At 56.5% G+C, this 110217-nt stretch carries 98 protein-coding genes (1 of these 98 running past the window's edge); 69 read left to right on the top strand and 29 right to left on the bottom strand.

Annotated elements, in window-relative coordinates; genetic code table 11:
• Both ACESQ2_RS13150 and rlmM read left to right on the top strand, forming a co-directional pair.
• Positions 1-145 carry the final stretch of a DUF423 domain-containing protein gene (locus ACESQ2_RS13150; RefSeq protein ID WP_004853688.1) on the top strand. 251 nt of this gene lie to the left of the window's left edge, so the window shows 145 of its 396 coding nt (coding positions 252-396); the start codon falls outside the window, past its left edge; its stop codon occupies positions 143-145.
• Entirely contained in the window at positions 138-1238 is a 1101-nt protein-coding gene (gene rlmM / locus ACESQ2_RS13155; protein WP_014226619.1) for a 23S rRNA (cytidine(2498)-2'-O)-methyltransferase RlmM, read from the top strand. Before ACESQ2_RS13150 ends, rlmM begins: the two co-directional genes overlap by 8 nt.
• A gap of 208 nt (positions 1239-1446) precedes the next feature.
• Here rlmM and fucR read toward each other — a convergent pair whose 3' ends face one another.
• The 5 genes from fucR to fucP all read right to left on the bottom strand — a co-directional run bounded on the left by fucR (position 1447) and on the right by fucP (position 7277).
• A complete protein-coding gene (gene fucR / locus ACESQ2_RS13160) occupies positions 1447-2157 on the bottom strand; it encodes an L-fucose operon activator (RefSeq protein WP_025108018.1) in 711 nt (236 codons plus the stop codon).
• Between the two features lie 57 nt (positions 2158-2214).
• A complete protein-coding gene (gene fucU, locus ACESQ2_RS13165) occupies positions 2215-2637 on the bottom strand; it encodes an L-fucose mutarotase (protein ID WP_373170652.1) in 423 nt (140 codons plus the stop codon).
• Position 2638: 1 nt separating this feature from the next.
• Complete coding sequence (gene fucK, locus ACESQ2_RS13170; RefSeq protein WP_014839390.1) at positions 2639-4057, bottom strand: L-fuculokinase; 1419 nt, start codon at positions 4055-4057, stop codon at positions 2639-2641.
• Between the two features lie 102 nt (positions 4058-4159).
• Positions 4160-5935 (bottom strand): L-fucose isomerase, encoded by a 1776-nt coding sequence (gene fucI, locus ACESQ2_RS13175; protein WP_025108016.1) that lies wholly within the window; start codon positions 5933-5935, stop codon positions 4160-4162.
• Positions 5936-5966: 31 nt separating this feature from the next.
• Positions 5967-7277: an L-fucose:H+ symporter permease gene (gene fucP / locus ACESQ2_RS13180; RefSeq protein WP_025108015.1), complete on the bottom strand. Its 1311-nt coding sequence runs from the start codon at positions 7275-7277 to the stop codon at positions 5967-5969.
• 560 nt (positions 7278-7837) lie between these two features.
• Between fucP and fucA the strand changes: the two genes are divergently transcribed.
• The gene (gene fucA, locus ACESQ2_RS13185) at positions 7838-8485 is read left to right on the top strand and encodes an L-fuculose-phosphate aldolase (protein WP_004853673.1); all 648 of its coding nucleotides are present in this window, start codon (positions 7838-7840) and stop codon (positions 8483-8485) included.
• 293 nt (positions 8486-8778) lie between these two features.
• On the opposite strand, the gene xni is transcribed toward fucA, so the two are convergent.
• A complete protein-coding gene (xni, locus tag ACESQ2_RS13190) occupies positions 8779-9534 on the bottom strand; it encodes a flap endonuclease Xni (protein ID WP_014226613.1) in 756 nt (251 codons plus the stop codon).
• Positions 9535-9643: 109 nt separating this feature from the next.
• The gene (locus ACESQ2_RS13195; protein WP_014226612.1) at positions 9644-11587 is read right to left on the bottom strand and encodes a sigma-54-dependent Fis family transcriptional regulator; all 1944 of its coding nucleotides are present in this window, start codon (positions 11585-11587) and stop codon (positions 9644-9646) included.
• A 270-nt stretch (positions 11588-11857) separates the two neighbouring features.
• Between ACESQ2_RS13195 and ssuD the strand changes: the two genes are divergently transcribed.
• From ssuD to ACESQ2_RS13210, 3 genes are all read left to right on the top strand, one after another.
• Complete coding sequence (gene ssuD, locus ACESQ2_RS13200; protein WP_014226611.1) at positions 11858-13030, top strand: FMNH2-dependent alkanesulfonate monooxygenase; 1173 nt, start codon at positions 11858-11860, stop codon at positions 13028-13030.
• 41 nt (positions 13031-13071) lie between these two features.
• A complete protein-coding gene (locus ACESQ2_RS13205; RefSeq protein ID WP_373170655.1) occupies positions 13072-14469 on the top strand; it encodes an FAD/NAD(P)-binding protein in 1398 nt (465 codons plus the stop codon).
• A 73-nt stretch (positions 14470-14542) separates the two neighbouring features.
• The gene (locus tag ACESQ2_RS13210) at positions 14543-15949 is read left to right on the top strand and encodes an LLM class flavin-dependent oxidoreductase (RefSeq protein ID WP_368762926.1); all 1407 of its coding nucleotides are present in this window, start codon (positions 14543-14545) and stop codon (positions 15947-15949) included.
• Positions 15950-16113: 164 nt separating this feature from the next.
• Here ACESQ2_RS13210 and ACESQ2_RS13215 read toward each other — a convergent pair whose 3' ends face one another.
• The 5 genes from ACESQ2_RS13215 to queF all read right to left on the bottom strand — a co-directional run bounded on the left by ACESQ2_RS13215 (position 16114) and on the right by queF (position 22780).
• On the bottom strand, positions 16114-17055 hold the full coding sequence (locus ACESQ2_RS13215; protein WP_042945985.1) for an aliphatic sulfonate ABC transporter substrate-binding protein: 942 nt from the start codon (positions 17053-17055) through the stop codon (positions 16114-16116).
• A 148-nt stretch (positions 17056-17203) separates the two neighbouring features.
• Positions 17204-18571, bottom strand: a complete 1368-nt coding sequence (locus ACESQ2_RS13220; RefSeq protein ID WP_032751051.1) for an L-serine ammonia-lyase — start codon at positions 18569-18571, stop codon at positions 17204-17206.
• A gap of 50 nt (positions 18572-18621) precedes the next feature.
• On the bottom strand, positions 18622-19911 hold the full coding sequence (locus tag ACESQ2_RS13225; RefSeq protein WP_004124376.1) for an HAAAP family serine/threonine permease: 1290 nt from the start codon (positions 19909-19911) through the stop codon (positions 18622-18624).
• A 544-nt stretch (positions 19912-20455) separates the two neighbouring features.
• The gene (gene ppnN / locus ACESQ2_RS13230; protein ID WP_004853652.1) at positions 20456-21823 is read right to left on the bottom strand and encodes a nucleotide 5'-monophosphate nucleosidase PpnN; all 1368 of its coding nucleotides are present in this window, start codon (positions 21821-21823) and stop codon (positions 20456-20458) included.
• A 111-nt stretch (positions 21824-21934) separates the two neighbouring features.
• Complete coding sequence (queF, locus tag ACESQ2_RS13235; RefSeq protein ID WP_004853651.1) at positions 21935-22780, bottom strand: NADPH-dependent 7-cyano-7-deazaguanine reductase QueF; 846 nt, start codon at positions 22778-22780, stop codon at positions 21935-21937.
• 69 nt (positions 22781-22849) lie between these two features.
• Between queF and syd the strand changes: the two genes are divergently transcribed.
• From syd to ACESQ2_RS13275, 8 genes are all read left to right on the top strand, one after another.
• On the top strand, positions 22850-23407 hold the full coding sequence (gene syd, locus ACESQ2_RS13240) for a SecY-interacting protein (RefSeq protein WP_014226606.1): 558 nt from the start codon (positions 22850-22852) through the stop codon (positions 23405-23407).
• A 633-nt stretch (positions 23408-24040) separates the two neighbouring features.
• The gene (locus ACESQ2_RS13245; RefSeq protein WP_014226604.1) at positions 24041-24370 is read left to right on the top strand and encodes a YqcC family protein; all 330 of its coding nucleotides are present in this window, start codon (positions 24041-24043) and stop codon (positions 24368-24370) included.
• A complete protein-coding gene (gene truC, locus ACESQ2_RS13250; protein ID WP_014226603.1) occupies positions 24370-25164 on the top strand; it encodes a tRNA pseudouridine(65) synthase TruC in 795 nt (264 codons plus the stop codon). Before ACESQ2_RS13245 ends, truC begins: the two co-directional genes overlap by 1 nt.
• 2 nt (positions 25165-25166) lie before the next feature.
• Positions 25167-25610, top strand: a complete 444-nt coding sequence (locus ACESQ2_RS13255) for a flavodoxin (RefSeq protein ID WP_049071690.1) — start codon at positions 25167-25169, stop codon at positions 25608-25610.
• Between the two features lie 484 nt (positions 25611-26094).
• Positions 26095-27453, top strand: coding sequence for a galactarate/glucarate/glycerate transporter GudP (gene gudP, locus ACESQ2_RS13260; RefSeq protein WP_004124361.1), 1359 nt, complete (start codon positions 26095-26097; stop codon positions 27451-27453).
• The gene (locus ACESQ2_RS13265) at positions 27450-28790 is read left to right on the top strand and encodes a glucarate dehydratase family protein (RefSeq protein WP_224384790.1); all 1341 of its coding nucleotides are present in this window, start codon (positions 27450-27452) and stop codon (positions 28788-28790) included. The genes gudP and ACESQ2_RS13265 overlap by 4 nt, the downstream gene beginning before the upstream one ends.
• Positions 28791-28809: 19 nt before the next feature.
• Positions 28810-30150, top strand: coding sequence for a glucarate dehydratase (gene gudD, locus ACESQ2_RS13270; RefSeq protein ID WP_014226600.1), 1341 nt, complete (start codon positions 28810-28812; stop codon positions 30148-30150).
• A gap of 71 nt (positions 30151-30221) precedes the next feature.
• Entirely contained in the window at positions 30222-31361 is a 1140-nt protein-coding gene (locus tag ACESQ2_RS13275) for a glycerate kinase (RefSeq protein WP_014226599.1), read from the top strand.
• A gap of 49 nt (positions 31362-31410) precedes the next feature.
• Here the strand turns inward: ACESQ2_RS13275 and barA are convergent, their stop codons facing one another.
• Entirely contained in the window at positions 31411-34164 is a 2754-nt protein-coding gene (barA, locus tag ACESQ2_RS13280; protein ID WP_014226598.1) for a two-component sensor histidine kinase BarA, read from the bottom strand.
• Positions 34165-34286: 122 nt separating this feature from the next.
• Here barA and rlmD point away from each other — a divergent pair, with 122 nt between their 5' ends.
• The 5 genes from rlmD (at position 34287) to eno (ending at position 42069) form a co-directional block, all read left to right on the top strand.
• Positions 34287-35630: a 23S rRNA (uracil(1939)-C(5))-methyltransferase RlmD gene (rlmD, locus tag ACESQ2_RS13285; protein ID WP_014226597.1), complete on the top strand. Its 1344-nt coding sequence runs from the start codon at positions 34287-34289 to the stop codon at positions 35628-35630.
• A gap of 97 nt (positions 35631-35727) precedes the next feature.
• Complete coding sequence (gene relA / locus ACESQ2_RS13290; RefSeq protein WP_004853643.1) at positions 35728-37965, top strand: GTP diphosphokinase; 2238 nt, start codon at positions 35728-35730, stop codon at positions 37963-37965.
• A gap of 68 nt (positions 37966-38033) precedes the next feature.
• Positions 38034-38825 carry a nucleoside triphosphate pyrophosphohydrolase gene (mazG, locus tag ACESQ2_RS13295; RefSeq protein ID WP_373170660.1) on the top strand — a complete coding sequence of 264 codons (792 nt, stop codon included), beginning with the start codon at positions 38034-38036 and terminating at the stop codon, positions 38823-38825.
• A 227-nt stretch (positions 38826-39052) separates the two neighbouring features.
• Positions 39053-40690 (top strand): glutamine hydrolyzing CTP synthase, encoded by a 1638-nt coding sequence (pyrG, locus tag ACESQ2_RS13300; RefSeq protein ID WP_004105009.1) that lies wholly within the window; start codon positions 39053-39055, stop codon positions 40688-40690.
• Between the two features lie 80 nt (positions 40691-40770).
• Positions 40771-42069 (top strand): phosphopyruvate hydratase, encoded by a 1299-nt coding sequence (gene eno, locus ACESQ2_RS13305; RefSeq protein WP_004124327.1) that lies wholly within the window; start codon positions 40771-40773, stop codon positions 42067-42069.
• Between the two features lie 66 nt (positions 42070-42135).
• On the opposite strand, the gene ACESQ2_RS13310 is transcribed toward eno, so the two are convergent.
• Positions 42136-43245, bottom strand: a complete 1110-nt coding sequence (locus ACESQ2_RS13310; RefSeq protein ID WP_373170662.1) for an SDR family oxidoreductase — start codon at positions 43243-43245, stop codon at positions 42136-42138.
• A 460-nt stretch (positions 43246-43705) separates the two neighbouring features.
• Between ACESQ2_RS13310 and queE the strand changes: the two genes are divergently transcribed.
• A complete protein-coding gene (gene queE / locus ACESQ2_RS13315; protein WP_004124321.1) occupies positions 43706-44377 on the top strand; it encodes a 7-carboxy-7-deazaguanine synthase QueE in 672 nt (223 codons plus the stop codon).
• A gap of 56 nt (positions 44378-44433) precedes the next feature.
• On the opposite strand, the gene queD is transcribed toward queE, so the two are convergent.
• Positions 44434-44796 carry a 6-carboxytetrahydropterin synthase QueD gene (gene queD, locus ACESQ2_RS13320; protein WP_004853637.1) on the bottom strand — a complete coding sequence of 121 codons (363 nt, stop codon included), beginning with the start codon at positions 44794-44796 and terminating at the stop codon, positions 44434-44436.
• A 430-nt stretch (positions 44797-45226) separates the two neighbouring features.
• Here queD and cysJ point away from each other — a divergent pair, with 430 nt between their 5' ends.
• The 8 genes from cysJ to ACESQ2_RS13360 all read left to right on the top strand — a co-directional run bounded on the left by cysJ (position 45227) and on the right by ACESQ2_RS13360 (position 56549).
• On the top strand, positions 45227-47026 hold the full coding sequence (gene cysJ / locus ACESQ2_RS13325) for an NADPH-dependent assimilatory sulfite reductase flavoprotein subunit (protein ID WP_373170663.1): 1800 nt from the start codon (positions 45227-45229) through the stop codon (positions 47024-47026).
• Entirely contained in the window at positions 47026-48738 is a 1713-nt protein-coding gene (gene cysI, locus ACESQ2_RS13330; RefSeq protein ID WP_004853633.1) for an assimilatory sulfite reductase (NADPH) hemoprotein subunit, read from the top strand. Before cysJ ends, cysI begins: the two co-directional genes overlap by 1 nt.
• A gap of 98 nt (positions 48739-48836) precedes the next feature.
• A complete protein-coding gene (gene cysH / locus ACESQ2_RS13335) occupies positions 48837-49571 on the top strand; it encodes a phosphoadenosine phosphosulfate reductase (protein WP_122116669.1) in 735 nt (244 codons plus the stop codon).
• A 616-nt stretch (positions 49572-50187) separates the two neighbouring features.
• Positions 50188-51030, top strand: coding sequence for a hypothetical protein (locus tag ACESQ2_RS13340; RefSeq protein ID WP_252990040.1), 843 nt, complete (start codon positions 50188-50190; stop codon positions 51028-51030).
• A gap of 18 nt (positions 51031-51048) precedes the next feature.
• A complete protein-coding gene (locus ACESQ2_RS13345) occupies positions 51049-52194 on the top strand; it encodes a cysteine desulfurase family protein (RefSeq protein ID WP_049071682.1) in 1146 nt (381 codons plus the stop codon).
• Complete coding sequence (locus tag ACESQ2_RS13350; protein WP_046877394.1) at positions 52195-53112, top strand: DMT family transporter; 918 nt, start codon at positions 52195-52197, stop codon at positions 53110-53112.
• Between the two features lie 333 nt (positions 53113-53445).
• Positions 53446-53967, top strand: coding sequence for a DUF3304 domain-containing protein (locus tag ACESQ2_RS13355; RefSeq protein ID WP_032694670.1), 522 nt, complete (start codon positions 53446-53448; stop codon positions 53965-53967).
• Positions 53968-54065: 98 nt separating this feature from the next.
• Positions 54066-56549, top strand: coding sequence for a DUF2235 domain-containing protein (locus tag ACESQ2_RS13360; RefSeq protein WP_224260161.1), 2484 nt, complete (start codon positions 54066-54068; stop codon positions 56547-56549).
• A 197-nt stretch (positions 56550-56746) separates the two neighbouring features.
• Here ACESQ2_RS13360 and ACESQ2_RS13365 read toward each other — a convergent pair whose 3' ends face one another.
• Positions 56747-57802 carry an aminopeptidase gene (locus tag ACESQ2_RS13365; RefSeq protein ID WP_025106436.1) on the bottom strand — a complete coding sequence of 352 codons (1056 nt, stop codon included), beginning with the start codon at positions 57800-57802 and terminating at the stop codon, positions 56747-56749.
• Between the two features lie 247 nt (positions 57803-58049).
• Here ACESQ2_RS13365 and cysG point away from each other — a divergent pair, with 247 nt between their 5' ends.
• The 13 genes from cysG (at position 58050) to rpoS (ending at position 69264) form a co-directional block, all read left to right on the top strand.
• Positions 58050-59456, top strand: coding sequence for a siroheme synthase CysG (gene cysG, locus ACESQ2_RS13370; protein WP_192830785.1), 1407 nt, complete (start codon positions 58050-58052; stop codon positions 59454-59456).
• Between the two features lie 9 nt (positions 59457-59465).
• Positions 59466-60374, top strand: coding sequence for a sulfate adenylyltransferase subunit CysD (gene cysD / locus ACESQ2_RS13375; protein WP_004104981.1), 909 nt, complete (start codon positions 59466-59468; stop codon positions 60372-60374).
• Between the two features lie 9 nt (positions 60375-60383).
• A complete protein-coding gene (gene cysN, locus ACESQ2_RS13380; RefSeq protein ID WP_049071674.1) occupies positions 60384-61811 on the top strand; it encodes a sulfate adenylyltransferase subunit CysN in 1428 nt (475 codons plus the stop codon).
• Positions 61811-62416 carry an adenylyl-sulfate kinase gene (gene cysC, locus ACESQ2_RS13385; protein ID WP_048260280.1) on the top strand — a complete coding sequence of 202 codons (606 nt, stop codon included), beginning with the start codon at positions 61811-61813 and terminating at the stop codon, positions 62414-62416. Before cysN ends, cysC begins: the two co-directional genes overlap by 1 nt.
• Before the next feature lie 53 nt (positions 62417-62469).
• Positions 62470-62796 carry a DUF3561 family protein gene (locus tag ACESQ2_RS13390; protein ID WP_004124286.1) on the top strand — a complete coding sequence of 109 codons (327 nt, stop codon included), beginning with the start codon at positions 62470-62472 and terminating at the stop codon, positions 62794-62796.
• Between the two features lie 140 nt (positions 62797-62936).
• Positions 62937-63254, top strand: a complete 318-nt coding sequence (gene ftsB, locus ACESQ2_RS13395) for a cell division protein FtsB (protein ID WP_373170669.1) — start codon at positions 62937-62939, stop codon at positions 63252-63254.
• A 19-nt stretch (positions 63255-63273) separates the two neighbouring features.
• Positions 63274-63984, top strand: a complete 711-nt coding sequence (gene ispD, locus ACESQ2_RS13400; RefSeq protein WP_046877398.1) for a 2-C-methyl-D-erythritol 4-phosphate cytidylyltransferase — start codon at positions 63274-63276, stop codon at positions 63982-63984.
• The gene (gene ispF, locus ACESQ2_RS13405) at positions 63984-64463 is read left to right on the top strand and encodes a 2-C-methyl-D-erythritol 2,4-cyclodiphosphate synthase (RefSeq protein ID WP_004853615.1); all 480 of its coding nucleotides are present in this window, start codon (positions 63984-63986) and stop codon (positions 64461-64463) included. The genes ispD and ispF overlap by 1 nt, the downstream gene beginning before the upstream one ends.
• Positions 64460-65509, top strand: coding sequence for a tRNA pseudouridine(13) synthase TruD (gene truD / locus ACESQ2_RS13410; protein ID WP_014226586.1), 1050 nt, complete (start codon positions 64460-64462; stop codon positions 65507-65509). Before ispF ends, truD begins: the two co-directional genes overlap by 4 nt.
• Complete coding sequence (gene surE / locus ACESQ2_RS13415; protein WP_004124266.1) at positions 65490-66251, top strand: 5'/3'-nucleotidase SurE; 762 nt, start codon at positions 65490-65492, stop codon at positions 66249-66251. The genes truD and surE overlap by 20 nt, the downstream gene beginning before the upstream one ends.
• A complete protein-coding gene (locus ACESQ2_RS13420; protein WP_009651549.1) occupies positions 66245-66871 on the top strand; it encodes a protein-L-isoaspartate(D-aspartate) O-methyltransferase in 627 nt (208 codons plus the stop codon). The genes surE and ACESQ2_RS13420 overlap by 7 nt, the downstream gene beginning before the upstream one ends.
• A gap of 182 nt (positions 66872-67053) precedes the next feature.
• Complete coding sequence (nlpD, locus tag ACESQ2_RS13425; RefSeq protein WP_223226746.1) at positions 67054-68112, top strand: murein hydrolase activator NlpD; 1059 nt, start codon at positions 67054-67056, stop codon at positions 68110-68112.
• A gap of 159 nt (positions 68113-68271) precedes the next feature.
• On the top strand, positions 68272-69264 hold the full coding sequence (rpoS, locus tag ACESQ2_RS13430) for an RNA polymerase sigma factor RpoS (RefSeq protein ID WP_004104962.1): 993 nt from the start codon (positions 68272-68274) through the stop codon (positions 69262-69264).
• A 66-nt stretch (positions 69265-69330) separates the two neighbouring features.
• Here rpoS and ACESQ2_RS13435 read toward each other — a convergent pair whose 3' ends face one another.
• Positions 69331-69708, bottom strand: a complete 378-nt coding sequence (locus tag ACESQ2_RS13435) for a hypothetical protein (protein ID WP_042945973.1) — start codon at positions 69706-69708, stop codon at positions 69331-69333.
• Positions 69705-70919 carry an MFS transporter gene (locus ACESQ2_RS13440; protein WP_224260162.1) on the bottom strand — a complete coding sequence of 405 codons (1215 nt, stop codon included), beginning with the start codon at positions 70917-70919 and terminating at the stop codon, positions 69705-69707. The genes ACESQ2_RS13435 and ACESQ2_RS13440 overlap by 4 nt, the downstream gene beginning before the upstream one ends.
• A 107-nt stretch (positions 70920-71026) precedes the next feature.
• Between ACESQ2_RS13440 and ACESQ2_RS13445 the strand changes: the two genes are divergently transcribed.
• Complete coding sequence (locus ACESQ2_RS13445) at positions 71027-71914, top strand: LysR family transcriptional regulator (protein WP_014839360.1); 888 nt, start codon at positions 71027-71029, stop codon at positions 71912-71914.
• On the opposite strand, the gene ACESQ2_RS13450 is transcribed toward ACESQ2_RS13445, so the two are convergent.
• Positions 71911-72327, bottom strand: a complete 417-nt coding sequence (locus ACESQ2_RS13450) for a MarR family winged helix-turn-helix transcriptional regulator (protein ID WP_004853601.1) — start codon at positions 72325-72327, stop codon at positions 71911-71913. The genes ACESQ2_RS13445 and ACESQ2_RS13450 overlap by 4 nt on opposite strands.
• A gap of 169 nt (positions 72328-72496) precedes the next feature.
• Between ACESQ2_RS13450 and ACESQ2_RS13455 the strand changes: the two genes are divergently transcribed.
• The 4 genes from ACESQ2_RS13455 (at position 72497) to ACESQ2_RS13470 (ending at position 75255) form a co-directional block, all read left to right on the top strand.
• Positions 72497-73090: a non-oxidative hydroxyarylic acid decarboxylases subunit B gene (locus ACESQ2_RS13455; protein WP_004104955.1), complete on the top strand. Its 594-nt coding sequence runs from the start codon at positions 72497-72499 to the stop codon at positions 73088-73090.
• Positions 73090-74517 carry a non-oxidative hydroxyarylic acid decarboxylases subunit C gene (locus ACESQ2_RS13460; protein ID WP_004114871.1) on the top strand — a complete coding sequence of 476 codons (1428 nt, stop codon included), beginning with the start codon at positions 73090-73092 and terminating at the stop codon, positions 74515-74517. The genes ACESQ2_RS13455 and ACESQ2_RS13460 overlap by 1 nt, the downstream gene beginning before the upstream one ends.
• 10 nt (positions 74518-74527) lie before the next feature.
• Positions 74528-74764 (top strand): non-oxidative hydroxyarylic acid decarboxylases subunit D, encoded by a 237-nt coding sequence (locus ACESQ2_RS13465; RefSeq protein ID WP_004853596.1) that lies wholly within the window; start codon positions 74528-74530, stop codon positions 74762-74764.
• A 338-nt stretch (positions 74765-75102) separates the two neighbouring features.
• The gene (locus tag ACESQ2_RS13470; RefSeq protein WP_009651623.1) at positions 75103-75255 is read left to right on the top strand and encodes a Hok/Gef family protein; all 153 of its coding nucleotides are present in this window, start codon (positions 75103-75105) and stop codon (positions 75253-75255) included.
• 119 nt (positions 75256-75374) lie between these two features.
• Here the strand turns inward: ACESQ2_RS13470 and mutS are convergent, their stop codons facing one another.
• Positions 75375-77936: a DNA mismatch repair protein MutS gene (mutS, locus tag ACESQ2_RS13475; RefSeq protein WP_047723001.1), complete on the bottom strand. Its 2562-nt coding sequence runs from the start codon at positions 77934-77936 to the stop codon at positions 75375-75377.
• 716 nt (positions 77937-78652) lie between these two features.
• Between mutS and ACESQ2_RS13480 the strand changes: the two genes are divergently transcribed.
• The 19 genes from ACESQ2_RS13480 to ACESQ2_RS13570 all read left to right on the top strand — a co-directional run bounded on the left by ACESQ2_RS13480 (position 78653) and on the right by ACESQ2_RS13570 (position 97741).
• A complete protein-coding gene (locus ACESQ2_RS13480; RefSeq protein WP_004124241.1) occupies positions 78653-79192 on the top strand; it encodes a fimbrial protein in 540 nt (179 codons plus the stop codon).
• Between the two features lie 79 nt (positions 79193-79271).
• Positions 79272-79826, top strand: a complete 555-nt coding sequence (locus ACESQ2_RS13485) for a fimbrial protein (RefSeq protein WP_014226579.1) — start codon at positions 79272-79274, stop codon at positions 79824-79826.
• A 75-nt stretch (positions 79827-79901) separates the two neighbouring features.
• Positions 79902-82370, top strand: a complete 2469-nt coding sequence (locus tag ACESQ2_RS13490) for a fimbria/pilus outer membrane usher protein (protein ID WP_373170674.1) — start codon at positions 79902-79904, stop codon at positions 82368-82370.
• A gap of 25 nt (positions 82371-82395) precedes the next feature.
• Positions 82396-83139, top strand: a complete 744-nt coding sequence (locus ACESQ2_RS13495) for a molecular chaperone (protein ID WP_032720410.1) — start codon at positions 82396-82398, stop codon at positions 83137-83139.
• Positions 83140-83157: 18 nt separating this feature from the next.
• Positions 83158-83787: a fimbrial protein gene (locus tag ACESQ2_RS13500; RefSeq protein WP_004137363.1), complete on the top strand. Its 630-nt coding sequence runs from the start codon at positions 83158-83160 to the stop codon at positions 83785-83787.
• Entirely contained in the window at positions 83787-84839 is a 1053-nt protein-coding gene (locus ACESQ2_RS13505; RefSeq protein ID WP_049079477.1) for a fimbrial protein, read from the top strand. The genes ACESQ2_RS13500 and ACESQ2_RS13505 overlap by 1 nt, the downstream gene beginning before the upstream one ends.
• A gap of 9 nt (positions 84840-84848) precedes the next feature.
• The gene (locus tag ACESQ2_RS13510) at positions 84849-85397 is read left to right on the top strand and encodes a fimbrial protein (RefSeq protein ID WP_224260165.1); all 549 of its coding nucleotides are present in this window, start codon (positions 84849-84851) and stop codon (positions 85395-85397) included.
• Positions 85398-85419: 22 nt separating this feature from the next.
• The gene (locus ACESQ2_RS13515; RefSeq protein WP_014226574.1) at positions 85420-86091 is read left to right on the top strand and encodes a transcriptional regulator; all 672 of its coding nucleotides are present in this window, start codon (positions 85420-85422) and stop codon (positions 86089-86091) included.
• 104 nt (positions 86092-86195) lie between these two features.
• Complete coding sequence (locus ACESQ2_RS13520; RefSeq protein ID WP_014226573.1) at positions 86196-86402, top strand: DUF4762 family protein; 207 nt, start codon at positions 86196-86198, stop codon at positions 86400-86402.
• A gap of 70 nt (positions 86403-86472) precedes the next feature.
• On the top strand, positions 86473-87141 hold the full coding sequence (locus tag ACESQ2_RS13525) for a DsbA family protein (RefSeq protein ID WP_032694650.1): 669 nt from the start codon (positions 86473-86475) through the stop codon (positions 87139-87141).
• 2 nt (positions 87142-87143) lie between these two features.
• The gene (locus tag ACESQ2_RS13530; protein ID WP_014839350.1) at positions 87144-88094 is read left to right on the top strand and encodes an ABC transporter; all 951 of its coding nucleotides are present in this window, start codon (positions 87144-87146) and stop codon (positions 88092-88094) included.
• 9 nt (positions 88095-88103) lie between these two features.
• Entirely contained in the window at positions 88104-90215 is a 2112-nt protein-coding gene (locus tag ACESQ2_RS13535) for a peptidase domain-containing ABC transporter (protein WP_046877405.1), read from the top strand.
• A complete protein-coding gene (locus tag ACESQ2_RS13540) occupies positions 90212-91372 on the top strand; it encodes an efflux RND transporter periplasmic adaptor subunit (protein ID WP_046877406.1) in 1161 nt (386 codons plus the stop codon). Before ACESQ2_RS13535 ends, ACESQ2_RS13540 begins: the two co-directional genes overlap by 4 nt.
• Positions 91372-93315 (top strand): ABC transporter permease, encoded by a 1944-nt coding sequence (locus ACESQ2_RS13545; RefSeq protein ID WP_046877407.1) that lies wholly within the window; start codon positions 91372-91374, stop codon positions 93313-93315. The genes ACESQ2_RS13540 and ACESQ2_RS13545 overlap by 1 nt, the downstream gene beginning before the upstream one ends.
• Positions 93312-94709 carry a TolC family protein gene (locus ACESQ2_RS13550; RefSeq protein WP_014226567.1) on the top strand — a complete coding sequence of 466 codons (1398 nt, stop codon included), beginning with the start codon at positions 93312-93314 and terminating at the stop codon, positions 94707-94709. The genes ACESQ2_RS13545 and ACESQ2_RS13550 overlap by 4 nt, the downstream gene beginning before the upstream one ends.
• On the top strand, positions 94696-95949 hold the full coding sequence (locus ACESQ2_RS13555) for a beta-ketoacyl synthase (protein ID WP_014226566.1): 1254 nt from the start codon (positions 94696-94698) through the stop codon (positions 95947-95949). The genes ACESQ2_RS13550 and ACESQ2_RS13555 overlap by 14 nt, the downstream gene beginning before the upstream one ends.
• Positions 95946-96740: a MaoC/PaaZ C-terminal domain-containing protein gene (locus ACESQ2_RS13560; protein WP_046877408.1), complete on the top strand. Its 795-nt coding sequence runs from the start codon at positions 95946-95948 to the stop codon at positions 96738-96740. Before ACESQ2_RS13555 ends, ACESQ2_RS13560 begins: the two co-directional genes overlap by 4 nt.
• Positions 96741-96756: 16 nt before the next feature.
• Positions 96757-97008 carry an acyl carrier protein gene (locus ACESQ2_RS13565; protein ID WP_004853570.1) on the top strand — a complete coding sequence of 84 codons (252 nt, stop codon included), beginning with the start codon at positions 96757-96759 and terminating at the stop codon, positions 97006-97008.
• A gap of 1 nt (position 97009) precedes the next feature.
• Positions 97010-97741 (top strand): SDR family NAD(P)-dependent oxidoreductase, encoded by a 732-nt coding sequence (locus ACESQ2_RS13570; protein WP_046877409.1) that lies wholly within the window; start codon positions 97010-97012, stop codon positions 97739-97741.
• Positions 97742-97766: 25 nt separating this feature from the next.
• On the opposite strand, the gene ACESQ2_RS13575 is transcribed toward ACESQ2_RS13570, so the two are convergent.
• The 3 genes from ACESQ2_RS13575 to ACESQ2_RS13585 are packed head-to-tail and all read right to left on the bottom strand — an operon-like array spanning position 97767 to position 100220.
• Entirely contained in the window at positions 97767-98963 is a 1197-nt protein-coding gene (locus ACESQ2_RS13575; protein ID WP_224260166.1) for an HD domain-containing protein, read from the bottom strand.
• Positions 98964-99001: 38 nt separating this feature from the next.
• Positions 99002-99487, bottom strand: coding sequence for a hypothetical protein (locus ACESQ2_RS13580; RefSeq protein WP_046877411.1), 486 nt, complete (start codon positions 99485-99487; stop codon positions 99002-99004).
• Positions 99480-100220, bottom strand: coding sequence for a transcriptional regulator (locus ACESQ2_RS13585; protein ID WP_373170681.1), 741 nt, complete (start codon positions 100218-100220; stop codon positions 99480-99482). Before ACESQ2_RS13585 ends, ACESQ2_RS13580 begins: the two co-directional genes overlap by 8 nt.
• A gap of 171 nt (positions 100221-100391) precedes the next feature.
• Here ACESQ2_RS13585 and ACESQ2_RS13590 point away from each other — a divergent pair, with 171 nt between their 5' ends.
• Positions 100392-100703, top strand: coding sequence for a FaeA/PapI family transcriptional regulator (locus ACESQ2_RS13590; RefSeq protein ID WP_025106451.1), 312 nt, complete (start codon positions 100392-100394; stop codon positions 100701-100703).
• Between the two features lie 291 nt (positions 100704-100994).
• Here the strand turns inward: ACESQ2_RS13590 and ACESQ2_RS13595 are convergent, their stop codons facing one another.
• Complete coding sequence (locus ACESQ2_RS13595; protein WP_145976072.1) at positions 100995-101231, bottom strand: hypothetical protein; 237 nt, start codon at positions 101229-101231, stop codon at positions 100995-100997.
• Between the two features lie 369 nt (positions 101232-101600).
• Between ACESQ2_RS13595 and fucO the strand changes: the two genes are divergently transcribed.
• The gene (gene fucO, locus ACESQ2_RS13600; RefSeq protein WP_004853562.1) at positions 101601-102752 is read left to right on the top strand and encodes a lactaldehyde reductase; all 1152 of its coding nucleotides are present in this window, start codon (positions 101601-101603) and stop codon (positions 102750-102752) included.
• 108 nt (positions 102753-102860) lie between these two features.
• Here fucO and ACESQ2_RS13605 read toward each other — a convergent pair whose 3' ends face one another.
• From ACESQ2_RS13605 to ACESQ2_RS13625, 5 genes are all read right to left on the bottom strand, one after another.
• A complete protein-coding gene (locus tag ACESQ2_RS13605) occupies positions 102861-103640 on the bottom strand; it encodes a heme ABC transporter ATP-binding protein (RefSeq protein ID WP_080528357.1) in 780 nt (259 codons plus the stop codon).
• Positions 103633-104628 (bottom strand): iron ABC transporter permease, encoded by a 996-nt coding sequence (locus ACESQ2_RS13610; protein ID WP_046877415.1) that lies wholly within the window; start codon positions 104626-104628, stop codon positions 103633-103635. The genes ACESQ2_RS13605 and ACESQ2_RS13610 overlap by 8 nt, the downstream gene beginning before the upstream one ends.
• Positions 104628-105446 (bottom strand): hemin ABC transporter substrate-binding protein, encoded by an 819-nt coding sequence (locus tag ACESQ2_RS13615; RefSeq protein WP_373170683.1) that lies wholly within the window; start codon positions 105444-105446, stop codon positions 104628-104630. The genes ACESQ2_RS13610 and ACESQ2_RS13615 overlap by 1 nt, the downstream gene beginning before the upstream one ends.
• Complete coding sequence (locus ACESQ2_RS13620; protein ID WP_373170685.1) at positions 105443-106483, bottom strand: hemin-degrading factor; 1041 nt, start codon at positions 106481-106483, stop codon at positions 105443-105445. Before ACESQ2_RS13620 ends, ACESQ2_RS13615 begins: the two co-directional genes overlap by 4 nt.
• Positions 106484-106554: 71 nt before the next feature.
• Positions 106555-108924: a TonB-dependent receptor domain-containing protein gene (locus tag ACESQ2_RS13625; RefSeq protein WP_046877417.1), complete on the bottom strand. Its 2370-nt coding sequence runs from the start codon at positions 108922-108924 to the stop codon at positions 106555-106557.
• 363 nt (positions 108925-109287) lie between these two features.
• On the opposite strand from ACESQ2_RS13625, the gene ACESQ2_RS13630 reads away from it, so the two are divergent.
• Together ACESQ2_RS13630 and ACESQ2_RS13635 are read left to right on the top strand one after the other, a co-directional pair.
• Positions 109288-109572, top strand: coding sequence for a SelT/SelW/SelH family protein (locus tag ACESQ2_RS13630; RefSeq protein ID WP_004853555.1), 285 nt, complete (start codon positions 109288-109290; stop codon positions 109570-109572).
• 76 nt (positions 109573-109648) lie between these two features.
• Positions 109649-109999, top strand: coding sequence for a nitrous oxide-stimulated promoter family protein (locus ACESQ2_RS13635; RefSeq protein ID WP_014226548.1), 351 nt, complete (start codon positions 109649-109651; stop codon positions 109997-109999).
• Positions 110000-110217: the final 218 nt, after the last annotated feature.

Genomic DNA, 110217 nt, shown 5'->3' on the forward strand with positions numbered 1-110217 from the left:
CGGCAGCCTCTACTGTCTGGCGCTCTCGCATTTACGCCTGTGGGCGTTCGTTACGCCGGTTGGGGGCGTCTGCTTCCTTGCCGGTTGGATATTAATGTTAATTGGTGCAATTCGTCTGAAACGTAAGGGCGTTGTTCATGAATAAAGTTGTCCTCTATTGTCGCCCTGGGTTTGAGAAAGAGTGCGCAGCAGAAATTACCGATAAGGCCTCGCGCCTTGAGGTGTTTGGTTTTGCCCGGGTCAAAGACGACTCCGGCTATGTGATTTTTGAGTGCTACCAGGCCGAAGATGGCGAAAAGCTGGTGCGCGAACTGCCGTTCAGCTCGCTGGTGTTTGCCCGCCAGATGTTTGTGGTTGGCGAACTGCTGCGCGACCTGCCGCCGGAAGACCGGATTTCCCCGATCGTCGGTATGCTGCAGGGCGTGGTGGAGAAGGGCGGCGAGCTGCGCGTAGAGGTCGCCGATACCAACGAAAGCAAAGAGCTGATGAAGTTCTGCCGCAAGTTTACGGTACCGCTGCGCGCGGCGCTGCGAGAAGCGGGCGTGCTGACCAACTATGAAACGCCAAAGCGTCCGGTGGTCCACGTGTTCTTTATCGCCCCCGGCTGCTGCTATACCGGTTACTCGTTGTCTAACAACAACTCGCCGTTCTATATGGGCATTCCGCGCCTTAAGTTCCCGTCCGATGCGCCGAGCCGTTCGACCCTTAAGCTGGAGGAGGCGTTTCACGTCTTTATTCCGGCGGATGAGTGGGATGAGCGTCTGGCGAACGGTATGTACGCGGTGGATCTCGGCGCCTGTCCCGGCGGCTGGACCTATCAGTTGGTGAAACGCAATATGTGGGTCTCCTCGGTGGATAACGGTCCGATGGCGCAAAGCCTGATGGATACCGGCCAGGTGACCTGGCTGCGTGAAGATGGCTTCAAGTATCGCCCGACGCGCAACAACATTTCGTGGATGGTGTGCGATATGGTGGAGAAACCGGCGAAAGTGGCGGCGCTGATGGCCCAGTGGCTGGTGAACGGCTGGTGCCGGGAAACCATCTTTAACCTGAAGCTGCCGATGAAAAAACGCTACGAAGAGCTGTCGCGCAACCTGGCCTATATTCAGGAACAGCTGGACGAGCACGGCATCAACGCGCAAATCCAGGCGCGCCAGCTATATCACGATCGCGAAGAGGTGACGGTGCACGTTCGCCGCCTGTGGGCTGCCGTCGGCGGTCGCCGCGACGAACGCTAGTTTAGCCGCTTTTGTAGGCCGGATAGGGCACTAAGAGCCTATCCCATTAGGGCTATTTTGTTTGCCATTTTGAACCTGGGCAGTGCTCAGAATCCTCACGTACTACGTGTACGCTCCGGTTCTTCCGCGCTGTCCGTGTTCAAACTGACTGCACCAATAACGCCTATTGGGATAGGCTCTAAGCCGCTATCCGGCGCTGCAATAGCCGTTACGACTGCGACACGTCCGAAACGATATGCGTCACATCATCCAGATGGCCGATCCGCGCCTCCCCTGAACGATTAAATTTGCTCTTATCAATCAACAATAACGATTGCGACGCTCGCTTAAGCAGCAGCGATTTGAACTCGGCGTTCACCGTATTTGAGTCCCAGAGCGCGCCGTCGCTGTCGATGCCCTCGCAGGAAAAAATGAACAGGTCGATCTCCAGCGCTTTGAGTTGTGAGATAAGCGACGCGCTGACGTAGCAGCCGTATTTTCGCTGGAGCGTACCCCCGGAGCAGGTGAGCTGAATATTCTCTCGCTTGCTGAGCTCCTGGCAAATCGGCTGGCTGTTGGTAAAGACGTGAAGGTTGATATCCGGCAGCTGGCGGGCCAGATACCAGCAGGTGGAACTGGCATCAAGGGCAATAACCATCCCCTCTTCTATCCACGCAAGCGCCTCGCGGGCGATGTCCGCTTTGTGCGCGTAGTGGCTTTTCAGACGGATATGAAAAGGGTCGCCGCTGTCACGACTTTGCCGGTGAATGACTTTTGCCCGACCGTGGTTACGCAGCACTTTCCCCTGGGACTGGAGCTCGCTGAGATCGCGGCGAATGGTTTCTCTGCTGACGTTAAGCTGTAGCGATAAGGCTTCGGTGGTCAGGCTGTTATGGTTAATGAGCAGGTCTAGTATCGCTTGCTGTCGTGCCGCTTTCATTTTTCTCACCCTGGCGTTCGCTGAGCGCCCGCATCAGACGGGCGCTCCGGCATGAGATTACGGCGTTACTCCTTTTTTTAAAAGAATATTCCCGTACTTAGCGCGCTCACCTGTGATAACGATCGCAAAGGCTTTTTGCGCCCGCTCGTAGAAAGCAAAGCGGTCGATGCGGGCGATCTCCGGGCAGGGCGCGGGGCCGGAAAGCGCCTCGCGATAGCGCGTTTCTACCTGAGGGTCGAGGACGTCGCCGTCCACGGCGGCCATCATCACCAGCGGCGGAGCGTAGCTGTCTAACTCAAACAGCGGAATAATCGCCTGCAGCAGGTCGCTCACCCGCAGGCCGTCGGCGCGAATGACCTGTGGGCCCATGCTGTGGGCCGGGAAGTGGGCATCGGAAAAAATAATCTCATCGCCATGCCCCATTTCCGCCAGCACTTTGAGGAGGTCCGGGGAAATCAACGGGGAAATCGTTTTTAGCATCTCATACTCCCTCAATCAGTTCGGGTTCGGTTTGCGGGTAAAAGTAACGATACCGGTAGCTCACCTGCGCTCTGGCCTGCTCCGGGCTGCTGAATTCACCGACGCCATACCAGCCAAACATGGCGGCGCCGGCGACGGTGGTTTCGGCGTCATCGAGTACTTTAATGGGGATCTCCAGCCTGTTGGCTTTGATCTGATTCCACAGCGCGTTGCGGCTGCCGCCGCCGACCAGCAGCAGCTCGCGGGCTTTGAAGTGGCCGATTTGCTGCAGCGTTTGCAGATTGTGCGCCAGCTGTTCGGCTAATCCTTCCAGCGCGGCGAGGTAGAAATGACCGCGGGTGGTATTCAGCGTTATGCCCTGCCAGCCTGCGGTTGGGCTGGATAGCAGGTCGCACTGCATCTTCACCTTCTGAGCGCCGCGGGGGAGGGCCCGGGCCTCTTCAATCAACGTTTGCCACGGCGTCTCAGGCGTCCACAGCAGCTGGCGTATCCATTCCAGCACGCCGGAGGCCAGCCACTGCATGCCGGGGTTATAGCGTCCCGGCTGACAATCCAGCTCGCAGGTGGAGCCCGCATAGTGGCTGAGCAGCGACGTGTCTACCTGGGCGCTGCGCACCATCAGAATTTCCCAGGTGCCGGACGACAGCACCGGTTCATCCTGCTCCGCGCCCGCGCCAAACAGCGCGAACTGGGTGTCGTGCCCGGCGGAGATAACCGGAATGCCGACGGCTAAACCCAGCATTTTCGCGGCATCGCTCCGCAGCGTGCCAATCTGCTGGCCCGCTTCAACGAGCCGGGGAAACAGGCGGCGCGGCAGCCCCGTGGCCTGCAGAATCTGCGCGCTGAAATCCCGCTGGTGGATATCCAGCATCTGGCTGGTGCCCGCCATGGTGATATCGGTCGTGAATTCCCCGGTCAGACGCTGGTTGAGAAGCGAGGAGATGAACAGCCAGGCGTGGGCCTGCTCCAGCAGCTGCGGGTGGTTCTCTTTCAGCCATATCAGCTTATACAGAGTGTTGAAACCAAATGCGCCGACGCCGGAGATCTGCTGGAGCTGCTGCGCGGGCATAAAGCGGCCGATATTGTCCATCACCGACGCGGTACGCGGACATTTCCAGCTGATGACCGGATAGAGCAGCTTGCCCTGTTCATCCACCAGCGCGCCGTCGACGCCGAAGGTGGTGACCGTGATGCCGCGAACCGTGCAGGATGAGAGCGGGTCGGCAATTTGCCGACAGCATTCGGCGAAGCGTTGCAGGATCGCCTCCAGCGACCACTGGTGCCAGGCGCTGTTCTCCACGGCGATATCGCTGGCGTTGGCCGTTGCGGCGCGGGCGATAATGTTCCCCTGGCGGTCAACGGCAATCGCCCGTACGTTAGTGGCGCCGCAGTCGAGGACCAGGATGACTTCATTCTTCATAATCTCTCCCGAGACGTTGCCGGATGGCGGCGTAAACGCCTTATCCGGCCTACGGGACGGTATCATCCGTAGGCCGGATAAGCGCAGCGCCATCAGGCATTTTTAACGTTTATACAGCGGGCCGTAGTTCTGGCAGGCGCGGTAATCCTGGCCTTCGCTATCCATCCCGTGCGCAGACCAGCTGGAGGGGCGGTAGATTTTCGCCTCTTCTACGTTATGCATGCACACCGGGATCCGCAGCATCGACGCCAGGGTGATAAAGTCGGCGCCAACGTGGCCGATGGTCAGCACGCCGTGGTTAGCGCCCCAGTTCGCCATCACCGAGTAGACGTCGGAGAACGGGCCTTTACCGGTCAGGCGCGGCGCAAACCAGGTGGTGGGCCAGGTGGAGTTGGTGCGGGCATCCAGCTGGTCATGCATCGCTTTCGGTAGCTCTACGCTCCAGCCTTCGGCAATCTGCAGTACCGGGCCGAGGCCTTTGATGATATTTACGCGGGTCATGGTGAACGGCACGCCGCCTTCGGTCAGGAAGCGGGAGGAGAAGCCGCCGCCGCGGAAATATTCATGAATCGCCGGGCACCATTCGGTGGCCGCGAGGCAGGCGTCGGCCTCCTGCTGGCTGATTTCCCAGTGCGGCTTCATGGTTGGCTTGCCTTCCGCATCGCGCTGTTTGCAGGCGCCGTCCAGCGCCGCTGAACCGGAGTTAATCAAGTGGATAATGCCGTGTTCCGCCAGTCCGGTGAGCGGTTGGCCGGTGACGCGTTTAACCGCGTCCGGCGACCAGTAGGTGCGCACGTCGGCAAACACCTGGGCGGTGCCGGTCAGCTGGTGGCCCATCAGCATCGCCACGCCGTTGAGGCTGTCGTTTTCCGTGGCGACGACGAAGGGTTCGCGTACGCCGTTCCAGTCGAACGAGCTATTGAGCAGCGCTTCGGCGGTATCGCCGTTAGGGTATTGATCGGTCCAGTGGCGCTGGCCCTGGAAGCCCGCGGCGATGGCGTTGTAGCCCAGCGACTCTTCGACCAGCCCTTTTTCCGCCAGCTTCTTGTTGCCCTGCATCATATCGCGGATGCACATCGCCATCAGCAGGCTCTCTTTCAGCACCGCGCGGCTCTGTTCGGCGTTGCGCTTATACTGCTGCGCGTTCTGGTCTTCGCCGTAGCGGAAGTTTTTATCCGCCCACGCCAGCGCCATTTCCAGCTCGCTTTCATCATAGATTTTCTGGTCGATGCGGCGGCGCAGTTCGGTCATGTCCACCGCCTGCACTTTCATACCGAGCCAGGACTCGAAGAAGTTGTGATCGACGATAGAGCCGGCGATCCCCATCGACACGCCGCCGACGGAAAGATAGCTTTTGCCCTTCATGCTGGCCACCGCTAAGCCGGCGCGGGCAAAGCGCAGCAGTTTTTCTTCGACATCCGGCGGAATGGAGGTGTCGTCGGCGTCCTGCACGTCGTGACCATAAATGGAGAACGCCGGAATACCCTTCTGACTGTGGGCCGCCAGCGCTGCCGCCAGGTAAACCGCGCCGGGGCGCTCGGTGCCGTTAAAGCCCCAGATGGCTTTTGGCCGCAGCGGGTCCATATCGATAGTTTCGCTGCCGTAGCACCAGCACGGAGTCACGGTAATGGTGACGCCGACGTTCTGGCTGCTGAATTTCTCCTCGCAGGCGGCGGATTCCGCCATGCCCGCAATGCAGCTGTCGGCGATGACGCACTCAATCTGCGCGCCGCAGGCGTGACGCAGTTTTTCCGCGATCAGCGCGGCGGTGGCTTTCGCCATATTCATGGTTTGCTCTTCCAGCGACTCGCGCACCCCCATGCGGCGTCCATCAATCACCGGGCGGATGCCAATTTTCGGTAAGCTGATTTTTTTCATTCCAGATTCCTCACGTTATTCGGATAAATGTTTAGTTAGCTGCCGTTTGCGAACGGAAACGGGCAAAGATGAAGATGACGGCAAAGCACAGCGCCGGGACCAGCTCCGCGGTGGGGATGTTGCCGGCGGCGTCGCTGACAAAGCCCATCACCGGGGTGACAATCCCGCCGCCAATAATGGTCATGACGATAAAAGAGGAGCCGTATTTGGTGTCCTGCCCCAGGTTTTTGATGCCCAGCGAGAAGATGGTCGGATACTGAATCGACATAAAGGCGCTGCACAGCGTCAGGGCCAGCAGACCCACGTGGCCGCCGGTGAAAGCGGAAATCAGGCACAGGATCATCGAGAGCAGGGCATAGGCTGCCAGCACTTTATGCGGCGCGAAGCGGCTGATGAGCCAGGTACCGGAGAAGCGGCCGATAAAGAAGCACACCATCGTGCCGGTCAGATAGTTGGCGGCGAAACCGGGCGTCATGCCGGGGATCTCTTCGATAGCGTAGCGAATCAGATAGCTCCAGCAGGCGGTTTGCGCGCCGACGTAGCAGAACTGCGCCAGCACCGCCCAGCGCCAGTGGCGAACGCGGACCAGGCGAGCAAGGGAAGCGGAGAAGGAACTCTGGTTGGCGTCACTATGGTCGTCGCTCTGCAGGGCCGGGAATTTGGTCAACATAATCAACAGAGCGACCAGTAAGACAACCGCGACGATGATCATATACGGGGTTTGCACCGAGAGCACCAGGCTGTGTTTATAGGCGCTAAGCTGCTCCGGAGCCATTTTATCGAGCACATCCTGCGATTGATGCGGCACATTAGACAAAATGAGACTTTGCCCAAAAACCACCGCAATAATGGCGCCAAACGAGTTAAACGTTTGGGCAAGATTAAGCCGGAAGTGACTGCCGCTTTCTGGTCCTAAGACGGTAACAAACGGGTTTGCCGCGGTTTCTAAACACCCTAAGCCTGCAGCAATAATAAACAGGCCAATCAGGAATAAGGTGTAATTCATAACCTCAGCGGCGGGCCAGAATAGCGCGGCGCCAAAAGCATATAAGAACAGTCCGGTAATAATGCCGGCTTTATAACTTAACTTTTTCATCAAAATTCCGGCTGGAATGGGAATGACAAAATAGCCGAAATAAAAGGCGGATTGAATCAGTCCAGCTTGGAAGTTAGTTAAGGTAAAGGCTTGTTGAAATTGTGGTAATAAAATATCGTTGAGATTATTTGCGACCGCCCAAAGAAAAAACAGCGAGCACAGCAGGGCGAAGGGAATAATGTAGCGCTTGCTTTGCCCTGTCTCTACCGCACGAAAACTCTGCGTTTGTATTGTTGTGTTTCCCATAGCATCCTCATTGGTTCAGAAGCGTGTTCAGCAGCCGGCTTATGCCCACCAGACCGCAAAAATCAGGCGAGCTCTTGTGACGACATCAACAGTGAAATAAACATCACGGAGTGAACTCATGAATTCATTTTCAAATTAAAAAAGCCTTTTAATATGATAGCGGTCACACTTCGTATCCACTCGGTGGTTTTATGTGATTATCATCACTTTAATAATCAGAAAAACATGACCGTTTGAGAAAGTTAATTGTAAAACCCACAGGGCCGATGACCGATTTATTTTATTATGTGGAAAACGGGCAGTTGTTAAAACTATCAGTAAAATGCCCGTTTTTAAATCTATTAGTAAGAACGGGCATTTTTCAGAAAGCAAAAATCAATGAACGGTTGTTTTTATACTGAAATAAGTGAGAGGAATCACAGAACCGGCGGATGTAAATTCCTTTCTGCTTATTCGGGATGATGATGGTGAGTAATTATTTGAGCTATTCAACAGCGTCGGAGCGTCATCTCCGGCGAGCCGTCTGTTGTCGCATTGCGCATCATAAAGAGAGGTAAAGAATGGAACGAAATAGACTGGCCCGGCAGATTATTGATACCTGCCTGGAAATGACCCGCCTGGGGTTAAATCAGGGAACCGCCGGTAACGTGAGCGTGCGTTATCAAGGGGGGATGCTGATCACGCCAACGGGTATTCCTTACGAAAAGCTGACGGAAGCGCACATTGTGTATATCGATGCCGAAGGTCAGCATGAACAGGGTAAACTGCCGTCCAGCGAGTGGCGTTTTCATATGGCGGCTTATCAGACGCGGCCTGATGCTCACGCGGTGGTACATAATCATGCGGTTCACTCTACGGCGGTGTCGATCCTCAATCGTCCCATTCCCGCCATTCACTATATGATTGCGGCGGCGGGCGGTAACTCTATCCCCTGTGCGCCCTACGCCACGTTTGGTACCCGCGAGCTGTCTGAGCATGTGGCCGTGGCGCTGAAAAACCGCAAAGCGACGCTGCTGCAGCACCATGGCCTGATCGCTTGTGAAGAGAATCTGGAGAAGGCCCTGTGGCTGGCGCATGAAGTTGAGGTGCTGGCGCAGCTTTATCTCAGCACTCTGGCCATCACCGACCCGGTGCCGGTTCTTGGCGACGAGGCCATTGCTATCGTGCTGGAGAAATTCAAAACCTACGGATTGCGTATCGAAGAGTGATGCCGTAAGCGAAGGCTTCTGCCGGCTGCTTCCGGGAGATGTGCTGGGCTGATACCCCGGCGCTGTTATTCCCCGGCTTGCGCTGCGCTTAGCCGGGCTACGGGCTGCCCCTTTGTGCTTTGCTCCCTGGGACGGTGCAAGCGCCTGCCCGGGCTACAGGTATTCCGCCGTCTGCGGTAGCCCGGGTAAGGCGTAAGCCGCGACCCGGGGAATGCGCTCACCGTCTGCGATCCGGTAGCCCGGACAGATGCGCAGCATCGCCTCCGGGAAGCCGCGCGCACCGCGGCCCGGCGCTACCGGGCCAGCCGCAGCTGCTGGAGGTTGCCGTCCAGCTGTAAATCGGTTTGCAGGCGCGCGATGTCCCGGCAGGTGAAGGCCATCTCTTTCTGTTCTTCCAGCTTCTTGCGCCACTTCTCCGGCACGTCCGCCAGCCGCGCGTAGATCCCTTCCAGATCCTGAAAATCGGTTAACAGCTGGGCGGCGCTTTTCGGCCCAATGCCCGCCACGCCGGGAACCTTTGAGCTGCTGATGCCCGCCAGCCCCCAGTAGTCAGGCAGCTGTTCCGGCGTCACGCCGAACTCTTTGGCGATAAACGGCGCATCAAGCCAGCGCTTCTGAAAATAGTCGCGGATGCGGATCGTTGGCGACAGCAGCTGGCAGTAGCCTTTGTCGGTTGAAACGATGGTTGCCTGATGGCCGGCCTGCGCCACTTTGACCGCCAGGGTCGCGGCAAGATCGTCGGCTTCGCTGCCGCTGAGCGCCCAGCAGCGAAACCCGCGCTGCTCAAACGCTGCCCGCAGCGCCGGCATTTCCGCTTCGAGGGTCTCCGGCATCGGCGCGCGCCCGGCTTTATAATCGGGCAGACGCTGATGTCGCCAGCCGTGGCCGCGGTCTTCATCATCAAATACCGCCACCACGTGGGTTGGCTGGCTATGGACTACCAGCTGTTCAAGGGCATGCAGGCAGGTGTCGACGCAGGGTGACCCCTGCACCGCGTGGATGCGGCGAATCAGATTAAGTGCGTCGACGATTAACAGATGAACGGCCACGGATATCCTCATAAATAGGCTCTTATTGCAGTGCCTTTCAGGGTAACATCGCCGCGCGGATGAGGCTATTGGCGCCAGGGAAATCAGGAAGATGACTCGCAGTTTCCGGCTAATCAACGTGCATCAGCAGGCCGAGATCGCTATTGGTGGCTTCGCCGTACCAGACCGCCTCGCGCACCGAAACCGGTTTGTGGATAAGCCCCAGGGCGTAAAAGCGATCGGCGATACTTTGTTGGGCGCGAATCACGTTGAGATCCATCGGCCGCGGACGATGGCTGCGGCGCGATAAGGCGCGCGTCAGAGAGGCGGCGTTAAGCCCCAGCTCGGCGGAGAGCAGTCCGGCGGCTTGCTCCCGGTGCTGGTCAATAAACTGGCCGGTCTGCGCCAGCTCGGCTAACAGGCGCTGCATGATATCGCTATTGCGGCTGGCGTAGTCGCGGCGCGACAGGTAGAACTGGTGGTTATTGACGCGCCCCTCGCCGCTGGCAACAACCCGTAATTCGCCGCTATATTCCGCGTCGCTGAGCAGCGGATCCCACATCATCCAGGCGTCCACCGCCAGGTAATCGCTGGCGGTCAGCGGATATTTCGGCGGAATATAGACCACTTTGACGTCGTTTAATGCCAGCCCCGCCTCTTCCAGGATATGCAGCAGCAGCCAGTGCACGTTAGAGCCCTTATTCAGCGCGATACGCTTGCCGCGCAGGTCGGCAATGGTGCGAATGTCGCTGTGCTGCGGGACGACCATCGCCACGCTTTGCGGAGCGGGCGGTTCCCAGGCGACGTAGACCAGCTCGCCGTTACTCGCCTGAGCGAAAACCGGCGGCGCTTCGCCGGTGGTGCCAAAATCGATCTCATCGCAGGCGAGGGCGTGCAGCAGCTGCGGCCCGGCGGGGAATTCGCTCCACAGCACGCTGACGCCGCGGCTGGCAAAGGCTTGCTCGAGACTTTGCCGCGCTTTCAGGATGCCAAGATTGCCGAAGCGCTGGAAGCCGATGCGCAGTTCCCGGTCGCGAGAGACGCTGTTGACCGCCGGGCCGAAGAGAGGCTCCTGACGGCGGCGGCTTTTAATGATGCCAAAATTGGCCAGCTGCGTGCGCAGCGTGTGGCGGCTAATACCGAGCAGCGCCGCGGCCTGGCTTTGATTATCGTCACTGTGGGCCATCGCGCCGCGTATCAACGCCCCGGTGACCCTCTCCCACAGCGGCTCGCCCGGCAGGGAAAGCTGACGACGAATAAAATCGTCGAGCTCATTATCGCCCGCCGCCGAGGGCTCATTGTTCAGCGTCGTCAGCCGCAGCTGGGCGGGGCCGATCTCCTCTTCTTTACTCAGCAATACCGCGTTATGCAGAGTGTTTTCCAGCTCGCGAATATTGCCCGGCCAGGGGTACTCCATCAGCCTTGCCAGCGTCTCCGGGGCCAGACGACGAGCCGGGCGGCCCAGGCGGCGGGCGTAGAGCGAGAGAAAATGGTCCGCCAGTACGGGAATATCCTGGCGACGCTGGCGCAGCGGCGGCAGCGGGACGAGGGCGATATTCAGGCGATAGTAGAGGTCTTCGCGGAAACGACGCTCGCGGATGGCCTGCATCAGGTCCACGTGGGTGGCGGCGATCACCCGCACGTCCACCTTAATGGCCTTGCGCGAGCCGACGCGGGTGATTTCGCGCTCCTGCAGAACGCGCAGCAGTTTGACCTGAAGCGGCAGGCTAAGCTCGCCGATTTCATCGAGCAGCAGGGTGCCGCCCTCCGCCGCCTCGAACCAGCCGGGATGGCCTTGTACCGCGCCGGTAAACGCCCCTTTTTCATGGCCGAACAGCTCCGCTTCCGCCAGGCTTTCGCTGAGCGCGCCGCAGTTGACGGCCAGAAACGGCCGGTGGCGGCGCGGGCTATGGTGATGCAGGTAGCGGGCGACGACCTCCTTACCGGTGCCGGTTTCGCCGACAATCAGCACGGTCGCCTCGGTGGGGGCCAGTTTATCCAGCAGGCTCTGAAACGCTTTTGACGCCGGGTCGATCAGCGCGGGCGTAGAGGATGGAAATTCAGGATTCAGCATGGTGACCTCCGGTATTTGATGTCCTGAAGTTATCCTGTGCCGGGGACGGAAACCAGAGGGCTAACTCGCCGGTCTGTTGCAAATGCCGCAGTCCGGACGCATTGGCTGCGGCATTTGCAACAGCGGCGTAAGGTTCGGTTTTTTGTAACTTACTGAATTTATGTTGTTAATTTTGTATTCACCATTGGCACGATTATCGCTAACACTCATATAACCAAATTAAAACAACTCTTCGATAAATATCGGATATGGTTATATAGGAAATGGATAATGACGCAAAAAACCGACGATAAAATCAACGTGTTCTGGTTTCTGCCCACCCACGGCGATGGCCGCTACCTGGGCACCTCGGAGGGCGGACGCCCGGTTGATTTGCCTTACCTGCAGCAGGTGGCGCTGGCGGCCGATAGCCTCGGCTACTACGGCGTGCTGATCCCAACGGGGAAAAGCTGCGAAGACTCCTGGCTGGTGGCCTCGGCGCTGGCGCCGCTGACCCGCCGCCTGCGCTATCTGGTGGCCGTTCGTCCGGGCCTGCAGCCGCCGACGCTGGCGGCGAGGATGGCAACGACGCTCGACCGCCTGTCGGGCGGTCGGCTGCTGATTAACGTGGTGACCGGCGGCGATCCGGTGGAGAACAAAGGCGACGGTATTTTCCTCAGCCACGGCGAACGCTATCAGGTCACCCGCGAATTTCTCGACGTCTACTCGCGCCTGCTGAAAGGTGAAAAGGTGGATTATCACGGCGAGCATATCCACGTGGAAGGCGCGGAAGTGCTGTTTCCGCCGGTACAGGAAAACGGCCCGCCGCTGTTTTTTGGCGGCTCCTCTGAGGAAGCCATCGACGTCGCCGCCGATCAAATCGATACCTACCTGACCTGGGGGGAGCCGCCGGCGCTGGTGGCCGAAAAGCTGGCGATAGTGCGCGAGCGCGCCGCCGCCCGGGGCCGCACGTTGCAGTACGGGATTCGTCTGCATGTGATTGTTCGCGAAACCGAAGAGGAGGCGTGGGCTGCCGCCGATCGGCTGATTTCACACCTTGATGACGAAACTATCGCCCAGGCGCAGAAAATTTTTGCCCGTATGGACTCAACCGGCCAGGCGCGAATGAGTTCGCTGCATAAAGGCTCGCGCGACAATCTGCGTATTGCGCCGAACCTGTGGGCGGGCGTGGGGCTGGTGCGCGGCGGGGCCGGGACGGCGCTGGTCGGCAATCCGCAGCAGGTGGCAGAACGCATTCGTGAATATCAGGCGCTCGGTATCACCAACTTTATCTTCTCCGGCTACCCGCATCTGGAAGAAGCCCATCGTTTCGCTGACCTGGTCATGCCGCTATTGCCGCTGGCAGGCCACGATCAGCCGAAGGCGCGTAGCGTCAATACCGGCCCGTTTGGCGAAACCATCGGCGGCGATAAGCGTCCGGTGAAACAGGTCAGCGCAAGCTGAGGAGGCGCGTATGTTACACCGATTTGTGAAGGCGGTGGGCTATGCAAACTGAACCGCACGTGGTGATTGTCGGCGGCGGTTTTAGCGGTGCGGCGGTGGCGATTCATCTCCTGCGCCTGGCGCCGGTTGGCGTGCGGGTCACGCTGCTGGAGCCGCGCGAGGTGCCCGGCGCGGGCGTGGCCTACTCCACGACCGAACCGAGCCATCGGATTAACGTTCCTGCCGCGCGGATGCAGCTCGCCGGTGAAGAGGAGGGCGCGTTCGATCGCTGGTACCGCAGCCAGCCCGCCTTTGCGGATGACCCGCATGCCCTGCTGGCAGACGGCGCGATCTATCCGCAACGCAGTCAGTTTGGCCGCTATGTTGCCCAGCGTTTCGCCGAGGAGGCGCGCGCCAGCGACGGGCGGCTGACGCATCTGCGCGAGCAGGCGCTGAGCGTTAATCATGGTGAAGTTGTCACCGACAGCGGGCGTCGGCTGCAGGCCGATCTGCTGGTGCTGGCCATCAGCCATCCGCCGCCCTCGCTGCCGTTGCTGGCGACGCCGTTCGCAACGCATCCGGCGCTCATCGCTAACCCCTGGCGAGCGGGCGCGCTGGCAACTATCGCCCCGGAAGCGAGCGTCGCGGTCATGGGCACCGGCCTGACGATGGCGGACACCGTCGCGACCCTGACGCGTCTGGGCCATCGGGGGCCGATCGCGGCATTTTCACGCCGCGGGCTGCTGTCCCGCAGCAACCTCAGCGGCAGTAGTGAACCCTGGCCTGGCGAATACGATCGCGGAACGCTGCGCCAGCGGCTGCGGCAAATCCGTCTGGATATCGAGCGCGCGGCGGAGCAGGGACAGGCCTGGCAGGTGGTGCTGGACGCGGTGCGTAATCAGGGGCAAAGCATCTGGCAGGGGCTGACGGTGGGCGATCGCCAGCGCTTCCTGCGTCATTTGCGCAGCTACTGGGACGTTCACCGCTACCGTATCGCTCCGCAGGTCGCCGGGGTCCTTGAGCAGCGCCAGCGCGACGGCAGCCTGCGGGTGCTGGCGGCCAGGCTGACGGCGCTGGAAGGCGACGCGCAAAAGCTGGCGCTAACCCTGGCTCCCCGGCGCGGTGAAACGCTGCGGGTGAGCGCTGACCACTTTATTTTAACCACCGGCCCGGCGCACGGCGGGTTGACCGACAGCCAGCCGCTGCTGCGTCAGCTGAGCCAGCGTGGGCTGATTCGCGCCGATGCGTTCGGCCTTGGCCTGGACGTCGATCCCCGCTCGCGGGCGATTGGCCGGGAAGGGCGGATTACGCCCAATCTGCTGGTTTCCGGACCCGCCGCGCGGGCGTATTTCGGAGAATTAATGGGGCTGCCGCAGGTGGCCGACCATGCCGCCGCCGTGGCCGACGAAGCGCTGCGGACCCTGGGCGTCAAACAATCCGCCCGATGTCCGGCGTTCTGAACGCCTTTTATCCCCTGATTCCTTTAATGATTATGCGCGCGTCCCGACAGCGGGGCGCGCCGTGGAGAGTGCTATGTCATCACAACGTGAAATTCGTCTGAACGCTTTTGATATGAACTGCGTCGGCCATCAGTCGCCGGGGCTGTGGGCCCATCCGCGCGACCGCTCCTGGCAGTATAAAGACCTCGAGTATTGGGTCGACCTGGCGCGTCTGCTGGAGCGGGGCAAGTTTGACGGGCTATTTATCGCCGATGTATTGGGCGTCTATGATGTGCTGAACGGCAACGGCGATGCGGCGATCCGCCAGGCGGCGCAGGTGCCGGTCAACGATCCGCTGGCGCTGATTACGCCGATGGCGCTGGTGACGGAGCATCTGGGATTCGGCCTGACCGCTTCGCTCTCTTTTGAGCATCCCTATCCGTTCGCCCGCCGTCTTTCAACCCTCGACCATCTGACCAAGGGGCGAGTGGGCTGGAATATCGTGACCTCCTACCTTGAGAGCGGGGCGCGTAATATTGGCCAGAAAGCGCAGACCGACCACGACGCCCGCTACGACTATGCCGATGAATATCTGGAGGTGGTCTATAAGCTGCTGGAGGGGAGCTGGGAGGATGGCGCGGTGCTGCGCGACAGGGAACGTAAGATCTTCAGCGATCCGCGAAAAATTCACCCGATTAACCATCAGGGGAACTTCTTCTCGGTGCCGGGGATCCACCTCTGCGAGCCGTCGCCGCAGCGTACGCCGGTACTCTATCAGGCGGGCGCCTCCAGCCGCGGCAAGCAGTTCGCCGCCGGCCACGCGGAGTGCGTATTTGTCGGCGCGCCGTCGAAAGTGCTGCTGAAAAAGACGGTGGCGGATATTCGCCGTCGCGCCGAGGAGGCCGGGCGCGATCCGCGCAGCATCCTGATCTTCAATATGCAGACGGTCATCGTCGGCGAAACCGACCGTGAAGCTCAGGCTAAATGGCAGGAGTATAAACCGTACGTCAGCTACGAAGGGGCGCTGGCGCTGCTCTCCGGCTGGACCGGCATCGACCTTGGTCAGTATCAGCCGGATCAGGTGCTGGAGTATCTGCATACCAACGCGATTCAGTCGATGGTAGAGGCGTTTTCCTCCGCCGATCCGAACAGCCAGTGGACCGTGCAGAAGCTGGCGGACTGGGCGGGGATCGGCGGCTTCGGGCCGCTGGTGGTCGGCAGCCCGCAGACGGTCGCCGATGAGCTGCAGTCCTGGGTCGAAGAGACCGACGTCGATGGGTTTAACCTCGCCTATGCGGTGACCCACGAAACCTTCCGCGACGTGGTGGATTTGCTGGTCCCGGAGCTGCAAAAGCGCGGCGTGTTTAAGCAGGAGTATCGCGAAGGAACCCTGCGTGAGAAGCTGTTCGGCGCCGGCCCGCGGCTGGCTGCGCCGCATCCGGGCGCAGGCTATCGCTACGGCGCGCAGGTTGCGGTCGGAAGTGAAGAGAAGGTGAGTTAATTTTGCCGGTCCCCCTCTCCCCGAAGGGGGAGGGCTGAACTGTGGGGCGGGAGGTTTTTCCCGGAGGCGGCGCTTGACGCGCCTGTCCGGGCTACGGGGCCACCACCGTCTGCGGGCCGGTAGCCCGGGTAAGGCGCCTGTGCCGCGACCCGGGAAGGGAAGGCTTACTGCTTATCCAGCGACCAGGTCGCGCTGCGAACATCGACTTTCACCGGCAGCAGGCCGATACGGGTGAAGGTATCCGCCAGCGCCTGCTGTTCGTTATAGACCGCAGGCGTCATACGCTCGGCACCATAAGGCAGACGCGCCAGCGTCTTCAGCCAGATAGCCTTATCCAGCCCGGTTGAGGTGGAGAGGATCCCGGCAGCATCCTCCTGATGACTGTTGGCCCATTCGCTCAGTTTACCCAGCTCATCCACCACCTGCTTTGCGGTATCCGGATAGGTGTCGGCAAATTTGCGGCTGGCCAGGTAGAAGGTGTAGTGCGGCACCAGCCCTTCGGCATTGCCAATCTGTCGCGCTTTGGCGTTCGTTTCCACTTCGGCGAGGAACGGATCCCAGATAACCCAGGCGTCAATAGCGCCGCGCTGGAAGGCGGCGCGGGCGTCAGCAGGCGGCAGATAGACCGGCGTGATATCTTTATAGCTCAGCCCGGCTTTCTCCAGCGCGGTCACCAGCAGGTAGTTTACGTCGGAGCCTTTATTGAGCCCCACGCGCTTGCCCTTAAGATCGGCCACGCTCTTAATTGCCGAGTTTTCCGCCACCACGATGGCCTCGGTTTTTGGGTTCGCCGGGGAGTGGGCTAAATAGACCAGATCCGCCTGCGCCGCCTGAGCAAAGGCCGGCGGCGCATCGCCGGTGGCGGCGAGGTCGATGCTGCCGACGTTCAGCCCTTCCAGCATCTGCGGCCCGGCGGGAAATTCAATCCAGCGGACGGCGATACCCTGCTTTTTGAAGCTTTCATCGAGGGTGCCGCGATATTTAAGCAGCGCGAAGATATTAGCTTTCTGATAACCGATATTCACGGTCTCCGGCGCTTTTGCCAGCGCGGAAGCGGATAAGCCTGCCAGCAGTAGCAGCAGCGCCGGGCGGGATAATCTGAGCATGATTTGTTCTCCTTGAGCGGTTTTTCCGTAAGGTAACAAATCGTCTTTATAACTAATAAATAACTAAATTATCATTTATATAACATAAATGAAGGAGGAGGGCAGGGAAAGGAAGCCCGGCATGCCGCAGCATACCGGGAGGGGGGCGTTAATCGCAGGCGACAATCTTCATTGCCAGGCCGCCGCGCGAGGTTTCACGATATTTGGCGTTCATATCTTTGCCCGTTTCGTACATGGTCTCGATGACTTTATCGAGGCACACCCGCGGCTCGCTGGTGCGGCGCAGGGCCATACGCGCGGCGTTGACCGCCTTGACCGCTGCGATAGCGTTACGCTCGATGCACGGCACCTGCACCTGGCCGGCAACCGGATCGCAGGTGAGACCGAGGTTGTGCTCCATACCAATTTCCGCCGCGATGCATACCTGACCCGGACTGCCGCCAAGCAGTTCAGCCAGACCGGCCGCCGCCATTGAACAGGCTACGCCGACTTCACCCTGGCAGCCCACTTCGGCGCCGGAAATCGAGGCGTTCATCTTATAGAGCGAGCCAATGGCGCTGGTGACCAGCATATAGCGCGCCAGCGAGTTGGCGTTCACTTTGCGGATGAACTTGTCGTAGTAGGCCAGCACCGCAGGTACGATACCGCAGGCGCCGTTGGTCGGCGCGGTCACGACGCGTCCGCCGGCGGCGTTCTCTTCGTTAACCGCCAGGGCGAACATGTTAATCCAGTCAACGACCGCCATCGGGTCGCTGTTGGTGTTGTCCTGGCTTACCAGCATCCGGCGCAGCGCGGCGGCGCGACGCGGCACCCGCAGCTTGCCCGGCAGAACCCCCTCGGTGGTGATGCCGCGCTCAATTCCGCTGCTCATCACTTCCCAGACCGCGGCAAAATGCTGCTCCAGCGCTTCTTTACTGTGCAGCGCCAGCTCGTTTTGCATCATCAGACCGGAGAGCGATAGCCCGCTTTCGCGGCAGTGGCGCTGCAGATCGGCGGCGTTTTTATACGGATAAGGTACGGCGACCGGCGCTTCGCGGGTCACGCCGAAATGGTCTTCATCGACGATAAACCCGCCGCCGATGGAGTAATACGTCTGGCTGTAGAGAACCTTCTCGCCGCCGAGGGCGGTAATACGCATGCCGTTTTCATGCCGCGACAGGTTGTCGGCGTGGAAATTCATGCACTGATCGACCGGGAACGCCACTTCCTGCTGGCCGTTTGCCAGCATCAGGCGGCCATGGGTGTTGACGTCCTGGATAAAGCCGGGAATCGCGTCGATGTCGACGGTATCCGGCAGGTTGCCCGCCAGGCCCATAATAATCGCGATATCGGTATGGTGGCCTTTTCCCGTCAGGGAAAGGGAGCCGTAGACATCGACGACGACTTTGGTTACCTCGGAAAGCAGCCCGCGCTCAATAAGATCGTCCGTGAATTGTTTGCCCGCTTTCATCGGTCCAACGGTGTGGGAGCTGGAAGGGCCAATGCCGATTTTAAAAATATCGAATACGCTGATCATGATGCATCCAGTGCTGTCGGGAGCGCCGCCGTCAGGCGGCGCGGGGGATATTAACTAAACAGAGAGTAGAAAATCGCGGAGATAGCAATCAGGCCCATAATCACCACGAAAACGTTGCTGACGTGGCCGCTGTATTTACGCATCGCCGGGACTTTCTGAATCGCGTACATCGGCATCAGGAACAGAATCATCGCGATAATCGGGCCGCCCAGGGTTTCGATCATCCCGAGGATGCTGGGGTTCAGCGTCGCCACAATCCAGGTGGTGACCAGCATGAACAGAGCGGTGATTTTGTTCAGTTTATTGATTTCGATGGACTTGCCTTTACCGCGCAGGGATTTAATCACCATGCCGTTAAAGCCTTCGCGAGCGCCCAGGTAGTGGCCAAGGAAGGATTTAGTGATGGCGATCATCGCAATGATCGGCGCCATCCAGGCGATGATCGGCGCGTTAAAGTGGTTCGCCAGGTAAGACAGAATCGAGATGTTCTGATCTTTCGCCGCCGCCAGATCCGCCGGGGAGAGGCTCAGTACGCAGCTGAAGACGAAGAACATGACGGTCAGCACCATCATGATGTGCGCGCGGGCCAGAATGCTGGAACATTTTTTCTCTGCGCCCTGGCCGTACTCTTCGCGTTTCGCGACGGCGAAGGAGGAGATGATCGGCGAGTGGTTAAAAGAAAACACCATCACCGGAATCGCCAGCCACAGGGTCATCCACAGGCCGTTGCCGGTCGCGGTCGCGCTGCTCAGGGAGAGGGTTTCCAGCGCCGCGCCGTTCCACTGCGGGATCAGATAAAAGGCCAGAATCATCAGCGCGACCACGAACGGGAACACCAGCACGCTCATCGCTTTCACAATCATCTGCTCGCCGAAGCGCACGATGGTCATCATGCCGACAATCAGAATCAGGGAAAGAATGGCGCGAGGCGGCGGCGTGATATGCAGCTGGTGCAGCATAAAGCTTTCCACGGTGTTGGTGATCGCCACGCTGTAGACCAGCAGAATCGGGTAGATGGCGAAGAAGTAGAGCAGGGTAATCAGCTTACCTGCGCCAACGCCGAAATGCTCTTCGACCACTTCAGTGATGTCTTCGCCCGGATTCTTACCGGACAGCACGAAACGGGTCATCCCGCGGTGGGCGAAGAAGGTCATCGGGAAGGCCAGAATCGCCATGATGATCAGCGGGATCATGCCGCCGACGCCGGCGTTGATCGGCAGAAACAGGACGCCCGCGCCGATAGCCGTGCCGTACAGGCCCAGCATCCACATGGTGTCCGTCTTACGCCAACCGCTACGGGTAGCATCCGAAACGATGGTGCTGGTTTGAGTGGTTTCCATCTGTATCTCCTGGAGGAAGCAACAAAATCTATTGAATAAAAAAGACCAAATAATATGAAATTCGTTTGTTTACGGTTTTTTAGGCATTTTCTCCGTAACAATTGGTGCGGGAAGATACATTTATATGGTGAATGCATCAGTGATCGCGATCTCAAATGCAATAATCCACTTTAAATGTAAGCAATTTTAGTCCAACAGCCTGTTTCTGGTGATCAGCCAGAGATTTGTGGCGCGGAGGCTATCATTTTCAGCATATGAGAGAATAGTGGTGCGACGTAATAACGAGGTTTTTACTGTAAAAATGCGAAGTTCTCGACGTTTTTACGTTAAAAGGCGTTTTTCCTGGTGATATTTATTGCAGTTTTTGGAAACGCAAACGATTGGCTTTTGTAAAGGCGATGCTAAAAATTCATAAAAGGAATGATTTATCTGGAAAGCATACGGGCGAATGGAGAAGCGAAAAAGCGGAGAAAGAGTGCGGCCCGGGCGGGGAGAAATAGCCCGGGGGCGTAAGCCGCCGCCCGGGAGAAGAGCAGAAGAGAACTCAGGAACAGATTTCGTAGCAGGGGATGTAAGCGGTGCCGCCCGGCAGCTTCATACGATGCTGCGCCACAAAGCCCTGCAGCAGATCGTCCATGCGGCGCATCATTGCCGGGTCGCCGTGAATCTTATACGGGCCGAATTTCTCGATAGCCTGGATACCCACCTCTTTAACGTTACCGGCGACGATACCGGAGAAGGCGCGGCGGAGGTCCGCTGCCAGCACTTCCACCGGCTGGTCCGGATAGAGTTTAAGGTTGGCCATATTCTCATGGGTCGGATCGAACGGCATCTGCAGGTCCGGCGCAATGCGCATCGACCAGTTGAAGCTGTAGGCGTCGCCGGTCTCGCGGCGATTCTCTTTCACCATCGGCATCGCTTTTTTCATCTGCCGGGCCACTTCCGCGGCGTCGTCAACGATAATGCGATAGTGACGACGGGCGGCTTCACCCAGCGTATGGACGATAAACTCATCCAGCACGCGGAAATAATCGGCGCTCTCTTTTGGCCCGGTGAGAATCAGCGGCAGAACCTGCGACTTGTTCGACGGGTGCATCAAAATGCCCAGCAGATAGAGCAGTTCTTCCGCCGTGCCCACGCCGCCCGGGAAGATGATGATGCCGTGGGCGATGCGCACGAACGCCTCCAGGCGTTTTTCGATATCCGGCATGATGATCAGTTCGTTCACCAGCGGGTTCGGCGGCTCGGCGGCGATAATCGACGGCTCGGTCATACCGATAAAGCGGCTGTCTCTGTAACGCTGCTGCGCGTGGCCGACGGCGGCGCCTTTCATCGGCGCTTCCATCGCGCCCGGTCCACAGCCGGTACAGATATTCAGTTCGCGCAGGCCCAGCTGGGTGCCGACGCGGCGGGCGTACAGATATTCGTTTTCGTTAATCGAGTGGCCGCCCCAGCAGACAATCATGTTTGGCGCTTCGCCGACGTGCAGGGCGCGGGCGTTACGCAAAATGGAGAAAACCAGGTTGGTGATATGCACCGAGCTTTCAAGATCGAGATTCGGGAAGCGAACGGTATTGTGGATCTGGCCGTAGACGAACAGGATATCGCGCAGTACGGCAAACAGGTTGGCCTGCAGGGAACGGATAATACGCCCGTCAACGAAAGCGTCTTCCGGCGGGTTGATCAGTTCCAGCTTCACGCCGCGTTCGCGACGCAGCACGTTAATATCGAAGTTTTCAAAACGAGACAGAAGCTCCTTGCTGTTATCGGTCAGGCTCCCCGAGTTGAGCACAGCAAGCGAGCAGTTGCGAAAGAGTTGATACAGGTCACTGCTGGCGGTGCGTTTAAGCATATCCACTTCCAGCTGCGACAGCATATCCATTGAACCAAGCGGGCTAACATGTGTAATCAAGTGAACTCCTTACAGGACGATTATCGTCTTCCTGTGATTACAATAGCCCTGCTGATGGCGTTTTCACAACCTTGCGCGCGGGTTAACGTGCGCAAATTGTGAAAATGTTTACTATTGACGGGCGAGGCGACCGGTGGCCGGCACAAAATCGGTATTGCTGCGCCATGGGTTGATATCGAGACCGCCTCGTCGCGTGTAGCGCGCATAAACGGAAAGGGCTTCCGGCTGGCAGAAACGCTGAATGTCATTGAAGATGCGCTCTACGCACTGCTCGTGGAACTCGTTGTGGTGGCGGAATGACACCAGATAGCGCAGCAGCTTTTCGCGATCGATTTTCGCCCCGCGATACTGGATTTGCACCGACCCCCAGTCTGGCTGGTGGGTAATCAGGCAGTTGGACTTCAGCAGATGGCTGACCAGGGTCTCTTCGACCACTTTGCCGGCCGCGGCGTCCTGCAGGTAATCGGCGCTGAACTGGTAATTATCGATTTCAATATCCTGGTCGTCGATGCAGGTGCCGTGCAGATGAGCGACCGGCTGGCCTTCGAGCTCATCGAGGCGATACAGCGCTACCTTCACTTCTCCTTGCGCACAGGCGCTGAGATCGCGCGCCAGCGTCGCCTCGACCGCCTGCCAGTCGGCAAAGCGCGTCTGGTTGAAGCTGTTGAGATAGAGCTTAAAGCTTTTTGATTCCACCAGGTTTACGGTGGTATCGCTGAGCTCCACGTGGCCCACGGCGACCTGCGGCAGGCCTTTGGCGTTCAGCCAGGAGAGCTCATACAGCGTCCAGATATCGGCGCCGTGAAACGGCAGGTTATCGGCGTGCAGATCCAGCGGGTCGCGGTTCAGGCTGCGCGGGACGCCCTGAAGCAGGCTGGCGTCGTAGGTATCGCGGTAATCGGTTGATTTTCCGAGCGTCAGGCCGGCCAGCGCCTGATGATTATCGTAAGAAGACATGTTTCACCATAGTTAAAGCGGTTACACTATATGCCAAGTGTATCCTGTCTAACGTGAAGAGAGAAACCGGTGGACCAGCAAACCGCAGAAGCGCTACAAGCATTTACCCAACGTTATTGTGAGGCGTGGCAGCAGCAGCGCTCCAGCCTGCCGCGCAGCGAAGAGCTTTACGGTATCCCGTCGCCGTGCGTCAACGGCACGGATGATGACGGCGTTTTCTGGCAGCCGCAGCCGTTTTCATTAGCACAAAATATTGACGCGGTTGAACGGGCGCTGGAGATTGTGGTACAACAACCGCTTCATGCTTATTATACCACTCAGTTTGCCGGCGATATGCAGGCGCGTTTTGCCGATGAAACTGCCGATGAAACCATGACGCTGCTGCAAACCTGGAGCCCGGATGATTTCCAGCGGGTGCAGGAGAATCTGATTGGTCATCTGCTGGTGCAAAAGCGTTTGAAGCTGTCGCCCACGCTGTTTATCGCCACGCTGGACAGCGAACTGGAGGTCATTTCGGTCTGTAATATGAGCGGTGAAGTGATCAAAGAGACCCTCGGCACCCGAAAACGGACGACCCTTTCTCCCTCGCTTGCGAGTTTCCTTAATTCCCTTAAGCCAGTTCTGTAATCCACAGTACCCAAACTTTTGTGAGAGATCTCTTACAAGACCTGTAAGAGATCGTCATCATTTAAGCCGATCCTTCAGGGGGCGTATTTTAAGAAATATAATATTTTTCAAGTGATTAATGATTTTCTCATTAAGGATACTGACGATTAATCTTAAGATATTGTCTTAACAAGGGTTGTAAGACAGGGCGGAATCAGGGATTCTATACACATCGACAGGGAGTTGATAAACGAAGTGAACATCAGGATGATGACGCTTCTGCAGGACCCGCCAGGATGGCGTTGCAAGGACAGGCTTCAGGATGAAGCGCAGGATAACGCAGGATTGCGTAAAAGGACACCTCCAGGAAGGAGAACGAGAGCCGAGCGGGACGTTCGGTGGATCAGGAAGATCAGGACAGACTTAAGGATGAGTTATTTCGCATCGGGGTGGTGTGAAAGCAGGATGCAACTGTTTATGGATGAACATGGTCAGGAGACCTCAGGAAAAGTTTTCAAGGACGAGCAGGGAGCACCAATGTAGCTGGATTGCTGCAAAACGAACCGGGAGCACTGTTTTATACAGTGCTCCCTTTTTTTATTTCTCGTCTGAATTTGCTATTCTGCGCCGGTTTTTAACTCACCGAGGTTTCCCATGACTCTTGACCATCGCGTGCGCGAGCGCCTGCTCGCCATTGAAGCGCTGCTGCGCGAAACGGAACACTGGCAGGATAGTGCCCCCGATAGCCGCGCGTTTGCCAGCGAACAGCCGTTTTGCCTCGACACCATGGAGCCGCTTGAATGGCTGCAGTGGGTATTGATTCCGCGTATGCACCAGCTTCTGGAAAGCGGAACGCCGCTGCCGCAGAACTTCGCCGTTGCGCCCTATTATGAGATGGCTCTGGATAATGCTCACCCCGTGCGCGAGCGGGTGCTGGCCGAACTGGTCCTGCTGGATGCGCTGTTTGCCGGCGGCGAAGCCTGATGCTGGAGATTTTATATCAGGACCAGTGGCTGGTCGCGGTGAACAAGCCATCGGGCTGGCTGGTGCACCGCAGCTGGCTGGATCGTGATGAAAAAGTGGTGGTGATGCAGACCGTGCGCGACCAGATAGGCCAGCACGTGTTCACCGCCCATCGCCTCGACAGGCCGACGTCCGGCGTGCTGCTGATGGGGCTGTCGAGCGAAGCGGGAAGATTGCTGTCGCAGCAGTTCGAGCAGCATCAAATGCAGAAACGCTATCATGCGATCGCTCGCGGCTGGCTGAACGACGAAGCGGTGCTTGATTACCCGCTGGTTGAGGAACTGGATAAAATCGCCGATAAGTTTGCCCGCGAAAATAAAGACCCGCAGCCGGCGGTGACGCATTATCGCGGCCTGGCGACGGTAGAGATGCCGGTGGCGACCGGCCGTTACCCCACGACCCGCTATAGCCTGGTGGAGCTGGAACCGAAAACCGGACGTAAACACCAGCTACGTCGCCATCTTGCCCATCTTCGCCATCCGATTATCGGCGATAGCAAACACGGCGATTTGCGGCAGAATCGCAGCGCGGCGGCGCACTTTGGCTGCGATCGGCTGATGCTGCACGCCAGCCAGCTCTCGTTAACGCATCCCTTTACCGGCGAACCGTTGGTTATTCGCGCCGGTCTTGACGACGTCTGGATGCGCGCGCTGTCGCAGTTTGGCTGGCGCGGCCTTCTCCCGCTAAATGAAAGGGTTGAGTTTGCCGACGACTGCGGTCAGGATGAAGAGATACAGGTCAATTCAGGGAGATAGTCATGGCAGAAGTCGGAATTTTTGTCGGCACGATGTATGGAAATTCGCTCCTGGTCGCCGAAGAGGCGCAGGCTATTTTGAGCGGGCTGGGGCATCAGGCGAAAGTCTTTGAGGAGCCCGAGGTCAAAGACTGGGAGTCGTATAGCGGTAGATATGTGCTGGTGGTGACATCGACCACCGGACAGGGCGATTTACCGGACAGTATCGTGCCCTTGTACGAAGGCATCAAAGATATGTATCAGCCGCATTTACGCTATGGGATTATCGCCCTGGGCGATAGCACCTACGCTAACTTCTGCGGCGGCGGCCTAAAGTTTGATGCGTTATTGCAGGAACAGGGCGGCACGCGCGTTGGCGAGATGCTGATGATTGACGCCAGCGAAGATCCGGAACCCGAAAGCGTCTCTAACCCATGGGTAACGCAGTGGGCGTCGCTGCTCGATTAAAAAGTTTCGCCCTCTCCCTACACTAGAGGGCGCTCCTTTTTTACTGATGTTCAATGCCAGAGCCAGATTAACGGTCAAAAAGATCGTACCAATTCTCCACGTGGCTGGCTTCGGGCATTTGCCTTAAAACCTGTGTAATGCCAGGGCCTTTACCGGGCTATTTCACGGGGTCAAGAGAGTTGATTCACACTCCTGCTTTTTGCACCGCCGTTTCCGCCTCTGAACGCGCGCGGTTTTTCATTTCCGTGAACCATCCCCCATCTCATTAGGCATACGCCATAAATCACATTTACTCAGCCGGTGAAAGCTGTGTATTTGCACGGTGAGCCCGCCAGCCCCTCTTTTTATACTTTCCCTGCCAGTTCCCAATGCAGTGCCAGATATAACGAAAACAATGAAAAACACTAACACGTCATTCTGAGTACCCTACAGGTTGTGCTGTTCAGAATGAACGTAGCTAACGCTATGATTCAGGAGTGCAACAATGAGTTCATTAAGTCAGGCGGCGAGCGGCGCTGAAAAGCGCACCAATGCTCGCTACTGGATAGTGGTGATGCTGTTTATCGTCACATCCTTCAACTACGGCGACCGCGCCACCTTATCCATTGCCGGATCGGAGATGGCCAAAGATATTGGTCTTGACGCCGTTGGCATGGGGTATGTTTTCTCCGCGTTTTCATGGGCCTATGTGATCGGCCAAATCCCGGGCGGTTGGCTGCTTGACCGTTTCGGTTCAAAACGCGTCTACTTCTGGTCCATTTTTATCTGGTCCATGTTTACCCTGCTGCAGGGCTTCGTCGATATCTTCAGCGGCTTCGGCATTATCGTCGCGCTGTTTACCCTGCGTTTCCTTGTCGGCCTGGCCGAAGCGCCATCTTTCCCCGGAAACAGCCGTATCGTCGCGGCGTGGTTCCCGGCGCAGGAGAGGGGCACCGCGGTGGCTATCTTTAACTCCGCGCAATACTTTGCCACCGTTATTTTTGCGCCAATCATGGGTTGGCTGACCCATGAGGTGGGCTGGTCGCACGTGTTCTTCTTTATGGGCGGCCTCGGGATTATCATCAGCTTTGTCTGGCTGAAGGTCATTCATGAACCCAACCAGCATCCGGGCGTGAACCAAAAAGAGCTCGATTACATCGCCGCAGGCGGCGCGCTGATCAACATGGATCAGGCGGCGGCCAAAGCCAAGGTGCCGTTTAGCGTAAAATGGGGGCAAATTAAGCAGCTGCTGGGCTCCCGCATGATGATTGGCGTCTATATCGGACAGTACTGCATTAACGCTTTAACCTATTTCTTTATCACCTGGTTCCCGGTTTATCTGGTGCAGGCGCGCGGCATGTCCATTCTGAAAGCCGGTTTTGTCGCTTCGGTGCCGGCTATCTGCGGCTTCGCGGGCGGCGTGCTCGGCGGGATTATTTCCGACTGGCTGATGCGTCGTACCGGCTCGCTGAACATCGCGCGTAAAACGCCGATCGTGATGGGGATGCTGCTGTCGATGGTGATGGTGTTCTGTAACTACGTCAACGTGGAGTGGATGATTATCGGCTTTATGGCGCTGGCCTTCTTCGGTAAAGGCATCGGCGCGCTGGGCTGGGCGGTCATGGCGGATACGGCACCGAAAGAGATCAGCGGGCTGAGCGGCGGTCTGTTCAACATGTTCGGCAATATCTCCGGCATCGTGACGCCAATTGCGATTGGCTACATCGTTGGCACCACCGGTTCGTTTAACGGCGCGCTGATTTATGTGGGCGTCCATGCGCTGGTGGCGGTGCTGAGCTATCTGGTTCTGGTGGGCGATATTAAGCGTATTGAACTGAAACCTGTGGCAGGACAATCATCATGACAACGCAATTGAGCCCCGTTATCACGGATATGAAGGTTATCCCGGTGGCCGGGCAGGACAGTATGCTGCTCAATATCGGCGGTGCCCATAACGCGTACTTTACCCGTAATATCGTGGTGCTTACCGACAGCGCCGGCAATACCGGCGTCGGCGAAGCCCCCGGCGGCGAGGTGATTTATCAGACGCTGGTGGAGGCGATCCCGATGGTTTTGGGGCAGGAAATCGCCCGCCTGAATAAAGTGGTTCAGCAGGTGCATAAAGGCAACCAGGCCGCGGATTTTGACACCTTTGGTAAAGGCGCCTGGACGTTCGAACTGCGGGTGAACGCGGTGGCGGCGCTGGAGGCTGCGCTGCTGGATCTGCTGGGCAAGGCGCTCAACGTGCCGGTTTGCGAACTGCTGGGGCCGGGCAAGCAGCGCGATGCGGTGACCGTGCTGGGCTACCTGTTCTACGTGGGCGATCGTACGAAGACCGATCTGCCCTATCTGGAAAGCACGCCGGGCAGCCACGCGTGGTATCGCCTGCGTCATCAGGAAGCGCTGAACAGCGGGGCGGTGGTGCGGCTGGCGGAAGCCGCGCAGGATCGCTACGGCTTTAAAGATTTCAAACTCAAGGGCGGCGTGCTGCCCGGCGAGCAGGAGATCGAAACCGCCCGCGCGCTGAAGAAGCGTTTCCCGGATGCGCGCATTACGGTCGACCCTAACGGCGCCTGGCTGCTGGATGAAGCCATCGCCCTGTGCAAAGGGCTGAACGATGTGCTGACCTACGCCGAAGACCCCTGCGGCGCCGAGCAGGGCTTTTCCGGCCGCGAAGTGATGGCGGAATTCCGCCGCGCCACCGGTTTGCCGGTGGCAACTAACATGATCGCCACCAACTGGCGCGAAATGGGCCATGCGGTGATGCTGAACGCCGTGGATATTCCGCTGGCCGATCCGCACTTCTGGACCCTGTCCGGCGCGGTGCGCGTGGCGCAGCTGTGCGATGACTGGGGCCTGACCTGGGGCTGCCATTCCAATAACCACTTTGATATTTCACTGGCCATGTTCACCCACGTCGGCGCGGCGGCGCCGGGTAACCCCACGGCCATCGATACCCACTGGATTTGGCAGGAGGGAGATTGCCGTCTGACCAAAAATCCGCTGGAGATTAAGCACGGAAAAATTGCTGTTCCGGACGCGCCAGGACTTGGCGTTGAGCTGGACTGGGAGCAGGTACAGAAAGCGCATGAGGCGTATAAAAAGCTGCCCGGCGGCGCGCGTAATGACGCAGGCCCAATGCAGTACCTGATCCCCGGATGGACTTTTGACCGTAAACGCCCCGTTTTCGGCCGTCACTGATTTGAATAAGGACTAAATTATGAGCGCACAATTTTCGACCCCCGTTGTTTCTTCTATGCAGGTCATTCCGGTCGCGGGCCACGACAGCATGCTGATGAACCTGAGCGGCGCGCACGCCCCGTTCTTCACGCGCAATATTGTGGTGATCAAAGATAATTCCGGCCATACCGGCGTCGGTGAAATCCCCGGCGGAGAGAAAATCCGCACCACCCTGGAGGACGCGATCCCGCTGGTGGTCGGTAAGACGCTGGGTGAATATAAAAACGTGCTGACCGCCGTGCGCAATACTTTCGCCGACCGCGACGCCGGTGGACGCGGTTTGCAGACCTTCGATCTGCGTACCACAATTCACGTAGTGACCGGGATCGAAGCGGCGATGCTTGACCTGCTGGGCCAGCATCTGGGCGTGAACGTGGCGTCTCTGCTGGGCGATGGCCAACAGCGCAGCGAAGTGGAAATGCTCGGCTACCTGTTCTTCGTCGGCAACCGTAAAGCCACGCCGCTGCCGTATCAGAGCCAGCCCGATGACAAATGCGACTGGTATCGCCTGCGTCATGATGAAGCGATGACCCCGGATGCGGTGGTGCGCCTGGCGGAAGCGGCGTATGAGAAATATGGCTTTAATGACTTTAAACTGAAAGGCGGCGTACTGGCCGGGGAAGAGGAAGCGGAGTCCATCGTTGCGCTGGCGAAGCGCTTCCCGCAGGCGCGCGTGACCCTCGATCCGAACGGCGCGTGGTCGCTGGATGAAGCGATCAAAATTGGCAAATACCTGAAAGGCTCTCTGGCCTATGCGGAAGATCCGTGCGGCGCAGAACAGGGCTTCTCCGGACGCGAAGTGATGGCGGAGTTCCGCCGCGCCACCGGCCTGCCGACGGCGACCAATATGATCGCGACCGACTGGCGTCAGATGGGCCACACGCTGTCGCTGCAGTCCGTCGATATCCCGCTGGCGGATCCGCACTTCTGGACCATGCAGGGTTCCGTCCGCGTGGCGCAGATGTGCCACGAGTTTGGCCTGACCTGGGGCTCGCACTCTAACAACCACTTTGATATCTCGCTGGCGATGTTTACCCACGTGGCAGCGGCAGCGCCGGGTAAAATTACCGCCATCGACACCCACTGGATCTGGCAGGAGGGTAACCAGCGTCTGACCAAAGAGCCCTTTGAAATTAAAGGCGGGATGGTACAGGTACCGGCGAAACCGGGTCTGGGCGTGGAGCTCGATATGGATCGGGTGATGAAAGCTCATGAGCTGTACCAGAAACACGGCCTGGGCGCGCGCGATGACGCGATGGGCATGCAGTATTTGATCCCGAACTGGACGTTTGATAACAAGCGTCCGTGCATGGTGCGCTAAAGAAATACCGGTCCCTTCGGGGACCGGTTTCCTGCACGGCGTCGGGTAATCGTTCATTTTAAGGACAGCATATGAAGATAGTGATCGCACCGGATTCATACAAGGAGAGCCTGAGTGCGCTGGATGTCGCAACCGCGATAGAACAAGGTTTTCGGGAAATTTACGCCGATGCGGAGTACGTCAAGCTGCCGGTTGCCGACGGTGGCGAAGGAACCGTTGAAGCCATGGTTGCCGCGACCCAGGGATGCCGGATTGCGGTCACCGTCACCGGTCCGCTCGGTGAACCCGTGGAGGCCTTCTATGGCCTGTCGGGCGACAGGCAGTGCGCGTTTATTGAAATGGCGGCGGCAAGCGGCCTGGAGAGCGTACCGCCGGCGCGGCGAAATCCTTTGCTGACCACTTCATGGGGGACCGGCGAGCTGATTCGCCATGCGCTGGATGCCGGAGTGAGGCAAATTATTATCGGCATCGGCGGCAGCGCGACGAACGACGGCGGCGCCGGGATGGTACAGGCGCTGGGGGCGAAACTGCTGACCAAAGATAACCAGCAGATTGCCGCCGGCGGACGCGCGCTGGAGAGCCTCGCGCGCATCGACGTTAGCGAACTTGATAAACGCCTGGCCGGCTGTCGTATTGACGTCGCTTGCGATGTTACCAACCCGCTGACGGGACCACAGGGCGCGACGGCGGTATTTGGGCCGCAGAAAGGGGCGACGGCGGAGATGATCCCCTGCCTGGACAACGCGCTGGCCCATTTTGCCGATATTATCCATCGCGATTTAGAACTTGATGTGCTGCATCTTGAAGGCGGCGGCGCGGCGGGGGGAATGGGCGCGGGCCTGTACGCCTTTTGCGGCGCAAAGCTGCGGCCGGGCATTGAGATTGTGACCGATGCGCTCCATCTTGCCGATATCGTGGCGGATGCGGACCTGGTGATCACCGGCGAAGGGCGTATCGATAGCCAGACGGTTCACGGCAAAGTGCCGGTTGGCGTGGCGAGGGTGGCAAAACGCTACAACCTGCCGGTCATCGGCATTGCCGGGAGCCTGACGGCTGACGTCGGCGTCGTGCATCAGCACGGCCTGGATGCGGTATTCAGCGTGATTTATTCCGTTTGCACCCTGGAGCAAGCACTGGAAAATGCCGCCGAAAACGTGCGTATGACGGCGAGAAACGTCGCCGCCGTGCTGAAAATGGGCCGGCTATTATAGGTTTTTCCCCGGTCGCGAAGCGCAGACCGGGGCTCGCGTTTTACATCCTCTAAATCCCCAACAGCTTACAGGCTTCGCGCGCGACGTTGTCCATTTCATCCAGCAGCTCCAGAAACTCTGGCTCCATCTCCTCGGCGGCGGTGCCCGCGCGTAGCTGGCTCTCAAGGGTGTGACACAGTTTTTTCAGCCGCGGCACGCCGCTATAGCTACAGCTGCCGTGAAGCTTATGAATGAGATCCAGCAGGCCTTCCGGCTGCTCTCCCACCAGCTGTTCTTCTACCTTGTTACGCACCTCCGGCATAAAGGCGAGCAGCATCTGCAGCATTTCCCGCGCCAGATCCGGTTTCATCGCCGCCTGGCGCAGCGCCAGCTGCCAGTCGAGGGTGATGTCATGGTTAACGGGCGGCTCAACAGGCTCCGCGGCGACCTGCGGCGGTAGCGTCTTTCCCGGCTTGTAGCGCAGCAGCAGGCTGTAGAGCTTATCCTCCTCAATGGGTTTCGCCAGATAGTCGTTCATCCCCGCGCTGAGTAATTTCTCTCGCTGCCCTTCCAGGGCGTGGGCGGTCACGGCGATCACCGGCGTTTGCTGCTGATGAGGGAGCTGGTGAATCAGTTCGCAGGCGCGGATCCCATCCATCTCCGGCATCTGAATATCCATCAGAATCAGATCCTGCTGCGTTTCTCTGGCCCGCTCGACGGCGTGCTGGCCGCTGTCGCAGAGGATAACGTGCTGGACTAAATCCTCCAGCAGGGCGCCGATAAGCTTGAGATTCGCCGGATTGTCATCAACGGCCATGACCGTCATCGGAAGCTTCTTACTATCGGAACGCGGCGGCAGAACCGTCGGCTGCGTCTGGCAGGAGGCCGTCAGCGCCGGCAGTAAGCGCGTTGAGGTCAATGGCTTAAGCAAACAGGCGGCAATGCCGTCCTGGCGCAGCGTTTCGGCGCTGACCTGGGCGTGGCACGGCAGGGCCAGCACCAGGTGATCGGCAAGCTTGCTGGCTCTTTCCAGCTTATCGCGATGCTGGCTCAGGTCGCGTATTGATACGGGAATGCCGGCCAGCAGGATATCGTAGTGAGCATCCGGTAGGGCGGTCATCGTCGGACTGTAAACCACCTCCAGCGGCGTTGTCGCCAGTAGCTCCATCGTACACTGCGCCGCCGCCGCGTTGGCCTCGATATAGGCCAGCTTTTTACCCGCCAGGCACTGGGTTGGCACGCTGTCGGGAACCGCGTTGGGGTTGAGGTCGAGGCTGATATGGAACCAGAACGTCGAGCCGCGATTAGGCTGGCTATGGAAGGAGATATCGCCGCCCATCTCTTTCACCAGCCGCTGGGTGATGACCAGCCCAAGTCCGGTTCCGCCGTGGCGACGGGAGATGCTGGCGTCGGCCTGGCGGAACGCCTGGAACAGACGCGACTGATCGCGTTCAGGAATCCCGATACCGGTATCGTGGATCTGGACTTCAATTTGTACCCTTGAGTTGCTGATGGCGCGCTGTTCCACCAGCACGTCGATATTGCCGTGTTCGGTAAACTTAATGGCGTTGCCCATCAGGTTGGTAATAATTTGCTGCAGGCGCAGCGGGTCGCCAATGACGTTATCCGGCACATCGTTTTTGATATTCAGCGTCAGCTCCAGCCCCTTATCGTGCGCCGAGTGCGCCAGCAGCGTGACCACCTCGTCCAGCGAAGTGCGCAGCAGGAACGGAATACTCTCCAGAATAAGCTTCCCGGCTTCGAGCTTAGAGAAGTCCAGAACATCGTTAATGATGGCCAGCAGATTATTCGCGGAACGCTCAATGGTCGTCAGGTGATCGCGCTGGGTGGTGTTTAAGTCGGTCTTCAGCGTCAGGCGGGTAAAGCCAATGACGCCGTTGAGCGGCGTGCGCAGTTCATGAGACATGTTGGCGAGGAATTCGGATTTGATTCGCGCCGCTTCCTGCGCGCGTTTTTTCGCCAGATCCAGCTCGACGTTCTGGATTTCCATCTGTTCAAGCGTTTCCCGCAGATCCGATGTCGCCTGATCGACGTTATGCTGCATCTCTTCGTGGTAGGCCGCCAGCGACATGGCCATGGAGTTGATACCGTTTTTCAGCATATCCAGCTCGCCGAGCATAAAGCCTTCGACGCGGCTATCAAGCTGGCCCCGGCGGATGCGGTCAACGGTGTTCACCATATTGCGGATCGGCCCGGTCACGTCGCGCATCAGCCGCCAGCCGAAGATCAGCGCAATACCGATACAGAACAGCATCATCACGCTGGAGATAAAGATCTCTTTGTACTGCTGTAGCCGCACCGATTTGAGATCCATCTCAAGCGCCACGTAGCCCAGCATATTATCCGGCATCTTGGCATCGCTTCCCGGCGATTCATCCGGTGAATAGCTTTCCGAGATAATAGGGGTACGCAAAATCATCAAATCGCCGTGGCGCACCACGCTCAGGCGGCGGGGAAAGGGTTCCCCTTTTGGCAGCTGAAGTTCGCCGGGATCGAGCTGAAAGTTAGAGGTGACGAACAGCCTGTTGTGCGAGTCGTAGATGGAAATGGCGCGCACAATATCGGAGTGGCGGCGGTGCAGTACGCTGATGAGCTGCCCGATTGACTCGCGGTTTTGCAAATTCATGCCATATTCACTGGAGACCGCCAGCGGTTCGATAATACTGGCGCCGGCATCCTCCAGCTGGCGCTGTAGGTCGTTATAGCGGTGTGCGACGAAGAAAATACTGAGCAGCAGACCGATCAGAACGGTAGGCGCCAGAATAAGAATCATCATGCGGGCACGAAGGCTGTAGTTGGTCATGCGGTTCCATTATGGGAGAATATACACATCATCTTTCAGGAGGCTGGTGCGTTGTTACTCTGGCTCATCCTGACCGAACTCTTATCCAGAGTCAGTATATTTAATTGAGACAAATCTCTACGATGGCGCAATTCTACTCTGCAAAACGGCGTGTGACGACGCGCCAGATCATAACCGTTACAGTAAATGACCTTGACCCCTTCGGCCAGGGCGTTGCGCGTCATCAGGGTAAGGCGCTGTTTATCAGCGGTTTATTGCCACAGGAGCAGGCTGACGTTGTTGTGGTCGAAGATAAAAAACAGTACGCCCGCGCCCAGGTTAAACGCCGTCTTAGCGATAGCCCGCAGCGGCAGGCGCCGCGCTGCCCGCATTTTGGCATCTGCGGCGGGTGCCAGCAGCAGCACGCCAGCATTGAACTGCAGCAGCAGAGCAAACGCGCCGCGCTCGCGAGGCTGATGAAGCGCGACGTTGATGACATTATAGCCGCTTCGCCGTGGGGCTATCGCCGCCGGGCGCGTCTGAGCTTGAATTATCAGCCAAAGTCCCAACAATTACAGATGGGCTTCCGCAAGGCTAACGCCAGCGAGATCGTCGATGTGGTGCAGTGCCCCGTTTTGGTGCCCACTCTTGGTGCGCTATTGCCCGCGGTACGTGAATGTCTTAGCGAATTGAAATCGGTGCGTCAGCTTGGCCACGTTGAGCTGGTGCAGGCGGATAACGGCCCGCTGATGGTATTGCGCCATACGGCGGCGCTTCCCGCGGCAGATAAAGAAAAGCTGGAACGTTTTTCGCAATCTCACGGTCTTTCCCTGTACCTCGCCCCGCAAAGCGAGATACTGGAACATATTCGCGGGGAAGCCCCCTGGTATACCTCGGACGGTCTACGCTTAGTGTTCAGTCCGCGCGATTTTATCCAGGTGAACGATGGCGTAAACCAGCTGATGGTGCGTACGGCGCTGGAATGGCTGGATATCCAGCCTCAGGATCGCGTGCTGGACCTCTTTTGCGGCATGGGCAACTTTACCCTGCCGCTGGCGAAGCGTGCGGCGCAGGTGGTTGGCGTTGAAGGGGTTCCCGCGCTGGTGGCGAAGGGCCAGGAGAACGCGGCGTTGAACGGGTTGCATAATGTGACTTTCTTCCATGAGAACCTGGAAGAGGACGTCACCCGCCAGGCGTGGGCGAAGCACGGTTTTGATAAGGTCTTGCTCGACCCGGCGCGCGCCGGCGCGGCGGGCGTTATGTTACATATTATAAAATTAGCGCCGCGTCGGGTGGTGTATGTTTCATGTAACCCGGCGACCCTGGCGCGCGATAGCGACGTTTTATTGCAGGCGGGATATACCATTCAACGCCTGGCGATGCTCGATATGTTCCCGCATACCGGACATCTGGAATCAATGGTGTTGTTTGAGCACAAGAATCATTCAAATCGCAGTGAAGCGGCATCCTCAGAAGCAGGTGACTGAGATAAAAGACGAACGCCAGCGTTGACGCGGTTTGAAGGATGAAGTGTAAAAGTTGAGGCTTGCCGACTTCGGCAGGCGGTCCCTTAAGGAGAGGACAATGGTTGCGGTAAGAAGTGCACATTTAAATAAAGCTGGTGAATTTGACCCGAAGAAATGGATCGCGAGTCTGGGAATTTCCAGCCAGCAGTCGTGTGAACGCTTAGCCGAAACCTGGGATTATTGTCGAGAGAAAACGCAGGGGCATCCGCAGGCCGATCTCCTGCTATGGCGCGGCGTGGAGATGGTGGAAATTCTCTCCATGTTGAGCATGGATATCGATACGCTGCGCGCGGCGATGCTTTTCCCGCTGGCGGACGGCAACGTCGTCAGCGAAGAGATCATGCAGGAGAGCGTCGGGAAATCGGTCGTCACCCTGATCCACGGCGTGCGGGACATGGCCGCGATACGCCAGCTTAAAGCCACCCATACGGATTCGGTCTCCTCTGAACAGGTGGACAACATTCGCCGCATGCTGCTGGCGATGGTCGATGACTTCCGCTGCGTGGTGATTAAAATCGCCGAGCGCATCGCCCATCTGCGTGAAGTGAAAGATGCGCCGGAAGATGAGCGCGTACTGGCGGCAAAAGAGTGTACCAATATTTACGCGCCGCTGGCCAACCGCCTGGGGATCGGCCAGCTGAAGTGGGAGCTCGAAGATTACTGCTTCCGCTATCTGCATCCGGCGGAATATAAGCGAATCGCTAAGCTGTTACACGAGCGGCGCATCGATCGTGAACATTATATTGATGAATTCGTCAGCCATTTACGCACGGAAATGAAAACCGAGGGCGTCAAGGCTGAGGTCTACGGGCGTCCCAAGCATATCTACAGCATCTGGCGCAAAATGCAGAAAAAACATCTCGCCTTCGACGAGCTGTTTGACGTGCGGGCGGTGCGTATTGTCGCCGAGCGCCTGCAGGACTGCTATGCCGCGCTGGGGATCGTGCATACTCATTACCGCCATCTGCCGGATGAGTTCGATGATTACGTCGCCAATCCCAAGCCTAATGGCTACCAGTCAATTCATACCGTCGTGCTTGGCCCCGGCGGAAAAACCATTGAAATTCAGATCCGTACCCGCCAGATGCATGAAGATGCCGAGCTGGGCGTGGCCGCGCACTGGAAGTATAAAGAGGGCGCCAGCGCAGCGGCCAGCGGCGGGCGCGGCTATGAAGATCGCATTGCCTGGCTGCGTAAACTGATCGCCTGGCAGGAAGAGATGGCCGATTCCGGCGAGATGCTGGATGAGGTGCGTAGCCAGGTCTTTGATGACCGGGTTTATGTCTTTACGCCGAAGGGCGACGTGGTGGATTTGCCTTCGGGTTCGACGCCGCTCGATTTTGCCTACCATATACACAGCGATGTCGGCCACCGCTGCATCGGGGCGAAAATCGGCGGGCGTATTGTGCCGTTCACCTATCAGCTGCAGATGGGTGACCAGATTGAAATCATCACCCAGAAGCAGCCCAACCCCAGCCGCGACTGGCTGAACCCGAACCTTGGCTACGTCACCACCAGCCGCGGGCGTTCCAAAATTCACGCCTGGTTCCGCAAGCAGGATCGCGACAAGAATATTCTTGCCGGGCGACAGATCCTTGATGATGAGCTCGAGCATCTGGGTATCAGCCTGAAGGACGCGGAAAAGCATCTGCTGCCGCGCTACAACTTTAACGAGCAGGACGAACTGCTGGCGGCGATTGGCGGGGGCGATATTCGCCTCAACCAGATGGTTAATTTCCTGCAGGCGCAGTTTAATAAACCCAGCGCGGCGGAGCAGGATGCGGCGGCGTTAAAGCAGCTGCAGCAGAAAACCCACGCTCCGCAGAATCGCAGCAAAGACAATGGTCGCGTGGTGGTGGAGGGCGTCGGCAATCTGATGCACCACATTGCGCGCTGCTGTCAGCCGATTCCCGGCGACGAGATCGTGGGCTTTATCACCCAGGGCCGCGGGATCTCGGTGCACCGCGCGGATTGCGATCAGCTCGCGGAGCTACAGTCTCATGCTCCCGAGCGCATCGTTGACGCGGTGTGGGGAGAGAGCTACTCGGCGGGCTACTCGCTGGTGGTGCGCGTCCAGGCCAACGATCGTAGCGGCCTGCTGCGCGACATCACCACCATTCTCGCCAATGAGAAGGTCAACGTGCTGGGCGTTGCCAGCCGCAGCGATACTAAACAGCAGATGGCGACGATCGATATGACCATTGAGATCTACAACCTGCAGGTGCTGGGGCGCGTACTGGCGAAGCTGAATCAGGTACCTGACGTCATCGACGCCCGTCGTCTGCACGGCGGATAAACTCCCACGCTTATGTCAGCCGGGTCAGGCGCTACCGCCACCCGGCATTTTTTTATCAGGACAGACTTATGACTCAAATCGAACGCCTGCTCGGCATTATGCGGCGTCTGCGCGATCCGGAAAACGGCTGCCCGTGGGACAAAGAGCAGACCTTTGCCACCATCGCGCCGTATACCCTTGAAGAAACCTATGAAGTGCTCGACGCTATCGCCCGCGAAGATTTTGACGATCTGCGCGGTGAGCTGGGCGACCTGTTGTTCCAGGTCGTCTTCTACGCTCAGATGGCGCAGGAAGAGGAGCGCTTTGATTTTAACGATATCTGCGCCGCCATCAGCGACAAGCTGGAGCGCCGTCATCCGCATATTTTCGGCGAGGCGACCGCCGGTAGCAGCAGCGAAGTGCTGGCCCGCTGGGAGCAGATCAAAAGCGCTGAGCGAGCGGAAAAGTCCCAGCACTCCGCGCTGGACGACATCCCGCATAGCCTTCCGGCGCTGATGCGCGCGCATAAAATCCAGAAACGCTGCTCGGCGGTAGGCTTTGACTGGACCTCTCTGGGGCCGGTACTGGATAAAGTGCACGAAGAAATAGATGAAGTGATGCACGAAGCGCAGCAGGCCGTGGTGGATGAAGCTAAACTGGAGGAGGAAGTGGGCGACCTGCTGTTTGCGACGGTCAATTTATCCCGCCATTTAGGGGTAAAAGCCGAAGTTGCGCTGCAAAAAGCCAACCTGAAGTTTGAGCGCAGGTTCCGCGAAGTTGAGCGGATTGTCGCCGCGCGCGGCCTGGAAATGACCGGCGTTGACCTCGATACCATGGAGCTGGTGTGGCAGGAAGTAAAACGCCAGGAAACTGATCTCTAAAGAGTTTTCGTGATCAAGCGCTATTTGTGTGATTTTTTAAATAACAAGCGCTTGATTTACGTCAAAAACATTTCGCCAAAAGCGGCTATTTTCTCACTCCCTGCGTTTGTGTGGGCCTGATGAAAAGGAGGGATAATGAAAGTTTGTGGCGTCAGTCATGATCGGGTATACTGCTTTCCCGTCCTGGTTATTCCATCGTCTTTTAAACCTAACTTCTCAGGTTCAGCATGACAACGAACTATATTTTTGTGACCGGCGGGGTCGTATCCTCTCTGGGTAAAGGCATTGCCGCAGCTTCCCTCGCAGCCATTCTCGAAGCCCGCGGGCTTAACGTGACCATGATGAAACTGGATCCGTACATCAACGTCGATCCGGGCACCATGAGCCCAATCCAACACGGGGAAGTGTTCGTTACTGAAGACGGCGCTGAAACCGATCTGGACCTGGGTCACTACGAGCGTTTCATTCGCACCAAGATGACCCGTCGCAACAACTTCACCACGGGGCGTATTTACTCTGACGTCCTGCGCAAAGAGCGTCGCGGCGACTATCTGGGTGCCACCGTTCAGGTTATTCCGCACATCACCAACGCGATCAAAGAGCGCGTGCTGGCCGGCGGTGAAGGCCATGATGTGGTGCTGGTTGAAATCGGCGGCACCGTTGGCGATATCGAATCGCTGCCGTTCCTTGAAGCGATTCGCCAGCTGGCGGTGGATATCGGTCGTGAAAACGCGCTGTTTATGCACCTGACCCTGGTGCCGTACATGGCCGCCGCGGGTGAGGTCAAAACCAAGCCGACCCAGCACTCCGTTAAAGAACTGCTCTCCATCGGTATTCAGCCTGATATTCTGGTCTGCCGCTCCGATCGCGCTATTCCGGCGAACGAACGTGCCAAAATTGCATTGTTCTGCAATGTGCCGGAAAAAGCCGTTATTTCGATGAAAGATGTCGATTCCATTTATAAAATCCCGGGCCTGTTGAAATCTCAGGGTCTGGACGATTATATTTGTAAACGATTCAGCTTAAACTGTCCGGAAGCGAACCTGGCCGAATGGGAACAGGTTATCTACGAAGAAGCGAACCCGGCAGGTGAAGTCACCATTGGTATGGTCGGCAAGTACATTGAACTGCCGGACGCCTACAAATCGGTGATTGAAGCGCTGAAACACGGCGGTCTGAAAAATCGCGTCACCGTCAACATCAAGCTGATTGATTCGCAGGATGTGGAAACGCGCGGCGTCGAAATTCTGAAGAATTTAGACGCTATCCTGATTCCAGGTGGCTTCGGCTATCGCGGGGTTGAAGGTAAGATTGCCACCGCGCGCTACGCGCGTGAAAACAACATTCCATACCTGGGCATTTGCCTGGGGATGCAGGTTGCGCTGATTGAGTTCGCGCGCAACGTAGCGGGGATGGAAAACGCCAACTCAACGGAATTTGTGCCAGACTGTAAGTACCCGGTCGTGGCCCTGATTACCGAATGGCGTGATGAAGACGGTAATGTCGAAGTCCGCTCTGATAAGAGCGATCTCGGCGGCACGATGCGCCTCGGCGCGCAGCAGTGCCAGCTGGCTGAAGATAGCCTGGTGCGCCAGCTGTACGGCGAGCCAACCATTACCGAACGCCATCGTCACCGCTACGAAGTCAACAATATGTTGCTGAAGCCGATTGAAAATGCGGGCCTGCGTATTGCGGGCCGTTCCGGGGATGATCAGTTGGTCGAGATCATCGAGGTGCCTAACCATCCGTGGTTCGTCGCCTGTCAGTTCCATCCGGAGTTTACTTCGACGCCGCGTGATGGCCATCCGCTGTTTGCTGGCTTTGTGAAAGCCGCTGGCGAGTACCAGAAGCGTCAGGCGAAGTAAAAGAGTTAGAACGGCAATGCACCCATCCGGGTGCATTGTTTGTCTGGAGTTTTAGTTTAACTTGTACTGAGGAAAACCTAATGTCCAAAATCGTTAAAGTCATCGGTCGTGAAATCATCGACTCCCGTGGTAACCCGACTGTTGAAGCCGAAGTACACCTGGAAGGTGGTTTCGTCGGTATGGCAGCTGCTCCGTCAGGTGCTTCTACTGGCTCCCGCGAAGCGCTGGAACTGCGCGATGGCGACAAATCCCGTTTCATGGGTAAAGGCGTACTGAAAGCTGTTGGCGCGGTTAACGGCCCGATCGCTCAGGCAATCCTTGGCAAAGATGCCAAAGATCAGGCTGGCATCGACAAAATCATGATCGACCTGGACGGTACTGAAAACAAATCTAACTTCGGTGCGAACGCTATCCTGGCCGTCTCTCTGGCTAACGCCAAAGCTGCCGCTGCTTCTAAAGGTCAGCCGCTGTACGAGCACATCGCTGAGCTGAACGGCACCCCGGGCAAATACTCCATGCCGGTTCCGATGATGAACATCATCAACGGCGGCGAGCACGCTGACAACAACGTCGACATCCAGGAATTTATGATTCAGCCGGTTGGCGCTAAATCCCTGAAAGAAGCCGTACGTATGGGTTCTGAAGTGTTCCACAACCTGGCTAAAGTTCTGAAAGCCAAAGGTATGAACACCGCTGTTGGTGACGAAGGCGGCTACGCGCCGAACCTGGGCTCCAACGCTGAAGCTCTGGCTGTTATCGCTGAAGCGGTTAAAGCTGCTGGCTACGAGCTGGGCAAAGACATCACCCTGGCGATGGACTGCGCGGCTTCTGAATTCTACAAAGACGGTAAATATGTTCTGGCCGGCGAAGGCAACAAAGCGTTCACCTCTGAAGAATTCACCCACTTCCTGGAAGAGCTGACCAAACAGTATCCGATCGTCTCCATCGAAGATGGCCTGGACGAATCTGACTGGGACGGTTTCGCATACCAGACTAAAGTACTGGGCGACAAAATCCAGCTGGTTGGTGACGATCTGTTCGTAACCAACACCAAGATCCTGAAAGAAGGTATCGAGAAAGGCATCGTTAACTCCATCCTGATCAAATTCAACCAGATCGGTTCTCTGACCGAAACTCTGGCTGCGATCAAAATGGCGAAAGACGCTGGCTACACTGCCGTTATCTCTCACCGTTCTGGCGAAACTGAAGACGCGACCATCGCTGACCTGGCTGTGGGTACCGCTGCAGGCCAGATCAAAACTGGTTCTATGAGCCGTTCTGACCGCGTTGCTAAATACAACCAGCTGATTCGTATCGAAGAAGCGCTGGGCGAAAAAGCACCGTACAACGGTCGTAAAGAGATCAAAGGTCAGGCATAAGCCTGTCTTTATCTGATATGAAAAAGCCAGCCTTCGGGCTGGCTTTTTTTATACCTGCAAAAGCGGCTACTTAAAATCTACAGCCATTTGCTGCGGGATAGAAAGCCCGCGCGTGGTCTGTACGCAGCGGTCAATGTAATCGGTAAAGCGCGGCGGTTTTGGCATACCCATGCTGAGCAGCTTGTCGTTGCTGAATCGTACGTTAAGCGTGGCGAAGGCGCCGTACAGGCGCATGGCTTTTAGCATCAGCCGTTCGTTGCAGGGGCCAAAAATAGCCTTCAGCTCACGGCGCATTTTGACCAGCGTTTCATAGCTGACCTGCGCGTATTTATCGCCGACCGGCGCCTGCTTGAGGGCGGAGGCCATCGCGTTATCGATATCCGCAAACCTTACGCTGTTTTCCTCTCCCGCTGAAATATGCACCACCTCTCCGCGCGCCAGCGGGCTGGTAAGCAGCATCAGCAGCGCATCGGCGCAGTAATCGACGGGGATCACATCGATGCGGTCTTCCATCGAACACATAAATTTTTGCAGCATCAGCCCCATGCTGAACACCCAGAATATGCTGCTGGAGGGCTGACAGCCGTGATGAGTGTGGCCAACAACAATAGAGGGACGGGCGATAGCCAGCGGTAGCGTTGGGCACTCCTGCCGCATGAGACGCTCAATTGTTGATTTAGAGTGGGTGTACTCGACCAGATGCTCGGCGCGTTCACGAAACGCCGTGCTTTCCGCTACCAGCGAATCGGGGTCTGGCGAGCAGGACATCGCGGTGCCCACGTGCAGAAAGCGCTCAAGGCCGCCGACCTGAGCCATCCGCCGGGCAAACTGCAGCGTGCCTTCGACGTTGACCTTCCAGATAAGCGGATTATTACCAAATGAGGCGACGGCGGCGCAGTTGAGCACGTGGGTAACCTGATTCAGGCGCGGGTCGTCGAGAAAGGGCTGCGGATTGGCCAGATCCCCCAGCAGAATGTTGCCGGGCGTCAGGGCCGTTAATCTCTCTTCGCTAATATTGAATTTTCGCAGGTTTTCCTTTACCCGTTCTACGGCAGCTACACTATTATCTGCACGAACTAACAGTAATAGATTAGGCGCATTCTTTTTATTCAGAATGCTTTCTAACACTGCTCCACCGAGAAAACCGGTCGCGCCAGTAATTAATAATGTATTCATGAATGCAGTCTCATTATGGTTGGTTGACTGGATTCTAGGCGCGGAAAATTAAACGGATATTAAATGGAAAATGAACATAAGATGCGGTTTATTAAGGTTATTTTAAGGTAATTTAGCGTCGTGGATCGAATTTGACCCTAAGCTATGACAATAAATTCATTATTTCGTGTATCCATTTGTACATCGTTGAAATTTATTATTTTTAAGTTTGTTATTTTATTTTTGGCTTTCAAAATCATACATGTTTTGTTACACCAAAAATTTTAGCCGTGCCGCTTAATAGTCGCCTGATGATTATCAGACTAATTAAATCAGCCGGTGCGGGATAATGGAATCGGCCAGCTGCCGGAGGTTTATCATTAAGGTTTAGGTTCTACCCACCACGCGGCGCAGCGCGGGACAAGATCTGCGCGGGCAAATCTGCGATAATGCGCGCTCACAACCCTAAGCAGAGATGATTATGCAGTACCCGATTAACGAGATGTTCCAGACCTTGCAAGGCGAAGGTTACTTCACCGGCGTTCCCGCCATTTTTATTCGTTTACAGGGATGCCCGGTTGGTTGCGCCTGGTGCGATACCAAACATACCTGGGATAAGCTTGCCGATCGGGAAGTGTCGCTGTTCAGCATTCTGGCAAAAACCAAAGAGAGCGATAAATGGGGCCCGGCGAGCAGCGAAGATCTGCTGGCTATCATCGGGCGTCAGGGCTGGACGGCCCGCCACGTGGTCATTACCGGCGGCGAGCCCTGCATTCATGATTTAACGCCGTTAACCTCTTTACTGGAGCAAAACGGATTTAGCTGCCAGATTGAAACCAGCGGCACCCATGAAGTGCGCTGCACGCCGCATACCTGGGTGACGGTGTCGCCAAAGGTGAACATGCGCGGCGGCTATGACGTACTCTCTCAGGCGCTACAGCGGGCTGATGAAATTAAACATCCGGTTGGACGCGTGCGCGATATCGAAGCGCTGGATGAGCTGCTGGCAACGCTGGCCGATGAAAAGCCGCGTATTATCGCGCTTCAGCCGATTAGCCAGAAAGATGACGCGACGCGCCTGTGCATCGAAACCTGTATCGCCCGCAACTGGCGCTTATCGATGCAGACGCACAAGTACCTCAATATCGCGTGATATAAAAAACTCTGATAGCGCAGGGCTATCAGGGTCTTATTCAGCTAAAGGCACTATCACTCGCCGCGATAGACGCAGCCCGCGGTGCAGGTTTCTTTGATCATCACCGCGCTCAGCAGCGGTACCCGCGGTTTCATCTGCTCCCAGATCCATTTTGCCAGCACTTCGCTGGTCGGATTGGACAGCCCGGGAATATCGTTCAGGTAGTAATGGTCGAGGCGATCGTAGATGGGTTTAAACGCGGCCTTCAGCTCGGCAAAATCCATGATCCACCCGGTATGGGGATCGACTTCACCGGTAATCTCCAGGCGCACCATAAAAGAGTGGCCGTGCAGGCGACCGCACTTATGACCTTCCGGCACGTGCGGCAGGTGGTGAGCGGCTTCAAAGGTGAAATCTTTAAACAGCGTGGTGGACATCTTTTCTTCTCAATATGGCAAAAAACCGCCGTAGGGTACCGGAAAGCACATTTTTTCGCATTAACTAAAACGGCCCTGAGCGGAAAATAGCCACATTCATCCAGCCTGTTCAAATTAATTGCCTATATTTCATGGGTTTATTTAATCGATTTTGTTGTTAATAACTATAACTAAAACAGGTTAGTCCATTTGGTTATTTGTTATTTCCATCCTTTATTTAGTTGTTACTATTTGCACCGTTAACCTACTCACTCGTCATACTTCGAGCCGCATGTGCGTTGGCAATAACTCGGCCCAGCCTTGGGCTTTGCCCTGATGGGCGCTGTGTCGCTGCCTGCAACTCGAATTATTTAGAGTAAATACATTATCTTCTGTTTATCACGCTGACAGGGCGTGAATCACAGCTTTGCTTACTGGAACATAACAACGCATGACGACACAGGCCCCACCTTCCAATTTGCTACCGCTGAGTCCGGAGCAAATGGCGCGCCTTCAGGCGGCCACGACTGACTTCACGCCCACCCAGCTGGCCTGGGTTTCCGGCTATTTTTGGGGGGTGCTGAACCAGCAGCCCGGCGCGGCGGTTGTTGCACCAGCCCAGACGGCTGAAGTACCCTCCATTACCCTGATTTCGGCATCGCAAACCGGCAACGCCCGCCGCGTCGCTGAAGCGCTGCGCGACGATCTGCAGGCCGCGCAGCTGAACGTGAAGCTGGTCAACGCAGGCGACTATAAATTCAAACAAATTGCCTCCGAAAAGCTGCTGGTCGTGGTGACGTCAACGCAGGGTGAAGGTGAGCCGCCGGAAGAAGCCGTCGCGCTGCATAAGTTCCTGTTCTCGAAGAAGGCGCCGAAGCTGACCGATACCGCATTTGCCGTGTTTGGCCTCGGCGATACCTCCTATGAATTCTTCTGCCAGTCCGGCAAAGATTTTGATAACAAGCTGGCCGAACTGGGCGGCGAACGCCTGCTCGACCGGGTTGATGCTGATGTAGAGTATCAGGCCGCCGCCGCCGAATGGCGCGCTCGGGTGGTTGAGGTGCTGAAAGCGCGCGCCCCTGCCGCCGCCCCGTCTCAGCTGGTAACCAGCGGGGCGGTGAACGAGATCCACACCAGCCCCTATACCAAAGAAGCGCCGCTGACCGCGACGCTGGCGGTGAATCAAAAAATTACCGGTCGCGATTCTGAAAAAGATGTGCGCCATATTGAAATCGACCTCGGCGACTCCGGCCTGCTCTATCAGCCGGGCGATGCGCTGGGCGTCTGGTACCAGAACGATCCGGCTCTGGTGAAAGAGCTGGTAGAGCTGCTGTGGCTGACGGGCGAGGAGCCGGTCACGGTTGACGGCAAAACGCTGCCGCTCGCCGAAGCGCTGGAGTGGCACTTCGAGCTGACGGTCAACACCGGTAACATCGTGGAAAATTATGCCACCTTAACCCGCAGCGAATCCCTGCTGCCGCTGGTGGGCGATAAGGCACAGCTCCAGCATTACGCCGCGACCACGCCGATTGTCGATATGGTGCGTTTCTCCCCGGCGCAGCTGGATGCACAGGCGCTGGTCGACCTGCTGCGCCCGCTGACCCCGCGACTGTACTCGATCGCTTCTTCGCAGGCGGAAGTGGAAAGCGAAGTCCACGTCACCGTTGGCGTGGTGCGTTATGACATCGAAGGCCGCGCTCGGGCCGGTGGCGCTTCCAGCTTCCTGGCTGACCGCGTCGAAGAAGATGGCGAAGTGCGCATCTTCATCGAGCATAACGATAACTTCCGTCTGCCTGCCAACCCGCAGACGCCGGTGATCATGATTGGCCCCGGCACCGGCATCGCGCCGTTCCGCGCTTTTATGCAGCAGCGCGCGGCGGAAGGCGCGGAAGGTAAGAACTGGCTGTTCTTCGGCAACCCGCACTTTACCGAAGATTTCCTTTATCAGGTGGAGTGGCAAAGCTACGTCAAAGAAGGCGTGCTGAGCCGCATCGATCTGGCCTGGTCCCGCGATCAACAACAAAAAGTCTACGTTCAGGACAAGCTGCGCGAGCAGGGGGCTGAACTGTGGCGCTGGATTAACGACGGCGCCCATATTTATGTCTGCGGCGATGCCAATCGTATGGCAAAAGACGTTGAGCAGACGTTGCTGGAAGTGATTGCCGAATACGGCGCGATGGACGCCGAAGCGGCGGACGAATTTTTAAGTGAGCTGCGCGTTGAGCGCCGTTATCAGCGAGATGTCTACTAATGAGCGAAAAACATCCAGGCCCGCTGGTGGTCGAAGGTAAACTGACTGACGCCGAGCGCATGAAGCTCGAAAGCAACTACCTGCGCGGCACCATTGCGGAAGATTTGAACGACGGCCTGACCGGCGGTTTTAAAGGCGATAACTTTCTGCTGATCCGTTTTCACGGTATGTACCAGCAGGATGACCGCGATATCCGCGCCGAGCGCGCGGCGCAGAAGCTGGAGCCGCGTCACGCGATGCTGCTGCGCTGCCGCCTGCCGGGCGGAGTGATCACTACCAAACAGTGGCAGGCGATCGATAAATTCGCCGCCGATAACACCATCTACGGCAGTATCCGTCTGACCAACCGTCAGACCTTCCAGTTCCACGGCATTCTGAAGAAGAACGTCAAGCCGGTGCACCAGATGCTGCATTCGGTCGGGCTGGACGCGTTGGCCACCGCCAACGATATGAACCGTAACGTGCTGTGTACCTCTAACCCGTACGAGTCCCAGCTGCATACTGAAGCCTACGAATGGGCGAAGAAGATCTCCGAGCACCTGCTGCCGCGCACGCGCGCCTACGCTGAGATCTGGCTGGATCAGAAGAAAGTCGCCACCACCGATGAAGAGCCGATCCTCGGTCAGACCTATCTGCCGCGTAAGTTCAAAACGACCGTGGTGATCCCGCCGCAGAACGATATCGATCTGCACGCGAACGATATGAACTTCGTGGCCATCGCCGAAAACGGCAAGCTGGTCGGCTTCAACCTGCTGGTCGGCGGCGGTTTATCGATTGAGCACGGCAATAAGAAAACCTACGCCCGTACGGCGAGCGAGTTTGGCTATCTGCCGCTGGAGCACACTCTGGCGGTGGCGGAAGCGGTGGTCACGACCCAGCGCGACTGGGGTAACCGTACCGATCGTAAAAATGCGAAAACCAAATACACCCTCGAACGCGTTGGCGTTGAGACCTTTAAGGCGGAAGTGGAACGTCGGGCGGGCATCAAGTTTGAGCCGATCCGTCCGTACGAGTTCACCGGCCGCGGCGATCGTATCGGCTGGGTGAAGGGTATCGACAATAACTGGCATCTGACGCTGTTTATTGAAAATGGTCGTATCCTTGATTATCCGGGTCGTCCGCTGAAAACCGGCCTGCTGAAGATTGCGAAGATCCACAAAGGCGAATTCCGCATTACGGCAAACCAGAACCTGATTATTGCCAGCGTACCGGAAGATCAGAAGGCGAAGATCGAGAAGCTGGCCCGCGATCACGGCCTGATGAACGCCGTTACGCCGCAGCGCGAAAACTCTATGGCCTGCGTGTCGTTCCCGACCTGCCCGCTGGCGATGGCGGAAGCCGAGCGTTTCCTCCCGTCGTTTATCGATAAAGTCGAGGCGGTGATGAGCAAACATGGCGTTGGCGACGAGCATATTGTTACCCGCGTTACCGGCTGCCCGAACGGCTGCGGCCGCGCGATGCTGGCGGAAGTGGGGCTGGTCGGTAAAGCGCCGGGCCGCTATAACCTGCACCTTGGCGGCAACCGCAGCGGGACGCGTATTCCGCGTATGTATCGGGAAAACATTACCGAGTCGGAAATTCTCGACTCGATCGACGAACTGGTAGGGCGCTGGGCGAAAGAGCGCGAAGCGGGTGAAGGCTTCGGCGACTTTACGGTGCGTGCGGGCATCATTCGCCCGGTGCTCGACCCAGCCCGTGATTTCTGGGAATAACATCCAGGTGCCCGGTGGCGAGCAGCGATCCGGGCCTGTGGGTTTTGTAGGCCGGGCAAACGCAGTACCGCCCGGCGAAACAGGCAAGCGAGGTTCTTATGTCCGTACTCGATCTAAACGCGCTGAACGCATTACCGAAGGTCGATCGTGTTTTGCAGCTGGCGGAAACCAATAGCCAGCTGGAAAAGCTGAGCGCGGAAGCGCGCGTCGCGTGGGCGCTGGAAAACCTGCCGGGCGAATATGTGCTCTCTTCGAGCTTTGGTATTCAGGCGGCGGTGAGCCTGCATCTGGTCAATCAGGTGCGCCCGGATATTCCGGTCATTCTGACCGATACCGGCTATCTGTTCCCGGAAACCTACCAGTTTATCGACGAGTTAACGGACAAACTCAATCTGAACCTGAAGATCTATCGGGCGAAGGAGAGCGCCGCCTGGCAGGAGGCGCGCTACGGTAAGCTGTGGGAGCAGGGCGTTGAGGGTATAGAAAAGTACAATGATATTAACAAGGTCGAGCCGATGAACCGGGCGCTGGCAGAGCTGAATGCGCAAACCTGGTTTGCGGGCCTGCGCCGCGAGCAGTCCGGCAGCCGCGCTCACCTGCCGGTGCTGGCGATCCAGCGCGGCGTGTTTAAGGTGCTGCCGATCATCGACTGGGATAATCGTACCGTCTATCAGTATCTGCAAAAGCACGGCCTGAAGTATCACCCGCTGTGGGATCAGGGCTATTTGTCGGTGGGGGATACCCACACCACCCGCAAATGGGAGCCGGGGATGGCGGAGGAAGAAACGCGCTTCTTTGGCCTGAAAAGAGAGTGCGGGCTGCACGAAGGCTAATGTAGCCCTGTGGGATTTCCACAACATTCGGCTAAAACAGCAGAACCCTTTTTGACCTGGTAAGCCATATTGGCGACGATTTTACAGTAAAAAGGGTATCTGCTATCTGATTCTTCCGGCTTCAGCACACTGTTGTCATGATGAAGCCTGGCGCTATGGTCATTCACCAGAATATAACCGCTGACTTGTCGCCGGGCCTCGTCCTTGTCTGCGTGGAAGGCTGAAAGATGGGCTGCCGGGATTTGCCTCGATTTTCAGTCTCCCGGCGTCATGGATTTTTCTGCAACTACAAATCTGCTTTGACAAAATCTCCATCGATCATGAACTATTATTCCTGGTCTTTTAAACTATACCCATTAGAAATATAAGTGATTTATGTTTCATTACGATATTATCTCATAATTATCCGTTGTGATTGAGGTTCTCATTTGTACCTGGCTTGACACAGGCCACAAATTGTATTTATATTTTTGAGTCAGGGCGAATGCAGAAAGAATATATTTCGGATTTTCTCTCATCATTCGAATACCACAATATTTTCTGAACGCCTCGATTTCCCCCCTTTTACTGGCTGTTGCTGGGGAGTTTTTTCTTAAATAAAGCGCAAGGTAGCGTCATGTCATTAGAAAAGGAAATAGTACCTAAAGGTGATTATCATTCTTCCCTGGAAGTTATAATCGAAAATTGTTACGCCACAAGTACCGGTAAGCTCGTGGTCTACCTCGAAGGCGGTCATTTCAATCGGCAATTTGGCGCAGACGAGTTTGCGCTTAACACGCTAGCTGATGCCGTTGCTTTCGGAAAAAAACTTATCAGTAAATATCAAAAAAATATCAAACTTGTTTACGGTATTCTGGTAGACGATCTCGGGATTGCTTGTTCTGAAGATAGCTGTACTCTCCCTCAACTCGAAAAGATATCAGAACCGCAAGCGGCTGGAGAACTTCCTGAGGAAATTGAATTTTTTATCCAAAAAAATACTCTCATCAAACGCGATAAATTAATGGTTTTTTCCGAGCGAACCAGTAAAAATCGGTCCATCGAAAGTATAAAAAAGAAACTCAAGGACAATACGGAAGGATTATTGATTACTGAAAATGGATCTCATACTGAAATAAAGTTATCAGTCCCTGATGTCATTCCTTTTGTCTTAGCAAGAAAAAATAGTGACGTTTTTACTGCTAAATGTCCAGCTATCATTTTCCAACACTATAAAGATATACTTTTCAAACTGAAACAGCGATTTACAGAATCCCGTGACTTTGTGATCATCGACTGGTCTGATTTTTCAGATCACAATAAGGTGGTACAAGGCCGCACCGCATTAACTGTTATGCAAAAACCGCAAAATCATAATCTCACCATCGCTAATATATTTTTTGGCGATGATGAAGGCCACATCGCTAAAATGGAATACAGTGCCGTATCGTCTATAAAAGCAGACCCTATGGTTGTCTAACAGGAAGTGGATATAAACATGATTTATCTGGATAATAACGCAACAACCAACATGGCTCCTGAAGTCCGCGCTACTGTTATACACTGCTTTGACGAATACTTCGCCAATGCATCTTCTGTCAGTCATTATGAAGGGATCAGAGCGCAAAATTATTTAGAAGAGTGCAGGGCCATTGTGGCACAAATGATTGGGGCTAATGCGGAATTTATCACTTTCAATTCTGGTGCTTCTGAAGCAAATAACACGGTTATTCGAGCGGTGTCTGATTACTTCTTACACACCGGCAAGGTTCATATCATTACCAGTTCGATCGAGCACGAATGCCTGCTAAAAGTTTGTGAGTATGTCAGGCGACACGGTGTCGACATTACTTTTCTGCCTGTCGATCGTCTGGGACGCGTCTCCATTGAGGCTCTAAAAGAGGCTATCCGTCCAGAAACTCGACTAATTTCTGTCATGGCAGCGAATAATGAAACTGGTGTTCTACAGCCTCTGGATCAAATTGGAATTATAGCGCGCCAGCACGGTATATTATTCCATAGCGATGCCGCCCAGCTCGTGGGGAAACTCCCCTTCTCGGTGACACAGTCCAGCCCTGATTTTGTCAGTTTTTCAGCTCATAAATTCTATGGCCCCAAAGGCGTCGGCGCACTCTACAGCTCACGGCCTGACATCCTCCGGCACTCGCCACTCATTCATGGAGGAGGTCAGGAGTCAGGCATCCGTAGCGGCACAGTGAATCTTCCGGCTATTGCTGGAATGGCAAAGGCTGCTGAGCTGTTTATCTCCTCATATCCGCAGCGCATTGCGTTTCAAAAAGAGATGAAGAGTTATTTTATCGATCTCCTCGAATCAATAATGCCGGACGTTGTGATAAATGGCTGTAGGACGCAAAGCCTGCCTAATACCGTGAACTTCTCTTTGCCTGGCATTAAGTCCAGTATGCTTCTGAAAAAACTCAAAATGAAAGTTGCGCTCAGTAGTGCCTCAGCCTGTCATTCAACGGAACAAAAACCCAGCCATGTTTTAAGCGCTATGGGGCTGAATGATGCCTTGCTTCAAGGGGCAATTCGCATGAGCTTTAGCCATATGACGGAGCGTGAAGAACTTAAAACAGCAGTGGAGTTGCTTGCCGGTACAGCACAGCGCCTGGGGGGGGATTAAATGAAGCCCAGAGTGCCAAAACGCTGGGTTGCCGAGCTATTGCTGGCCGTTGTCGCGGCGGGCTGGGGGATTGGTTTTCCGGTTATGAAAATGGTGGTCAATACCTATCCGGTAATGATGGTGTTAGGGCTACGCTTTCTGCTTTCGGCCTTCTTTTTGCTGCCGTTCAGCTTGAGAGGATTGGGAACATTATCGCGACAAACATTGCTGTCTGGTCTACTACTGGGTCTGCTATTGGGAACTTCATTTGTGTTCCTTATTTATGGTCTTCAGTTAACAACGGCCTCAAATACCGGTTTTCTTGCGGGGCTCAGCGTCATTTGGGTCTTATTGCTCACGGGACCATTGATGGGGAAACGCCCCTCTTTTGACGCGATATTAGCGACATTGTTTGGTCTTGCGGGTTTATATCTGATGGCCGATATCCAGGGATGGCAGCTCCATCTGGGAGATGGGTTGGTCGTTATTGGATCGTTGTTCACCGCCATACATATTATTGCGCTCGATCGTTTCTGCGCGCGTCATAATAATATGACACTAACGTTTTTACAGATCTCTACGATGGCCTTAATCTTTCTGGGGCTACAGCACATCAGCGGAGGTGAGATTCTCCCTCGTAACTGGAGTAGCAAGCTTGTCATCGCGCTAGGGATAACGGCAGTCTTTTCTACTGTCATTGCTTTTTGGGTTCAGGCGCATTTCCAGCGGTATTCAACGCCAACGCGAGCCGTTCTGATTTACAATCTGGAGCCGGTGTTTTCCGCACTATTCGCACTCTGGTTATTGCATGAAACGTTTTCCGCCAATGTTATTTTCGGGGGAGGATTGATTCTGATAGGGATGTGCCTTCCGGGTATTCTGAAGATATTTTCGAAGCGCTCTAACGTAAATCCAACGGATCGGTTACGCGGATTGTAGCGGTGTGTTCAGACGGTGCTTGCGCCGTCCAGGCAACAGGACGGTGCCCAGCCAACGGTACAGGAAAACCCCTTTTCCCTGCAGGTTGGCCAGCAAGCTGAATGACTTCTGGCTGTGGAGACGGCAAAGGACATCTTACCCTGTCATCAAATTAAGGTTACCGCCACCTGCCACGGCGTGACGCATCCTGTCTACCCGATTAAAGACCCCGGCCATCAGCAGGAGCCTGCCCGGTGCCCGCCAGAAAACCATAATTAAGTTATGGTAACTTGTGCGTTTTATACCCGCAGTAGATACTGCGCGTTTAGTGTGACATGAAAGGGAGTTCGTAATATGCAGGGAGTATTTAAAGCAGCTCCGCTGTTATGTTTTTTACTTTTGGGCTGTGGCCCGATTGAAAAAGAAGAATCACGCGGCAACGGGAAGACCAGCTACGTAGCGGCCGATCTACAGGGCTATAACCATGTGGCAGGCACGAATATCAACTGGTTCTCCGTCAACGGCTACCGGGGACACGCCGGGGGATTTACCTGCTGCATATCGCTGCCGGAAAAATGGCGGCCCAATATGCAGGTGGCAGTGGAGTGGGAGGTGGATCCTGACCCGTTTCCGAAGGATATGCCCCGCTTGGGAACAAAAGAGTTTCGCGATTATGTGAAAGCTCACGAAGCAAATTATCGCCATTATAAAGCGGTGGCCACCATTCCTGAATATGAAGAGTCCTGCGGACTGCAGGTTCATTTTTTACCCTGTCAGCAGGTTAAAGTTACCGCGACCTGCCACGGCGTGACGCATCCTGACCACCCGATTAAAGAGCCTTTCGATCTGCCGGAGTCTGCCCAATGCCCTCAATAATAGAATCCCTTCGGGAACGTTTTGGGAATAACCAGTTTACCACCACGGGCGATCCGTGCTGGGTTCCCCCCGCCTTTCCGAAAGACGGAAGGTTGCTTTTGAGCCAGCAGCAGGTCAACGCAAATATAATAAAAACCGGCAGGGAGGAGGCGCTGTTTCGCCAGGAATCCCGTCAGAATAAAGGCAGCCTGTGCTGCAAAAGCCTGCATATCAGCCTGTTTTTTGACGGCACCAATAATAATGAGCCAAATGATACTGCCAGCACGCCGCCGCATCCGTCCAACGTGGCAAAACTTTACCACGCCTGTGCGCCTGATGATCGCAAGGGAAACGAGCGCGGTTTTTATGCCTTCTATATCCCCGGCGTCGGTACGCCCTTTCCGCGGATTGGCACCTATGACTATTACTCGTCGGGATTGCAGTTTGCTGTCGGAGGAGAGGACCGTATCAACTGGGGGCTGGTGCAGCTATGTAATGCCCTGAGTCATACCGTTACAAAAGATTTCCTCGGCAACGGCAAAATGAAAACGGCGGTTCAGGCGATGAACAGCTCCAGCACTCTTGCGGGCGCGGAACTGGGTTTATTCGCGGGCAGTATGGCGATGTCTTACAACCGTGAAAAAGTTAACCAGGCCTATTTAGACTCGCGGGAAGCGATGCATAACCAGAAGTGGGTGCGGCTGCGTACGCTCGAAAAACTATTAAGCCCGGTGCAGGAAAAATTCGTGCGCGCGCAGTGTAAGACGGTAGCAATAAAGCTGTTTGTGTACGGCTTTTCCCGCGGCGCGGCAGAAGCCCGCGCTTTTGTCAGCTGGCTGGATGAGGCGCTGGCGGAGGGGGTGCTCGGCTTCCCGGCGGGAACGCTGCTGGGCGTGAAGGTCTCGGTGGAATTTTTGGGTCTGTTTGATACCGTGCCGGCAGTGGGCATTGCCAACGTGGTGCCGGGTTTCACCGGTCACAACGGCTGGGCGGGGCAGACGCAGCCGCTGCCGCAGTCGGGGTTAATCAAACGCTGTTATCACCTTGTGGCGGCTCACGAGCAGCGTCAGGCGTTTTCGCTGGACTCCATCCGTACCGCCGCAGGCCGCTATTTGCCCAATACTCAGGAAGTGGTCTACCCCGGTATGCACTCCGACGTTGGCGGGGGGTATCCTACCGGCGATCAGGGCAAAGGTCGCGGCGGGGAGGGCGATCTGTTATCGCAAATTACCCTGCATGATATGTATGCGGCCGCGATTGATGCCGGGGCGCCGCTGTCGTTTCATCCTGATGTTTTTGCCCTGTTGCACCCGGATTTCAGGCAAATGTATATCTTTCGGGAAATGAGTTTTGCTTCAGTTAGGGAATTTGATTTTTATCCCGCACTGGTAGACACCTTTAACAACTGGCGGTCGACCCTCTCCCTTGACAATCAGCAGGAGGATCCGCTGTCTGACGATGCTATCTACGCGCCGTTTCGTTTTGAGTCAGTCTGTCTGGAAGAGATGCTGGAAGCGGAAATGATTTGGATGACCGGCTGGCGTATCGCACGTTTTGCTTCGTCCAGGACATCGCCGATGAATCTCACGTCGCAGCCTTTCTTTCAGAACGCATCCCAGCACCCAGAGATTACCGCCCAGCCGTATGAGGCAGGGTTCAGCCAGCAGGCGCAGCGCGCACTTGCCCGCGAGTGGTCACTCCTGCAATGTAAAGCGGAAGCTATAGCGCAGGCGCGTAAAAATGAGGAATCCAGACACAAGGGAGATGAAAACTGGTTTCCGGGGGCAGACCTCATTGGGGAGCCGTTGTACGATGCCAATAATGCCCGCGGCCAGCTCTGGGAAGCCGCCATCGAGTTTGCGGCGGACTACACGCGCACAGTTCGTCCTGACGCATTGTTTAAACCTGCTACGAATCAAAAAACGCAGGGGGCGATCGATTCGGCCACCTGCAGTATTGCGACAAACGCAGAAATCGGCTTTTCCCGGAAGGTGAGCACGACGGCGACGCTTTTACAGATGCTGGATCCGATGCTTGCCACAACGGCCTATATATATACCCATCAGAATGAAGCGTATGAATATCGTCGGTTTAAGAAGGCAGGTGAATACAGATTCCGTCAGCATATTGAGCCGTGCCTGTTGAAAAGAGAGAAGAACGATAAAATCAGCGGGCTGATCAATCTGTATGATAACTATATCCATGATTCCCGGGCCTGGTTTATGCACTCGGAAAGCGGCGTCAGGGAGCCGTTTGGCAGCTACTTTTTATCCAGAATGATCTATTTTGGCGATAAGTGGAGCAAGGCCGTCCAGCTGCGCTTTGATGGGCAAACGATGTCAGGTATTGGCGAAGCACTGCAGGATAAGGCCGTTTTTGCTCATGTGCCAACCTACGGTGTAAAAGTCTTTAACCGTGATACCGGGCAAGAAATTCCCGTTGACGAAAGCACTCTGCCAGCGCCCACCCATGAGTTTATTGCGCAGCTTAAACCCTTGGTCAAACAGCGTCAGATGGAAAGGGAAACAGTCAGGCGCGAGCGCATCGCAACTGCGCTCAACCACTTATGGGACTCCGAAATACTCCACTCACCTCAGGTGTAATTTTACAGAGGTGAGATGTCAGCGGTGGCGTATTTGTTATCTGAACAGGTTCGGGGCAGCGTTTTTTCAGCTGCCCAGATATAAACCTGGCTGTCGGCAATGGATCGCGTGCTGGCAGCCAGTAGCAGTAACAACGGTATTAAAAAATGAAAACGCATCATGGCGACAGTCCTTGTTGCCGGATTTTTACCGTTAGTCTATTTTGAGGCGGGTCTCTTCTCCGCCTTCGCCAGCTCTTTCACCAGCGGCAGCATCACTTTCATCACATCGCGTCCGCGATGCTCAATACGCCCCGGCAGCGCTTTATCAATATACTGCAGGTTATCCAGCTGTACGTCATGCCAGCTCGTGCCCTGCGGGAAGCTGCGTGATTTGCTCCGCTGCTGATAACCGTCTTTCTTACCTAATGACCAGTTGGTCGCTTCCACCGACAGTACCGGGATCCCGGCGCTATCAAAAACGCTGGCGTCGTTGCAGCAGCCGGTGCCTTTCGGGAAGTCCCGGTTCATCCCAGGATTGGTGAAGGCCGCTATGCCGTGGCTACGGGCGATAGCCAGCGCCCGGTCGCGGGTGAGCTTGCGCACCGATGCTGGCGTGCTGCGGCCGCTATTAAAGTACAGCTTATCGCCCACCACCAGGTTATCGAGATTAATCACCAGCAGGGTGTTTTTCTTTTCCGCGTCGCTCATGCGCTTAAGCAGATTCTGCGCACCCAGTCGGCCTTCTTCTTCGCCGCTGGTGGCAACGAAGCGAATACCGTAACGGGTAGGAACGTTCTTTAACTGTTCAGCAAGTTCCAGCATGACGCCGAGACCCATCGCGTTGTCGTCTATCCCCTGCAGGGTCAGGCCGCCGAGGTTGTTTTCAACATCTTTATCGCTCTGCGGCGCGTAGGTATCCAGGTGCGCCATGATAATAATCTGCTGACGAGATTGGCCTTCATGAGCGGCGATCACCGTACTGCCGGTGGCGTTATGCCAGTTTTTACGCTGATTGCTATCGGTATAGACGTAGCGGGTATTGAAGCTGCGCACATCGCTCTGGTAACCCATCTGGGCGAACTGCTGGCGGAGATAATCGGCCGACAGCATCTCGGCCGGCGTGCCGGTCATTCTTCCGGGATAAAAGGTGGCGATATGACGAGCCTGGGCATTGGCGGTTTCGCCCGGGGCGCTGAATGCCGGGGCGGCGGAGAAGACAAAACCTGCGCCCAACGCCAGGGGGAGCAGGCGACGGCACAATGCGGAAAACATAGGGGGGTCCTTTAGCACTTAAAACAATTTCACCCGCGTAGTATGAAACTGTGACCGGGGTTAAACAATTTCAATCGCTCTTAAATGGTGGAAAAACCGCATGTTAAGCACTTTTTGATATTTGCTTTCCCAGGTCGTTATTCTTTTGAGTAACAACTCATTCCATTTCGTAATTTCATTTGCTCTAAACCGCACCCTATAGTCGCTCTATTGCTGATTGTAAGAGAGTTGTTGCGCAGTGGAATACTTGCCGATATTTGCCGAAGTGAAAGACAGACCCGTGCTGGTGATCGGCGGCGGCGAGATAGCCGCGCGTAAGATTACGTTTTTGCTGCGCGCTGAAGCGAAGGTGCAAATTGTCGCCGAAACGCTGATGCCGGAACTTGCCGAAAAGGTCGAGCGCCAGGAAATTCACTGGCGGGCAACCGTATTCGAAGAGCAGCAGCTTGACGACGTATTCCTGGTGATTGCCGCCACGGAAGATGACGAGCTGAACCAACGCGTTTATGTCGCGGCTAACGCGCGCTATCGGCTGGTCAACGTCGTGGATAATCAGGCGCTGTGCTCGTTTGTCTTTCCATCCATTGTCGATCGCTCTCCGCTGCTGGTGGCTATCTCTTCCAGCGGAAAAGCGCCGGTGCTGTCGCGGATTTTGCGCGAAAAAATCGAAGCGCTGCTGCCCACCAACCTTGGGCGGCTGGCTGAAACGGCGAGCTACTGGCGTCACCATATTAAAACCCATCTGAAAACCACCGCCGAACGCCGCCGCTTTTGGGAGCGCGTGTTTACCGGTCGCTTTGCCAGCCTGATGCTGGCGGGCAATAAAGATGAAGCGGAAAAAGCGCTGGAAGATGAACTTCGGCAGCCGGAAAAACGCCCTGGTGAAATTATTCTCGTCGGGGCAGGGCCAGGCGATGCCGGATTGCTGACCCTGCGCGGCCTGCAGGCCCTTCAGCAGGCGGACGTGGTGTTTTACGACAACCTGGTCACCCCGGAAGTACGTGAACTGGTGCGCCGGGACGCGGAGACAATCTGCGTCGGCAAAAGCGCCGCCGGCATATCTGTACCGCAGCAGGAGATCAACCGCCTGCTGCTGGAAGCGGCGAAAGCGGGCAAAACGGTGATTCGCCTGAAGGGCGGCGACCCGTTTATTTTTGGCCGCGGCGGTGAAGAGCTGCAGGCCGCAGCCGAAGCGGGCATTCCGTTTCAGGTCGTCCCGGGCGTCACGGCGGCGGCGGGCGCAACGGCCTATGCCGGTATTCCGCTGACGCATCGTGATTATGCCCAGAGCGTAACCTTCATTACCGGGCACTTTGGCGCTGAAAATTCGCCGCTCGACTGGGCGCGGCTGGCGCAAAGCGGCCAGACCCTGGCGATTTATATGGGCAGCCTGAAAGCGGCGGAAATCAGCGCTCAGCTGATCGCCAACGGCTGCGGAGGCGATACCCCGGTGGCGGTGATCTCGCGCGGCACCCGCGCCGATCAGCAAACGAAGACCGGCACATTACAACAGCTTGAAAACCTGGCGAAAGACGCCCCGATGCCCGCGCTGCTGGTGGTGGGTGAAGTGGTGCAATTACATCAACAGCTCGCTTGGTTTCAACACACCTCATCCTCAGACGCCTTTAAGGCTTCTGTAGTAAATCTGGCTTAAGGAACGGTTATGGACCAAAAACGACTTACTCACCTGCGGCAACTGGAGGCGGAAAGCATCCATATCATTCGTGAGGTGGCCGCCGAATTCTCTAACCCGGTGATGATGTACTCCATCGGCAAAGACTCCAGCGTGATGCTGCATCTGGCGCGTAAAGCGTTTTATCCAGGCACCCTGCCGTTCCCGCTGCTGCACGTCGATACCGGCTGGAAATTCCGCGAAATGTACGAGTTCCGCGACCGTACCGCTAAAGCCTACGGCTGTGAGCTGCTGGTGCACAAAAACCCGGAAGGGGTGGCGATGGGGATTAACCCGTTCGTTCACGGCAGCGCCAAGCATACCGATATCATGAAAACCGAAGGCCTCAAGCAGGCGCTGAACAAATACGGCTTCGATGCCGCGTTCGGCGGCGCCCGTCGCGATGAAGAGAAATCCCGCGCTAAAGAGCGTATTTACTCCTTCCGCGACCGCTTCCACCGCTGGGATCCGAAAAACCAGCGCCCGGAGCTGTGGCACAACTATAACGGCCAGATTAACAAGGGCGAAAGTATCCGCGTATTCCCGCTCTCCAACTGGACCGAGCTGGACATCTGGCAGTACATCTATCTGGAAAATATTGAAATTGTTCCGCTGTATCTGGCGGCGGAGCGTCCGGTGCTGGAGCGCGACGGGATGCTGATGATGATCGATGACGATCGCATCAATTTACAGCCCGGCGAGATGATCAAAAAACAGATGGTACGCTTCCGCACCCTCGGCTGCTGGCCGCTGACCGGCGCGGTGGAGTCCAATGCGCAAACGCTGCCGGAGATCATCGAAGAGATGCTGGTCTCGACCACCAGCGAACGACAGGGGCGCGTGATTGACCGCGACCAGGCAGGCTCCATGGAGCTGAAGAAACGTCAGGGTTATTTCTAAGGAGCCGCCATGAATACGACTATTGCACAACAAATTGCCAATGAAGGCGGCGTTGAAGCCTACCTGCATGCCCAGCAGCACAAAAGTCTGCTGCGCTTTTTGACCTGCGGCAGCGTCGACGACGGCAAAAGTACGCTGATTGGCCGCCTGCTGCACGATACCCGTCAGATTTACGAAGATCAGCTCTCTTCGCTGCATAACGACAGCAAACGTCACGGTACCCAGGGCGAAAAACTCGATCTGGCGCTGCTGGTGGACGGTCTGCAGGCCGAGCGTGAGCAGGGCATCACCATTGACGTCGCCTACCGTTACTTCTCTACCGAGAAGCGCAAATTTATTATCGCCGACACCCCGGGACACGAACAGTATACCCGCAACATGGCGACCGGCGCGTCAACCTGCGACCTGGCGATCCTGCTGATCGACGCGCGCAAAGGCGTGCTCGATCAAACCCGTCGTCACAGCTTTATCTCCACGCTGCTGGGGATCAAACACCTGGTGGTGGCGGTGAACAAAATGGACCTCGTCGATTTTAGCGAAGATACCTTTAACACCATTCGTGAAGCGTATCTGACCTTTGCTGAACAGCTGCCAGGCGATCTCGACATTCGCTTTGTCCCGCTTTCCGCGCTTGAAGGGGACAACGTCGCCAGCCAGAGCGATAAAATGCCGTGGTACAGCGGCCCTACGCTGCTGGAAGTGCTGGAAACCGTTGAGATTCTGCGCGTGGTGGAAAGCCAGCCGCTGCGCTTCCCGGTGCAGTACGTCAACCGCCCGAACCTCGACTTCCGCGGGTTCTCCGGTACGGTTGCCGCCGGCAGCGTGAGCGTAGGACAGCGCCTGAAAGTGCTGCCGTCGGGGGTGGAATCCACCGTGGCGCGCATCGTCACCTTTGACGGCGATCTGCCGGAAGCGGCGGCCGGGGAAGCGATCACTCTCGTGCTGAAGGATGAAATTGATATCAGCCGCGGTGACCTGCTGGTGGACGCGACGGTCTCTCTGCCTGCGGTACAAAGCGCCAGCGTTGATGTGGTATGGATGGCGGAGCAGGCCCTAACGCCTGGCCAGAGCTATGACATTAAAATCGCCGGTAAGAAAACCCGCGCCCGCGTGGATGGCGTACGCTACCAGGTTGATATTAACAACCTGACCCAGCGCGAAGTGGAATCGCTGCCGCTCAACGGCATTGGGCTGGTGGATCTGACTTTCGACGAGCCGCTGGTGCTGGATAAATACCAGGATAACCCGGTCACCGGGGGCCTGATTTTTATCGATCGTTTGACCAACGTGACCGTTGGCGCAGGGATGGTACGCGAACCGAACGAGCAGGCTCAGGCAGGCGCTTCGCAATACAGCGCGTTTGAGCTTGAGCTGAACCAGCTTATTCGCAAGCACTTCCCGCACTGGGACGCCCGCGACCTGCTGGGAGGCAAGTAATGGCCCGACATGACGAAAACGTCGTCTGGCACGCACATCCTGTCACGCAGGCGCAGCGCGAGCAGCATCATGGCCATCGCGGCGTGGTGCTGTGGTTCACCGGGCTTTCGGGCTCGGGGAAATCCACCGTTGCCGGCGCGCTGGAAGAGGCGCTGCATCGGCTCGGCGTGAACACCTATTTACTGGATGGCGATAACGTGCGTCACGGCCTGTGCAGCGATCTTGGCTTCAGCGACGACGACCGCAAAGAAAACATTCGCCGGGTGGGTGAAGTGGCGAAGCTGATGGTGGATGCCGGGCTGGTAGTATTGACTGCGTTTATATCACCGCATCGCGCAGAGCGGCAGATGGTGCGCGAACGTTTGGGCGAAGGGCGCTTTATTGAAGTCTTTGTCGATACGCCGCTGGCGATCTGCGAAGCGCGGGATCCGAAAGGGCTGTACAAGAAGGCACGGGCCGGGGAGCTGCGCAACTTTACCGGAATTGATTCAGTGTATGAATCCCCGGAGCGCGCCGAAATTCACCTCGACGGTGAACAATTGGTAACAAATTTGGTGCACCAATTATTAGACCTGCTACGACAGAGCGATATTATCAGATCCTGAAACGGCAGCGGCATCATCACAGGATGCCGATCGCCAGGTCAACAGGATTCGATATGCGCAATACCCAGAACATCAGTATTATTCGTTCAGAACCGCCGCCGGCAGTCAGCGACGAGACCACCTGGTCTCTGTCGGGCGCTGCCGTTGGCTTTATTTCATGGCTGCTGGCGCTGGGTATTCCCTTCCTGATCTATGGCAGTAACACGCTATTTGTCCTCCTCTACACCTGGCCGTTCTTCCTGGCATTAATGCCGGTTGCCGTCGTGGTTGGCATCGCGCTGCATTCGCTGATGGACGGCAAACTTCAGTACAGCGTCTGCGCGACGATTTTAACCGTCGGACTGATGTTCGGTCTGCTGTTCCTCTGGCTACTGGGGTAGTCCTTTCTACGAATGAATCTAGCCTGGGTATCAACGGTAAAAATGTGGTACAGTCCCCGCGTTACGCGGCGTCGTCCGCGCGCCAGAGTAGAGAACTCGGGCGAGTTATGGGATGATGATGCCGTTTTTCAGGGGGCAGGATGGGTAAACTAACGCTGCTGTTATTGGCTTTGCTGGCCTGGCTGCAGTACTCGCTATGGTTCGGCAAAAATGGTCTGCACGACTATAGCCGGGTTAACGACGATGTCTCCGCGCAGCAGGCAACGAACGCTAAATTAAAAGCACGCAACGATCAGCTGTTCGCCGAAATTGACGACCTCAACGGCGGTCAGGAAGCTATCGAAGAGCGCGCGCGCAATGAACTCAGTATGACCCGCCCGGGCGAAACGTTTTATCGTCTGGTGCCGGATGCGTCAAAACGCAACCAGGCCGCGGGGCAACAGCAGAATAATCGATAAACAGGCCCAGGATTACAACATGGCAGCCACTTTTCCGGGCGTTTGCGCCGTGGTGCCGGCAGCCGGTTTTGGCCGCCGCATGCAAACGGAATGCCCTAAACAATATCTCTCAATCGGTAACAAAACGATTCTCGAGCACGCGGTCGCCGCGCTGCTGGCAAACCCCCTTATACAGCGGGTAGTGATTGCCGTCAGCCCGGGCGACGTTCGCTTCAGCCAACTGCCGTTGGCGAACCACTCCCAAATCACCGTCGTTGATGGCGGCACGGAACGCGCGGACTCCGTTCTCGCTGGCCTGAAGGTTCTTGGCGAAGCCGACTGGGTGCTGGTGCACGATGCCGCGCGCCCCTGCCTGCACCAGGACGATCTCAGCCGCCTGCTTCAGCTATGCCAAACCAGCCGTACGGGCGGCATTCTGGCCGCTCCGGTTCGCGACACGATGAAGCGCGCGGAGCCGGGCAGGGCAGCCATCGCCCATACCGTTGAACGTAACGATTTATGGCACGCGCTGACGCCGCAATTTTTCCCTCGCGAACTGCTTGTTGATTGCCTGACGCGGGCGCTTAATGAAGGGGCGACCATCACCGACGAAGCCTCGGCGCTGGAGTACTGCGGCTTTCATCCTGAACTGGTCTCCGGACGAGCTGATAATATTAAAGTGACGCGCCCGGAAGACCTGGCGCTGGCCGAATTTTACCTTACCCGTTCCCGACACCAGGAGAAGGCTTAATGCGAATTGGACACGGTTTTGACGTACACGCTTTTGGCGGTGAAGGCCCAATCATCATCGGCGGCGTGCGCGTACCCTACGAGAAAGGGCTGCTGGCCCACTCCGACGGCGACGTCGCGCTGCACGCGCTGACCGATGCGCTGCTCGGCGCGGCGGCGCTGGGCGACATCGGCAAGCTGTTCCCGGATACCGACCCGGCCTTTAAGGGCGCCGACAGCCGCGAACTGCTGCGCGAAGCGTGGCGGCGGATTCAGGCGAAAGGCTATACCCTTGGCAACGTTGACGTCACCATTATCGCCCAGGCGCCAAAAATGCTGCCGCATATTCCCCAGATGCGCATCTTTATTGCCGAAGATCTCGGTTGCCATATGGACGATGTTAACGTCAAAGCCACCACCACGGAAAAGCTGGGCTTTACCGGTCGCGGCGAAGGCATTGCCTGTGAAGCGGTGGCGCTGCTGCGTAAGGCGGAGAAATGATCGCTTTTGACGAACTCACTTATCTGCATGGAAAACCGCTGAGCCAGGGGCTGCTAAAAGCCAACCCGGAGGACTTCGTGGTGGTTGAGGATCTGGGCTTTGCGCCTGACGGCGAAGGCGAGCATGTGCTGGTGCGTATTCTGAAAAACGGCTGCAATACCCGTTTTGTTGCTGACGCGCTGGCAAAATTCCTTAAAATTCATGCGCGTGAAGTGAGCTTTGCCGGGCAGAAGGACAAACACGCGGTCACTGAACAGTGGCTGTGCGCCCGAGTGCCGGGCAAAGAGATGCCCGACCTGAGCAAATTTCAGCTTGAAGGCTGTCAGGTACTGGAGTACGCGCGCCATAAGCGCAAGCTGCGCCTCGGGGCGCTGAAGGGGAACCAGTTTACGCTGGTGCTGCGCGAAATCAGCGATCGCGACGATGTCGAAACGCGTTTACAGGCGATTGCTGAGCATGGCGTACCCAACTATTTTGGCGCCCAGCGCTTCGGTATCGGCGGCAGTAACCTGCTGGGGGCGCTGCGCTGGGCCGAGAGCGGCGCGCCGGTGCGCGATCGCAATAAACGCAGTTTTTGGTTGTCGGCGGCCCGCAGCGCATTGTTTAATCAACAGGTTGGTATTAGATTAAAAAAACCGGAATTTAATCAGGTTGTTGATGGCGATGCGCTACAATTAGCGGGGCGCGGAAGCTGGTTCGTTGCGGCCTCTGAAGAACTGACGGAACTCCAGGCGCGGGTAGATAACCGCGAGCTGATGATTACCGCTGCGCTTGTGGGCAGCGGCGACTGGGGAAGCCAACGGGATGCGCTGGCCGCCGAGCAGGCGGCAGTGGTCGAAGAGACGCAGCTACAGGCGCTGCTGGTGCGTGAAAAAGTAGAGGCCGCCCGCCGGGCGATGCTGCTTTATCCCCAGCAGATGAGCTGGAACTGGTGGGATGACGTTACCGTTGAACTGCGTTTCTGGCTGCCCGCGGGCAGCTTCGCCACCAGCGTAGTAAGGGAGCTTATCAATACAACGGGTGACTATGCGAATATTGCTGAGTAACGATGATGGGATTCATGCGCCGGGCATTCAGACCCTGGCAAAGGCCTTACGGGAATTCGCTGAGGTTCAGATAGTTGCACCCGATCGTAACCGCAGCGGAGCGTCGAACTCCCTGACGCTGGAATCTTCGCTTCGCACTTTCACTTTTGATAACGGCGATATCGCCGTACAGATGGGTACGCCGACGGACTGTGTTTATCTCGGGGTCAACGCCCTGATGCGGCCGCGTCCGGATATCGTGGTTTCCGGCATTAACGCCGGACCCAACCTCGGTGACGACGTCATCTATTCCGGCACCGTTGCCGCCGCGATGGAAGGCCGTCATCTGGGCTTTCCGGCGCTGGCCGTCTCGCTAAACGGCTATCAGCATTACGATACCGCCGCTGCGGTCACCTGCTCTATTCTGCGCGCTTTAAGCCGCGAGCCGCTGCGCACCGGGCGCATTCTCAATATCAACGTGCCGGATCTGCCTCTTGAGCAGATCAAAGGTATCCGCGTGACCCGCTGCGGCAGTCGCCATCCTTCCGACCAGGTGATCCCGCAAAAAGATCCGCGCGGCAATACGCTGTACTGGATCGGACCGCCGGGCGAAAAGTACGACGCCGGGCCGGATACCGACTTTGCCGCCGTGGATGAAGGCTATGTGTCGGTCACGCCGCTACACGTCGATTTAACCGCCCACGGCGCGCATGAGGTGGTTAGCGGCTGGCTGGATCGCGTTGGAGTTGATACGCAATGGTAAGTAAACGTGTTGAAAGTCTTCTCAATCAGCTCCGCACGCAGGGCATTATTGACGAGCGCGTGCTGAACGCGATCGCCATGGTGCCGCGAGAAAAGTTTGTTGATGAAGCCTTTGAACATAAGGCGTGGGAAAACACGGCGCTGCCGATTGGTCAGGGGCAAACCATCTCGCAACCCTACATGGTGGCGCGGATGACCGAGCTTCTGACGCTAACGCCGGAGTCCCGGGTGCTGGAAATCGGCACCGGCTCTGGCTATCAGACGGCGATTCTGGCGCATCTGGTGCATCACGTTTGCTCGGTTGAGCGAATTAAGAGTTTGCAGTGGCACGCGCGCCGTCGTCTTAAACAACTTGATTTACATAATGTTTCAACCCGTCACGGCGATGGATGGCAGGGTTGGCAGGCGCGTGCGCCGTTCGACGCGATTATCGTTACCGCAGCGCCGCCGGAAATTCCGGCCGCGCTGCTGGCGCAGCTGGACGATGGCGGCGTACTGGTGCTGCCGGTTGGCGAAGAGCATCAGTTCCTGAAGCGGATCCGTCGGCGCGGCAACGAGTTTGTCATTGATACTGTCGAAGCCGTGCGCTTTGTTCCCCTCGTGAAGGGGGAGTTAGCCTGAACCCGGATTATTCCAGGTTTTTTTGCCTGCATTTAGGCATAGGGTGGACGCATTTTTCGTGTCCTGGCCGGGCGCCGCCCGGTGAGCAAGATATTGGTAGTTAACATATTCCTGGGGGATAAATGAGCGCGGGAAGCCCAAATTTTACCTTAAGCCGCATTGCGGCTTTATCACTGGTGTCACTGTGGCTGGCAGGCTGCAGCAGCTCCAACAATCCGCCTGCGCCGGTCAGCTCGGCTGGCGGGACTTCGTCTTCCAGCACGAATTCCGGAATGCTGATCACGCCTCCATCCAATAACGTTCCGCAGGCGCGCCCGGTACAAACGCAGCCGGTGCAGACGCAGCCCGCTCAGGTCCAGCCGATGGCTCAGGAGCCGGTACAAACGGTGAACGGCAAAATTGTCTACAATCGTAAGTATGGGGATATTCCGAAAGGTAGCTATACCGGCGGCAGTACCTATACTGTTAAACGCGGCGACACGCTATTCTATATTGCGTGGGTCACCGGGAACGACTTCCGCGACCTGGCGCAGCGTAATAATATCCCGGCGCCGTACGGACTGAACGTGGGTCAGACGCTGCAGGTTGGCAACGCATCCGGTCAGCCAATCACCGGAGATAACCCTGTCGCCCAGGCCAGCGTGAAGGCCAGCAGCGGCGGGATGTTAACCGCAAATTCTGCACAAAAATCCACCGCGGTGGTTGCGTCCCAACCAACTATTACGTATTCTGAATCTTCAGGTGAACAGAGTGCTAATAAGATGTTGCCGAATAACAAGCCTGCGACGACAACAACCGTCGCGCCTGTTACGGCCCCGGCTGTCAGCACAACCCAATCGACTGCAAGCAGTACGTCAACCAGTTCGCCGATCTCTTCATGGCGCTGGCCGACTGATGGCAAGGTTATCGAGAACTTTAGTGGTGCCGAAGGTGGCAATAAAGGTATTGATATTGCAGGCAGTAAAGGACAGGCTATTGTCGCGACCGCAGATGGGCGCGTCGTCTATGCCGGTAACGCACTGCGCGGTTACGGTAATCTTATTATCATCAAACACAACGATGATTACCTGAGCGCCTACGCACATAACGATACGATGCTGGTAAAAGAGCAACAAGATATCAAGGCGGGGCAGAAAATCGCTACCATGGGTAGCACAGGTACAAGTTCTACACGTTTGCATTTTGAAATTCGTTACAAGGGGAAATCCGTCAACCCGCTGCAGTATTTACCGCAGCGATAATTTGGCAAAGTACGGATAAGCTCAGTATCGCTAAAAGAGGCGCCAGGGCGGCCAGAATGCCTGCTTTACCGGGGCAGAAAAGGTTCTCGTCCGGGCGTCTTTTAAGTGATGTTTAGCGGAAGGTGCTTTGCTCAGGGATCACGGGTAGGAGCCATCTTTATGAGTCAGAATACGCTGAAAGTTCATGATTTAAATGAAGACGCGGAATTTGATGAGAACGGAGTCGAGGTTTTTGATGAGAAAGCCTTAGTTGAAGAGGAACCCAGTGATAGCGATCTGGCTGAGGAAGAGCTTCTTTCGCAGGGAGCAACCCAACGGGTGCTCGATGCGACGCAGCTTTATCTTGGAGAGATTGGTTATTCCCCACTGCTGACGGCCGAAGAAGAGGTTTATTTTGCGCGTCGCGCGCTGCGTGGTGACGTTGCGTCACGCCGCCGGATGATCGAAAGTAACCTGCGTCTGGTCGTCAAGATAGCCCGCCGTTACGGCAATCGCGGTCTGGCTCTGCTGGATCTGATTGAAGAAGGTAACCTGGGGCTGATTCGCGCAGTTGAGAAGTTTGACCCGGAACGTGGGTTCCGTTTTTCGACTTACGCGACCTGGTGGATTCGCCAAACGATTGAACGGGCGATCATGAACCAAACCCGTACCATTCGTTTACCTATCCATATCGTCAAAGAGCTGAACGTTTATCTGCGTACCGCACGCGAGTTGTCCCATAAGCTGGACCACGAGCCAAGCGCGGAAGAGATAGCCGAACAGCTGGATAAGCCAGTTGATGACGTGAGCCGCATGCTGCGTCTGAACGAGCGCATTACCTCGGTGGATACACCGCTGGGCGGCGACTCGGAAAAAGCGCTGCTGGATATTCTGGCCGATGAAAAAGACAACGGCCCGGAAGACACCACGCAGGACGATGACATGAAACAAAGCATCGTCAAATGGCTGTTCGAACTGAACGCCAAGCAGCGTGAAGTGCTGGCTCGTCGCTTTGGTCTGCTCGGCTATGAAGCCGCGACGCTTGAGGATGTGGGCCGCGAAATTGGCCTGACCCGCGAACGCGTGCGTCAGATCCAGGTAGAAGGTCTCCGCCGTCTGCGGGAGATCCTGCAAAGCCAGGGGCTGAACATCGAAGCGCTGTTCCGCGAGTAAGACACCTTTCTTAAAAAAGGCTCAATCGTTTGATTGGGCCTTTTTCTTTTTTGGGGCCTCCGTCGCTTACGCGATCGCCGTCTCGTGGAGGTGCCGCCAGATGATTTTCTCTTCCTGCAGACGGAAAAGAACCGTCGACCAGCGCGAGGTTTCCGCTTTGCCGGGGAGCGCGTGTATTTCCCGGTAGCTCACCGCTGCGCCATCGCGCCATTCGGCAAGTATGACGGCACTATCGACGACAATCTTTAAGCCTGGACGGCTGGCGCGAGCCCCGTGAAAAAAGGCGCTGACCGCCTGATGATCCATGCGCATACCGTTTATCGGGATCATGGTAAAGTCCGGGCTAAAGCGACGCATCAGCGCGTCGGCGCTCCCTTCACCCTGATTCAGCCAGTTTTCTATAGCCACGTGGGCCGCAATAACTTCCGCAATATAGCGATTCATTTGTTCTCCATTTTACCGTGCAGGCGCATGATTATCGCCCGGTTATCGAAGGTAAGGCAGCCCAGCAGCGGCGCCAGGGTCAACGCGGCGGCGGCGATAAATACGCCACGCCACGCCTGCGGCGTTGGCCAGTAAAGCAAAAAGGCGCTCAGTAAGGCTGCCAGTAGCGCAGATCCCATCAGGAAACTGAGCTGGCGGTTAAGATTCCACAGCGCGCTGGCGTCCGGCATATCGCCGTTCGCCACATTCAGAAACGCGCTGCTCTGGGCCGTACTGCTGCACAGGCTGCCGCCTGCGCCCATGAATATAAATGCCGCGATTAACATACTGCTGGCGGTATGGGCATTGACGCCAGCCAGGGTGACGATCCCGACTGACTGGAGAAGGCAGCCTACCGCGATAAGCGGGCGAGGGCCGAGACGATTGAAATAGCGGCCGGTCGTCGCGATCGCCACAAACGAAGCCAGCGACCACGGAAGCATCAGGGCGCCGATGGCGGAGGGCGACATCCCCGTCACGCTTTGTAAATAAAACATCCCGACGACATTGATGCCAATAAAAGTCCCCGGCACGCAGAGATAGACCAGCATTGAAAAGCGCAGCAGCGGATCGCGCAGTAGTGAGAGACGCAGGAGTCCCCCCGGCCGCGCGACGCGTCTCTCATCCTTAATCCACAGCGCTGCCAGTCCGAACGTCAGCAGCGCGATCGGCAGGCTGGCAAAGAAAACCCAGCGCCAGCTGAGCGATTGCACCAGCACCCCGCCGATCGCCGGCGAGCACGCCGGCGCCAGCAGCCCGACCAGCATCACCGCGGCGGAAAGTTTCGCCCGCTCGTGAGGCCTGAACTGTTGCCAGGTTAGCGACTGGCCTGGCGGGATCAATAGTCCGCCGCCCATCCCCTGCAGGGCGCGCCACATGACAAGGCTGGTCAACGAGTCGGCCATTCCTGCGGCCAGAGCCCCAATGCTAAATATGCTGAGCGAAAGCAGGAATACCCGCCGGGTACCAAACTGCTGGCTGAGCCAGGCGCTAAACGGCAGTACCAGCGTGAGCCCGGCAATATAGCCATTGCTGACCCACGCCAGTTCGCCCACCGACGCGTGCAGCGTCCGGCCCATCGCCGGAAAGGCGACGCTGGCGATGAACATATTGATTAAGTCGAGAAAGAAACCCAGCAGAAAAACGGTTGCGACCTTGCTGCGATACGTCATTGATTAAACCCCCCGTGAAGGCCGCTACTGTAAACCTCAGCGTCAGGGCGAATAAACACGACATTCGGAGATATACTGTCTGAAATTTTTTGACAATTGGCGGCGCGATGCTGAACCTGCAGCGGATGAACATGTTTGTAGCGGTGGTCGATAGCGGAAGTTTTACCGCGGCGGCGACGGCCCTGGGGCAGACCAAGGCGGTGGTGAGTTTCAACATTCGCCAGCTGGAGAGCGAGCTGGGGGTTACGCTGCTGTTGCGATCGACCCGGCGGCTGACGCTGACGGAAGCCGGTTCGCTCTTCTATCATCGCGGGGTCGCGCTGCTGAAAGCGGCGGAAAACCTGCAGGACGACGTCCGGGGCAGCCACGTGGGGTTGAGCGGTGAACTGCGGATCACAACGACGCCAGAATATGGCGCGCAGGTGATTATCCCGGCGCTGGCGGAGTTCAGCCAGCGGCATCCAGCGCTCCGCGTGCGCCATGTTTCTTCTTCTCACCACGCGGATTTAATCTCCGAACGGTTTGACGTGGCGATTCGCCTCGGGACGCTGGCGGATTCGCGCTACCGCGCGGCGCTGATATCGCGTTTTGCCATCGTCCCGGTTGCTGCCCCATCATGGCTGGCGCAGCATCCTGTAAAGACGCTTGAGGAGCTGGCCCACGCGGCGTGGATTATTCATGAACGTCTGACCGCGCCGCTCCGCTGGCCGCTTACCGGGCCCGATGAGGAGAGCATCGCCTTCGAGATTAAACAGGCGCCGCGGCTGTCGGCAGATAGCGCCAGCGCGCTGATGGCCTTTGCGCTAGCGGGCAGCGGCATCGCGCTGCTGCCCGAATGGCTGGTGGCCGCTGCGCTGGCAGACAGCGCGCTGGTGAAGGTGATGCCGGCGTTTAGCTTTCCGCGCCAGGGGGTGTACGCGGTTTACCCGGACGCGCAGCACGTTCCCGTCAGGGTCCGGGCGTTTATTGATTTTCTCCGCGAGCGCCTGGGTTAATTGGGTTCTCGCGCTATCAGCTTGTGGATGATTTGCGAAAACTGCTGGCGCTCTTCATCGTTCAGCCGACCTAAAAATTCTTCATCAACGGCGTTACCCAGCGGCATTGAGCTTGCCAGTAGCGCTTCGCCTTCTGCGGTTAAATAGACAAACCGACGGCGTTTGTCCGCCGGATCGTGTTCGCGACGAACCAGACCGCGGCTCTCCATTCGGCTCAGCATCTCCGCCAGCGTCGCTTTCGTGCTGACCGCCGCTTCCGTTAGCGTCACCTGTTCAATGCCGGGATGTTCGGCAATGGAACGCATCACCGCATACTGCGGTTTGGTGAGGTCCGGCAGTTCAAGCTGCCAGCGGGCGGTGTGCTGCTGAAAAAGCTGGCGTAGCAGGTGAAACGCCTCGTTTTTTAACTCCATGACAACTCCGTAATCAAACCGTCGGTTCTATGATAGCCGTTCGGGAGGCGTTTTAGCATTTTTCCTGTTTTGATGAAAAATGCGGCCGTGTACGAACGCACTTGCACGAAAAGCTCATCAAGGGTAGTTTTAATAAAAACGTTCGTATACGAACAATTGTGAGGCGATGATGAAGCTAATCGTAGGGATGACCGGAGCGACGGGTGCTCCGCTGGGCGTGGCGCTGCTCAAAGCGCTGCGAGAGATGCCGGAAGTGGAAACGCATCTGGTGATGTCAAAGTGGGCCAAAACCACCATTGAGCTGGAAACGCCTTACAGCGCCCGTGAAGTGGCTGCGCTGGCCGATTTCTCGCACAGTCCGGCGGACCAGGCCGCCGTCATCTCATCGGGTTCATTTCGTACCGACGGCATGATCGTTATCCCCTGCAGTATGAAAACGCTGGCGGGTATCCGTGCCGGTTATGCCGAGGGGCTGGTGGGGCGGGCCGCGGACGTGGTGCTGAAAGAGGGGCGTAAGCTGGTGCTGGTGCCGCGTGAAATGCCGTTGAGCACGATCCATCTGGAAAACATGCTGGCCCTGTCACGCATGGGGGTGGCGATGGTGCCGCCCATGCCCGCTTATTACAACCATCCCAAAACCATTGAGGACGTCACTGACCACGTTGTCACGCGGGTGCTGGATCAGTTCGGTCTGGAGTATCACAAAGCGCGCCGCTGGAGCGGGTTGCGGGCGGTAGAGAATGTATCACAGGAGAATGAATAATGGCTTTTGATGATTTGCGCAGCTTTTTGCAGGCGCTGGACGACCAGGGGCAACTGCTGAAAATTAGCGAAGAAGTGAACGCGGAACCGGATCTGGCCGCGGCGGCAAACGCCACCGGACGCATCGGCGATGGCGCGCCGGCGCTTTGGTTCGATAATATTCGCGGTTTTACCGATGCGCGCGTGGCAATGAACACCATCGGTTCCTGGCAGAACCACGCTATCTCGCTGGGCTTGCCGCCGAATACGCCGGTGAAAAAGCAGATCGACGAGTTTATTCGCCGTTGGGATAAGTTTCCGGTAACGCCGGAGCGGCGGGCAAATCCGGCGTGGGCGGAAAATAGCGTCGACGGTGAAGACATTAATCTGTTTGATATTCTGCCCTTGTTCCGTCTTAACGACGGCGACGGTGGTTTTTATCTCGATAAAGCCTGCGTGGTTTCTCGCGATCCCCTCGACCCGGATAATTTTGGCAAGCAAAACGTCGGCATTTACCGTATGGAGGTGAAGGGTAAACGTAAGCTCGGCCTCCAGCCGGTGCCCATGCATGATATCGCCTTACACCTGCACAAAGCGGAAGAGCGCGGTGAAGATCTGCCGATCGCCATTACCCTGGGCAACGATCCGATTATCACCCTGATGGGCGCCACGCCGCTGAAATACGATCAGTCGGAATATGAGATGGCCGGCGCGCTGCGTGAAAGCCCGTACCCTATCGCCACCGCGCCGCTGACCGGCTTCGACGTACCGTGGGGGTCAGAGGTGATCCTCGAAGGGGTTATTGAAAGCCGCAAGCGCGAAATTGAAGGCCCGTTCGGCGAATTTACCGGCCACTACTCGGGCGGCCGTAATATGACGGTGGTGCGTATCGATAAGGTTTCCTACCGCAGCAAGCCGATTTTCGAGTCCCTCTATCTTGGTATGCCGTGGACCGAGATCGACTACCTGATGGGCCCGGCCACCTGCGTACCGCTGTATCAGCAGCTGAAGGCCGAGTTCCCGGAGGTGCAGGCCGTCAACGCGATGTACACCCACGGCCTGCTGGCGATTATCTCCACCAAAAAACGCTACGGCGGCTTTGCCCGCGCGGTGGGTCTGCGGGCGATGACCACGCCGCACGGCCTGGGCTACGTGAAGATGGTGATCATGGTTGATGAAGACGTCGACCCGTTCAACCTGCCGCAGGTGATGTGGGCGCTGTCGTCGAAGGTCAACCCGGCGGGTGACCTGGTGCAGCTGCCGAATATGTCGGTCCTGGAGCTTGATCCAGGCTCCAGCCCGGCGGGGATCACCGACAAACTGATTATCGACGCCACCACGCCGGTTGCGCCCGATCTGCGCGGCCACTACAGCCAGCCGGTACAGGATCTTCCTGAAACCAAAGCCTGGGCTGAAAAACTGACCGCCATGCTGGCCAACCGTAAATAAGGAGAAGAAGATGATTTGTCCACGCTGCGCCGATGAACATATTGAAGTGCTGGCAACATCGCCGGTAAAAGATGTCTGGACGGTATTCCAGTGCCAGCACTGTTTCTACACCTGGCGGAATACTGAACCGCTACGCCGCACCAGCCGGGAACATTATCCGGAAGCGTTCCGCATGACCCAAAAGGATATCGATGACGCGCCAATGGTGCCGCATATTCCGCCGCTGCTGGCGGAAGATAAACGCTAAAATCAACGGGGTCCGCTTAGTCGGGCCTTTTTATATTTAGTTAATCAATGCAAAATATTTATTAATTAAATTTTCAAATTGCATAAAAGGTTAATAGAGCAGATACGTTTGCGAGCCATCTTCCAGTTTATAATAAAATCAACGGGTTTGATAAATTACCGATAAGCTTCGCGGCCGGGAAAATATAGAATAGCGGCGGGTGCTTGAGGCTATCTGGCTTTGAGCATTGACAAGGATTCAGATAGACGAAAGCCCCAGGAGATATTTCTATCAACTGAGGCTGACGAATGAACCTGAACAATTCAGATGTTAGTCTCTTCTTTGCAGGGAGGCAAGACATGCTAACAAAATATGCCCTTGTGGCAATCGTCGTACTGTGTATTACGGTACTGGGATTTACGCTTTTGGTGCGCAGCTCGCTGTGCGAACTCAGTATTAAAGAGCGTAGTATGGAGTTTAAAGCTGTTCTCGCTTACGAATCGAAGAAATAGCATCAGCGCGGGGGCAACCCCGCGTATTGGTTGTCAGGATGCATCCTCTCGCACCCAGTTTGCATTTGTTAAAACGGCAGCACCGCAGGGCGCTGCCGTTTTTTCACGTTAAACGAGAACTACACCAGGCTCTTCAGGCGATAGATCCACTCCAGCGCCTGGCGCGGAGTCAGCGAATCCGGGTCAAGATTCTCCAGCGCTTCAACCGCGGGCGAGGTCTCTTCCGGAGCGGAAAGCAGCGACATCTGGGTACCGTCCACCTGCGTGGCGGCAGCGCTCGGCGCAATGCTTTCCAGCTCGCGCAGCTTCTGCCGCGCGCGTTTAATCACCTCTTTCGGCACACCGGCCAGCGCGGCAACCGCCAGACCGTAGCTCTTACTGGCCGCACCATCCTGCACGCTGTGCATGAAGGCGATGGTGTCGCCGTGCTCCAGAGCATCAAGATGGACGTTGGCCACGCCTTCCATTTTCTCCGGCAGCTGGGTCAGCTCGAAGTAGTGGGTGGCAAACAGGGTCAGGGCCTTAATCTTGTTCGCCAGATTTTCCGCGCAGGCCCACGCCAGCGACAGGCCATCGTAGGTCGAGGTGCCACGACCGATTTCATCCATCAGCACCAGGCTATGCTCGGTGGCGTTATGCAGAATATTGGCGGTTTCGGTCATCTCTACCATAAAGGTTGAGCGGCCGCTGGCCAGGTCATCCGCCGCGCCGACGCGGGTGAAAATACGATCGATGGGGCCGATGTCGACTTTTTCCGCCGGAACGTAGCTGCCGATATACGCCAGCAGGGCGATCAGCGCGGTCTGACGCATATAGGTACTTTTACCGCCCATATTCGGACCGGTGATAATCAGCATTCTCCGCTGCGGGGCGAGGTGCAGCGGGTTAGCGATGAACGGCTCTTTCAGAACCTGCTCAACCACCGGATGGCGGCCTTCGCTGATACGAATACCCGGCTTATCGCTAAAGGTCGGGCAGCAGTAGTTGAGGGTCTCCGCGCGCTCGGCGAGGTTCACCAGCACATCGAGCTCCGCCAGCGCGCTGGCGCTCTGCTGCAGATCGCCAAGATGCGGCAGCAGCATATCGAAAAGTTCATCGTACAGTTGCTTTTCCAGCGCCAGCGCCTTCCCTTTGGAGGTCAGCACTTTGTCTTCATACTCCTTCAGCTCAGGAATAATATAGCGCTCGGCGTTCTTGAGGGTCTGGCGACGGACGTAGTGGATCGGCGCATGCTGGCTCTGACCGCGGCTAATCTGGATGTAGTAGCCGTGGACGGCATTGTAGCCTACCTTCAGCGTGTCCAGCCCCAGGCGCTCGCGCTCGCGAACTTCCAGTCTGTCGAGGTAATCGGTCGCGCCATCGGCCAGGCCGCGCCACTCATCGAGTTCCGCGTTATAGCCGGGGGCGATAACGCCGCCGTCGCGAACCAGTACCGGCGGCGCATCGATAATCGCCCGTTCCAGCAGTTCGCGCAGCTCGCTAAATTCCCCCATCTTTTCCCGGAGCCGCTGTACTGGCGCACAGTCGACGTCCCCCAGCATCGCGCGCAGTGCCGGCAGCTGCTGGAAAGCGTGACGCATACGCGCTAAATCGCGAGGACGGGCGGTGCGAAGCGCCAGGCGCGCCAGAATACGTTCGAGGTCGCCGACCTGGCGCAGTACCGGCTGCAGCTCGGTGTAATGTTCCTGCAGCGCGCCGATGGTCTGCTGGCGCTCTACCAGCACGGCGGTGTCGCGCGCCGGCATATGCAGCCAGCGCTTAAGCATACGGCTGCCCATGGGGGTCACGGTGCAGTCGAGCACCGAGGCCAGCGTATTATCAAAGCCGCCGGCCAGGTTCTGGGTGATCTCCAGATTGCGGCGGGTGGCCGCATCCATAATGATGCTGTCCTGCTGGCGCTCCATCGTGATGGAGCGGATATGCGGCAATGACGTGCGCTGGGTGTCTTTGACGTACTGCAGCAGGCAGCCGGCGGCGCACAGGCCGCGCGGGGCGTTTTCAACGCCGAAACCAACCAGATCGCGCGTACCGAACTGGAGATTGAGCTGCTGGCGCGCGGTGTCGATTTCAAATTCCCACAGCGGACGGCGGCGCAGGCCGCGGCGGCCCTCAATCAGCGACGACTCGGCAAAATCCTCCGCGTACAGCAGCTCGGCGGGGTTGGTGCGCTGGAGCTCCGCCGCCATCGTTTCGCGGTCAGCGGGTTCGCTCAGGCGAAAACGTCCGGAGCTGATATCGAGGGTGGCGTAGCCAAAACCTTTACTATCCTGCCAGATGGCGGCCAGCAGATTGTCCTGGCGTTCCTGCAGCAGCGCTTCATCGCTGATGGTGCCCGGGGTCACAATGCGGACGACTTTGCGTTCAACCGGCCCTTTGGTGGTTGCCGGATCGCCAATCTGTTCGCAAATGGCCACCGACTCGCCCTGATTAACCAGCTTAGCCAGATAGTTCTCTACCGCGTGATGGGGGATCCCGGCCATCGGAATCGGTTCGCCCGCGGAGGCGCCGCGCTTCGTCAGCGAGATATCCAGCAGCTGCGATGCGCGTTTCGCATCGTCATAGAACAGTTCGTAAAAATCACCCATCCGGTAAAACAGCAGAATCTCCGGGTGCTGGGCTTTCAGCTTGAGATACTGCTGCATCATCGGGGTGTGGGCGTCAAGATTCTCTAGTGTACTCATCAGTTTTTGCTGTCCATTTTCTGAAGTTTTAATGAGTTAGCGGAGTTTATTGTTTTCATGACGTCGCGCTATCGCTCATCGGTTCCCGTGAAACTGTGCATTTCTGTTTATTGACTCATGAGCCGCATGATAACGGAGTCTTCAGGTCAGGAAAACAAGAAGCAGCGGCGGTATGCCGGAGGGGGAGGTCGCAGCGGAAAAAGGCTATACTGGCGAATGCAGGTCGATGGTATAGACGGGGAGACATCCGTTTTCACCGGCGTCGTACGCCTCGCGTTATTTCCCTTATTCCGTCTACTTTTCACCGTTGCGTGTAGCAGAAAAGGGGCTTTGTTAATAAAATGTGATCTGTGTTACAATTCTCTTACCATCAATATCTTTCGTTTATCCTCTATTAATTACCTTTCGTAATTTGTTTTTAGGATATATCTCAGCATTCTGCGAGTTAATTTCCTATGGTGGCATTGTTCGCGAGGTTAAATCTTTTTTTAATTCCTTTGTAAATGTATCTCTTTTTACCTAAAAAATGATTTGTTAGTATTTTTGTCGACCAGGGGATCTGGCTTTAATTAAATTATTAATATTAATTAATAGTCTAATTATTGAAACGGATTTTTCGGTGATGCGGAGGGCTGCAAATTGTTATGAGAGTATAACTCAGCAATTTTATAGCTCCTTACTCTTTAGGATAAAAATTTATAACGCAGGAATTTTCTATGAAACTGAATAAAGTTGCTATGGCTGTGGCATTAACTGCTGCTCTCGGCTCAATGTCTGCACTGGCTGATACCACTAATGGCCAGATTGAGCTTCAGGGTGAGCTGGTGAATACCGCGTGTGGTTTAGCGCCGTCGTCCAGCCCGGTAACCGTTGATTTTGGTCAGGTTCCAGTTTCCCTGCTGCAAGGCGGTGGTCAGGCAACTGAAACCAAAAACATCGAGCTGCAGTATTGCGATACCACCATCGCCAGCAGCGCCGTTGTTTCCTATACCCCGACTTCGGTTAACCCGAACGATCCTACCCTGGCTGCATTTACTTCTGGTACCGCATCTGGTGCAGGTATCGGCCTGAAAGACAGCGCTAGCCAGACTGTGACCTGGGGCGCGCAGACCACGCCGGTCACCCTGGTCGATGGTACTAACACCATTCCTTTCGTGGCCTTCCTGAAAGCGGAAGCGGCAGCGAGCGGTTCTACCACTACCGTAACCGCGGGTGCATTCCAGTCAACGATCAATTTCACTATCGATTATCAATAATCGATTTTGAGTTATCGCTCGCGGGGAGGTTTCTCCCCGCGATATTGGATGGTGTACCCGATAATATGGAATTCTGAGTATGGTTAAGGATACAGAGAAAAAGAGACTGATGGCGCTATTCGTATCGGTATTACTCTTTTCCGGACATGCTTCGAGTACTAATTTTACGCCCGGACAGCTGGCGCTTTCGGGGGAGCTGGTTGCTGCCGCCTGCGATATTGATCCCAGCTCGCGGGAGCTATGGGTGGATTTCGGCAACATATCCGCTCGCGATATTAATATGGATCAAGAAGGCAAGCTCGTCCGGCCTTTTCTGGTGCGCTTAGTGGGCTGCGCGTCTTACGGCAGCGAAAATCAATCAACGCCCGGTGCTTATGCCACGATTACTTTTACCGGCAATGCGTCATCGCAGGACCCGACCGTATTAATTCCGGATGGGGAAGGAAAGGGGTTTGGTATACAGATTCGCGATCGCCGTGGGGAAGTTTTAACTTTTGGAGAACCCTCCTCGGGATATCTGCTAAGTGATGAGAATAATACGCTGAAATTCACCGCTTCGCTGGTTCCGGTTCAGCAACATATTAAGGCTGGGGATTTTTACGCCGTCACTCGTTTTTATATGGATTACAACTAGACGCAAGCCAGCTATTGCTGTTGTAGCTTGTTTACCGCGCACGATATTTTACTGAATGATTCGGGATGAATAGTCATGTCAGCAGAACTAAAAATAAAAATAATCCTCTCTCAGATGCTTTTTTTCTGCTGTGCTTCTATGGCTTGTGCCTCAACCGACGTGGAATTCAATACCGACGTACTGGATGCCGCCGATCGCGACAATATCGATTTAACCCGTTTCGCCACCGACAATTATGTCCCGCCAGGCGAGTACTTATTAGATATTAAAATAAATGGCCAGGCGGTGGGGCAGCAAAAGGTTCGCTATCTGGCTTCTAAAGACCAGAAGCATACCCAGGCCTGCATTAACGGCGAAATTCTTGCCAGATTGGCGTTGAAAGAAGAAGCGCAGCAAAAGGTCGCACAGCCGTTTGCTGATTGCTATGACCTGCTGAGTCTTCCTGGCGCTACGCTCAGCAACTACGCCGGGGTGCTGGACATCACCGTCCCGCAGGCGTGGATGAAATACAACGATCCGAACTGGACGCCGCCGGAGCGCTGGGACCAGGGCATCGGTGGTTTTTTGCTCGACTACAGTCTGACCGGGCAATATACCCGCCAGCTTGATATGCATGAAGATTACACCACCCTGAGCGGATACGGCCAGACCGGGTTTAACCTCGGCGGCTGGCGTTTGCGCGGCGAATATCAGACCAGCTATTACAGCGCGACGCATCAATTTGATTTCGACATGAATCAGATCTACGCCTACCGTCCGCTGCCGATGATGGCGGCAAAGCTGACGGCGGGGGAGATCTACCTTGATTCTCAGGTCTTCGACACCTTGCGCTTTACCGGGCTTAATCTCGCCAGCGATGAGCGTCAGCTGCCGCCAAACCTGCAGGGCTACGCGCCGGAAATTCGCGGCCTGGCCAAGACCAACGCCAAAGTGACGGTGAAGCAGAGCGGGCGCATTATTTATGAAACGACGGTTCCCGCCGGGCCGTTTAACATTCAGGATTTACGCAGCTCGGTGCGCGGTACGCTGGATGTTCAGGTGGAGGAGCAGGACGGTTCCATTTCAACGTTCCAGGTTAACACCGCCAACATTCCTTACCTTACGCGTCCCGGCTACGTGCGTTACAACGTGGCTGTCGGCGCGCCGTCCCGCTATAACCATAAAATTCAGGGGCCAGGTTTCGCTTCCGGTGATTTCTCCTGGGGGATAACCAACGCCTGGTCGCTGTACGGTGGTTTACAAAGCGCAGGGGCGGAATATACCGCGGTCTCCGCCGGTATTGGTCGCGATCTCAGCGTACTGGGCGCGCTCTCGCTTGACGCCACCGAATCCTACAGCCAGCAGTCAAACCAGAAGCGGCTTAAAGGCACCTCGTTTAAGCTGAGCTATGCGAAAACGTTCGACGAATATAACAGTTCAATTACCTTCGCCGGCTATCGCTTCTCTCAGGAAGATTTCCGCTCTTTCTCGCAATATCTCAACGAGCGTTACGAGGGTTACGACAGCCTTGGCCGTGAAAAAGAAGTCTATACCATCACCGGGAATAAAACGTTCTGGGCCGATGAGCCAGGCAAAGCGACTACCGTCTTTCTGACCTATACCCACCAGAATTACTGGAATCGAAGCAGCCAGGATCGCTACGGCATCTCGTTAGGGCGCTCGTTTAACGTCGGAAATATTCGCGGGATCACCACCAATATTTCGGCCTACCGTTCCGATTACGAAGGGCGTAAAGACGACTCTATTGCTTTCTCGCTTTCCATTCCCGTTGGCGATAGCAAATGGAGCGGTCTCGACGTACAGACCAATAACGGCAAAACCAGCCCGATGCTCTCGTACACCGACAGCAGCGACTACAACAACCTGTGGCGACTGCGTGCCGGGGCGAGCCAGAGCGGTTATGCCAACGTCGACGGCTACTATCAGCGCCGCTCGCAGTATGCCGAAATCAACAGCAACGCCAGCTATCAGCAGGATCACTACGTTTCCCTGAGCAGCACCCTGCGCGGCGGCTTTACCGCTACCCGGCACGGGGCGGCGATCCACAACAGCGGCGCGACGCTCAACACGGCGCGCGTGATGGTGAATACCAACGGTATCGGCGACGTTCCGCTCAATGACGGTAAATCAAGAACCAACAATTTCGGTATTGCCGTTATTCCGGACATCGTGAGCTACAACAGCTTTGATACCCGTGTTGATGTCGATGCGATGTCGGAATCCATCGAACCGGCAAAAGCCATCAGCACCGTCACGCTGACCGAAGGCGCCATTGGCTATCAGACCTTTGGCATGGCGAAGGGCGAAAAACTGATGGGGATTATTCGCCTGGCTGACGGTACCTATCCACCGTTCGGCGCGGAGGTTATCAACGGCGATGGCGTGAGCGTCTCCATGATTATGGAAGGTGGCCAGGGATGGCTGGCGGGGGTGAATCCTCAGGAGCTGCTAAGCGTAGTGTGGAGCGGGAAAAAGCAGTGCCAGATTGCCATCCCGCCGACCATCGTGCGTCGTTCGACAGCCGCGCTATTGCCGTGTAAATGACAGTGACAGTAATAGAAGGCCAAAAATGAGCATAACAAGCAACAAATTCTGCTGGATGGGCGTTGTGATGCTGGCGGCGGTAAGCGGTACCGCTCAGGCAGGGGTTTCGCTGGATCGCACGCGTCTTATCATCACCGGTAAAGACAGCTCGGCGAGCGCGAATTTAACCAACACCAGCCCGGATATTCCTTTCCTCGCGCAATCGTGGGTTGAGGACAGCAAGGGCAACAAAATTACCTCTCCGCTGGTGGTGCTGCCGCCTTTACAGCGGATTAACGGCGGGCAAAAAGGGGTGGCGCGGGTCACCAAAACTGACGGTATTAACCAGCTGCCGCAGGATCGGGAAAGCCTGTTTTATTTAAGCGTGCGCGAAATCCCGCCCAAGCCGGATAAAGCGAATGTCCTGCAGTTAGCCATGCAGTCGCGGATTAAATTATTTTACCGCCCGACGGCCATTATTCCCAAAAGCAAAAGCGAGATTTGGCAGGACCAGGTCGTCTTTCAAAAGAGCGGCAATAAGATGACCGCGCAAAACCCGACGCCCTATTACATCACCATTATTAGCTTGTCCCGCGTTAAGGGTGAAAAAATCACTAAGTTTCCGGGGATTATGATTGCGCCGAAGTCCAGCATGGAGTTCAGCGTAACCGACGGCGGCGTGCGAGATTTCGCCATGATGTATGTGAACGATTATGGCGGTCATCCGGAGCTGAAATATCGCTGTGAAGGAAATACCTGTAAAGCGCTGCCGCCATCGCAGCAAGGGTAATTAAAGAGGAACCTGATGATGAAAACGCGTCTATCGCTATTAGCACTGTTTGTATTCGGTATCAGTATGCCAGCGCTGGCCGACGCTGATATTCCGCTACAGCCACAGCACTATAACCGGGATCATCAGGGGGAAGATGGCGGTAACGTGATATTCAATGGCTCCGTTTATGCCTCGCCTTGCGTGCTGGCGCCGCAGAGCCGCCTGCAGATTATCGAGATGGGTGAAATCAGCGCCCGCCGTTTTCATCAGGCCGGCGACCGGAGCCAGCCGGTGCTGGTTCGCGTCGAACTCAGAGATTGCCTGAAAGGCGCCTCGCAGGCGCGCGACAGCATCGCCTCACGGACGACGGGCAGCAGCAAGCATCTCTACACCACCGGCGAGCAGGCGGTTCAGCTCACTTTTATCGGCGAATCGGATGAACATAATCGCCAGCTGCTGCGCCTGACCGGCAGCATCTCAGGAGCCGGTATTCGCCTGCTGGATGTTAAAGAACGGGCGCTGGATATTAATCAAACGCAGCCGCCGTTTATTGTGAAAACCGGCGATAGCAGCCTGACGTTTATTGCCGTGCTGGAGTCAACCGGACGAAACGTGACCGCGGGCAACTTTAGCGGACTGCTGCGTTTAAAAATGGAGTATCTCTGATGACGACGATGGTTATCGGACGAAAATCTTGCGTCACGCTTTTACTCTGCGGCGGCTTATTATCCCTTGACGCCAGCGCGGCGATTGAAGGGGAAATTACGCCGGTGGGCGGACCTAAAATGTATAATATTGACGTGGTCAATCAGGATATTACCAATAACAGCATAGGGGCAACGATTCCTTATGAGTTTTCATTGGGCGGGCAATATTCTGGTATAGCCAGCTGTACCATTCCCATGGAAAATCAGGCGATTTATTACTCTGCGACCGCCTCGCTGATGCAGCAGGGAAGCGCGCCGGGCTATTTAAAGCTCAATGATTATATGGATGTTAAAATTGAAATTTATATCCGTGGTCAGCGCATGGATTATTTTGCGGTGCCTTTTTATAATGAATCGAATAACGCTTTTCAGAATAAATGCGTTCCGCCAACCACCCAATTTAATAACTTTGAGTCCGGCGCCAAGGGGCGGGTAACGTTTATGATTACTAAGCCTATTGTCAACGGCGTTAACCTGCTGGGTACAGAAATCGCCAAGCTTTACGGCCGCCTGGGGAATTACAGCTCAGGAATGGGCAGCACTCCAATGTCGATTGTCTCGATTAATTCCGGGGTCATTACCGTTCCGGATAAATGCATTGTCAACTCAGGTACACCGATCGTCGTTGATTTTGATACCATCCCCAGTTCGGGTTCGCTGCTAAATGGCAATAATTACAGCCGGCCCGTGCCGATTCAGGTGAAATGCGAAGGGGGAAGTTTCGCGAACGGTAATTTAAATATTCGCCTGGGTATTCAGCAGGCCAATACCGCCAGTTTTAATAGCGATTATTTAGGGACCACCGGCGCCGTCGATCGATCCAATCTTGGCATTATTCTGAAAGATTCAGGCGGCAGTTTAGTGGCCGCGAATAGATTTTATGACGTGCCGGGTTTTAATAATAATCAGGGAACCTGGAATCTCACCGCCGCGCCGATTGCCAATGCCGGGACCAACGTTCTCGAAGGGGATTTCCAGGCATCGGCCACCGTGGTCGCTGAGTTTCAGTAAGGGGGCAGCATGCGTCAATTTATCGCATCTATGGTACTTCTGGGCTTACTGTCGGCGGCCACGCCGGCGTACGCCAGTGGGGAACTGATCGGCGGCGACTTAACCTTCAAAGGCACCGTCGCGGCCCATGGCTGCAGTATCGTTCCTTCATCCAAAAATATCGCCGTGGATTTTGGCCAGATTTCCACCCGTACGCTCTATGCGGAGAGCAAATCACAGCCCAAAGCGTTTGTGATTGAGCTTAAGGATTGCAGTACCGATGTTTTTAATTCCGTTACCGTAACCTTTAGCGGGACGGAAAATGCCATTATGAGCGACCGTCTGGCGATTACGCCGGTAGCGCCAAATTCCGCCAGCGGTATTGGCATTGGTTTTGAAGAGAGTAACGGCACGGCGATTTCACTCAATACGCCAACAACCGCGGTCGCCATTTCCGATGCCACCATGCAGTTAAATTTTAAAGCTTTTGTTGAAGGGGAACCGGACGCCTTGAGTAACAAAACCTTACAGACCGGTGCCTTCCAGGCAACAGCGTATTACACCCTTAATTACCAGTAGAATAGATCAAGGATGATGATAAATGAGCCGCCGTTTCTTTCTCTACGATAAAAATATCTTTTTCTCAGAAGGCGTACGTTCTTTGGTTGACGATCTTGCCGCGCATGACGGCGACTGCGCTTTCTCAAGGCTCGACCAGTTCTCTCAGCTGATTAATACGCTGCGTCTGCCGAAGCAGAAAGAGGAGCTGCGCTGGGTGCTCTGCGATGTCGACAGTTTGCCGGACGAACGCTTTAATGCGCTATACACCATTAAAGAGTACTACTGCCGGGAAAATCAGCAACTGGTGATTTTATTAGGAGAAAATAATATTTCTCTGTTTTTTGCGCTGCATTCGCTGCTCCCGGAGGCGAGCTGGTTATTAAAAAATGAATCGCTGGAGAATTTTTTCAAATTCATTGAAGGCGCTGATTCGATGGTGGCAAAGAAAATATTTTACAGCCGCTCGCTAATTAATTATACCCGACAGAAGTGGTTAGCCCGGGATTTTAATAACAGTATCTCCAGCGATGACTGGTGGTTAATGGAAGAAATATTCAAAGGGAAGTCATTGTCGCAAATTTCCTCTGAGCAAAAAATTGATGTTCGTCGACTGAGCCGCTGCAAACGGGGCCTGATGAAAAAATTAAATGCTAAAAATAACGTAGAGCTGTTTAATATTTTCAAATGTATCGTAGCCACCCCCTGCGTATAACAGCGTACAAAGTCTAACATCGACAGAATTACTGGCAGATAGCTAAGCCAGTAGGTAAGTGTAAGAAAAATACATTTCAATATAAATAGTTAAGGATCTAACAAATGCAAAAATTAAGTATGATTGAAGCGTCAACTATTATTGGCGGCTGCTGCAAGGAAACTTGCACAAGCTCTTACGAGACAGTGGTCGTTGGCGGTGTTTCTACCTGTAAACAAGTGACCACCTGTACGGATAAGCACGGTTCAACCGTTAGCATGAAAGATGCGCCGGACAGCATGTGCGTCGTGCCAAATAGCGCCCGTTATTAATCATTGATGTGATACATGGAGGGGGAACCCTCCATGTATTTCTCCGCTATTTTCGCGAGCCTGGTATCAAATGAAGATAAAACCTATTACCGCCGTTGGCTATACGTTTCTGGTGGCGTTAATTTCGTCGCTAATTACCGTGCTGTGCTATCACATATTTGTGTTTAATACATTTTCACTGGATAGCAGTCAGCCTTCCGCCCTGCGGGAAATTGACAGCGCAACCGTTGCCAGTAGCCCAATAAAAAATGAGAAAAGCATTATTGAAGTGATGTCCTATGGCTGTCACTACTGCGCATCGAACGAGGAAGAGATCGAAAAATTCGCCGCCACGCTACCCGCGGATAGCACCTTTGAAGTTATCCATATTACTGGCGAGAATAACGGCCTGGCGGTCTTTGCGCCGGTTTTTGCGACCCTTGAAGTCATGGGTATTGAGCGCCAGACGCGCGACCAGGCATTTAACGCGGTAATGACCCGCGGGATTAATTTAGCCGATGAGGAAACGCTTAATGGCTGGCTGAAAAAGAATAGTATTGATGTCGATAAATACCATCAGCTACGCCAAAGTCAGGCCGTCGCCGAGCGTCTGGAATATATGGCGAAAATCACCGAACTTTATGACATTAACGCGACGCCGCTGTTTATTGTTAATAAAAAATACGTAGTGGCGAAGGATCGTCAGTTTCCTGAATTTGCCGACTATTTGCGCCAGCTGTTAACCCAGGATAAGGAGTAAGCGTGGCGCGCTTTCTCATCGTCTGGAGCGTCTTCAGCGTAAGAAAATGGTCCGCGCAGCTGAGCTGGCGCTACCGGCCTCTTACCGGCTACGGCCAAAAAGCGGTGCGTAGAGTCATGCGTTTTACCCCGATGCCGCTGCTGCTGCTGGCGGTTCGCGCGCTGTGTCGGCTGCGGCTGCTGGGCAGACAGTACCGTGGCCGCAGCGCCGTGGCGACGCAAAACTACCGCTGCCTGACGGGCGTCGAGGGCCGAATTGATGCCGGATGGATAGCCATGCGTCGCCAGCTGCTGGAGATAGGGGCGACCTGGGGACAGCACCCGGCCACCCTGGCCCAGATGCAGGCATGCACGCGAGAGCTTGACGCCGTTGTCGCTCCCCTGGCGGCGCAAAAGACGCCGGTCGTCCTTGCGCCGCTGCACTGCGTTTCCGATATCTTAGCGGCGATGGTCGGGGCTGGCGTGACGCCGGGCAAAGCCAGCGTAGTGGTCTCTTCCAGCGCGGAAAGCTACACCGTCGCCAGCCGAAAAATGGGCGGCGTCGCGCTCTCTTATTGCTCAATCCACCAGGATAATACATCGCTGGCTAGCGAGCTTATGGCGTTAATGACCAATGTATCGGCAGGGCGGGAAAATATGATTATTTTCCCCGACATTCCTGCCGATTACACGGTGCAGACCCCGGAAGCGCAGTCCGGGAAAATAAGCTGCCGGATATTTGGCCGCCCGGCAAAATTACATAGCGGGGTACAGCGGTTTTCTCGCATCGTATCGGCGCAGGTGGTTTTTTATCACCTCTATTATCAGCACGGGATAAAAATAAAGATCTATTCTCCGCTGAGGCCAAAAGAGGTCGCAGCAAAGCTACCGACGATGATTGAAAACACCCTGCGTGACTATCCGCAGGATTGGCTTTTGTGGCACAGCCATTCGCTCTATTTTATTAATCACTGATGCATCATCATGAAAAAGATTATTCCTGATATGGTTTTCCAGGAAGAGACCAATGAATGCGGCCTCTCCTGTATTGCGATGCTGGCGCAAACCCAGAATATTCCGTGCTCGCTGCCGGCTTTGCGGGAAATTTTCCCGGCATCCGATCATGGGACATCGTTGAGCGATTTATCCGTTATTCTGCAGCAGCTCGGCATTGCCACCGCGCCGGTATTGTTCGATCACGCTGAGCTTCATGCGCTGCCGTTCCCGTCCATTTTGCACTACGGCGCCAGCCACTATGTTCTGCTGGCCTGGCGAAAAGGGGATTACGTCTGCGTCATGAATCCGGCGATTGGCCAGCAGTGGCTGCCTTTCTCGGCATTAAAAAAAGAGATTAGCGGCTATGCGCTGATCCTTGAAGAGTCGCCCGGCGCGATTGCCGGCCCGGACCCGGTTATTGCCGGCGCGCAGCAGGAGATGCCGCGGGCGATGAGCCTGAAGGAGACCGCGGCGGTACCGGGCATTTATAAGCTGATGCTCTTGACCTTCCTGGTGTCGCTCACCCTGTTTTTAATGCCGACGATGGTCAGCCGGGCGATCAACCAGGCCTTCTCTGACGTTCAGAATACGCAGTTTCCTTATTTATGGTTCATCCTCGCCTTTGTTGTATCCACGCTGCTGGCGCTGGGCGTCAGGGTGATTAGCGAGCGATTTATTCGCCGCTTTGTCCTGCTTAAGAGCGATATCGGTTTTTCCCGCCTGCTGAATAATCCGCTGCGTTTTTTTGAAAAACGCGCGCCGGGGGACGTTTTCAGCCGTTTTATCGCCTGGCAGGGCGGGATGCTGCAAAAAATCGAACTGGATAACGGGCTCCGCTCGGACTGGATCATCTGCGTTATCGCGATCGGCATTATGTTCTGGATCTCCCCGGTGCTGGCGCTGATTTCCGCCGTGGGTATTGTGGCGATGGGGCTGATTAGCGTCTGGGCCATTTTCCGCGACCGCTGGTATACGCAGCAGCTGCAGCTGAAAAGCGCGACGCTGAATGACTTTTTTATGGAAACGCTTCAGGGCGTGTTAACCATCAAGACCGCCGGGCTGGAAACGCAGCGTAAAGCGCAGTTTGCCCGTCTGTCTCATGACCTTTTCACCTGCCTCCAGCGGCAGAAAGTCTATCAGCAGGTCAAAGAGGGACTGTACCAGCTGACCGGCAGCCTTGAGATGGTGGTTTTCATGCTGGTGGTGCTGCCGCTGGTGCACGCAAAGCTTATCTCGCTGGGCGACTTTTTTGCCTACAGCTTTTTACGACAGATTTTTACCTCCTACGTCACGCGGATATTTTATGCCGTGATCCGTAAATCACAGCTGCACGTGATCGATACCCGCGCGCAGGGCCTGTTCACCCGCCATGAGCCAGCTGCGCCCCAGTTTGCTCCGCTCAGCGGTGAAGCGGTTCCGCGGCTGACGTTCGAGCAGGTGAGCTTTCATTACAACCCGCAGCGTCCGGTACTCAATGCCGTTGATCTCATCCTGGAGCCCGGCGATCGGCTGGCGATCGTGGGTGATTCCGGCGCCGGAAAAAGCACCCTGCTGCGGCTGATGGCAGGGCTTTTTTCCGCGCAGCATGGGCGAATTTTGCTGAACAACGACGAGGTGAGCGCGCAGCAGCTGGCGTCGCAGGTATGGCTACAGAGTCAGGAAGACATCCTGTTCAACGCCTCGGTGCTGCAAAACATCACCCTGTTTGACCCGTGGTACAGCGACAGCGATCGCGGGCGAGTGGAGGCGCTGGTCGAAAAAATGGCGCTGGGGCCGGTGGTTCAGGCGCTGCCGGGAGGAATGGAGGCGCTGATCCGCGAGAGCCACTCGGCGCTCTCTTTAGGCCAGCGTCAGCGGCTGATGCTGGCGCGGGCGCTCTACAGCACCCGGCCCATACTGCTGTTCGACGAACCGACCGCCAATCTTGATGATGAAACCGCGGAAACGGCGATCCTCGCGCTTTGCCAGTACTGCCGCGAACAGGGCAAGACGCTGATCGTCGTGACCCACAGCGAGCAGATCCTGCATCACTTCACGCGGGTTTATCGCCTGAAGGAAGGCAAGCTGCGCGATATCACACAGGGAGAGGTGGAGCAATGAGAAGAGTATTTTTACGCCGCCGTAAAACGTGGTTGTTTGCGCTGGTCGCTATGCTGGCCATTGTTGCCGCCGTCTACTATCAGCGCTCATTTCCGGCACAGGCCGAGTCGATTGATACCGTTACGCTCGATCGCGGGAATATCGAAAAGGTCGTGCTGGCGAGCGGGATTATCAAACCTGCCGTCCAGGTGAGCGTCGGCGCGCAGGTCAGCGGCCAGCTGCGTAAGCTGTACGTGCGCCAGGGCGAGCGGGTGCGCAAAGGGCAGCTGTTAGCCGAAATCGACCCGACGCTGCAGCTTTCCGACTTACGCAACGCTACCGCGCAGCTGGCCAGCGCCAGAGCGCAAAAGCAGGCCTCTGAGGCCACGCTGGTGCAGTACCGTAAAGCGCTGGCGCGCGAGCAGGCCATGAGCCGCGACGGCTCCGGCGTGAGCAGCGACCTCGAACAGGCGCAGGCGCAGTATGCCGCGCAGGTTCAGCAGATAGCGGTGAATGAGGCGCAGATTGTGCAGGCGGAAATGAGCGTGCAGACCGCCAACGCCAACCTCGGCTATACCCGCATTCTCGCGCCTATGGATGGCGAAGTGCTGGGCATCGTGACCCGTGAAGGGCAAACCATCGTCTCCTCGCAAATTGCGCCTACGATTCTGGTGCTCGCCGATCTCGATAAAGTCCAGGTCCAAACCCGCATTTCCGAAGCCGATATCCAGAAAATCCATCCGGGACAGCCGCTATGGTTTTACGTCATTGCCGACCCGCAAACCCGTTATGAAGGGGAGCTTGGCTATGTCCAGCCCGCGCCGCAGGAGGCGCTGGAGGAACAAAACGCCGGCGCGTCTGCCGGTAACCAGCAGAGCAGCGCCATTTACTATAACGGCACCTTCGAGGTGGATAATCGCCAGCGATTGCTGAAAACCTCGATGACCGCCCAGGTGTTTATCCGCATCGCGCAGGTGAAAGATGCGCTGCGCGTGCCGGTTGCCGCGCTGGGGCGTTCGCTCGGCGATGAGCGCTACCTGGTCGTGGTGCAAAAGGAGAACGGCAGCGAGGAGCGCACCATCCGCATCGGGATTAACGACCGCCAGTATGCGCAGGTTCTTGAAGGATTACAGCCCGGTGAGCGGGTGGTGATCCCGCAGGATGCGGGGTCCGTCTGATGGCTGAGCCGTTAATTTTGCTGAACAACGTCACGCGTCATTTTGTTGCCGGGACGCAACTGATTCCGGTGCTGAAATCCATCTCTCTGACCATTATGCCCGGCGAGATAGTGGCGATTATGGGCGCTTCCGGCTCGGGTAAATCGACGCTGATGAATATTATCGGTTGTCTGGATAAACCCAGCAGCGGTGAAGTGTATATCAACGGCATCGCCGCCCATCAGGCCGACAGCGCGGCGCTGGCGGAGCTGCGCAGCCGCTGGCTGGGATTTATTTTTCAGCGCTATCACCTGATGCCTTATTTGACGGCGGAAGAGAATATTGCCATCCCTGCGCTCTATACCGCGATGCCCGCCGCTGAGCGCCAGGCGCGCATTGCGCTGCTGGCGGAAAAGCTGGGCATTGACGCGCGCCTGGCGCATAAACCCGCGCAGCTTTCCGGCGGCCAGCAGCAGCGGGTCAGCGTTTGTCGGGCGCTGATCAACGGCGCGCAGATTATTCTCGCCGATGAACCCACCGGGGCGCTGGATAGCGTCAGCGGCCGGGCGCTGATGGATGTTCTGCACCAGCTGAACGCTGACGGGCATACGGTGATTATCGTGACCCACGATCGCGAGGTAGCGCAGCAGGCCCAGAGGATCGTCGAGATCAGCGATGGGCAGGTGGTCGCCGACAGTACCCACGGCGCGCGTGATAATCGCGGCATTCCGCGGCTGCCCGCGGTACAGGATAACGGTCGGGCCTCGCTGTCGCGCAGCATCGGAGAGTCGGTACGGATGGCATGGCGGTCGCTGCTGGGGCATCGTATGCGCGCCTTTTTGTCGATGCTGGGGATTATCATCGGCATTTCGTCCGTGGTTTCCTCCATGGCGGTGGGAGAAGGCGCCCGGCAGAGCATCATGAACGAGATTGGCAAGCTGGGTAATACCACGCTCGAAATCCGCCCCGGCACCGGCTGGGGCAGCAAGCGTCCGGATATGGAGCGGGCGCTGTCGCTGGATGATATCGCCAGCCTCGGCAAACAGTCGTGGGTGCTTGGGGTGTCGCCGATCGTCTCCAGCATGACGACCGCGGTGCGCCAGGGGTTTGATTCCTCGATTATTCTTTCCGGGGTTTCCGCCGACTATTTCTCGCTGCAGGGCATTCGTTTTCTTCACGGCAACGGTTTTACCCACCGCGATGTCGACGATCGTGAACCGGTGCTGGTGCTGGATGAAACCAGCAAAGAGACGCTGTTTCCCGGTAATGAAGATCCGCTGGGTAAAATTGTGCAAATCGCCGGCGCGCCGTGGCGGGTGATCGGCATCGCCAGCAAGCCGGGACCGAAGGTGGTCAGCGGGTTTATGTCGGCCTGGATCCCCTATACCTCTTTGTTGCAGCGGATTTCCGGGGACAAACCGCTGGAGGCGCTCACGCTGCGCTTTCAGGAAACGCTGTCGCCGCAGGACGCGGCGCGGCGGGCGGAAAGGCATCTTATCCGCGAGCACGGCAAAAAAGATTTCTTTGTCCAGACCGACGAACAGCTCGCCAACGCGCTGCAAAAAACCTCTGACTCTATGTCGCTGCTGATCACCGCGATTGCCGCCATCTCGCTTCTGGTTGGCGGCGTTGGCGTCATGAATATCATGCTGGTTTCCGTTACCGAACGCACCCATGAGATTGGCATCCGGCTTTCGGTCGGCGCTCGCCCTAGCGACATCATGCATCAATTTTTAATTGAGGCGGTGATGATCTGCGCGCTCGGCGGGCTGACGGGGGTATTGGGCTCCTGGGCCGCCGGTAACCTGTTTGCCCTGCTGACGCAGGAGTTTTCCATGGTCTTCACCTGGCTGCCGGTAGCGATGGCCTGCGGTTTTTCCGCCCTGATTGGCCTGACGTTTGGCTATTTTCCAGCGCGCCGCGCGGCGCGACTGAACCCGACGGAGGCGCTGGCCCGCGAATGAGACCGCTGACTTTATTACCGTTAATTGTATTGCTGACGGGCTGCGGGAATTTAACCCGCAGCGATTATCAGCGCCCGCTGCTGTCGGTGCCGGAGAACTGGCAGCGGACGGAGGGAGACAGCATCGCGCGCTCGCAGGAGAAAACGCAGCGCTGGTGGGACCGTTTCGGCGACGAACGTCTGTCGCGGGTGGTGGGGCAGGTGCTGGAAAGCAATAACGATCTCGCCGCTGCCGCCTTAACCCTTAAGCAGGCGCGTATTTCCGCTGGGCTCACCCGGACCAATATCAGCCCCGACGCGAGCCTCAACGGCTCCGGCAGTAACTCAAAACCGCTCAACAGCGGCGGTTCGCAGGAGAGCTACAGCGCCTCACTGTCCCTGAGCTATGAGCTGGATCTGTGGGGCAAGCTGGCGCGGATCCGGGAGCAGAGCGAATGGGAGGCGATAGCCAGCGAGCAGGACTACCGGGCGACGATCCTGTCGACGATTGACACCACCGCGCAGCTGTACTGGAACATCGCTCTGCTGAACCAGCAAATGACGTATCAGGCGGCGAGTCTGGATATCGCCAGGCAGACGCTGGCGCAGATTGAGTCCTGGCAGCGAGCGGGGAAAGTGGGCCTGCTCGATGTGCTGCAGGCGCGGCAGACGGTCATCAGCCGGCAGAATCAGCTGCTGAGCCTGAAGCAGCAGCGGGCGATTTCCCGTAACGCGCTGGCGCTGCTGCTCAACAGACCGCCGGCCCAGCACACCGATGAGTCCTCCGCGCTGGATGTGCGTCAGCATATCGCTATTGCCAACGCCACGCCGCTGGCCGCGCTCGCCAGCCGGCCGGACCTGCAGGCGGCGGAATCCCGCCTGCGGGCGGCGCTGGCGGGCTCAGACGCCGCGCGGCTGAGCTTCTATCCCACGCTCTCGCTGCAGGGAACGCTGAGCGCCGGAAGCCAGCTCTTTCACCAGTGGTTTAACGACCCGCTGCGCACCGTGGGCAGCAGCGTTTCCGCGCCCTTTATCCAGTGGAACACGGTACAGCTCACCGTGGAGCAGGCCAGCGTGAAGGTACAGCAGGAGGCGGTGAACTTTCGCCGCACCGCCTATACCGCGCTGTCGGAGGTGGACAACGCGATGGAGAAGCGGCTTAACGCCGACGAGCAGCGCGATCGTCTGCTGCAAACGCTGCAGCTGGGCGAGCAGCGTCTGGCGCTCACCGGGAGCCGCTATCGCTCAGGGGCGGTGGATTATCAGACTCTGCTGAACGCCCAGGACGCGCTGCTTGATGTGCAGAACAGCCTGGCGCAGAACCAGTACGACTATCTTTATGCCACTTTGCAGCTTTGGCTGGCGCAGGGAGGCATTAACCCGCAACAGAGGACTTCCCAGAATGAGTCACAGTAACTCCCCTTATCGCGTGGTGATAACCGGCTATGGCGCGGTGACTCCCCTCGGCGATAGCGCCGCCGAAAGCTGGCAGGCCATCATGGATTATCGACGCGGCTACCGCTATGTGGATCTCTCCGCGAACGGTATTCACACGCATTTTATCGGTCAGGTGGCGAATGAACCCAGCCTTAAGGGGGTTCCCGCCGCGATTCGTCGGCGTCTGCCGCGTCACGCGCGCCTGGCGCTGGCCGCCGCGCGGGAAGCGGTGGCGATGGCCTTTGCGGGTGAAGCTCCCACGGCGTTTTATGACCCGCTAATGTGCGGCGCCATCATCGGCTCCGGCTGGGCAGGGCTGGATGAAAGCTATCTGGCGGTACCCGAGTTTGAGAAAACCGGCGTCTCCTCGCCCTTTAGCTGCTTTTTTTCCATGCCCAACGTGAGCACCGCCGCCTGTAGCCAGCTGTGGAATTTGCGCGGCTATCAAAATACCCCGGTCGCGGCCTGCGCCACCGGCACTATTGCTGTCGGCGAGGCCTATGATGCGATTCGCTTTGGCCGCGCCAGCATGCTGCTCGCCGGCGCCGGGGAATCGCTAAACAGCGTTTGCGCGATCTGGAATATCGATGTGCTCGGCGCGCTGAGCCGGGAAACGGAGTCGCCGGAGCGGGCCAGCTGTCCGTTCAGCCTGCAGCGCAGCGGGTTCGTGCTTTCGGAAGGCGGGGCGGTGCTGTGCCTGGAGGAGCGCGAGAGCGCCCTCGCGCGCGGGGCGACGATCCTGGCGGAGGTCACCGGCTATGCTAATTTCTCCGACGCGGTGGATTTTACCTCCCCGGCGGAGGACTGCGTAGCCCGCGAGCAGACCATCCGTTGGGCGCTGCGCGGCGCAGATCTCCAGCCTGCCGACCTCGATTACATCAACGCCCACGGCACCTCCACGCCGCTCAACGATCTCAACGAAACGCAGTCGCTGAAAAAGGCGCTGGGCGACGAGGCGTACCGCATCCCGATTTCCAGCACCAAAGCCTACTCCGGGCATCTGATTGCCGCCGCAGGGAGCTTCGAGACCATTGTTTGCCTGCAGGCGATGGCGGCGGGGATCCTGCCCGCGACGGCCCATTTAACCCAGCCTGACCCGCAGTGCGATCTTGACTATATCGCCGAAGGGCACCGTCAGGGGGAGATACATCGGGCGCTGAATCTGAGCTTTGGTTTCGGCGGCGCGAACGCCGCGCTGGTGCTGGAGAAACACGCGTGACGCTGCTGCACTACACCCTTGCCGACGCGCAGCAGTGGGCGGCGTTTTCCGGCGACGAAAACCCGATTCACTTCGACCTCGCGGCAGCGCGCCAGATGGGCGCGGGACAGCTGAGCGTCCACGGAATGCGCGCGCTGCTCGACGTGAAGCGCGATGCCCACTCCCGGCTGTACCGCCCTGAGCGTTACGTAAAATGCCAGGTTCGCCTGCGCAGGCCAATATGGTGCGATACCGACTGGCTGTTAACGCCCGGGGTAGCCAAAAATCGCCTTTTGTCCGCCACTTCGGTCAGCAATCCGCACAATGGCGAACTCTGCCTCTCCTGCCAGATGAGCACGGCGGCCGGGCCGGAATCGCTGGTGGGTAAACAGCCCTGCACGATTGCGCCAAAGACGCTACGCGAGCTGCAGTCGTGCTTCAACGCCGCCTGGCCCGACCTGGCGCAGTGGCAGTTTCTTGACGCCTTGCTGTTCCGCCAGCTGATTGGCGATCCCGCGCTGCTGCGCCAGGAGAGTATCGCCTCCCTGCTCGGGCCGGGGGAAACCTCGTTGCAGCAAATATTTACCCGCTATCCGGTGCTGCAAACCCACCAGGAGGTGGTGTTTGATGCTCGTCTCGCGGGCAAAGCGACGCCGATTTGGCCAGAATCTCTGTCGCTCTGGCTGCTGCCCTCGCTGGTGGTGGGCCAGGTCGAACAGGGGGCGCTGGTGCGCATCGCCGCGGCGGCGCAGCTGGATAACCTGATAATAACCAACGTGGTCACGCTAAAAGTTGGCCCCGTGCCTAATTGATAATTAAGGATAATTTATGACTGCCTATGATGAAGTTCTGCAAAAAGTATGTGAAATGATTTGCGATGCGAAAGACCTGGAACCGGATGAGATTGATGAGAATACGCCGCTGGTTCGACTGAAACTGGATAGCCTGGACTACGTCGAGCTCATGGTGCTGGCAAAACGTGAATTCAATATCACCCTGGAGGCGGACTGGTTTATTCACAATCCGGGGATCACCCTGGGCGAACTGTGTCAGCACATCAGCAAAGAGTCAGGTAACTGATATGGAGCAACAATGGATATTGGTGACCGGCGGCAGCCGCGGTATCGGTCGGGCGCTGGTCACCGGCCTGGCGCAAAGCCGGAACGTGGTCTTTACCGGCCGCGATGAGGCTGCGATTAACGCCACCCAGGCGGCGAGCGAAAACTCCGCCCACCGGGTGCAGGGATACGTCTGCGACGGCAACGACGCGTCGCGGGTTGAACAGCTTGCGCAGGCGCTACTGGCCGAGCGGGGGGCGCCGGAAGCGATTATTCACAATGCCGGGATAGCTCGCGATGGCCTGCATATTCATCAGGACGCCGCGCTCTGGCGCGAAGTGTTGGACACCAATGTGATCTCGATGATGAACTGGAACCGGGTGCTGCTGCCGGCGATGCTCACGCAGCGGCGGGGCTCCATTGTGATGATGTCGTCGGTCAGCGCGTTAAAGGGCAACGTGGGGCAGACGGCGTACGCCGCGAGTAAAGCGGCGATGAGCGGTATTGCGCGCTCGCTGGCGCTGGAGGTCGGGCGCTTCGGCATTCGGGTCAACTGCCTGGCGCCGGGCCTGATCCGTACGGAGATGCTGGAGGAGATACCCGCGCAAAAATTGAAAGAGATGCGCCAGTCGATACCGCTACGCCGATTGGGCGAAACGGATGATGTGCTGCAGGCGGTGGCGTTTTTAATCGGTGAGGGGAGCCAGTATATGACCGGGCAAACCCTGGTTCTGGACGGCGGATTGAGCGCCTGAGTCTGTGATTAGGCCGGGTTAGCCTCTAAACGGAATGCGTGAGTTGCGCAATGCGATTCATTAACGCCTGTATTTCGCCAGCGGTTGCACGATAGACCTGGATAATCTGTGGGGAATATTGGGCAATCAGGGATAACATAAACGGGGGAATTTCCTCTCCCGGGTTATTTTTTATTAACTGCGCCAGCGACTTCTCTTCCGCTTTCGGTCCATTTAGCGCATGGACCACCCGTCGGCTCACCGCGATAAGCACGGCTTCTGGCTTAAGGATTTCCTCGTGTAATTGAAGCGGCGCGGGGCCATTTTGCATGGCCATCCACTCAGAAATATCATCAATACCTTCAATAGGATAAAGCGTGTGCCGGGCGTTGTCTGACGTACCAACGCGTTTTGACGGCGGGCGATGATCCAGACAGGAAATATTATGCAGTAGCCCGCCAATTTCTACTTTCAGCGCTTGCGTCGCGCTCATTTCTATTTTTGTCGCCAGATAACCGGCAATGTGCCCGACGGCGGCGGAGTGCCAGGGCGTCTGCCGACTGAATTGATCGATAATAAAAGAGACCAGCTCGGCAATATCGCGGAGGTTGTGTAAAGAGAGGGTGTCGTTATGGACGCCGGAGATCGCGTTAATGTAATCGCGATAATCGGTGGACGCCATGACAGACCAGAAATGACCATCGGCGGAGAGCGTTCTGAAGGCCTGAATATACTCCTGTTTATAAAGAATATTAGCTCCGGCAGCAACGATGTCGACCAGCTTGTTGCTTAAAAAGGCGCTATGGTCGGTACGGTGCTCGCAATAAAGTACATCCAGCCGGTCAGCGAAGAAGAGCAGATGGCTCTCTTCGGGCACCCGCTCACCTTCAATATAATGCCCCAGACCGTTGCGCCAGCGGGTGTGATGATAGCGAACGATTCTGTTGAGCGGGCGAAACAGCGGAATTCGGCTAAGCAACTCGCTGCCGATGAGCGCGTGATTATTATGTTCATTATCGATGTAGTTGAGCGGCTCAAGGCGCGACTTTTCATTTAATCCGCCGACATCATGAATAAGCGCGGCGAGAATAGTTTTACGCCGCTGGGCCGCAGAAAAATTGACTAAATTTGCCAGATGCGATGCGATAAACGCCGTTCTGACATGGTGCAGATTTAGCCGTGGGTTAATCATATCAATGATATTAGCGATGCTGGCTAACGTAGGTAGTAAATGTATCGTCATGATATCTTTATAATTAAAATTAATGAGATAAATCTCAATCAATGATTGTTTTTTTGACGCTGGCAACCATATTGTGGGAACGTTTGGTTACCGAATAAAATAGTATCATCATTAACGCGATTGATATAGATGATTCTATCATTAGTTTGGTTGCCAAAGAGGATTTTTTGCGCGATGTTATCAGGCGTATTATCATCGTTGTGGCGAGTGGTTTGCGAATCAGCAATATAAAAAAGATGACCCGCAGCGGTGCTTTTTTTTAATGTAATGGAGAGGGTGCGCGAGACAATGTATTTATCTCCCGCGCTGGTGAGCAATCCCTCAAGGTTGATTATAAGACGATGGTTGGAAAACTCAGCGGACAGCAAGCCCTGGGAGCGGAGAACATTCTCATTTATTTCCTCTGTAAGATCGTATTGTGATTTACAGGAGAAAGCGTCATGGCTGTTGAAACAAATGTACAGGATGGAAGCTAATGCCAGCGTTAGCGTACAGGCCAGCGCGATAAAAGCGTATTTACGCATTTTTTATTTCCTTATAGTAGTAACTGTGGCACTGCTGGTACTTTATATCGCATTTGAGTATGAATATATCCATATAAATACCTAAGTCCTGTTCCTGATTTAATTGTCGGTTGAAAAGATAAATTTTCTTGGGTGTAGAACAATCGAGCCCCGAGGGGAACAGCTTTTTATTTCTGAGTATTTCCCCCACGCGTAGCGCTCCTGCGCCATAAAAAATACATTTATCCTGAGTAAAAATCGCTGTAGAGGACTGTTTTTGATGGGTAAAAAACTGTAAAAGCAGCATCAAAGCTATCACCAACGGGATAAATAAAATGGCGACTTTGCGGTGTTGCCACAGCAGATTACGCCTGGGAGGTTCAGGGGCCAGCGTCGGGAGAGTGAAAGAGGAGGAGTAATCATTGTCGCTGGTGATAATGACTTCCTCAGAAATTTTAAAGCCAATTCGCGGTACCGTAATAATCACATTTTTCTCAACGCCCAGATCCGCAAGGCTGCGACGCAGCGTTGAGATGTATTGATTCAGGTTGCTATTAGAAGGTCTGGCGCCATATTTTTCAAACACCGACTGAAAAATGTCAACGCGAGAAATAATGTCCCCACGGTATTGTAACAGATTGGTCAGGAGGCGAGTGGAAGTAGCAGAGAGTTCAATACAATCACCGGTCAACAGATTGACCAGCGATGCTTCCTCAGTATCAAATGTAATAAATCCCTCTATATCGAACCGCATTTTTATCTCCGCACGGAATTAAAAATTCACTCTTTATATCAGGGTTTTTATCATAAAAAAAAGTGAATTTCAGATAAATGTACTGTTTAAGTTGAAATTTAAAGCTAATGTTGCCGTTTTCGTAGGGGCAATTCATACTGCCGAGTACTTAATGACAGAAGGAGCTGACTCATGAAGATTTCATTTTCACCCTGTACCCCGCATTCACATCAAAATTCTGTAGCTGCAGTTGAAAGTTTACGAGTATTGATGAGTTCAATGGGCATCAACAAATTCTCCGGGGTAATTGTACCAGAGCAGGAGTATATTCTTTATGTATTGAAAGAACATGAACCTGAAGGGTTACTTACTCGTGAATTAGCGGACAGGTGCGAAATGTCAATTTATAAAGTCAGACATTTACTGCTGCCGTTGGAGAAGTATGGTCAGGTGATTAGAATAAAAGTTAATAAGCATCATAAATGGTATTTTTATAATAAATAATATATGTCAAGGGCCATATTAACAAGAGGTAATGTTGTTTGCAATAAAGATAGAGATCTTGATTGTTTTTTTTATGTTTTTAGATTATTAACAATTAATATCTCGCAAATGATAGAGAATATTCTTAATAATGAGAGCTCGCGACCCTTAAGAAAAAGATGTTTTGCTATCGACAGGCTGATAAGCAATTATGAATAATGACAGATAATTCTTATTATAGATGTTTAATCGATAGCCAACGGCCTGGGATGGCCGCTTTGTTGAGGAAATGATGCTTTTGTTTCTAAAGTGTTAAGTTGACGATATGACCATCTGATGTACTTGATGTTGGCGGGCGGTGAGATAAGGAGATAGATAAGAAAGAGATATAGAGAATAATCGAAGGCAGTTTTTAACGCACGCCGGCTTAAGCGCCATGAGTCCCTCCTGTTTCTGTTGTGCTTCTGCAGAGATATCTTTTTGGCTATACGAATGCGTATCGGCAGTAAAAGATAAAATAATGTGATCCAGTTCAATAATATCCATCATGAGATAATATCTTTCTCAGGTCTATACCCTAAATAATTCGAGTTGCTTAAAGGCGGCAAGGGAGTGAGTCCCCAGGAGCATAGATAACTATGTGACTGGGGGGAATGAGCGTAGCCAACACATAAGCAACTTGAAGTATGACGGGTATATATTACTGTTGGTGCCCCTGGCACCATTAAAGTTGATGCTCGCTGATGTCCAGTATGCTGGACAGATCTCATGACTAATGTGCGATGGGTTAATTAACTGCAACAGCGTGCCGGGCAATTAGGGTGTTATTTGATATGAATTAATAAAATGGCTGCGCCAGTCACGTTACTGTAGGGCTAAATATTATGGTTATCAAACACTCGAATTGAGGGAGCACAAATGGCTTACAGAATGATTTTAAACGAAACCTCTTATTTTGGCCCAGGTTCGATTCGCTGTATCGTTGATGAAGTTAAAAAACGCGGCTTCAAAAAAGCGCTGGTGGTCACGGATAAGGATCTGATTCGTTTTAACGTCGCAACAAAAGTTTTTGCTATTCTCGACGAAGCCGGGCTGCCTTACAGCATTTTTGATGAAGTGGTTCCGAATCCCACGATTGAGGTTGTGCAGCAGGGCGTAGAGACGTTTAAACAGTCGGGCGCCGACTACCTGATCGCTATCGGCGGCGGCTCACCGCAGGATACCTGTAAGGCGATAGGCATCATCATTAATAACCCGGAGTTCGCCGACGTCCGCAGTCTCGAAGGCGGAGCGGAGACGAAAAACGCCGCCGTGCCGATGATTGCGATCCCAACCACCGCCGGTACGGCAGCCGAAGTCACCATCAACTACGTGATTACCGACGTACAGAATCGGCGCAAATTTGTTTGTTACGACCCGCACGATATCCCGGTAGTGGCGATCATCGATGCCGACATGATGAGCAGCATGCCGGCCAGCCTGAAGGCGGCGACCGGCGTCGACGCGCTAACCCATGCGATTGAAGGCTACATCACTAAAGGCGCATGGGAACTCACCGACATGCTGCATCTGAAGGCTATCGAGGTGATTGGCCGCTCGCTGCGTGCTTCCGTTCAGGGCGAGGCACAGGGCGCGGAAGGGATGGCACTGGGGCAGTATATTGCCGGAATGGGCTTCTCAAACGTTGGTCTGGGGCTGGTCCACGGTATGGCCCACCCGCTGGGCGCGTTCTACGGTACGCCGCACGGCGTGGCTAACGCGGTGCTGCTGCCGCATATCATGGCCTACAACGCCGAATATACTGGCGAAAAATATCGCGACATCGCGGTGGCCCTGGGCAACAAGCAGGCGTCAACTCTGCCGATTGCCGAAGCGCGTCAGGCAGCCATTGAGGCGGTGGCGCAGCTGAATCGCGACGTCAATATCCCGGCGCGCCTGCGCGATGTCGGTATGAAAGAAGAGGATATTGATGCCCTTGCGGCGGCGGCTCTGGCGGACGTGTGCACCGGCGGCAACCCGCGTGACACCAGTCTGGAAGAGATTAAAGCGCTGTATCGGCAGATCTTCTAATTTGGCAATCGCAGTGAAGCCGGTAGACATATCGGCTTCGCTGTTCAGAAAGGAACGTTTTCACAGGGCGGGGCGTTAGCCGCCGCCCGGCATAATCATTTCATCAGTTCACGGTGCCAGATAGACCTGCGGAACGGCCGCATCGGGATGTTCCCCCATGCTGACCTCCGCGCCGTACCAGCGGCTGATAATCGGCTGCTGGATCACCTCCTGCGGCGTGCCCTCGGCTACCAGCTTCCCCTGATGCAGCAGCAGAATCCGGTCGGCCCACAGCGCCGCGAGGTTCAGGTCGTGCAGCACTATGCAGACGTGCAGCCGGCTGCTGCGGGCCAGGCGTTTGAGCAGGCGCAGCAGGTGCTGCTGGTAATAGAGATCCAGCGCCGAAGTGGGCTCATCGAGAAACAGCCAGCCCTCGGGGGCGCCATCGCGCCACAGCTGCGTCAGACAGCGGGCCAGCTGCACCCGCTGCTGTTCGCCGCCGGAGAGGGAAGGGTAGCGTCTCCCGGCCAGATGATCGCAGCCGGTTTCTTCCATCACCCGGCGGATCATCGCCTCATTTGCTACGCCGCCCCACGGCGAACGGCCCATGGCGATAACCGTCTCAACCGGCCAGTCGGCGTGAAGCTGGGTACGCTGCAGCATCACCGCCCGGCGGCGGGAAAGCGTTTCTGCCGACCAGCTCTCCAGCGGACGGCCCTCCACCACCCGTACGCCACCGTCGGGCGTTAAATAACCGGTCAACAGGCGCAGCAGGGTTGATTTACCGGCGCCGTTGGGGCCAATCAATGCCGTCATTCCACCGCCGCAGAGCTGGAGCGAAACATCATGAATAATCTGCCGGTTACCCAGACGCAGCGACAGCGAACGCGCGCTATAGCGGTTATCCATGGGTCCCTTTCTCCCGACGAAAAATCAGCCACAGAAACCACGGCGCGCCGAGTACGCTGGTCAACAGCCCGACCGGCATCTCGGCGGGGGCGGCAACGGTACGCGCCAGCGTGTCGGCCAGCAGCAGTAACATCGCGCCGCACAGCAGCGAACCGGGGACCAGGCCGCGATGGTCCGGCCCCAGCCACATCCGCATCAAATGCGGCACGACCAGACCGATAAAGCCGATAATGCCGCTGATAGCCACCGCCGACGCCACCAGCAATGCGCTGCACAGCAGCAGTAGCCGCTGCAGGGCGCGAACGTTGACGCCGAGGTAGTGCGCTTCTTCATCGCCCAGCTGCAGCAGGTTAAGCCGTGAAGCCATCGCCCACACCACGAGGGAAGCCGGGATCATCAGCGTGGCCGCCACCAGCAGCGTCGACCATTCTGCCTGCCCGAGGCTGCCCATCCCCCAAAGCGAAAGCTGGCGCAGCTGGGTATCGTTGCTGATCCACGCCAGTACCCCGACCAGCGCGCCGCACAGGGCGTTAATGGCGATGCCGACCAGCAGCAGGCGCGAAAGCGAGGCGTCTCCCGCCCGGCTGAGGATAAAAATCACCACCATCACCGCCATGCTGCCGACAAACGCCGCCAGCATCGGGGCGTACAGCGCCACGAGCAGCGGCACCGACAGAGGCAGCACCAGCCAGCAGGCGACCGCCAGCGCCGCGCCGCCGCTGATCCCTAACAGCCCCGGATCGGCGAGGGGGTTGCGAAACAGCCCCTGCATCACGCAGCCGGAGAGCGCCAGCGCGGCGCCGACCAGCAGCGCCAGCAGCACTCGCGGCAAACGAATGGTCAGCCAGATGTTTCTCAGGATCTCATCGCCGGAGGGCAGCAGGCTGGCCAACGGCAGACGCATGGCGCCCAGGGTGGTGGCTAACAGCGTCAGGACAATCAGCAGCAGCGTCATTAACCACAGATGACGGGCAGGGTGGGAGCGCATCAGGGCAGCTGCTCCGCTTTTTGCCGCAGCGCGAGCACCGCCTGCGGGGTGCGCGGACCAAAGCCGAGCAGGGCCATATCATCTATCACCAGTACCTGTTTATGGCGTCCCGCAGGCGTCTGCGCCAGCCCCGGCAGCTTCCAGAGCCCGGCTTCGCCGCCCATGCCTTTCAGCCCATCGGCGGAGATCACCACCAGGTCCGGCGTACTGGCGATAACGCCCTCCTGCGACATGCTGCGATAATGGTCGAAGCTCTGCATGGCATTTTGCAGCCCGGCCGCCCTGATTGCGCCATCCGCCGCGGTTTGTTTCCCGGCCACCATGGTATTCATGCCGCCGTGGCTGAGAATAAACAGCACCCGCTTGTTCACGGGCTGCGACGGAATTTGCGCGATCTGCTGATGAACCTTCTGGCGCAGGGCGTTACCTTCGCTCTGCTTACCAAGGGCGTCGGCAATCACGCCAATTTTTGCCTCGATTGCCGGCAGGTCGTAGCCGCCCGGGACGTTGATCACCTTAACCTTATTCTCTTCAACCTTTTTCAGCACCAGCGAGGGCTGCGCCTGGGCGCTGGCCAGCACCAGCGTCGGCCGCAGGGAGAGGATCCCCTCGGCGTTCAGCTGGCGGATATAGCCCACATCCGCCAGGCTTTGCGCGGCAGCAGGCCAGGTGCTGGTGCTGTCTTTCGCCACCAGCTGCCGCTGGGCGTTGAGGGCGTAAACCACCTCCGTGACGTCGCCGCCGAGTGACACAATCCGCTCGGCGGCGGCGCTGGCCAACAGCGGAAACGCCGCAAGTAATATCAGCCAGCGCTTCATGCGAGTAGCCCTTCGGTGGTCAAACGATCGACCTGCGCACGCCACTGCGCCTGCTCCGGGTGGCCTTCGCTGCGTTGACCGAACAGCTGTGCGATCTGCGTGCCGTCTTTGGCGAACAGCTCGACGCTGGTGACGTGGCCGTCAGAGGTCGGTTTGCGGGTCACCCAGATCTCATCCACGCTCTCCTCGCGCAGATGCAGGGTAAACGCGGCGTTGAAGATATTCAGCCAGCCGCGCATCGGGGCGACCTTCTCCAGCGCGCCGGTGAAGATCTGCACGCAGCCGCGGTTGCCGACAAAAATCATGATCTCGTTGCCATCCTGGCGGATGGTATCCAGCAGGCCCGGCAGCGTCTGGGTGTCAATGCGGCAGGCGAGGTCGTCGCTGACCAGACGGAAAGCCTGCTGGCGCGACAGGCTATATTTTCTCAGCAGGCCGAAGAACTGGTGAACGTCGGTCATGGCCCGCCATTCATTTTCCAGCGCCGCCGCGTCGGCGGAGTCGGCATATTTCAGCGGTTCGGCCGGGCGAATCGCCAGCGGGGCAGGCGATTGCTGCGTATGCCCGGCAATCAGCGCATCCCAGGCCGCCATGTCGGTATTGCCGGTGGTGTAAACCTTGAGCAACGCGTCGCCGTGCGGATCGAAGAACTGGATGCTCTGGCGGCCGTTGTCGTTCAGGCGAAAAGCGCTGGCCCACTGGCTGAGAAACAGGCGCAGATCGAGGGCGCGCGGATTAAGCACCAGCCCGGCGTGGCCGCTCAGATGCTGATGGGTAAATTCGCCGACCTGCTCATGCACCGCGTATTCGTTGCGGCAGATGCATTTGGTTTCCCCCACGGTTTCCAGCGCCGTCAGAATGGTGCGGGCGTCGTCCTGCAGACGTACGGCATCGTAGCCCAGGCGGGCTTCGGTCAGCTCGGCTTCGCTAATCCCCATTTCGGCGGCGATATCGCGGGCGTATTTCGCGGAGGATTGCGCTTTCGTGGTCAGATAGCGCTGCCACAGCGGGGTATGTTGCGGTTGGGTGTTTTGCATAATTCACATCCTTCTCTACGATGAGTTTCCCCGGCGCGCGGCCGGGGAGCAGGTTTCTTATTATTGGCCGGTCAGAAATCGACGTTCACGCCCAGCTGCCAGGTGCGGCCAGGCATCACCGCCAGCGCTCTGTCGTTGGCGTCCTGGTTCGTCGCCGTTTCGATATTGCGGCTGCTCAGATAATCCCAGTATTTACGATCGGTAATGTTGTATACGCCGCCGTTCACGCGCACATTCTTCGCGACCTGCCAGTACGCGGTCCAGTCCAGCATGCCGTAGCCCGGAACGCGCATATATTCGCTGGTCGAATCGGTAATCGCGGAGCCGGAGTTGGTATAGCTTTCGCGGTTGGTGGCGGTGGCGCGCTTGCCCTTAACAAAGGTGGCAGTCAGCGCGGTGCCGTACACTTTTGCCGGATCGTCCCACGCCACGCCGACGATGGCCTTCATTGGCGCGACGCTATCGAGGTCGACGTACTTATCGCCGCTGTAGCTGGATTTCGATTGCCCTTCACTATAGCCGTAAGCGAGGGTGGCGCTCAGGCCGTTAACCTCTTCAAACCAGGTGCCAAAGTTGAATTTAGCGCTGATTTCGCCGCCGTAGATGTACGCTTTATCGCGGTTTTCCGCCTGGTAAATGGTGTAGATGTTCGACGGTACGTTAGTGAACTGCGTCGGATTATTGGCGCGGGTGTAGCGGGTATAGGCGATAAAGTTCTTATAGGTGTTGTAGAACAGCGCGGTGCGCATGGTGATGCCTTCCGCCACTTCGCCCTTCATCCCCCACTCAACGTTATCGCTGGTTTCGGTTTTCAGATCGGTGTTGCCGATCAGCGCATACTGGGCGCGTCCGGCGTAGCTGGAGCCGAGGTTCCACGAACCGTATAGCTGGCTGGCGTTCGGGAACTGCGCGCCGCGCTGATACTGCAGATAAGTCATCAGGCGCGGGGTGATATCGTACTGCAAGACCAGCGACGGCAGCGCCTGGGTATCAGCGTTCTTACCGTACAGATTTGACACGTCGGAACCGGTCAGCACGCTGCTGTTGTTGGCCAGATCGGAGACGTTTTCCGGTTTGGTCGACTGATGCATCACGCGAATGCCCGGGATAACCGCAAAGTTATGGCCGTCGAGGTCGAAGTTAATTTTGTCCTGCAGGAAGCCGGCGACGATATAGCCGCGGCTGTCGGCGTCCGGCTGCATAATCTGGCTATAGGCGCTCGGGGTTGGCGACTGGGTTAACGGCCGCTGGGTTTTCGTCGTGCTGGCGTTAAAACCGGCGCTCAGATCGTGGCGGCCTATCGATTTTGCCAGCGCGCTCTGAATCCCCCAGGTGTCGGTATCGTAGTCGGAGCTCACCGTTTGCATCGCGCGGGTGACGCTGTCCGGCATATAGGTCCAGTCATGGGCCTCGGTATGCTGGTAGTAGACTTTGGTCGATACGCTGTCGATATAGTCGTTCATCGGCGTCCAGTCGTCTTTCAGGCTCAGGCCCCAGCGGCGGGTCTGGCTGGTCTGGTTTGACGTACCGATAACGCTGTTGCCGCTGGAGTCCCAGGCGTCGTAATGCGTGTGGTTCGTTTTATGGTAATAATCGAAGGTGCTGGTGAACTTATGTTCGTCATTCGGCTGCCAGATCCCGGAGGCCATAAAGGCGTCCGAGTGCCAGTTTGCCGGATAGGAATCAACGGTCCCGCTGTTATTTTCCGTCTCCTGACCGTCGCGACGGCTGTAGACGAAGATCCCGCGCAGGGTCTCGTCGCCGCCGGCAACGGTGACGCCGTTGTGCCAGCTGCGATCGGACGAGTCGTAGCCGCTGCGGTAGCCGAAGGCGCTGGTTTTGCCCGGATGCAGATAGTCATCCGCGGATTTCGGGCGGAAAGAGACGTTGCCGCCGATGGCGCTGTTGGCGGTTTCCGTTGATGTCGCCCCGGACTGAATATCGATGCTGCCGTACATATAGGGGTCAATATAGTCGCGTCCCATACCGAAGGTATTAAGGCCCGCGCGGCTGGCGTAGCTGCGCCCGGTGGCGTTCGGCTGGGCGATGCCGTCGACGTCGATCCCGACGCGGTTGCTCTCCATGCCGCGTATGTTGTAGCCGGTATAGCCGCCGCGGTCGAAGCCGCTTTTGCCGTTGCCGGAACCGCCGCTGGCGCCGGTGGCGCTAATGAGCGGCTCGTAGCGCATGATCGAGCCAAAGTCGTTGGCCCCTTTATCCTGCAGCTCCTGAGCGCCGATCGAATGTTCGCTGCCCGCTTTCAGCAACGGCGCCGGCGCGGTAACGGTCATCCGTTCCGAGCTGTCATCAGTCGATGCGCTGCTGGTGGTTTTCGCGGTGGTATCAGCCGCCCCGGCGGAAGTCTGATAAATTGCTGTAAGCAAAGAAGTCACCAGCAGGCTTTTCTTGAACCATGCTGTTGATTGAGTGGAGTTATACATAGTAGCCACGCCTTAATAATTATTAGAACCTATCTCATTAGGGCTATTTTGCTTGCCATTTTGAACCTGGGCAGTGCTCAGAATCCTCACGTACTACGTGTACGCTCCGGTTCTTCCGCGCTGGCCGTGTTCAAACTGTCTGCGCCAATGACGCCTACTGGGATAGGTTTTGAGTATTGGCTCACGCGTTACTTCCAGAGTGCAGGTGTGTCCCGTTATTCCGTTACTGGACGTTTTTTCTCCATGCTTGTTGATTGCGAATGGTAATGATAGGTATTATCGTTTGCAACAAAATAATCATGTATTCTTCAATTAATCTGCAAGTTGTTTACAATTTGCCCTTTTACCGACAGCGAGAAGCCGATGAGCCATAAAGCCGCGATTACCATCACCTACTGTTCGCAGTGCAACTGGATGCTGCGCGCCAGCTGGATGGCACAGGAACTGTTGCACAGCTTTAGCACCGATATCGCTTCGGTCACGCTGGTTCCGGGAACCGGCGGGATCTTCGTGGTGGCCGTTGATGATGTGCAAATCTGGGAGCGCAAGCAGGATGGCGGTTTCCCCGACGCGGCGGAGCTCAAGCGCCGGGTGCGCGATGTGTGCTTCCCGGAAAAACCGCTGGGGCACGTGGATAAACCGGCATAATCCTCAGGGAGTATGGGGCTGCATCGTCCTCTCTGAATGTGTATTATGAATGCATCTTTATCGGAGGGAACAGGCGATGGCGGGCAAACGTATTGCGCGGGAAAAAAAGACCATTAGCAGCATGATTGCGCTCTACCAGCGCCGCTGCCCGGATGCTCGCGACGACGCCGAACACTATCAGGCGCTCAACGGCTATGCCGACAAGCGGCTGGATAAGTGCGTATTTGGTGAAGAAAAGCCCGCCTGCAAGCAGTGCCCGGTGCACTGCTATCAGCCCGCGAAACGCGAAGAGATGAAGCAGATTATGCGCTGGGCGGGGCCGCGGATGCTCTGGCGGCACCCGATCCTGACGATTCGCCACCTGATCGATGACAAACGCCCGGTGCCGGAGTTACCGGAAAAGTATCGGCCCAAAAAGCCGCAATAAACTCCCCGGCTCGCGCGGCGCTTAGCCGGGCTACAATTCGTGCGGTCTGTAGCCCGGGTAAGGCGTCAGCCGCGACCCGGGGCTTCGCCGGAACGGGCTGTGGTTTGACTATCGCGAACCGACGTCCAGCAATAAACTCCCCGGCTCGCGCTGCGCTTAGCCGGGCTACAATTCGTGCGGTCTGTAGCCCGGGTAAGGCGTCAGCCGCGACCCGGGGC

The organism is Klebsiella sp. Q11 (assembly GCF_964241505.1).
GTDB classification, from domain to species: Bacteria; Pseudomonadota; Gammaproteobacteria; order Enterobacterales; family Enterobacteriaceae; genus Klebsiella; species Klebsiella michiganensis.

Excerpts from the sequence above, each read along its gene's own strand:
- rlmM (WP_014226619.1), top strand. The coding sequence starts at position 138 with ATGAATAAAGTTGTCCTCTATTGTCGCCCTGGGTTTGAGAAAGAGTGC.
- fucR (WP_025108018.1), bottom strand. The coding sequence starts at position 2,157 with ATGAAAGCGGCACGACAGCAAGCGATACTAGACCTGCTCATTAACCAT.
- fucU (WP_373170652.1), bottom strand. The coding sequence starts at position 2,637 with ATGCTAAAAACGATTTCCCCGTTGATTTCCCCGGACCTCCTCAAAGTG.
- fucK (WP_014839390.1), bottom strand. The coding sequence starts at position 4,057 with ATGAAGAATGAAGTCATCCTGGTCCTCGACTGCGGCGCCACTAACGTA.
- fucI (WP_025108016.1), bottom strand. The coding sequence starts at position 5,935 with ATGAAAAAAATCAGCTTACCGAAAATTGGCATCCGCCCGGTGATTGAT.
- fucP (WP_025108015.1), bottom strand. The coding sequence starts at position 7,277 with ATGGGAAACACAACAATACAAACGCAGAGTTTTCGTGCGGTAGAGACA.
- fucA (WP_004853673.1), top strand. The coding sequence starts at position 7,838 with ATGGAACGAAATAGACTGGCCCGGCAGATTATTGATACCTGCCTGGAA.
- ACESQ2_RS13195 (WP_014226612.1), bottom strand. The coding sequence starts at position 11,587 with ATGCTGAATCCTGAATTTCCATCCTCTACGCCCGCGCTGATCGACCCG.
- ssuD (WP_014226611.1), top strand. The coding sequence starts at position 11,858 with ATGACGCAAAAAACCGACGATAAAATCAACGTGTTCTGGTTTCTGCCC.
- ACESQ2_RS13205 (WP_373170655.1), top strand. The coding sequence starts at position 13,072 with ATGCAAACTGAACCGCACGTGGTGATTGTCGGCGGCGGTTTTAGCGGT.
- ACESQ2_RS13210 (WP_368762926.1), top strand. The coding sequence starts at position 14,543 with ATGTCATCACAACGTGAAATTCGTCTGAACGCTTTTGATATGAACTGC.
- ACESQ2_RS13215 (WP_042945985.1), bottom strand. The coding sequence starts at position 17,055 with ATGCTCAGATTATCCCGCCCGGCGCTGCTGCTACTGCTGGCAGGCTTA.
- ACESQ2_RS13220 (WP_032751051.1), bottom strand. The coding sequence starts at position 18,571 with ATGATCAGCGTATTCGATATTTTTAAAATCGGCATTGGCCCTTCCAGC.
- ACESQ2_RS13225 (WP_004124376.1), bottom strand. The coding sequence starts at position 19,911 with ATGGAAACCACTCAAACCAGCACCATCGTTTCGGATGCTACCCGTAGC.
- queF (WP_004853651.1), bottom strand. The coding sequence starts at position 22,780 with ATGTCTTCTTACGATAATCATCAGGCGCTGGCCGGCCTGACGCTCGGA.
- ACESQ2_RS13245 (WP_014226604.1), top strand. The coding sequence starts at position 24,041 with ATGACTCTTGACCATCGCGTGCGCGAGCGCCTGCTCGCCATTGAAGCG.
- truC (WP_014226603.1), top strand. The coding sequence starts at position 24,370 with ATGCTGGAGATTTTATATCAGGACCAGTGGCTGGTCGCGGTGAACAAG.
- ACESQ2_RS13255 (WP_049071690.1), top strand. The coding sequence starts at position 25,167 with ATGGCAGAAGTCGGAATTTTTGTCGGCACGATGTATGGAAATTCGCTC.
- gudP (WP_004124361.1), top strand. The coding sequence starts at position 26,095 with ATGAGTTCATTAAGTCAGGCGGCGAGCGGCGCTGAAAAGCGCACCAAT.
- ACESQ2_RS13265 (WP_224384790.1), top strand. The coding sequence starts at position 27,450 with ATGACAACGCAATTGAGCCCCGTTATCACGGATATGAAGGTTATCCCG.
- gudD (WP_014226600.1), top strand. The coding sequence starts at position 28,810 with ATGAGCGCACAATTTTCGACCCCCGTTGTTTCTTCTATGCAGGTCATT.
- ACESQ2_RS13275 (WP_014226599.1), top strand. The coding sequence starts at position 30,222 with ATGAAGATAGTGATCGCACCGGATTCATACAAGGAGAGCCTGAGTGCG.
- barA (WP_014226598.1), bottom strand. The coding sequence starts at position 34,164 with ATGACCAACTACAGCCTTCGTGCCCGCATGATGATTCTTATTCTGGCG.
- rlmD (WP_014226597.1), top strand. The coding sequence starts at position 34,287 with ATGGCGCAATTCTACTCTGCAAAACGGCGTGTGACGACGCGCCAGATC.
- relA (WP_004853643.1), top strand. The coding sequence starts at position 35,728 with ATGGTTGCGGTAAGAAGTGCACATTTAAATAAAGCTGGTGAATTTGAC.
- mazG (WP_373170660.1), top strand. The coding sequence starts at position 38,034 with ATGACTCAAATCGAACGCCTGCTCGGCATTATGCGGCGTCTGCGCGAT.
- pyrG (WP_004105009.1), top strand. The coding sequence starts at position 39,053 with ATGACAACGAACTATATTTTTGTGACCGGCGGGGTCGTATCCTCTCTG.
- eno (WP_004124327.1), top strand. The coding sequence starts at position 40,771 with ATGTCCAAAATCGTTAAAGTCATCGGTCGTGAAATCATCGACTCCCGT.
- ACESQ2_RS13310 (WP_373170662.1), bottom strand. The coding sequence starts at position 43,245 with ATGAATACATTATTAATTACTGGCGCGACCGGTTTTCTCGGTGGAGCA.
- queE (WP_004124321.1), top strand. The coding sequence starts at position 43,706 with ATGCAGTACCCGATTAACGAGATGTTCCAGACCTTGCAAGGCGAAGGT.
- queD (WP_004853637.1), bottom strand. The coding sequence starts at position 44,796 with ATGTCCACCACGCTGTTTAAAGATTTCACCTTTGAAGCCGCTCACCAC.
- cysJ (WP_373170663.1), top strand. The coding sequence starts at position 45,227 with ATGACGACACAGGCCCCACCTTCCAATTTGCTACCGCTGAGTCCGGAG.
- cysI (WP_004853633.1), top strand. The coding sequence starts at position 47,026 with ATGAGCGAAAAACATCCAGGCCCGCTGGTGGTCGAAGGTAAACTGACT.
- cysH (WP_122116669.1), top strand. The coding sequence starts at position 48,837 with ATGTCCGTACTCGATCTAAACGCGCTGAACGCATTACCGAAGGTCGAT.
- ACESQ2_RS13340 (WP_252990040.1), top strand. The coding sequence starts at position 50,188 with ATGTCATTAGAAAAGGAAATAGTACCTAAAGGTGATTATCATTCTTCC.
- ACESQ2_RS13345 (WP_049071682.1), top strand. The coding sequence starts at position 51,049 with ATGATTTATCTGGATAATAACGCAACAACCAACATGGCTCCTGAAGTC.
- ACESQ2_RS13350 (WP_046877394.1), top strand. The coding sequence starts at position 52,195 with ATGAAGCCCAGAGTGCCAAAACGCTGGGTTGCCGAGCTATTGCTGGCC.
- ACESQ2_RS13355 (WP_032694670.1), top strand. The coding sequence starts at position 53,446 with ATGCAGGGAGTATTTAAAGCAGCTCCGCTGTTATGTTTTTTACTTTTG.
- ACESQ2_RS13365 (WP_025106436.1), bottom strand. The coding sequence starts at position 57,802 with ATGTTTTCCGCATTGTGCCGTCGCCTGCTCCCCCTGGCGTTGGGCGCA.
- cysD (WP_004104981.1), top strand. The coding sequence starts at position 59,466 with ATGGACCAAAAACGACTTACTCACCTGCGGCAACTGGAGGCGGAAAGC.
- cysN (WP_049071674.1), top strand. The coding sequence starts at position 60,384 with ATGAATACGACTATTGCACAACAAATTGCCAATGAAGGCGGCGTTGAA.
- cysC (WP_048260280.1), top strand. The coding sequence starts at position 61,811 with ATGGCCCGACATGACGAAAACGTCGTCTGGCACGCACATCCTGTCACG.
- ACESQ2_RS13390 (WP_004124286.1), top strand. The coding sequence starts at position 62,470 with ATGCGCAATACCCAGAACATCAGTATTATTCGTTCAGAACCGCCGCCG.
- ftsB (WP_373170669.1), top strand. The coding sequence starts at position 62,937 with ATGGGTAAACTAACGCTGCTGTTATTGGCTTTGCTGGCCTGGCTGCAG.
- ispD (WP_046877398.1), top strand. The coding sequence starts at position 63,274 with ATGGCAGCCACTTTTCCGGGCGTTTGCGCCGTGGTGCCGGCAGCCGGT.
- ispF (WP_004853615.1), top strand. The coding sequence starts at position 63,984 with ATGCGAATTGGACACGGTTTTGACGTACACGCTTTTGGCGGTGAAGGC.
- truD (WP_014226586.1), top strand. The coding sequence starts at position 64,460 with ATGATCGCTTTTGACGAACTCACTTATCTGCATGGAAAACCGCTGAGC.
- surE (WP_004124266.1), top strand. The coding sequence starts at position 65,490 with ATGCGAATATTGCTGAGTAACGATGATGGGATTCATGCGCCGGGCATT.
- ACESQ2_RS13420 (WP_009651549.1), top strand. The coding sequence starts at position 66,245 with ATGGTAAGTAAACGTGTTGAAAGTCTTCTCAATCAGCTCCGCACGCAG.
- rpoS (WP_004104962.1), top strand. The coding sequence starts at position 68,272 with ATGAGTCAGAATACGCTGAAAGTTCATGATTTAAATGAAGACGCGGAA.
- ACESQ2_RS13435 (WP_042945973.1), bottom strand. The coding sequence starts at position 69,708 with ATGAATCGCTATATTGCGGAAGTTATTGCGGCCCACGTGGCTATAGAA.
- ACESQ2_RS13440 (WP_224260162.1), bottom strand. The coding sequence starts at position 70,919 with ATGACGTATCGCAGCAAGGTCGCAACCGTTTTTCTGCTGGGTTTCTTT.
- ACESQ2_RS13445 (WP_014839360.1), top strand. The coding sequence starts at position 71,027 with ATGCTGAACCTGCAGCGGATGAACATGTTTGTAGCGGTGGTCGATAGC.
- ACESQ2_RS13450 (WP_004853601.1), bottom strand. The coding sequence starts at position 72,327 with ATGGAGTTAAAAAACGAGGCGTTTCACCTGCTACGCCAGCTTTTTCAG.
- ACESQ2_RS13455 (WP_004104955.1), top strand. The coding sequence starts at position 72,497 with ATGAAGCTAATCGTAGGGATGACCGGAGCGACGGGTGCTCCGCTGGGC.
- ACESQ2_RS13460 (WP_004114871.1), top strand. The coding sequence starts at position 73,090 with ATGGCTTTTGATGATTTGCGCAGCTTTTTGCAGGCGCTGGACGACCAG.
- ACESQ2_RS13465 (WP_004853596.1), top strand. The coding sequence starts at position 74,528 with ATGATTTGTCCACGCTGCGCCGATGAACATATTGAAGTGCTGGCAACA.
- ACESQ2_RS13470 (WP_009651623.1), top strand. The coding sequence starts at position 75,103 with ATGCTAACAAAATATGCCCTTGTGGCAATCGTCGTACTGTGTATTACG.
- mutS (WP_047723001.1), bottom strand. The coding sequence starts at position 77,936 with ATGAGTACACTAGAGAATCTTGACGCCCACACCCCGATGATGCAGCAG.
- ACESQ2_RS13480 (WP_004124241.1), top strand. The coding sequence starts at position 78,653 with ATGAAACTGAATAAAGTTGCTATGGCTGTGGCATTAACTGCTGCTCTC.
- ACESQ2_RS13485 (WP_014226579.1), top strand. The coding sequence starts at position 79,272 with ATGGTTAAGGATACAGAGAAAAAGAGACTGATGGCGCTATTCGTATCG.
- ACESQ2_RS13490 (WP_373170674.1), top strand. The coding sequence starts at position 79,902 with ATGTCAGCAGAACTAAAAATAAAAATAATCCTCTCTCAGATGCTTTTT.
- ACESQ2_RS13495 (WP_032720410.1), top strand. The coding sequence starts at position 82,396 with ATGAGCATAACAAGCAACAAATTCTGCTGGATGGGCGTTGTGATGCTG.
- ACESQ2_RS13500 (WP_004137363.1), top strand. The coding sequence starts at position 83,158 with ATGAAAACGCGTCTATCGCTATTAGCACTGTTTGTATTCGGTATCAGT.
- ACESQ2_RS13505 (WP_049079477.1), top strand. The coding sequence starts at position 83,787 with ATGACGACGATGGTTATCGGACGAAAATCTTGCGTCACGCTTTTACTC.
- ACESQ2_RS13510 (WP_224260165.1), top strand. The coding sequence starts at position 84,849 with ATGCGTCAATTTATCGCATCTATGGTACTTCTGGGCTTACTGTCGGCG.
- ACESQ2_RS13515 (WP_014226574.1), top strand. The coding sequence starts at position 85,420 with ATGAGCCGCCGTTTCTTTCTCTACGATAAAAATATCTTTTTCTCAGAA.
- ACESQ2_RS13520 (WP_014226573.1), top strand. The coding sequence starts at position 86,196 with ATGCAAAAATTAAGTATGATTGAAGCGTCAACTATTATTGGCGGCTGC.
- ACESQ2_RS13525 (WP_032694650.1), top strand. The coding sequence starts at position 86,473 with ATGAAGATAAAACCTATTACCGCCGTTGGCTATACGTTTCTGGTGGCG.
- ACESQ2_RS13535 (WP_046877405.1), top strand. The coding sequence starts at position 88,104 with ATGAAAAAGATTATTCCTGATATGGTTTTCCAGGAAGAGACCAATGAA.
- ACESQ2_RS13540 (WP_046877406.1), top strand. The coding sequence starts at position 90,212 with ATGAGAAGAGTATTTTTACGCCGCCGTAAAACGTGGTTGTTTGCGCTG.
- ACESQ2_RS13545 (WP_046877407.1), top strand. The coding sequence starts at position 91,372 with ATGGCTGAGCCGTTAATTTTGCTGAACAACGTCACGCGTCATTTTGTT.
- ACESQ2_RS13550 (WP_014226567.1), top strand. The coding sequence starts at position 93,312 with ATGAGACCGCTGACTTTATTACCGTTAATTGTATTGCTGACGGGCTGC.
- ACESQ2_RS13555 (WP_014226566.1), top strand. The coding sequence starts at position 94,696 with ATGAGTCACAGTAACTCCCCTTATCGCGTGGTGATAACCGGCTATGGC.
- ACESQ2_RS13565 (WP_004853570.1), top strand. The coding sequence starts at position 96,757 with ATGACTGCCTATGATGAAGTTCTGCAAAAAGTATGTGAAATGATTTGC.
- ACESQ2_RS13570 (WP_046877409.1), top strand. The coding sequence starts at position 97,010 with ATGGAGCAACAATGGATATTGGTGACCGGCGGCAGCCGCGGTATCGGT.
- ACESQ2_RS13575 (WP_224260166.1), bottom strand. The coding sequence starts at position 98,963 with ATGACGATACATTTACTACCTACGTTAGCCAGCATCGCTAATATCATT.
- ACESQ2_RS13580 (WP_046877411.1), bottom strand. The coding sequence starts at position 99,487 with ATGCGTAAATACGCTTTTATCGCGCTGGCCTGTACGCTAACGCTGGCA.
- ACESQ2_RS13585 (WP_373170681.1), bottom strand. The coding sequence starts at position 100,220 with ATGCGGTTCGATATAGAGGGATTTATTACATTTGATACTGAGGAAGCA.
- ACESQ2_RS13590 (WP_025106451.1), top strand. The coding sequence starts at position 100,392 with ATGAAGATTTCATTTTCACCCTGTACCCCGCATTCACATCAAAATTCT.
- ACESQ2_RS13595 (WP_145976072.1), bottom strand. The coding sequence starts at position 101,231 with ATGATGGATATTATTGAACTGGATCACATTATTTTATCTTTTACTGCC.
- fucO (WP_004853562.1), top strand. The coding sequence starts at position 101,601 with ATGGCTTACAGAATGATTTTAAACGAAACCTCTTATTTTGGCCCAGGT.
- ACESQ2_RS13605 (WP_080528357.1), bottom strand. The coding sequence starts at position 103,640 with ATGGATAACCGCTATAGCGCGCGTTCGCTGTCGCTGCGTCTGGGTAAC.
- ACESQ2_RS13610 (WP_046877415.1), bottom strand. The coding sequence starts at position 104,628 with ATGCGCTCCCACCCTGCCCGTCATCTGTGGTTAATGACGCTGCTGCTG.
- ACESQ2_RS13615 (WP_373170683.1), bottom strand. The coding sequence starts at position 105,446 with ATGAAGCGCTGGCTGATATTACTTGCGGCGTTTCCGCTGTTGGCCAGC.
- ACESQ2_RS13620 (WP_373170685.1), bottom strand. The coding sequence starts at position 106,483 with ATGCAAAACACCCAACCGCAACATACCCCGCTGTGGCAGCGCTATCTG.
- ACESQ2_RS13625 (WP_046877417.1), bottom strand. The coding sequence starts at position 108,924 with ATGTATAACTCCACTCAATCAACAGCATGGTTCAAGAAAAGCCTGCTG.
- ACESQ2_RS13630 (WP_004853555.1), top strand. The coding sequence starts at position 109,288 with ATGAGCCATAAAGCCGCGATTACCATCACCTACTGTTCGCAGTGCAAC.
- ACESQ2_RS13635 (WP_014226548.1), top strand. The coding sequence starts at position 109,649 with ATGGCGGGCAAACGTATTGCGCGGGAAAAAAAGACCATTAGCAGCATG.